The sequence below is a fragment of the Xenorhabdus japonica genome (assembly GCF_900115195.1).
Classification (GTDB): Bacteria; Pseudomonadota; Gammaproteobacteria; order Enterobacterales; family Enterobacteriaceae; genus Xenorhabdus; species Xenorhabdus japonica.
The window spans coordinates 1-94,195 of the sequence record NZ_FOVO01000009.1; the positions used below are offsets into that span (position 1 = coordinate 1).

Annotated in this window: 62 protein-coding genes and 1 pseudogene; 42 read left to right on the forward strand and 21 right to left on the reverse strand. The window is 43.9% G+C overall.

The window, feature by feature from the left end:
• Nucleotides 1-354: 354 nt before the first annotated feature.
• Nucleotides 355-951 carry a CCDC90 family protein gene (locus tag BM135_RS05390; protein ID WP_245737298.1) on the forward strand — a complete coding sequence of 199 codons (597 nt, stop codon included), beginning with the start codon at nucleotides 355-357 and terminating at the stop codon, nucleotides 949-951.
• Between the two features lie 248 nt (nucleotides 952-1,199).
• Here the strand turns inward: BM135_RS05390 and mnmC are convergent, their stop codons facing one another.
• Nucleotides 1,200-3,248 (reverse strand): bifunctional tRNA (5-methylaminomethyl-2-thiouridine)(34)-methyltransferase MnmC2/FAD-dependent 5-carboxymethylaminomethyl-2-thiouridine(34) oxidoreductase MnmC1, encoded by a 2,049-nt coding sequence (gene mnmC / locus BM135_RS05395; protein WP_092518607.1) that lies wholly within the window; start codon nucleotides 3,246-3,248, stop codon nucleotides 1,200-1,202.
• Nucleotides 3,249-3,452: 204 nt separating this feature from the next.
• Between mnmC and fabB the strand changes: the two genes are divergently transcribed.
• Nucleotides 3,453-4,667 carry a beta-ketoacyl-ACP synthase I gene (gene fabB, locus BM135_RS05400; RefSeq protein WP_092518609.1) on the forward strand — a complete coding sequence of 405 codons (1,215 nt, stop codon included), beginning with the start codon at nucleotides 3,453-3,455 and terminating at the stop codon, nucleotides 4,665-4,667.
• Nucleotides 4,668-4,766: 99 nt separating this feature from the next.
• Here fabB and BM135_RS05405 read toward each other — a convergent pair whose 3' ends face one another.
• The 3 genes from BM135_RS05405 to BM135_RS05415 are packed head-to-tail and all read right to left on the reverse strand — an operon-like array spanning nucleotide 4,767 to nucleotide 7,693.
• Nucleotides 4,767-6,263: a tripartite tricarboxylate transporter permease gene (locus tag BM135_RS05405; protein ID WP_092518611.1), complete on the reverse strand. Its 1,497-nt coding sequence runs from the start codon at nucleotides 6,261-6,263 to the stop codon at nucleotides 4,767-4,769.
• A 10-nt stretch (nucleotides 6,264-6,273) separates the two neighbouring features.
• The gene (locus BM135_RS05410; RefSeq protein WP_092518613.1) at nucleotides 6,274-6,705 is read right to left on the reverse strand and encodes a tripartite tricarboxylate transporter TctB family protein; all 432 of its coding nucleotides are present in this window, start codon (nucleotides 6,703-6,705) and stop codon (nucleotides 6,274-6,276) included.
• Between the two features lie 13 nt (nucleotides 6,706-6,718).
• Nucleotides 6,719-7,693, reverse strand: coding sequence for a Bug family tripartite tricarboxylate transporter substrate binding protein (locus tag BM135_RS05415; RefSeq protein ID WP_092518615.1), 975 nt, complete (start codon nucleotides 7,691-7,693; stop codon nucleotides 6,719-6,721).
• Nucleotides 7,694-7,973: 280 nt separating this feature from the next.
• Here BM135_RS05415 and tctD point away from each other — a divergent pair, with 280 nt between their 5' ends.
• Nucleotides 7,974-8,651 carry a transcriptional regulator TctD gene (tctD, locus tag BM135_RS05420; protein ID WP_092518616.1) on the forward strand — a complete coding sequence of 226 codons (678 nt, stop codon included), beginning with the start codon at nucleotides 7,974-7,976 and terminating at the stop codon, nucleotides 8,649-8,651.
• A gap of 60 nt (nucleotides 8,652-8,711) precedes the next feature.
• Nucleotides 8,712-10,151, forward strand: coding sequence for a sensor histidine kinase (locus BM135_RS05425; RefSeq protein ID WP_092518617.1), 1,440 nt, complete (start codon nucleotides 8,712-8,714; stop codon nucleotides 10,149-10,151).
• Here the strand turns inward: BM135_RS05425 and BM135_RS05430 are convergent.
• Nucleotides 10,101-10,280, reverse strand: a pseudogene (locus BM135_RS05430) (EamA family transporter); the annotation flags it as partial. The gene BM135_RS05425 and the pseudogene BM135_RS05430 overlap by 51 nt on opposite strands.
• A gap of 73 nt (nucleotides 10,281-10,353) precedes the next feature.
• Between BM135_RS05430 and pdxB the strand changes: the two are divergent.
• The 10 genes from pdxB to BM135_RS05485 all read left to right on the forward strand — a co-directional run bounded on the left by pdxB (nucleotide 10,354) and on the right by BM135_RS05485 (nucleotide 19,992).
• A complete protein-coding gene (pdxB, locus tag BM135_RS05435) occupies nucleotides 10,354-11,481 on the forward strand; it encodes a 4-phosphoerythronate dehydrogenase PdxB (protein ID WP_092518618.1) in 1,128 nt (375 codons plus the stop codon).
• 52 nt (nucleotides 11,482-11,533) lie between these two features.
• Nucleotides 11,534-12,544, forward strand: coding sequence for an aspartate-semialdehyde dehydrogenase (locus tag BM135_RS05440; protein ID WP_092518619.1), 1,011 nt, complete (start codon nucleotides 11,534-11,536; stop codon nucleotides 12,542-12,544).
• On the forward strand, nucleotides 12,544-13,383 hold the full coding sequence (truA, locus tag BM135_RS05445; protein WP_092518620.1) for a tRNA pseudouridine(38-40) synthase TruA: 840 nt from the start codon (nucleotides 12,544-12,546) through the stop codon (nucleotides 13,381-13,383). Before BM135_RS05440 ends, truA begins: the two co-directional genes overlap by 1 nt.
• Nucleotides 13,384-13,429: 46 nt before the next feature.
• Entirely contained in the window at nucleotides 13,430-14,128 is a 699-nt protein-coding gene (locus tag BM135_RS05450) for a DedA family protein (protein ID WP_092518621.1), read from the forward strand.
• A 117-nt stretch (nucleotides 14,129-14,245) separates the two neighbouring features.
• On the forward strand, nucleotides 14,246-15,193 hold the full coding sequence (gene accD / locus BM135_RS05455; protein ID WP_092518622.1) for an acetyl-CoA carboxylase, carboxyltransferase subunit beta: 948 nt from the start codon (nucleotides 14,246-14,248) through the stop codon (nucleotides 15,191-15,193).
• Entirely contained in the window at nucleotides 15,186-16,484 is a 1,299-nt protein-coding gene (folC, locus tag BM135_RS05460) for a bifunctional tetrahydrofolate synthase/dihydrofolate synthase (protein ID WP_092518623.1), read from the forward strand. The genes accD and folC overlap by 8 nt, the downstream gene beginning before the upstream one ends.
• Nucleotides 16,474-17,055 (forward strand): cell division protein DedD, encoded by a 582-nt coding sequence (dedD, locus tag BM135_RS05465; RefSeq protein ID WP_092518625.1) that lies wholly within the window; start codon nucleotides 16,474-16,476, stop codon nucleotides 17,053-17,055. The genes folC and dedD overlap by 11 nt, the downstream gene beginning before the upstream one ends.
• Nucleotides 17,056-17,317: 262 nt before the next feature.
• Entirely contained in the window at nucleotides 17,318-17,806 is a 489-nt protein-coding gene (gene cvpA / locus BM135_RS05475; protein WP_092518629.1) for a colicin V production protein, read from the forward strand.
• A 32-nt stretch (nucleotides 17,807-17,838) separates the two neighbouring features.
• Entirely contained in the window at nucleotides 17,839-19,356 is a 1,518-nt protein-coding gene (gene purF, locus BM135_RS05480; RefSeq protein WP_092518631.1) for an amidophosphoribosyltransferase, read from the forward strand.
• A 45-nt stretch (nucleotides 19,357-19,401) separates the two neighbouring features.
• The gene (locus BM135_RS05485; RefSeq protein WP_092518633.1) at nucleotides 19,402-19,992 is read left to right on the forward strand and encodes a UbiX family flavin prenyltransferase; all 591 of its coding nucleotides are present in this window, start codon (nucleotides 19,402-19,404) and stop codon (nucleotides 19,990-19,992) included.
• A gap of 27 nt (nucleotides 19,993-20,019) precedes the next feature.
• Here the strand turns inward: BM135_RS05485 and BM135_RS05490 are convergent, their stop codons facing one another.
• The 6 genes from BM135_RS05490 to BM135_RS05515 form a co-directional block, all read right to left on the reverse strand.
• On the reverse strand, nucleotides 20,020-20,691 hold the full coding sequence (locus BM135_RS05490) for an alanine--tRNA ligase-related protein (RefSeq protein ID WP_092518635.1): 672 nt from the start codon (nucleotides 20,689-20,691) through the stop codon (nucleotides 20,020-20,022).
• Nucleotides 20,692-20,715: 24 nt separating this feature from the next.
• Entirely contained in the window at nucleotides 20,716-21,651 is a 936-nt protein-coding gene (locus tag BM135_RS05495; protein ID WP_092518637.1) for a LysO family transporter, read from the reverse strand.
• A 3-nt stretch (nucleotides 21,652-21,654) separates the two neighbouring features.
• Entirely contained in the window at nucleotides 21,655-22,866 is a 1,212-nt protein-coding gene (gene lysA / locus BM135_RS05500; protein ID WP_092518639.1) for a diaminopimelate decarboxylase, read from the reverse strand.
• Nucleotides 22,847-23,347: a pyridoxal-phosphate dependent enzyme gene (locus BM135_RS05505; protein ID WP_175485970.1), complete on the reverse strand. Its 501-nt coding sequence runs from the start codon at nucleotides 23,345-23,347 to the stop codon at nucleotides 22,847-22,849. Before BM135_RS05505 ends, lysA begins: the two co-directional genes overlap by 20 nt.
• A 369-nt stretch (nucleotides 23,348-23,716) precedes the next feature.
• Nucleotides 23,717-24,631 carry a TIGR01777 family oxidoreductase gene (locus BM135_RS05510; RefSeq protein ID WP_092518643.1) on the reverse strand — a complete coding sequence of 305 codons (915 nt, stop codon included), beginning with the start codon at nucleotides 24,629-24,631 and terminating at the stop codon, nucleotides 23,717-23,719.
• Nucleotides 24,632-24,782: 151 nt separating this feature from the next.
• The gene (locus BM135_RS05515) at nucleotides 24,783-25,403 is read right to left on the reverse strand and encodes a glutathione binding-like protein (RefSeq protein WP_092518645.1); all 621 of its coding nucleotides are present in this window, start codon (nucleotides 25,401-25,403) and stop codon (nucleotides 24,783-24,785) included.
• A gap of 204 nt (nucleotides 25,404-25,607) precedes the next feature.
• Between BM135_RS05515 and yfcD the strand changes: the two genes are divergently transcribed.
• Entirely contained in the window at nucleotides 25,608-26,132 is a 525-nt protein-coding gene (gene yfcD / locus BM135_RS05520) for an NUDIX hydrolase YfcD (RefSeq protein ID WP_092518647.1), read from the forward strand.
• Between the two features lie 51 nt (nucleotides 26,133-26,183).
• Here the strand turns inward: yfcD and BM135_RS05525 are convergent, their stop codons facing one another.
• From BM135_RS05525 to BM135_RS05545, 5 genes are all read right to left on the reverse strand, one after another.
• Complete coding sequence (locus tag BM135_RS05525; protein ID WP_092518649.1) at nucleotides 26,184-26,810, reverse strand: beta/gamma crystallin domain-containing protein; 627 nt, start codon at nucleotides 26,808-26,810, stop codon at nucleotides 26,184-26,186.
• Between the two features lie 286 nt (nucleotides 26,811-27,096).
• A complete protein-coding gene (locus tag BM135_RS05530) occupies nucleotides 27,097-37,941 on the reverse strand; it encodes a non-ribosomal peptide synthetase (RefSeq protein ID WP_092518651.1) in 10,845 nt (3,614 codons plus the stop codon).
• 4 nt (nucleotides 37,942-37,945) lie between these two features.
• Nucleotides 37,946-48,061 (reverse strand): non-ribosomal peptide synthetase, encoded by a 10,116-nt coding sequence (locus tag BM135_RS05535; protein ID WP_092518653.1) that lies wholly within the window; start codon nucleotides 48,059-48,061, stop codon nucleotides 37,946-37,948.
• Between the two features lie 36 nt (nucleotides 48,062-48,097).
• Entirely contained in the window at nucleotides 48,098-51,340 is a 3,243-nt protein-coding gene (locus BM135_RS05540; RefSeq protein ID WP_092518655.1) for a non-ribosomal peptide synthetase, read from the reverse strand.
• A gap of 573 nt (nucleotides 51,341-51,913) precedes the next feature.
• Nucleotides 51,914-53,548, reverse strand: coding sequence for a cyclic peptide export ABC transporter (locus BM135_RS05545; RefSeq protein WP_092518656.1), 1,635 nt, complete (start codon nucleotides 53,546-53,548; stop codon nucleotides 51,914-51,916).
• A 940-nt stretch (nucleotides 53,549-54,488) separates the two neighbouring features.
• On the opposite strand from BM135_RS05545, the gene BM135_RS05550 reads away from it, so the two are divergent.
• The 6 genes from BM135_RS05550 (at nucleotide 54,489) to BM135_RS05575 (ending at nucleotide 62,221) form a co-directional block, all read left to right on the forward strand.
• Nucleotides 54,489-55,700 (forward strand): aspartate aminotransferase family protein, encoded by a 1,212-nt coding sequence (locus BM135_RS05550; protein ID WP_092518657.1) that lies wholly within the window; start codon nucleotides 54,489-54,491, stop codon nucleotides 55,698-55,700.
• Nucleotides 55,701-55,720: 20 nt separating this feature from the next.
• A complete protein-coding gene (gene astA / locus BM135_RS05555) occupies nucleotides 55,721-56,752 on the forward strand; it encodes an arginine N-succinyltransferase (protein ID WP_092518658.1) in 1,032 nt (343 codons plus the stop codon).
• 77 nt (nucleotides 56,753-56,829) lie between these two features.
• The gene (astD, locus tag BM135_RS05560) at nucleotides 56,830-58,308 is read left to right on the forward strand and encodes a succinylglutamate-semialdehyde dehydrogenase (RefSeq protein ID WP_092518659.1); all 1,479 of its coding nucleotides are present in this window, start codon (nucleotides 56,830-56,832) and stop codon (nucleotides 58,306-58,308) included.
• Nucleotides 58,309-58,343: 35 nt separating this feature from the next.
• On the forward strand, nucleotides 58,344-59,687 hold the full coding sequence (astB, locus tag BM135_RS05565) for an N-succinylarginine dihydrolase (protein WP_092518660.1): 1,344 nt from the start codon (nucleotides 58,344-58,346) through the stop codon (nucleotides 59,685-59,687).
• Nucleotides 59,688-59,699: 12 nt separating this feature from the next.
• Nucleotides 59,700-60,761, forward strand: a complete 1,062-nt coding sequence (gene astE / locus BM135_RS05570) for a succinylglutamate desuccinylase (RefSeq protein ID WP_092518661.1) — start codon at nucleotides 59,700-59,702, stop codon at nucleotides 60,759-60,761.
• Between the two features lie 35 nt (nucleotides 60,762-60,796).
• Nucleotides 60,797-62,221 (forward strand): amino acid permease, encoded by a 1,425-nt coding sequence (locus tag BM135_RS05575; protein ID WP_092518662.1) that lies wholly within the window; start codon nucleotides 60,797-60,799, stop codon nucleotides 62,219-62,221.
• Nucleotides 62,222-62,635: 414 nt separating this feature from the next.
• On the opposite strand, the gene pta is transcribed toward BM135_RS05575, so the two are convergent.
• Both pta and ackA read right to left on the reverse strand, forming a co-directional pair.
• Nucleotides 62,636-64,780, reverse strand: a complete 2,145-nt coding sequence (gene pta / locus BM135_RS05580) for a phosphate acetyltransferase (RefSeq protein WP_092518663.1) — start codon at nucleotides 64,778-64,780, stop codon at nucleotides 62,636-62,638.
• A gap of 212 nt (nucleotides 64,781-64,992) precedes the next feature.
• A complete protein-coding gene (ackA, locus tag BM135_RS05585) occupies nucleotides 64,993-66,195 on the reverse strand; it encodes an acetate kinase (RefSeq protein WP_092518665.1) in 1,203 nt (400 codons plus the stop codon).
• 265 nt (nucleotides 66,196-66,460) lie between these two features.
• Between ackA and yfbV the strand changes: the two genes are divergently transcribed.
• From yfbV to BM135_RS05605, 4 genes are all read left to right on the forward strand, one after another.
• On the forward strand, nucleotides 66,461-66,916 hold the full coding sequence (gene yfbV, locus BM135_RS05590; RefSeq protein WP_092518667.1) for a terminus macrodomain insulation protein YfbV: 456 nt from the start codon (nucleotides 66,461-66,463) through the stop codon (nucleotides 66,914-66,916).
• A 151-nt stretch (nucleotides 66,917-67,067) separates the two neighbouring features.
• Nucleotides 67,068-67,562 (forward strand): YfbU family protein, encoded by a 495-nt coding sequence (locus BM135_RS05595; protein WP_092518669.1) that lies wholly within the window; start codon nucleotides 67,068-67,070, stop codon nucleotides 67,560-67,562.
• Nucleotides 67,563-67,583: 21 nt separating this feature from the next.
• On the forward strand, nucleotides 67,584-68,243 hold the full coding sequence (locus BM135_RS05600; protein ID WP_281244119.1) for a sugar phosphatase: 660 nt from the start codon (nucleotides 67,584-67,586) through the stop codon (nucleotides 68,241-68,243).
• 279 nt (nucleotides 68,244-68,522) lie between these two features.
• Nucleotides 68,523-70,352, forward strand: coding sequence for an SLC13 family permease (locus tag BM135_RS05605; RefSeq protein ID WP_092518673.1), 1,830 nt, complete (start codon nucleotides 68,523-68,525; stop codon nucleotides 70,350-70,352).
• Between the two features lie 150 nt (nucleotides 70,353-70,502).
• Here the strand turns inward: BM135_RS05605 and yfbR are convergent, their stop codons facing one another.
• Nucleotides 70,503-71,084 carry a 5'-deoxynucleotidase gene (gene yfbR, locus BM135_RS05610; RefSeq protein ID WP_092518675.1) on the reverse strand — a complete coding sequence of 194 codons (582 nt, stop codon included), beginning with the start codon at nucleotides 71,082-71,084 and terminating at the stop codon, nucleotides 70,503-70,505.
• Between the two features lie 266 nt (nucleotides 71,085-71,350).
• Nucleotides 71,351-72,565 (reverse strand): pyridoxal phosphate-dependent aminotransferase, encoded by a 1,215-nt coding sequence (locus tag BM135_RS05615; protein ID WP_092518677.1) that lies wholly within the window; start codon nucleotides 72,563-72,565, stop codon nucleotides 71,351-71,353.
• A gap of 826 nt (nucleotides 72,566-73,391) precedes the next feature.
• Here BM135_RS05615 and hexA point away from each other — a divergent pair.
• The 17 genes from hexA to BM135_RS05700 all read left to right on the forward strand — a co-directional run bounded on the left by hexA (nucleotide 73,392) and on the right by BM135_RS05700 (nucleotide 93,761).
• A complete protein-coding gene (gene hexA / locus BM135_RS05620; protein ID WP_092518679.1) occupies nucleotides 73,392-74,393 on the forward strand; it encodes a transcriptional regulator HexA in 1,002 nt (333 codons plus the stop codon).
• A gap of 707 nt (nucleotides 74,394-75,100) precedes the next feature.
• Entirely contained in the window at nucleotides 75,101-75,544 is a 444-nt protein-coding gene (locus BM135_RS05625) for an NADH-quinone oxidoreductase subunit A (RefSeq protein ID WP_092518681.1), read from the forward strand.
• A gap of 15 nt (nucleotides 75,545-75,559) precedes the next feature.
• Nucleotides 75,560-76,234, forward strand: coding sequence for a NuoB/complex I 20 kDa subunit family protein (locus BM135_RS05630; RefSeq protein ID WP_045971450.1), 675 nt, complete (start codon nucleotides 75,560-75,562; stop codon nucleotides 76,232-76,234).
• Nucleotides 76,235-76,309: 75 nt separating this feature from the next.
• Nucleotides 76,310-78,109, forward strand: coding sequence for an NADH-quinone oxidoreductase subunit C/D (nuoC, locus tag BM135_RS05635; protein WP_175485972.1), 1,800 nt, complete (start codon nucleotides 76,310-76,312; stop codon nucleotides 78,107-78,109).
• A 2-nt stretch (nucleotides 78,110-78,111) separates the two neighbouring features.
• Nucleotides 78,112-78,657, forward strand: a complete 546-nt coding sequence (gene nuoE / locus BM135_RS05640) for an NADH-quinone oxidoreductase subunit NuoE (RefSeq protein ID WP_092518685.1) — start codon at nucleotides 78,112-78,114, stop codon at nucleotides 78,655-78,657.
• Nucleotides 78,654-80,021 carry an NADH-quinone oxidoreductase subunit NuoF gene (gene nuoF / locus BM135_RS05645; RefSeq protein WP_092518687.1) on the forward strand — a complete coding sequence of 456 codons (1,368 nt, stop codon included), beginning with the start codon at nucleotides 78,654-78,656 and terminating at the stop codon, nucleotides 80,019-80,021. Before nuoE ends, nuoF begins: the two co-directional genes overlap by 4 nt.
• Before the next feature lie 69 nt (nucleotides 80,022-80,090).
• Nucleotides 80,091-82,814, forward strand: coding sequence for an NADH-quinone oxidoreductase subunit NuoG (gene nuoG / locus BM135_RS05650; protein WP_092518701.1), 2,724 nt, complete (start codon nucleotides 80,091-80,093; stop codon nucleotides 82,812-82,814).
• Nucleotides 82,814-83,791: an NADH-quinone oxidoreductase subunit NuoH gene (nuoH, locus tag BM135_RS05655; RefSeq protein WP_092518689.1), complete on the forward strand. Its 978-nt coding sequence runs from the start codon at nucleotides 82,814-82,816 to the stop codon at nucleotides 83,789-83,791. The genes nuoG and nuoH overlap by 1 nt, the downstream gene beginning before the upstream one ends.
• 15 nt (nucleotides 83,792-83,806) lie before the next feature.
• Nucleotides 83,807-84,349, forward strand: coding sequence for an NADH-quinone oxidoreductase subunit NuoI (gene nuoI, locus BM135_RS05660; RefSeq protein WP_045958195.1), 543 nt, complete (start codon nucleotides 83,807-83,809; stop codon nucleotides 84,347-84,349).
• Nucleotides 84,350-84,361: 12 nt separating this feature from the next.
• Nucleotides 84,362-84,892 (forward strand): NADH-quinone oxidoreductase subunit J, encoded by a 531-nt coding sequence (gene nuoJ, locus BM135_RS05665; RefSeq protein WP_092518691.1) that lies wholly within the window; start codon nucleotides 84,362-84,364, stop codon nucleotides 84,890-84,892.
• Nucleotides 84,889-85,191 (forward strand): NADH-quinone oxidoreductase subunit NuoK, encoded by a 303-nt coding sequence (nuoK, locus tag BM135_RS05670; RefSeq protein ID WP_092518692.1) that lies wholly within the window; start codon nucleotides 84,889-84,891, stop codon nucleotides 85,189-85,191. The genes nuoJ and nuoK overlap by 4 nt, the downstream gene beginning before the upstream one ends.
• Complete coding sequence (gene nuoL, locus BM135_RS05675) at nucleotides 85,188-87,032, forward strand: NADH-quinone oxidoreductase subunit L (RefSeq protein WP_092518693.1); 1,845 nt, start codon at nucleotides 85,188-85,190, stop codon at nucleotides 87,030-87,032. Before nuoK ends, nuoL begins: the two co-directional genes overlap by 4 nt.
• Nucleotides 87,033-87,051: 19 nt before the next feature.
• Nucleotides 87,052-88,572, forward strand: coding sequence for an NADH-quinone oxidoreductase subunit M (nuoM, locus tag BM135_RS05680; protein WP_092518694.1), 1,521 nt, complete (start codon nucleotides 87,052-87,054; stop codon nucleotides 88,570-88,572).
• A gap of 6 nt (nucleotides 88,573-88,578) precedes the next feature.
• Nucleotides 88,579-90,036, forward strand: coding sequence for an NADH-quinone oxidoreductase subunit NuoN (gene nuoN, locus BM135_RS05685; RefSeq protein WP_092518695.1), 1,458 nt, complete (start codon nucleotides 88,579-88,581; stop codon nucleotides 90,034-90,036).
• Nucleotides 90,037-90,505: 469 nt separating this feature from the next.
• Nucleotides 90,506-92,500 (forward strand): choline BCCT transporter BetT, encoded by a 1,995-nt coding sequence (gene betT / locus BM135_RS05690; protein ID WP_092518696.1) that lies wholly within the window; start codon nucleotides 90,506-90,508, stop codon nucleotides 92,498-92,500.
• A gap of 491 nt (nucleotides 92,501-92,991) precedes the next feature.
• Complete coding sequence (locus tag BM135_RS05695) at nucleotides 92,992-93,267, forward strand: PAAR domain-containing protein (protein WP_092518697.1); 276 nt, start codon at nucleotides 92,992-92,994, stop codon at nucleotides 93,265-93,267.
• Nucleotides 93,268-93,302: 35 nt separating this feature from the next.
• Nucleotides 93,303-93,761: a hypothetical protein gene (locus BM135_RS05700; RefSeq protein ID WP_092518698.1), complete on the forward strand. Its 459-nt coding sequence runs from the start codon at nucleotides 93,303-93,305 to the stop codon at nucleotides 93,759-93,761.
• Between the two features lie 258 nt (nucleotides 93,762-94,019).
• Here BM135_RS05700 and BM135_RS05705 read toward each other — a convergent pair.
• Nucleotides 94,020-94,195: transposase (locus BM135_RS05705; protein WP_175485974.1), on the reverse strand; the 176-nt coding region annotated here is incomplete at its 5' end.

A 94,195-nucleotide genomic window follows, 5' to 3' on the forward strand; every position in this document is an offset into this window, starting at 1 on the left:
ACGAGATTACAAAACACCGAATGAGTTATTTAAAGGAATACCCACTCATTTACTTCGTTCATTACGGTGTTGCGCTTAATATGTGAATCCAAGCAGTTAATAATTAAATTAATAGCATTCTTTTTATTACTATTGTTTTTTTAAATGATCGTGTTATTAATAGAACGCCTGATGATTAAAAAATGTAAGACTGATAAAGTTGGTGAAATAATTTGGTGAAATAATATAGTAAGAATGCATGTTTTTTACATTTTGAGGTAACTTAAATACCTAAATAAGATATTGTTATAAATGTGTGATTATTGGAGTTGAAAGGGATATTTCAGGAGATAGTATTATTCAGGAGATAGTAAGATGAAACAGGAAAGGTTTTCTGTTCAAAGTGAATACGGATATTATACTGAAAATAATAAAATAATTTTGTTACCTGATTCGATAAATTTTAGTTACTTAAAATATTCTGGGAAAAAAGAGATGAGTACAACATTGGAGCAAAGAGTTGGAAATCTGGAGTCAGATGTTGCACAATTAAAAACAGATATTGCCGTTATAAAATCAAATTATGCGACAAAGGCGGACGTTGAGAGTATTAATTTATTGATTTATAAGGAGATGGCATCCGTTCGCAGTGATATGTCGTTACTGAGTAGTGAAATGGTATCTATGAGCAAGGATATCTCATCATTGAGTAGTGAAATGGTATCTATGCGTAAGGATATCTCATCATTGAATAGTGAAATGTTATCTGTACACGAGAATATAGCTTCAATGGAGAAAGATATCGCTTCAATAAAGAAAGATATTTTATCTATACATCAGAGAATATCATCTATACATGAAAGCATGTCTGATAAGATATTTTCCCAAACAAAATGGATGATAACAATAATGTTTGGTTTTTCTGGTATAATCATTGCCGCAATGAGGTTTATGTTATTGAATACTCACTAATGTAGAAAAACCTAACCTTTGCAGATATGTTTTTAGAATATATTTTTTCTATTAATTGAATAAAATTGTTTATGGATTTGCTGAAGAACAACGTTGTGTAATGAAACAGTTGTTCACTGTATCCACTATGTCTGAATAAGATAATGAGCTTGAGCATGGTTCTAGTTTTTGAGAATAAAGATCTTGGAGTTTACACCAGATATGACTTTTTCTATACCTGCATACCTGGTGTAAAAAGATCAACTTCTTTAAGGTTTTTCTGTTTTAACGGCTTTGCCGCGTAATAGCTTTCTAACCCAAAAGCGGTTTGGGTGTAACGCTGCTAATGTCTCATCATCAAGTGGCAGGGCTTCTCCAAAAATCTGGCTAGCCAGTAATTCTGCGCTTAAAGGAGTAGAACATAATCCACGCGAACCTAACGCACCAAGAACAAATAAATTTGGGTAACAAGGAGACTCTTCAATGACCTTATCGGCATTTACTTGCTGAGATAAATTTGCATATTTATCCATAAGTTCACTTAAAACAGGAACATTTCCAATCATCGGCATATGATCCCGAATGACACACCGTATACCCTGGCGGGATTTCTCTTCTGAAATATCAATTTCTTGCGGCCAGTCAACATCAGGAAAACATTTTAATAAACGTTCACGGTTTTCTTGTTGTTCGACAGAAGAATATTGTGTATCCAATTGCTTGCGCTGATAACTGGCACCGATACAGTGATATTGATTATTAGGATTAACGGGTGTCATGTAACCATCGTAACACAGTACACTTTTTAATTGGCGCAGGTTATTTGTAGTTGGGATATGGCTAACTTGCCCACGAACAGCGGTTACAGGAAGTTTTTTAGTTTGTTCAAATTGTGGCAGACAGTGACCATTAGCAATAATGACAACATTGTGATTTTTGTATTGCAGGTTTTCCTTATGTTCAATTTGTAACTGCCAGCCGTTCTCACTTTGAATAAGCTGCGTTACTTTATGATTAAAATAAATCTGCATTCCACGCTGTTCAGCAAGTTTAATTACCGCTTGGGTGAGTTGTGCTGGGTATAACCATCCTCCTCGTGGATAGTAAATACCATCATAATTCACATCCAATCCACTTACATGGCTTAATTGTTTGCGGTTCATGCCAAGCGCGATTTCTTCTGGCCATACTGTTCGTAGCATTTTGCCAATTTTATTCGCACTTTTTTCATCATAAGCTAATTGGCTGACACCACACCATTGATGATCAAACAATACATTTTCGTCAATTAATTGATCATATTGACGGCGGGCAAAAGTAAATGCTGATGTAAAGAAGCGTTCTAATGGATCGTCATTACCATTCAATAAGGGATAAATGGCCCCTTGTTGATTGCCTGATGCATTCTGAGAAGGCTGATTATCCTGACAATATAGTGTGACTTTAGCGCCACGACGTAATAGAGCAAGTGCGGTCAGTGCGCTGGCAATACCGCCACCGATAATTGCAATATCATCGGCATGAAGAGCGGCTTTGCGAGAAAACCATGGTGTGTCGGGTAAGGGAGTTGGGTCATTTAATGGAGATAAGATACCGATCAGCATCTCCCTTTTACGCCCAAAACCTTTAAGTTTATTGACATTAAAGCCGGCTTCTTGTAATCCTTGGCGGACGATACCAGCAGATGTAAATGTTGCAAATGTACCTTCAGGGCGGCAAAATTTTGCCATTGCAGCGAACAACTGTTCACTCCACATCTGTGGATTTTTGGAGGGTGCAAAACCATCTAAAAACCAGGCATCAACTTTGCCTGTCAGGTTTGAACTTATCTTCGGTAATAAATCATTTACATCTCCAAACCAAAGATCCAGAGTGATAGCTCCATTAGCCAGAATCAATCTATGGCAACCCGCCAATGCTAAGGGCCATTGTTGGCATAATTGGACAGAAAACTCGTTAAGTTCAGGCCAGCGTTGGTGTGTTGTTTTCAGGTCATCTGGTTTTAATGGATATTTTTCAAAACTGATATAATGGAGTCGTTTTAATGCAGCTTCAGGGTGTTGTTGCCGAAAATGGGAAAAAGATCGCCAAAGTGTCAAAAAATTCAACCCAGTACCGAATCCTGTTTCTGCAATAACACACTCTGGGCGAGAGTGTGTATTAAAGCGTTGAGGAAAATGATTACCCTTCAAAAATACATATAAAGTTTCTTCTAAGCCATCTTGATTTGAAAAATAAACATCATCAAACTGCTCTGAAATGGGAGTGCCCTGCTCATTCCAGCTTAGAGTTGCGCTGTTGATAGTACGGTTTTTCACAATAATGCCTGTACTGTTGATAACAATAATATGGGGATTTTAATGGTCTTCATTTGTTTGCACCACCTATGATAGAGCTTTAGAGTTGAGTCCAGATCAATTTTTTCGTGAATTTTTAACCTGATCGGACTTGTTCAGCGTACAAGTGTACGCTAAAGTGCGAGTGAATAAATCCCGCAGGTAAACATATTGATGAGGTAAGTAATGAAACGTGCAGTAATCACTGGTCTGGGTATTGTTTCCAGTATTGGTAATAACCAGAAAGAGGTGCTGGAATCTCTGAAAGAGGGCCGTTCCGGGATAACTTTCTCAGAAAAATTTAAAGAAATAGGAATGCGCAGCCATGTTTGGGGTAATGTAAAGCTGGATACTTCTGGTTTGATTGACCGCAAAACCCTACGTTTTATGAGTGACGCATCTATTTATGCTTATCTGGCAATGGATGAGGCGATTAAAGATTCAGGCCTATCTGATGAACAAGTTTCTGATTTCCGTACTGGTTTAGTCGTTGGTTCAGGAGGCGGCTCTCCCTATAACCAAGTGGCTGGTTCAGATGGTATGCGTGCCCGTGGTTTGCGTGGTGTTGGGCCTTATATGGTCACGCGTGCAATGGCTTCTGGCGTATCAGCTTGTTTAGCTACACCATTTAAAATCAAGGGAGTCAACTACTCCATCAGTTCTGCCTGCTCAACTTCTGCACACTGTATCGGGCATGCCGTTGAATTAATTCAACTCGGGAAGCAAGATGTTATTTTTGCCGGGGGTGGTGAAGAATTAAGCTGGGAAATGGCTTGTGAATTTGATGCAATGGGAGCACTTTCTACTAAATATAATGAAACACCGGAACAAGCTTCCCGCACTTATGATCAGAGTCGTGACGGTTTCGTGATTGCTGGCGGTGGCGGTATTGTTGTTGTTGAAGAATTAGAACACGCATTGGCACGTGGTGCGCATATTTACGCTGAGATTGTTGGCTATGGGGCAAATTCAGATGGAGCGGATATGGTCGCTCCTTCTGGGGAAGGTGCTGTGCGTTGTATGAAGATGGCATTAGATGGTGTTGAAGGTGGAGTCGATTACATCAATACCCACGGAACTTCGACGCCCATTGGTGATTTAAAAGAGCTGGAAGCCATTAGAGAGGTTTTTGGCGACAATACACCTGCCATTTCTGCCACTAAGGCGATGACAGGGCACTCATTGGGTGCAGCAGGTGCCCATGAAGCGATTTACAGCTTATTGATGTTGGAGCATGGAATTATTGCACCAAGCATCAATATTGAAAACCTGGATGAAAAAGCACAGGGCATGAATATTATTACTGAACCAACCGAACGCGAGCTAAGAACAGTAATGTCCAATAGCTTCGGGTTTGGCGGTACAAATGCATCCCTGGTGATGCGCAAATATTCAAACTGATTTTTAAGCACTGAAAAATTTATCAGCGCAATAAATGATAACCAATCCATTGATTAGGTGGATTGGTTACTTTAATTAGGGTGCTATGATTTTACTGCGTTATTGATTGCGGCGTTTATTAATGATGCGTAAAACGGGTGGGACAACAATTACCATTACCGCCAGAACCAGTAAAACTTGAGCAATCGTACTACTCCACAGAATCTCAAAATTCCCGTTGCTGATTGATAGTGCCCGTCGTAAGTTTTGTTCTAGCATGTCCCCTAAGACGAAGCCCAATATCAGTGGTGACATTGGGAAATTCATTTTTCGGAGTATGTAACCGAAAACACCTAACCCGACCATTAACATAAGATCAAACGTGGTACTGTGGACGGCATATACTCCGACTGCGGAAATAATGGCTATTGAAGGAACCAGAAACCACGTTGGAATACTCAACATACGGGTAAATATCCCAATCATCGGGATATTCATGATCAACAATAACACATTGGCAATCAACAAAGCTGCAACGAGCCCCCAAACGATATCAGGCTGTTCTGTGAACATGGTAGGGCCGGGCGTAATATTATAAAGTGTCAAAGCCCCTATCATCACAGCTGTTGTACCTGAGCCGGGTACACCGAGAGTCAGCATGGGAATGAATGAACCACAAGCTGACGCGTTATTAGCGGCTTCTGGTGCAGCCACACCACGAATATCACCTTTGCCAAATGAATCACTGTTACCACTGAGTCGTTTTTCTGTCATGTATGTAATTGCACTGGCGATTGTAGCTCCTGCACCGGGTAATATCCCCACGAAAAAACCAATGGCTGAAGAACGTAAAGTTGGCCCCACGCAAGTTGCCGCTTCTTTTCTATTGAATAGTAAGCGTCCCGTTTTTTTTATTACTTTTTGACCTGTCGAAGTACTTTCCAGCATCAATAATATTTCACTGACTGAAAACAGCCCGATAACAACAACGATAAATTGAATACCATCGGAGAGGTGCACGTTATTAAAAGTGAAACGATAAACACCAGTATTGGAGTCTACACCTACAGTTGCCAAGCCTAGACCCATTAAGGCTGCAAATAATGATTTTACGGGATTTTGACTCATCATGCTGCCGAGACAGGCAATAGCAAAAACCATTAATGCAAAATACTCTGCCGGCCCAAATGCCAAAGACCATTCTGCAAGAAGGGGGGCAAACAAAATAATTCCAATGATGGCCAAAAGTGAACCACAAAATGAACTAACGGCCGAAATAGAGAGAGCTACGCCTGCCCGCCCCTGTTTTGCCATTGGGTAACCATCAAGGGTTGTCATGATCGCTGCCGCATCTCCCGGTACATTCAGTAAGATCGAAGATATACGGCCGCCATATTCGCAACCAATGTAAACGGTTGCCAGTAGAATTAAGGCAGATTCGGCAGGCAATTTCAGTGCAAAAGCCAGTGGTAGCAAGATCGCTACCCCATTTATGGGGCCAAGGCCGGGCAATAATCCAACAACAGTACCAATAAAACAACCAATTAGTGCAATGAGCAAGTTTTTGGGTACTAATGCGACTTCAAAACCTTGGCTCAGATATACCCAAGTATCCATCGTTATCTCCTTAACTGAGCCAACTGCCAATTGGCAAAGTGACATCTAACAGACGATCAAAAGCAAAAAAGAGTGAACTACCGAGAAATACACCAGAAATAATCGCAGTAAGGAGTGTGGCGTTAAAAAGTAATGCCACACAGATAGTCAATAATGTGGTTGCTAATGGAAAACCCAGCCACTCAAATGACCATGCATACATGGCTAGCGAGACAATCAACAAAACTAAGCGACGTAATACTTGTGGTGTCGGCCAATGGACGGTATCAGGTTTTTTCAATAGCAACAGTGAAGCACAGAGCACCATTAATGAAATAATAGCGATTGGGAATGGGCGGGGGCCCAGAGGCTCATAGCTGTATTCGCTATGGATTCCCCATCCAATGACCAGCCCTATTCCACATAGCACTAGCCATACAGTAGCAAAGATACGATCGCTCATGATGCCACCTCTGTTATTTTGCTAAACCAAAGGATTTTGCCATCTCATGGTATTGAATAACTTGTTTTTTCACATAGTCATCCAACTCTTTGCCAGTCATGTTGAATTCAAATAATCCGCGTAGTTCACGTTGTTTTTTAAATTCATCAGATTGTTGGAGTTTTTTAAAAGTATCCACCCACCATTGATATTGTTCATCAGAAACTTTTGGCCCCATATAAAAACCACGAATGACTGGCCAGACGAGGTTATAGCCCTGTTCTTTTGCTGTTGGAATATTTGCCAGATCACCGTCTAGGCGTTTATCTGCATAAACAGCGAGTATGCGGATTTTATCACCATTGATATAAGGCAAAGTTTCACTCAAATCACCGGATACAACTTGAATATGATTACCCAATAGCGCAGTAATAGGTTCGCCACCACCTTCAAAAGCGACATAGCGCATTTTGCGGGGATCAATACCAACCTCTTTTGCCAGTAATGCTGTTTTCATCCAGTCTTGACTACCGATGGAAGCACCTGCACCAAACACAATGCTATCGGGAACTTTTTTAAAAGCATCCATCAAATCTGTCAGGGTTTTGTAAGGGGAATCATGGCGCACAGCAATCATGCCGTAGTCTGTACCGGCACTAGCCAGCCAGCGCACATCATTTACGTTGTAGCGACCAAATTTTCCTTGTGCAAGATTTAATAAAGAACCTCCGGAAAAGGCGACGACAGTACCGGGCTCAGCAGGTCGTTGGGCAATGATGGCATTGTAAGCAACTGCACCGACACCTCCGGGCATAAATGTCACCCGCATGGGAGAGTCTATAGTTTTAGTTTCCAATAGTGAAATCTGGACGAGTTTGCAGGTTAAATCGAAACCACCACCGGGTTTGGCAGGAGCAATACATTCAGTTCTATTAGGAGCAGAAGTTGCAAAAGCGCAGGTACAAATAAGCAGGCTTGCAGCAGTTAATAATGTTTTGAAAGTTTTCATGTTGATTCCTCACATAGCACCAGTAAAGGATATGAACGACAAATTTCTGGCGCATGTTTATTTATATAAGTGAAACCTTTCAATTACCTTTCATTAACAAAAAAATCATCTGGATGTGACTTTAATCGCTTAATTTGCGCAGAATTTCACAAAATTATGTTAACAAATTGTTTCTAATTATATTTTTGTTAACTCGTGAGCAATTGCTAAATCTTAATATTGAAATTGTGCAATATCTCCGCTTTATTTCTCTGGTTTATTTTAACAAGAGGTATTATTCATGCGTCTCTTATTGGTTGAAGATCATCCAGAGTTATCACATTGGTTACAGAAGGCATTGAATAATTCTGGGTTTGTGGTTGATCTGGCTGAAGATGGTATTGTGGCAGATCAGCTTTTGCAGACTGAAAATTATGCTTTATTGGTTTTGGATGTTGCTTTACCCAGATTGGATGGATTGTCTCTGTTATCCCGCTTACGTAAACGTGATCAAAACTTACCCGTATTGTTATTGACCGCCAAAACAGACGTTGCGGATCGTGTGAGGGGGTTGAATTCTGGTGCTGATGATTACCTGACTAAGCCTTTTGATTTTCAGGAGCTGGAAGCCCGTATTCGCGCATTATTGCGTCGTGGTACAGCGATACCGCAAGAAACACAGAAATTCGGATCATTGACTTATGAAGGCGAAGGGTATTTTGTATTAAATAATGTACCGTTGGTTCTGACGCCCAGAGAATTATCTGTTTTAACAGCATTATTTCATCGCCGAGGGCGTCAGGTCTCTAAACAACAACTGTTTGAGCAGGTATTTTCTCTATCAGATGAAGCAAATCCACAAAGCATAGAGCTGTATGTTCATCGATTGCGGAAAAAATTACTTAATAGTGATGTAGGGATCAAAACATTGCGGGGGTTAGGGTATCGACTGGAGCAGCTGATGCAATTAACTATTTGAAAATAAGAACTATTTGAAAATAAGATCTATTTTAAAATAAAAACTGTTTGAAAATACGAAATGTTTGAAAATACAAAACACTTGAAAATACCGAGATCATTATTCCATCAATTGTTGTTGTTCTTTGGTTTACCGCTACTGTTACTGGGTTGTGCTTCTGTTTATAGTCAGTATATCAGTGTGAGCAATGCAGCAATGTTGGCTTATGATAGAACGCTGCTTGCATCAGCAAGAACAGTCGCTGAACGTCTGACTGTCCGGAATCAGAACTTGATCGTTGATGTACCTTATGTTGTTTTGGACAACTTCGAGCGAAATACGAATGAGCGCTTGTACTACCAAGTTATCTCCCCGGAAGGAGAGACGATTTCTGGTTATGATGACCTTCCTCGAATACCGCAGAATATCCAGCGTTCATCTTTGTATACGGCATTGGCTTACTTTTATGATGCGGAATATCAGGGACATCCTATACGTGTAGTTGGGTTGTATCAGCCTATCAATGAGGATGGCATCATGGGGATGGCATTGATAGTGGTGGCTGAAACGGTAATTTCCCGTCAATATATGGCTCGCCAATTACTGCTCTCTTCGTTGGTTAATCAGGGGACTGTCGTATTACTGACATTGCTCCTTGCTTATATCCTGCTCAAGCTATTACTTAAACCGCTGCAAAAACTTTCAGGCATTATGGTTCTCCGTTCTGCTAATGATTTAACACCATTGCCAAATATTTTACCGTGGTCTGAACTTTCCCCGTTACTTCAATCAATTAACCGATATATCGAAAGGTTGAAATTAATGGTTGGACGCCAAGAGCGGTTCAGTGCGGACGCTTCTCATCAATTGAGAACACCTTTAGCTGTATTGAAAATGCAGGTTGCTGTAGCACGTGGTGATCAAGAGCAGAGGGATAGCATACTGACGGCGATTGATAAGAGCTTGGATAACATGATCTTATTGACTAATCGCTTATTACGGCTTTCACAGCTTAAAGTGCATGAAAAAGAAGCAATACAAAACTATCAGACAGTCAATATCGTGGCGCTATTGCAACAAGCCTGCTTTTCCCGTTTACAGCAAGCAGAGAGCAAAAATATTGACTTAGGTTACGAAGGGGAAGATGCCTTATGGATCAGGGGAGATCCCCTATTGTTAGCCGAAATGTGCGCCAATTTACTGGACAATGCCATCAAATATACCCCGCAAATGGGAGTGGTGACGGGAAGAGTGGGCATAATGCCAGATAAAAAACAGGCTTGCTTTGAGATCGATGATTCAGGACCGGGTATCGCCCAAGAAGATATCCATCAATCGCTTATGGCGTTTAACCGTTTGGATAATGCAGCAGGGCTGGAGGGGGCAGGATTAGGGCTGACGATTGTTAAAGAAATCAGCCTCTATCACGATGCCACTCTCCAGCTTTTACCCAGTGAGGTGTTAGGTGGGTTACTGGTAAGAATTGTATTCAGGCTTCCCGCGAGTAAGTGGGATGCGTAACTGTTGTGCGAGTATCACACCAGCCAGAACAATGCTGCCTCCGATCACGTGATAACTGTGCATTTCTTCATGGAGAACCAAGATAGCAATGATGGCAGTAAATATGGGAGCCAGATTCATAAAGATAGAAGGCATATAGGTTTTATGCGGATAAAGTGGCAGAATAGCAAATTACGCCCATTTAAGCCGTTGGATGAGAAAAGTGAAAATTCTGGTTGATGAAAATATGCCTTATGCTGAACAACTCTTTCAGCAATTGGGCGAAGTACAGGCAATCCCCGGTCGTCCAGTACCCGAGGGAGTTTTGGACGATGCCGATGCCTTTATGGTTAGATCTGTCACTAAAGTCAATGAATCCTTGTTGCAAGGCAGTTCGGTGAAATTTGTGGGAACTGCCACTGCGGGAATGGATCATGTTGATCAGCAGTGGTTGTCTCAGGCAGGGATTGGTTTTTCCGCCGCCCCTGGATGTAACGCCATTGCTGTGGTTGAGTATGTATTCTCGGCATTGATGCTATTGGCAGAGCAAGATCAATTTCAGCTTAAAGATAAAACTGTCGGTATTGTCGGTGTTGGTAATGTCGGCGGACGCTTGGCTGTCAGACTGGCAGCTTTGGGCGTGAAGACGTTATTGTGCGATCCTCCCCGTGCAGATCGTGGTGATGAGGGGGAGTTTTGGCCTTTAGAAAAATTAGTGAAAGAAGCGGATATTCTGACTTTTCATACACCTCTTAATCAATCTGGCCCATATCAGACCTATCATTTGGCCGATGCAGAATTACTTTCTGCACTACCGGATAACCGAATTTTAATTAATGCCAGCCGCGGTGAAGTGGTTGACAATCAAGCATTACTTTCCGTACTGCAAAATGGGAAAAAATTACGTGTAGTGCTTGATGTTTGGGAACCAGAGCCTAACCTTTCTCTACCCCTGTTGGCTTTAGTTGATATTGGTACTCCTCATATTGCTGGTTATACTCTGGAAGGCAAAGCTCGTGGTACAACTCAGGTTTTTGAGGCTTATTGTGAGTTCTTGGAACAACCTCGCAAGACGGAGTTAGCAGATCTGTTGCCAACACCTGATTTTAGTCAGGTTACGGTGCAGGGAGAAGTGACACAAAGCGTCCTCAAGCGTTTGATGCATTTAGTGTATGATGTGCGCCGTGATGATGCACCCTTACGTCAGGTTGCGGCTCAGGAGGGCGCTTTTGATCAGTTACGCAAGCACTATCCAGAACGTCGGGAATGGTCTTCCCTGACCGTGCATTGTGATTCAGAAGAAAGCGCTCAATTACTGTCCAGAATTGGATTTAATGCAAAAGTAATTTAATACAGGCAGGTTCCTGCCTGTCAGCAAAATAAGAGATGTGGAGAAAACCAACATGTCAGAAGGTTGGAATATTGCGCTTTTGGGTGCAACAGGCGCAGTAGGTGAAGCGATATTGGCGTTATTACAGGAACGCCAATTTCCGGTTGGTGAACTGCATCTTCTTGCCAGTGAACAAAGTGTCGGAAAGATTCAGCGTTTTAATGGAAAAAACATTACTGTTCGTGATGCGGAAGAATTTGACTGGTCACAAGTACAACTCGCTTTTTTTGCCGCGACGATGGAAGTAACAGCACAGCATATTGAAAAAGCAACAGAATCTGGCTGTCTGGTGATCGATAGCAGTGGCTTATTTGCGGCAGAGCCGGATGTGCCTTTGGTTGTTCCTGGCGTTAACCCATACGCATTGGCTGAATATCGTAACCGTAACATCATTGCTGTGGCAGATAGTTCAACAAGTCAGGTTCTGACTGCCATTAAGCCATTGATCGATGCGGCTGGAATTGCCCGTTTACATCTGACTAATATATTGCCAGTTTCCGTTCATGGCAAAGCAGCCATTGATGAACTGGCAGGGCAGAGTGCTCGTTTATTAAATGGCATTCCTCCGGATGAAGGGTTTTTCAACAAACAATTGGCTTTCAATCTACTACCTTTATTGCCCGATGCAGAAGGTACGGTGCGTGAAGAACGTCGTATCGTCGATCAAGTTCGCAGGATATTGCAGGATGAAGGGATATCGGTTTCCGTAAGCTGTGTCCAGTCTTCTGTTTTCTATGGTATTGGACAGATGGTGAGTGTAGAAACACTGCGTCCGGTTGGCATAGAAGAAGCTCGCGGTGAATTTGAACGTCTTGAAGAAATTCAGGTCTCAGAAGAGGGTGATTATCCGACTCAAGTAACTGATGCTTCAGGTAGTGATGTTTTAAGCATAGGTTGTCTGCGCAATGATTACGGTATGCCAGAAATGCTGCAATTTTGGTCGGTTGCCGATAATATCCGTTTTGGTGGCGCATTAATGGCGATTGAAATCGCAGAAAAACTGATGCAGGAGCAATTTTACTGATGTCTGATACAGAGCTGAGTCAGTCTGTGCCAGAGGCAAAGAAAGTGAAAATTGCACTGGGGATTGAATATGACGGCAGTCGATATTATGGTTGGCAGCGTCAGCAAGAAGTGAAAAGCGTACAGGAATGTTTGGAAAAAGCGCTGTCGAAAGTAGCTAATGAGCCAATTTCAGTTTTCTGTGCGGGTAGAACGGATGCAGGTGTACACGCGACTGGGCAGGTAGTCCATTTTGAAACTTCGGTACAACGTAAAGATGCCGCATGGACAATGGGAGTAAATACTTATTTACCTCCAGCTATTGCGGTACGTTGGGTCAAAACGGTGGATGATGAATTTCATGCTCGTTTCAGTGCAACGGCTCGCCGTTATCGTTATGTGATTTTCAATCATCGCTATCGTCCAGCGGTATTGGCACAGGGTGTCACGCATTTTCATTATCCATTGGATGAGCAAAAAATGCATGAAGCGGCGCAAAGCTTATTGGGGGAAAATGATTTTACTTCCTTCAGAGCAGTGCAGTGCCAGTCCAATTCACCGTGGCGCAATATGATGCATATTAATGTTAGTCGGCACGGGCATTATATTGTCGTTGACATTAAGGCGAATGCCTTCGTCCATCACATGGTACGTAATATTGTTGGCAGTCTGCTGGAGATTGGCTGCGGTAATCAGGGCATTGGTTGGATGGCTGAATTATTAGCACTGAAAGACAGGACAAAAGCGGCAGCAACAGCTAAAGCCGAGGGCTTATATTTAGTTGCTGTAGATTATCCTGCGTGTTTTGGTTTACCTGAACCCATTATGGGGCCACTATTTCTGGGAAATGATTTAATCTGACATTTTCGAATAATGACAGGGATGTTTGGTCATAACGAGGAATATTATGGAGTTTTTGACTCATTTTGTTGACTTTGCGAAATTCATTATCGATTTTATTTTACACATTGATGCTCACTTAAAGGAATTGGTTAGGGACTATGGTAGTTGGGTATATGGCATTTTATTCCTGATCGTATTTTGCGAGACGGGTTTAGTGGTTACGCCATTTTTACCGGGAGATTCCTTGTTATTTGTGGCTGGTGCACTATCTGCGTTAGGCTCCAATGATCTTAATGTACATATCATGGCAGCCTTGATGATTACAGCCGCAATTATTGGTGATGCTGTAAACTATACCATCGGTAGAATTTTTGGTGAGAAACTATTTACCAATCCAAATTCAAAAATTTTTCGTCGTAGTTATTTAGGTAAGACTCATGAGTTTTATGAAAAACATGGCGGGAAAGCAATCATTTTGGCTCGGTTTGTGCCAATTATTAGAACATTTGCACCGTTCGTTGCAGGGATGGGGAAAATGTCTTACCGTCACTTTGCTGTTTATAATGTAATCGGTGCATTTATTTGGGTGCTATTATTCACTTATGCGGGTTATTTATTCGGTGATATGCCAATTATACAGGATAATCTGAAATTATTGATTGTTGCGATAATCTTTATTTCTATTTTGCCTGGCGTTATAGAAGTTTGGCGTCATCGCCGTGCTACATCAAAAAAAGCGGCAGGAAGTACAGTAGATAGCTAAGTAGATAACCGTAAATAGGTTTGAGCAGTTTTTTATCCACACTGCAATAGCATTGTGGTTTAATGGCACGTAAAACAAAAGCTGGCAGCAGCCAGGTTCAGACGGAAAGGTTCATTAATGAGCTGGATAGAAAAAATTCTAAATAAAAGCAAAATTATGCAAACTCGTAAGGCAAGCATACCTGAAGGAGTTTGGACAAAATGCGACAGTTGTGGTCAGGTACTTTATCGTGCTGAATTAGAGCGTAATCTTGAAGTATGTCCGAAATGTGACCATCACATGCGTATTTCAGCCCGTAATAGATTGAATTCATTTTTGGATGAAGGCACTGGCACTGAATTAGGCAGTGAGCTGGAACCTAAAGATATCCTGAAATTCCGTGATACCAAAAAATACAAAGATCGCTTAACTGCTGCTCAGAAGCAGACGCAAGAAAAAGATGCGCTGATCGTGATGAAAGGCAAGCTGCATGATATGCCAGTTGTGGCAGGTTCCTTTGAATTTAATTTTATGGGCGGCTCAATGGGTTCTGTTGTTGGTGCCCGTTTTGTCCGTGCTGTTGAACAAGCTCTGGAAGACAGCTGCCCATTCGTCTGTTTTACTTCCAGTGGCGGAGCGCGTATGCAGGAAGCTCTGATGTCACTGATGCAGATGGCAAAAACCAGTGCTGCGCTGGCAAAAATGCAAGATCGCGGTTTGCCTTATATCTGCGTTCTGACCAATCCAACAATGGGTGGAGTGACGGCAAGTCTGGGAATGCTTGGTGATATCAATATCGCTGAACCTAAGGCATTGATTGGTTTTGCTGGCCCTCGCGTAATCGAACAAACCGTGCGTGAAAAACTGCCGGAAGGTTTCCAGCGCAGTGAATTCTTATTGACGAAAGGTGCGATTGACATGATTGTACCTCGTACAGAAATACGTGATAAGGTTGCCAGCCTGCTTGCAATGTTGACCCACAAGCCGCAGCTGGGCACAAAAGCGGAGTCAGTAGAAGAAATCGTTATTGAATCTGTTGATGTCGAAGCTGAGATAAACATCAATCCTAATAAAGAAGATGTCTGATATTTTGCAAATTCCTCAAGCCACGTCGCCATTGATGACGTGGCTTTCCTACTTAGAAAACTTACATGCCAAAGCCATTGATATGGGGCTTGAGCGTGTAGGGAAACTTGGTCGCCAATTAGGTTTATTGAACCCTGCACTAAAAATCATCACAGTGTCAGGCACCAATGGCAAAGGGACTACTTGCCATACTCTTGAGTCTATTTTTCTGGCTGCAGGGCTTAAGGTCGGTGTGTACAGTTCCCCACATTTGGTTCGCTATACCGAAAGAGTTCGTATTCAGGGTAAAGAACCAACGGAACAAGATTTCTGTCGTGTATTCGCAGCGATTGAAACCCAGCGTGGCGATATCTCATTAACCTATTTTGAATACGGAACATTGGCAGCATTACAGCTTTTTAAAGAAGCTGATCTTGATGTTGTGATTTTAGAAGTCGGATTAGGCGGTCGTTTGGACGCCACCAATATCGTCGATGCTGATATTGCCGCCATCACCAGCATTGCACTGGATCATACGGATTGGCTGGGAGCCGATCGCGAACATATTGGTCGTGAAAAAGCCGGTATTTTTCGTCGTGGGCATTTTGCGGTGGTGGGGGAGCATGATATGCCCCGCTCAATTGCTGATGTTGCGGATGAACTGGGGGCGAAGCTCTTTCGTTGTGGTGTTGATTGGCATTTTTCACAGAATGAAAATAGCTGGAATTGGTTAAGCGGCAATCAACAATTCAATGAATTGCCTTTACCTAATCTGCCATTGGCGAATGCAGCGACTGCGATGGGAGTGATCCACTGCTTGTTGCAGCAGGATGACAAAGTCAGCCGAGCTATTAATGAGCAGGCAATCCATGCAGGATTGAAAAATGCCCAATTACCAGGACGTTTCCAAATTGTCAGGGAAAATCCGCTAATCATTTTGGATGTGGCCCATAATCCACATGCTGCGGGCTATCTGGTTCAAAAATTGGCAGAACGGCCTCGTTCCCCAGACAGTAAAATTCGTGGTGTGATTGGCATGTTGGGAGACAAAGATATTGCGGGTACGCTTGCTTGTCTTTCTCAACAGATTGATGAATGGTACTGCGCATCATTGCTTGAACTGAGGGGAGCAGAAGCTGAAGTATTGTCTGGGCATCTTATGCACGCCCGTACATTCTCCGACGTGGAAACAGCGTGGCAACAGGCAATAGAAGACGCATCAGTGCAAGATATCATAGTGGTTTGTGGTTCTTTCCATACTGTCGCACATGTTATGGAGACACTGGCGGAGGGCAAGGAAGATGGCAAGTAAATTTCAAAATCGCTTGGTTGGAACCTTCGTTCTTGTCGCATTGAGCGTGGTTGTTCTGCCTATAATTTTTGATGGCGATAAGAAATATAACGAAAGTCAATTTGCTTCAATTCCTTTGGTGCCAAAATCTGATAATGGTGAGGATATTAGTTCGATCCCACCATTGACACAAAGCGTGCCGCCTACACCGCCTGTAAATGCTGCGGAAGCGATGCAATTACAGGAACAAAAGTCAGATACAGACGTATTGCCTGAGCCAACGGTGAAACATGAAGTACCTCCCCAGCGGAAAGTGGAAACTAAATCGAAGTCAGCAAAACAAGCTCCTCAGGCAACAGCATATGTTGTTCAACTTGGTGCATTAAAAAATGCGGATAAAGTTGATGAGATATTAGCAAAGCTACGTCTTTCGGGGCATCAGGTATATACAGTTCCTTCTTCTCCGGTACAGGGACAGTTAACACGGATCTATGTTGGGCCGAATGCGTCAAGGCAAAAACTGGAATCCGTTTTATCCGAATTAAGGGAAATCACGGGGTTACAAGGACAGATCAAAAACTATAAGCCATAACCGGATTGGCGCTTCATGGGGAGCTGAAAGCTTCCTGTGATCATACCAAAAGCTCTACCAAGGAGCTTAAAAGGGTTAAGTATGACAGGTGATTTTCCATTATGGAGACAGCAGTTAAAGATTGACCCATCACAGCGAATGCAGTTTATTTACCTGCCGAAAATTATTTTCAGTAGAGTGATAAATCTACTACGCAAACGTTTTCGTTTTCTGTTAGAATGCGCCCGATCTGAATGTTGGGAGCCTGTTTTTGGATTAAAATATGGTCTGGATTGATTATACGATTATTGCCATCATTGGTTTCTCGGCACTGGTTAGCTTGATTCGTGGTTTTGTTCGTGAAGCGCTCTCCCTAATAACATGGGGCTGTGCTTTCTTTGTTGCAAGCCGTTTCTATACTTATCTAGCGGCGTATTTTACCCGCCTTGAAGATGAACTGGTACGTAATGGAATAGCGATTGCTATCTTATTCATTGCAACATTGATTGTTGGCGCGATAGTAAACTATGTCATTGGTTCACTTGTTCAGCGAACAGGCCTGTCAGGTACTGATCGGGTTCTGGGGATCTGTTTTGGGGCCTTGCGCGGTGTTTTGATTGTCTCTGCTATTCTGTTTGTTGCGGACTCTTTCACACCACTTCCCAAAAGTCAGGATTGGCAACAATCACAACTGATCCCACAATTCAGTCAAATCATCAGGTGGTTTTTTGACTACCTACAAAGTGCGTCGAGTTTCCTGCCGGAGAGATAACGCTCTCCGCTTAGCTGATGAGGAAAGGCTACATGTGCGGTATTGTCGGTATCGTCGGTTTTACACCGGTTAACCAATCGATTTATGATGCATTAACGGTGCTTCAGCACCGTGGACAAGATGCAGCAGGTATTGCAACTATTGATGGTAACAATGGGTTTCGCTTACGTAAGGCTAATGGTTTGGTCAAAGATGTGTTTGAAACACGGCACATGTTACGTTTACAGGGAACCATCGGGATTGGGCATGTTCGTTATCCTACGGCGGGTAGCTCCAGTGCATCCGAAGCGCAACCCTTTTATGTAAATTCTCCTTTTGGTATCACATTGGCACATAACGGCAATCTGACAAACGCACATGAATTAAAAAAAATGCTGTTTGAAAATGCCCGCCGTCATGTCAACACAACCTCAGATTCTGAAATCCTACTGAATATTTTTGCTAATGAATTAACTCAATTTCCACATTTTCCATTAGCGCCTGATGATATTTTCTCAGCAGTTTCAAAAATGCACAAAAGAATTCGTGGCGCTTATGCTTGTGTTGCCATGATTATTGGGCATGGATTGGTTGCTTTTCGTGATCCACATGGCATTCGTCCTCTGGTTTTGGGCAAGAAAACACTGGAAGATGGTCGTCATGAATACATGGTGGCATCAGAAAGTGTGGCGCTGGACACATTGGGTTATGAGTTCTTACGTGATGTGGCTTCTGGTGAGGCAATTTATATCACTGAAAACGGGCAATTGTTTACTCGCCAGTGTGCAGAAACTCCGTCATTGACCCCTTGTTTGTTCGAATTTGTTTATCTTGCTCGTCCGGATTCCTTTATTGACAAGGTTTCGGTATATAACGCACGCTTGCGGATGGGAAGGAAATTGGGGGAAAAAATTGCCCGTGAATGGGAAGACTTACATATTGATGTCGTCATTCCTGTACCGGAAACATCTTGTGACATCGCACTGGAAATCGCCCACATTCTGGATAAACCCTATCGTCAGGGATTTGTCAAAAATCGTTATGTCGGACGTACTTTTATTATGCCGGGTCAGCAGGAACGACGTAAATCGGTTCGTCGCAAACTGAATGCCAATCGTGCTGAATTCAGAGGTAAAAATGTCTTACTGGTGGATGATTCTATTGTGCGTGGAACCACTTCTGAACAAATTGTTGAATTGGCACGTGAAGCGGGAGCCAAGAAAGTCTATTTTGCTTCGGCAGCACCGGAAGTTCGCTTCCCGAATGTTTATGGTATTGATATGCCGAATGCCAATGAGCTGATTGCCCACGGCCGAGAAGTCGATGAAATTCGCCAGATCATTGGTGCTGATGCTTTGATATATCAAAACCTCCAAGATCTTGTTCAGGCTGTACGGGAAGAAAACCCTGATATTGAAAAATTCGAATGTTCTGTATTCGATGGTATCTATGTTACGAAAGACATTGACCAGATTTACCTCGACTATCTGGAAAACTTGCGTAAAGACGATGCCATGAAAGTGCTTGGGAAGGGCGAAATAGAGAATCTGGAAATATATAATGAAGGATAATATTGTTATTATCATTCAGTTATAGCCAGAAACTCAGAGGAAAACATGAAAAAATTGATTGTCGGGTTGACCGGAGCAAGTGGTGCGATTTATGGTGTCAGGTTACTGCAAGTTTTGCAGCCAGTAGAAGGCATTGAAACGCATTTGGTGATCAGCCAATCAGCCCGGCAGACTCTGGCATTGGAGACGGACTATACCCTGCGAGATGTACAGGCGTTGGCTGATGTTGTACATGATAATCGTGATATTGCTGCATCTATTTCCTCTGGGTCCTTTAAAACATTGGGCATGGTAATTTTGCCTTGTTCGATAAAAACCCTATCAGGTATTGTGCATAGTTACACTGATGGCTTAATTACCCGTGCCGCCGATGTTGTTCTGAAAGAGAATCGTAAGTTAGTGCTGGGGGTGAGAGAAACCCCCTTGCACTTGGGGCACTTGAGATTAATGACTCAGGCCGCAGAAATCGGGGCGGTGATAATGCCGCCTGTTCCCGCATTTTATCATCGTCCTGAACATATTCAGGATATCATCGACCAGACGGTTAATCGTGTGTTGGATCAGTTCGATATTGACTTGCCAGAAGATCTATTTAGCCGTTGGCAGGGTGCTAAACCCATTGGGTATAGCACTTAGCCTTAGCAATCTTAGCTGAAAGAACATTTAATCCATTAGCGTAATTTCTATTCTATTAATTCCTTTTCCTTTGTTTTTTCTTGAAAGTTTAACTTTTCCGATTTCTTTAGTATTGGATACATGGGTGCCGCAACATAACATTTTTATGTCACGGCATTGCCAATACCTTAGCCCATCTTCTGTCATGAAGATGATTTCATTTTCTTGGGAAATGAAGTTATTAACTTGCTCTTCAAGGGAAGCGAGTAATTCAGCAGTAATACTTTCTGACATTTTATAATCAGTTCTATCTTTCTCTATGTTAACAAAAGAGCCTTCTACTGATAAAAAACTGCTCATTTGCCTTATAAAATATTCAACAACATGGCTTGCAGAGTGTAAGCGCATAGTTCTGAGCCGATTTTCTTCATTAATGGAGGCTATAACCTGTTGTCCTACTTCGAACCCGGAAGTATCGACATAGTGCTTTATCGGAGAAGTAAAAGACAGTTTGTTACTTTCATTTTGTTCCTCTTCAACACTAACAGAAGTCACCGCTATGCCATTGATCTCGCCCGTATCGTAATTTTGGTTTCCTGATAATGGATAAAATAACGTTTTATCTAAAACAATATAATCTTCACCAACCTCGATAACATTAGCATTAAACGTACAGTCATAAGGAGCATCATCAAAAAGTCTTTTTGTCTGCAACATCATAGCCTCCGAAAATTAAAGCGATTATTAAAGCGAATAGAAAAAAGGAATAAGAAATGGCACAAGAATAGTGATGATACCGCCAGAGAGTAATGCAACGGGAACATAAGAAATACCACAGTGTTTTTCTATAATAGGAAGGGTAACATCCATTGCGGTTGCCCCGGCGACACCAATTGCAATATTGCCATTCCCTATACGCGAAAGTGTCGGTATCAGAAGTAGTGCAATGACTTCACGAAATAAATCACACAGGAAAGCAACAGAGCCTAGCAATGGATCATTCATTTTGGTGAAGAGAATACCTGACAGGGTATACCAACCAAAACCTGAACTTACAGCTAAACTTTGAGTAAGAGATAATGGAATAAAAAAAGAAATTAGTGCTGCGCCTATATAAGATGCTGCAATAGTAAAAAATGTCATTACGATATTGTAACGATTGAAAAATATTTCTTTCAAACTCAATCCCGATAAAGAGAGCTTCATAGCAATAACAAATATCAGAAGATATAACAACAAAGATATGACTATATCATAATCTATCACCGGTGTTATTTTATAGTAACCAAGAAAGAAACCTATTATTACCAGACTTGCAAGTAATATAGGGTCCTTAATATACCCCATGATATCAAAATCATCTTTTTGATTATTACTGGTTGTTACTTTATTTTTTTCATTACCGGCTGTTTTGATGTGAAAAAACTTTAAAACAATCACTATAGATAAGGATGAAGCGAAAGCTATACTTATAGCATTAATACCAACATCAGTTAGCTTGCTTATAATTCCAGGTATTGTGCCAATCGTTATCCCCATTAGAATTAATAGTGAGTAAAGGCACAGGTTAGAGACAAGATCAATTAACCTTATGTTTTTATGCTTAAAAAACTTATTAAAATTGAATCCGACAACAAATGCTATCAGTATTGGTAACAGATTAGAGATGGCAATATTCATTACTTAATCCAAAAAACTAGTTGAGAAAAGATCTTCAAAATTTTCAGCTCTACGAATTTGTATAATAGAGCCACTTTTGTCCTGAATATATTCAGCAGGGCGTCGACGAAGATTGAAGTTTGAACTCATGGAGTAACCATAAGCACCAACATCATTAATGCAAATAAGATCTCCTTTTTTTGTTTTTGGTAAAGGCCTTTCACGAGTAAATACATCTCCTGATTGGCACAGGTTTCCTACAACATCGTATTTTTCTATATCATATTGTTCTATATGCTTTTCTTTGGCGCTAATGTTTTCAATGTGATGCCATGCATTATAGTAGAAACACCGAGGAAAATGGTTATACCCAGTGTTTAATCCCATAAAATTTCGATTTCCGAAACTTTTCAGGGAGCATACTTTAGCAACCAGCTTACCTGCATTTGCAACAAAGAATCTGCCCGGTTCAATAATGAATTTTGTTTTATCGGATATATTAAAATTTTTTCTAAGCAAATCCAAAGAACTTCTTATTGAACGGAGATCATATTGTTCATAAGATTTATAATCATAACCGAAACCACCGCCAAAGTTCAGATGAGAAAGGGAATCAAGTTGTATAGATAACTCCATTAAAAACTCAGCATTCTCAATATACATTTTTGTAGACATCTCACCTGATCCAGTATGAGAATGCAAGCCGCTAATTTTTATTTTCTTGGCGTTACAAATTTTCTGGGCATGGGTGATTTCTGAAGGTGATATGCCAAATTTAGACATCTCACCATTAGTAATAACTTTACTTGAATGGCCTGCACCAATCCCGGTATTTACCCGCAAAGTAATCGATTTTTCTAATGAAGATGTCTCTATATCATCTAGTGCATCAAGAGAACCAATAGACACATTTACATTTTTCTTAAAAGCAAACTCAATTTCATTTTTTGTCAGGCAATCCGCATTGTAATGTATTTTATGGGAGGGAATATTACACCTTAATGCAAGTTCTATTTCTTCTATAGAACATGCATCAACACCAATGCCATATGAATAAATCAGTTTTACAATGTAAGGATTAGAGTTTGCTTTCATTGCATAAAGAATTTTATAATTGGAAGAGTTGAATTCATTTTTTAATTCATTGATATTTTTGATTATTTTATCTTCACTGTATAGATAGAACGGCGTGCCATTATCTCTGGCTATTTTTTCTTCAATGTTTATTTTTTTCATTTTTAATATCCTGTTGTTGAAATTTAGATATATAGCGTTCACCTGAGTCTGGAGAAATACACATTATTTTACACTTGGGGTTTTTATGTATTTCTTTTATAGCAGCGGCCACAACAGCCCCACTAGACAAACCTATATCAATAGAATCATGATATCTTGTGAAGCGACAGGCAGAGAATGCTTCTTCGTCAGAAATTGCATATATATCATCAACAGCATCTTTTTTTATTATTCCTGGAATAAAGTTAGAACCAATGCCTTCGATACTCCAAGGCACGGGATGATATTCTACACCTGAAAAATATTGTTGATATATAGAACCAATGGGGTCGGCAACAATAAATCGTGCTTGGCTTCCTTTTTCACGAAAGTATTTATGTATTCCCATTTCGGGATATACAGACGTGAGAATGTTAACTACTGGGGTGGTTCCGATTAAATTTAATACCCCAATATTATTTTTCTTGCAAGTAATATTCATATTAACTCTTTTGGAGAGCAGGTTTCTTTTTACAATGATAATATATAAATAACTTTTAGTTATAAAGACATGATTTTTGTTTACTCGCGGTATTGTTATCATTAATTAGTTATAATAACCACGTTTCTTATGTAATGTATGATTTTTAATTGTGCTTATTTATTTTTTTCTTTCTTTATTCTGTTTTTTTGTCTTTTTTCTGATTTTATAAAATTACTTATAATTCTGATAAAATAGGTAGGGAAGCTTATTTAATTAGTTTCTTAACGATAAAGTTAAATAATTAAACTAAGTACAAGGCTGAATGGTTTAATAATAAAAATCGTCAGATATATAGTTTTGTTGGTCTATTAAGAAATAGCAAGAGGATTATAGGACATTATTTTTTGCCTTTATGACATCCTGCAAGGCTTCCTCTAGTTGAAAGTAACGGAAACCAAATCCGGCTTCTTCCAACCTTTTCGGAATGGCTTGTTGACCACCCAAAACTAATTCCGCTGCTTCCCCCATCATTATTTTTAATACAAATTCAGGAATGCGTATGAAAGCAGGGCGGTGTAATACACTGGCGAGTGTGGAACTGAACAGTTCATTATGAACAGGGTAAGGAGATGTCATATTAAAGGGGCCATGTAGCTCAGGCGATATCAGTAGGTAATAGATACCATTAACCATGTCATCAATGTGTATCCACGGCATATATTGCTTGCCATTACTGATTGCTCCGCCTAAACCTAACCGAAACAGTGGCAACATTTTTTGCAGTGCACCACCTTTTGGGGCCAGCACAATGCCTGTACGTAACAAGCATACGCGGGTTTTGTCGCTTCTGGCTTGTAACGCAAGCTGCTCCCAACGTTCACAAAGCTGATGGGCAAACTCATTGTGAGGAGAATCATCTTCGGTAACCACTGATTGCCCCTGATCACCATAATAGCCAACCGCTGAACCGGAAATAAATACAGATGGAGGAGAGTTACTGGCTTTAATTAGCTTGCTCAACTGTTCAGTGAGTTGCCAGCGGCTTTGACAAAGTATCTCTTTTTGCTTCGGTGTCCATCGCTTATTGATAATAGGTTCGCCGGCAAGATTGATAACGGCATCAAAGCCGTTTAGATCGCGCAGGTCATTTAGCGTTGTCCAACATTCAACGCGATCAGAAAACAGAGAATCCACCTTTTGTGGTGAACGACTTAAAATGGTGATGGAGTGGGAGAGCGAGAGCAATTGGTCGGTCAAGCGATGACCAATCAATCCTGTTCCTCCCGTAATTAAGATACGCATAGCCACCCCCTGCGACAAAAATAGATAAATGCGTATTGACTATAGCAAGGGATGGCTTAAGTGGCAGCGAAATATGCTGCTATTTGTTACTGGTATCAAGTTTTTTGGTGAAATATTTTTCCATTAACTGAATTTTTTACATATATCGGAGTCAGGTATCCTTATAGGCTGCTTGGGTCGCAGGGCGTTGACTAATCTTATCCAACCATTTTGCAACCGCGGGATAATCCTGCAAATCGACTTTTTGGTGTTCATGGCATTTAGCCCATGGATAAGTGGCAATATCCGCGATGCTATATTCGTTTCCTCCGAGATAGGCAGTTTTTTCCAGTTGGGTATTTAGCACTTTGTATAAACGTTTTGATTCTTCCACATAGCGTTTAATGGCGTAAGGTACAACTTCAGGAGCATAGCGATTGAAGTGGTGATTTTGACCGAGCATTGGGCCAAAGCCAGCAACTTGCCAAAACAGCCATTGCAATTGTTCTGTACGTTCACGCAAGTCTTTGCTTAATAGCTGGCCTGTTTTGTTTGCCAGATAAAATAAAATGGCCCCTGATTCGAAGATGGAGATCGGCTCTTCCCCGTCGGCAGGTTGATGATCGACAATAGTCGGAATCTTGTTATTAGGTGCAATGGCAAGAAATTCAGGTTTGAACTGCTCTCCAGAATTGATATTGATGGGGTGGATGGTGTAAGGAATACCGGCCTCTTCGAGAAAGAGGGTAATTTTATAGCCATTTGGAGTTGGGGCATAATATAGATCTATCATATAATCTCCAGTAATAATAACTCATTGAAAAATATAGCAGTATTACATTACCATCGTTTGTCTGTAAAATGTCACAAATTTCTTGTGTCAGTATTGGTGAATTTATTTCAGTCAATTATGGTAACTCTTATCTGTTTTTAGCCTCCTTAATTGGAGCATCACAGCAAAAACTGGCATGCAACTCATTGATAAAAGGTTTTTAGGATGGTGCAAGAAAAATCAGCAAGCATTGAATGGATTGACATCGTCAATGAAGACAATGAAGTGATTGCGCAGTCGACTCGTCAGCAGATGAGAGAGCAGAACTTGAGGTATCGGGCTACTTATATTGTAGTGCATGATGGTATGGGAAAAATTCTGGTTCAGCATCGTACAGAAACAAAAGACTTTTATCCGGGAAAATTGGATGCAACGGCAGGTGGTGTCGTTATGACGGGAGAAACTCTGCTTGATGCGGCTCGCCGGGAAGCCGAAGAGGAACTGGGGATTGCAGGTGTTCCTTTTGCCGAACATGGTATTTTTTATTATGAAGAGAAGACTTGTCGTATATGGGGTGGCCTGTTCAGTTGTGTGACTCATGGGCCATTTGCATTGCAGGAAGACGAAGTCACAACAGTTTACTGGTTAACGCCAGAAGAAATCACAGCCCGTTGTGATGAGTTCACTTCGGATTCTTTGAAGGCGCTGTCCCTTTGGTTAGCGCGTAACAAGCAGACTGAGCTGTCTTAAAATATCGCTTATTGAACGTGGATATAAGCCCCATTAAAGGGGCTTTCTTATTTAATGATTGGCAGAAAAATCTTCCAAAATAAATTTAAAATGATAACTTTCTGCTTTTTCAAACCGCATATAAGGAGGTTTGGTTTCATCATAAGTGATGATATCAAGATCTGTGCCATTGTATCTAAAATAGACAGCACCTTGAGTGACAGGGATATTATGCTGATCAAAAATAACAACAGAAGTTACATATTGTTGACCATCTTTGGGAATTAAACCAACGACCTCATAGTTTCCACCTGAATAACAATCCACGGGATCAGGGATGGTATAAGTTCTAATATTAGCTCTAAATACCTGATTAACACCTGATTCGTTAATCAATTTTATCGCCAGTAAGTCACGGTTTTTTGGCGATACAATAAACTTTGATAATCCTCTAATATCATCGATATCGGGTTGGCTTGTATCCCATTCACGGTAAATTTGCCCGGGTTGACTATCATTACCATGTCGCCAAGCGAAAACAATAGAATCTGTTCCAATTTCAACAGAAAGAAACTTATCGTTTAATGATGTGCCTATTAAATTTACTTCAGTATTATTTTCCGGATATTCATAAGAAGCTCCACTATAATCCTTTTTAGTATAAAATATAGCGCCATTAGCTAATTTATCTTTAGACATAATCAGTGTTTTCCTTTTTTTAGTTAAGAAAATGAATGGTTAGAATAAAGATCTTAATTTATATGTCAATATAATTGGTGGCTCTTATATTAAGCCTATTATTTAAAAGTTATTTATCTAATTTTATATTATTTGTGATTAATAAATGATGCCGTTTTAATTTGAATTATCTATTCTAATTGCTTTTTTATAGCTGCCTTTAGATTCTGTTAATTAAATAAATAATTGCGTTTGAGTCTTTTTTAGATAATAAGAGCACCCGTATAAATGGGTGCTCTCAAATGTTTTAAATGTCTTTTTTGCTTGTTATTTCATCAAGCAATGCTTTGCCGACAGATTGAATGCCGGGTTGTTTCATGATGGCAAGATGAGTACCCGTAACATCAATAGTGGTTAACTGTGATTGTGGAACGACTTTATCCCAGCCAAGACTAACACTATGTTCAGTATCTGCTTCTTGCTCCGTTGCCCTGAATAGGGTGATGTGAGTACCCAGAGGGTATACTGATGGTGCATGATAGTTAGCCGCAACAGAGATATTGTGATACAGCAGCAGATGTTGTCTGATATTTTCAGGAGTAATACCATTCGGTAGCAGATCGTTCTCTTGTGCCAGTATCAATAACGCATTGAAGTCACGTTTAAGCGCCAGTTCATCGATTTCCTTTTGCAAGTTGTCAGGAAGATTGTCTGGCATGTTTTCCATGAAAAGGATCGTTTCATCAAAAACAAATCCAGCGTCTTTCTCTTCTTGCGTGTAGGTATTTTCATAGCTGGCATGGGTGTCAAGAAGCCCGACAAGATAAACGGTTTCACCTTCTGTAATCAATTGACAGGCCATTTCATAGGCAATAGATCCCCCGACAGACCAGCCAGCAAGGCAGTAAGGTCCTTTAATCTGTGCCTGACGGATGCCTTCAACATACCCTTTAGCCCTGTCTTTCAAGCTGATTAGGGTATTCTCTTCTTCCGGTACAACATTGGCGACGAGTCCATAAATTGGCATTTCTTTGTCGTCAATATAAGGAGCGAGATCGTAAGCATAATCGATGTTGCCCCCGACAGGATGAACCAGAAACAGCGCAGGTTTGGCATTGTCTTGATGATTATCTTCGTGATTACCTTTGCGATTGTCTTTGCGAATAGTCACTAAATTCGTCTGTTGGATGAGAGCGTTATCTGACTGAATAAAGGTGACAAATTCACTGATGGTTGGATATGCAAGAAAATCGCGCATTGCAACATTAATCCCCAAGACTTGGCGCAATCGCACAACCATTTGTAAGGTTAACAAAGAGTGACCACCCAACTCAAAGAAGTGATCATGGCGCCCGACCCGCCCTACACCTAGGCACTCTTGCCACACTTCAGCCACGATATTCTCCATTTCTCCGATTGGAGCCTCATATCCTTGCGTGATGATGGCGGACTCATCCGGTGCAGGCAGAGCTTTGCGATCCAGTTTGCCGTTAGCGGACATCGGAAAGGCATCCAATATAACAAACGCGCTGGGGAGCATGTTCTCCATCAGGTGTGTGCTCAGTTGTTCGCGCAGTTGGGAGGGAGTGAGAGTAATGTCTGATTGTGGAATGACATAAGCGATCAGACGTTTGTCACCACTCTTTTCTTCTCGGGCGATAACGATCGCATCACTGACTCCTTCACAGGTTGCCAGTTGTGCTTCGATTTCCCCCAATTCAACGCGGAATCCACGGATCTTAATCTGAAAGTCATTACGTCCCAGATACTCAATCATGCCATTAGGCAGCCAGCGTCCCAGATCCCCCGTTTTGTACATGCGGGCATCTGGCTGTTTGCTGAATGGATCAGCAACAAATTTTTCTGCCGTCAAATCGGGGCGGTTTAAATAACCGCGGGCAACGCCGGCTCCACCAATATGGATTTCCCCACCTACACCAAGAGGAACAGGTTGTCCGAGCACATCCAGAATATAAATACGCGTATTGGGTAATGGGCGGCCAATCGGAATATTGTTGGCGATATCCAAAGATGATTTGTTATCCAGCGCCAACGTTGTGACGATAACTGTTGTTTCCGTCGGGCCATAAGAATTAATCCAGCGGCAGGATTGTGTTTCCGGCATTGATTGCCAACTCAACAAGTGACGCAATTCTGCTTTCTCACCACCGACGATAACAGTGTGCAGATATTGGCCGAAACCACTGCGCCCTGCCATCATCTCTTGTACCCATTGATGCCAGAAGGCGGTCGGCATATCCATGATAGTAATTTTCTGCTTATTCAACAGGTTGACAAATTCCTCATCCGGCACACGGATATGAACAGGGCGAAGAACCAACGTTGCACCAGATGCGAGGGTTGGGAATATGTCCGATACCGAAGTATCAAATGCCACGGTTGCAAATTGCAGGATGCGATCACCCGCCTGAGGTTCACTGGTCTTGCGTTGAGCATGGATAAAGTTTACTACGTTGCAGTGTTCCAGCATGACGCCTTTCGGTTGTCCTGTGGAGCCGGAAGTATAAATGATATAAGCCAGATGATGTGGCTGGAGCCCTATTTTACTGGCATCAGGGTTATGTACTGGCTGTTTCGCTACGTTATTCTTATGGATTTCATCATCCAATAGCCAGACATTCACATCCTGTATCGGCAAACACGCTTGTAAATGTTGTTGAGTCAGCAGTAACACGGGTTGGCTGTCCGATAACTGATAGGCCAATCGATCGACAGGATATTCTGGATCGAGAGGAACATAGCCTGCACCTGCTTTGAGAATACCGTACATGCCAATGACCATGTCCAGACTGCGATCGACACAGATAGCAATGCGATCATCCGGACGCACACCCGCAATAATCAGTTGGTGTGCCAATTGGTTGGCATGGCGGTTCAGTTCCGCATAACTCAATTGTGTATCACCAAATACCAGCGCAGTGGCATCCGGCGTACGTTCCGCTTGTTGTTCGAACAGTTGATGGATCAACATATCCTGCTGATAGTCCATCGCAGTGTCGTTAAAGTCCTCCAATAATTGGTGGCGTTCTGTCAGTGGCAGGATATCGATTGATTGGATTGATTGCTCAGGAGTATGTTGCAGTGCTGTCACAATGCCTTTCAGGGCAGCATTGACATAAGCATTGATGCGCACAGGGTCAACTTTCTGGCTGCATTGTGCTGTGAGTTCGAATCCATCATCAAAATCATCCACGTCCAGCGATAACGGATAGTTACTACGCTCCCCACTTTCCAGCTCTTGGATGCCTTCCCAGGCTGGTGAGTCGGATTGCGTTTCATCACGTGGACTATGGCGGAAATTGAGTAAGCTGTTAAACAATGGCAATGATGCCTGAACACCACTGCAACGCTGGGCAATTGCCAGTGGTGTCTGTTCATGATCCAGCAATTCGCTCAGGCTCTGGTAGGTTTCCTGTACTACCTGCCCAACTGTGCGCCCTTGTAATTGAATACGAACTGGCAGGGTATTGATAAACATACCGAGCACTTGAGAAGCACCCATGCCACCCTGTAAACGCCCCAGCAGAACCGTACCAAAAACAACATCATCACGGCCACAGCATTGTGCCAATACTTGTGCCCAAGCCACATGGAACACAACCGCTGAACTGATACCTTGCTGGCGGGCGCAATCACGGATCTGCTGTGCCAGTTCGTCATCCAGCGTAAAGATATTTTCCACTATTTTATCATGTTCACTGTATTCATCGCGGTTGTTCCCCTGTACATCAAGTAATTCGAATGGCAGGGTTGGCTCTTCCACGTCGCTCAGTAACTGCTCAAAATAGGCCTTATGTACTTCAATCGGTACTTTACGAGTTTGGGCAATAAAATTGCGGTAAGGCAGAGGAGCCGGCAGACTCTCTTCTTCGCCCAAGATCAGTGTCTGCACTTCGCTGAAAATAATTTCCAGTGACAGATGGTCACAGACTAAATGATGATGCAGTAAGCTCAGCCACCATAGATCAGAGTCAGGATCTTTGGCTATATGGGCGGCCAATAGTGGCGCTCTGGTAATATCCAACCGTATTGAATCAGGATCGGTAAGACGTTGTAATTGCGTTTCGGCACTTTCTCCGGCTGATAATGTGACCTCAGTAATCGGCAGCGGCGCATGACGGTAGACAACTTGCACAGGTGCCGGCAGTTCTTGCCAATGGAAAGCGCTGCGCTGAATATCATGGCGATTAATCACCTGTTGCAGCGCCTGCAAGAAACTATCCAGTCGTGTCCGGCTGTCGAAGTTCATCAGAATGTTTTCGAGATAGGTATCGCCTTTTTCTTCCAGTAAATGATGGTACAGAATACCTTCCTGCAATGGCCCAAGTGGATAAATATCCTGAACATTAGTGACACCACCCGGTACGCGGGCAACAATTTGGTCAATTTGTGCCTGAGTCAATTCCACCAGTGGCAGCATATCCGGGGTAATGTTCTGGCTGCCTTCGCGGATTAGATTAGGTGGAATGGTCAGTGCATCAGCATCTTGATCACTATTCTGATTTAAACGGGCGCTCATGGCCACCAGTGTTGGTGCAGAGAAGACAGCGCTGACATCAATCGATAGCCCTTGCTGGCGCAATTGTTCGATCAGGCTGACGACCAGCAGTGAATGGCCACCCAGTTCAAAGAAGTTGTCATGGCGTCCGACCTGTTCCAATTCCAAAATAGATTGCCAGACTGCCGCCAGTTTTTGTTCGATTTCTCCTTGTGGTGCTTCATATTCACGGCTGACGGTGGCAGTACGATCGGGTACAGGCAATGCCTTACGATCCAGTTTTCCGTTGGTGGACATCGGGAAGGCATCCAGCATGACAAATGCACTGGGCAGCATGTAATCCATCAGGCTGGAACTGAGTTGTTCGCGCAGGTCTGCCGGTTTCAGAGTGATGCCGGTTTGTGGGATCACATAAGCGATTAAACGTTTGTCACCGGCTTTTTCCTCACGGGCAATGACTACAACATCTTTAACGCCTTCACAAGCAGCCAGTTGCGCTTCGATTTCGCCCAACTCAATGCGGAAGCCGCGTATTTTGACCTGAAAATCATTGCGTCCCAGATATTCGATATTACCATCAGGCAGCCAGCGTCCCAGATCGCCGCTTTTATACAAGCGGGCATCGGCTTTTTTGCTGAATGGGTCAGGTACAAAACGCTCTGCCGTCAGATCCGGACGATTCAAATAACCGCGGGCAACACCGTTACCTCCAATATGAATTTCTCCGCTGACGCCAATGGGGGCAAGTTGCCCTGATTTATCCAGAATATAGATTTGAGTATTGGCGTGTGGATGACCAATCGGAATGGTGTCGGTGATGGGGTAGGTATTATCACTTAAAATCAGATTCGTGGCCGTAACGGTGGTTTCAGTCGGGCCATAAGAGTTGATCCAACGGCAGCGCTGTGTCTCTGGCAGAGATTGCCAACTTACTAAATGACGAGATTCTGCTTTCTCACCGCCAACAATGACCGTATTCAGGTAAGGGCTAAAACCCATGCGATCGGCTTTCATTTCCTGTATCCATTGATGCCAGAAAGCCGTCGGCACATCTATGATGGTGATCTTATGCAGGTTTAGAAAGTCGATAAACTCTGCATTTGGTACACGGATATGTGCAGGGCGCAGGACTAAAGTCGCTCCCGAAGCCAGTGTCGGGAAAATATCAGACACTGAAGTATCAAACGCAACGGTTGCAAATTGCAGGATGCGCTCGCCTAATTTAGGTTCGCTTATCTGGTGCTGGGCATGGATAAAGCTTGCCACATTGCGGTGTTCCAGCATCACGCCCTTAGGCATTCCGGTAGAGCCGGAAGTATAGATGATATAGGCCAGATGATGCGGTTCAAGTCCCAATTGGTGAATATCCGGATTATGGGCTGGTTGTTTTGCCACGTTATTCCGGTGATCTTCATCATCCAGTAACCAAATGGATATATTGTGTGTTGGCAAAAGCCCCTGCAAATGTTGCTGAGTGAGCAATAATGCTGGCTTGCTGTCCGACAGTTGATAGGCCAGACGTTCGGCAGGATATTCTGGATCGAGCGGAACATATCCTGCACCGGCTTTGAGAATACCGTATATACCAATGATCATATCCAGACTGCGGTCGACACAAATTGCCACGCGATCATCCGGACGCACGCCGGACGCAATAAGCTGGTGGGCCAGTTGATTGGCGTGGTGGTTCAGTTCGGCATAGCTCAGTTCGTTTTCGCCAAATACCAACGCAATAGCATCCGGTGTGCTCTCTGCCTGTTGTTCGAATAGTTGGTGAATTAAGACGTTTTGCGGATGATCGACGGCGGTATCATTAAACGTTTCCAGCAATTGGGTGCGTTCAGTCAGAGACAAAATGTCGATTGACTCAATGGCCTGTTCAGGTGCATGTTGCAGGGCAGCGACAATTCCTTCCAGAGCTGTATTCATATAGGCATTGATACGAGCCGGATTAATTTGCTGGCTGCATTGCGCAGTAAGCGAAAATCCGTCATCAAAATCGTCCACATCTAGTGCCAAGGGATAGTTACTGCGCTCTTCACTTTCCAGTTCGTCAATGCCTTCCCAGGCAATTGAGGCTGCTTGTTCATCTTCACGCGGATTATGGCGGAAGTTAAGCAGGCTGTTAAACAGTGGCAATGGTGCCTGAATAGCACTGCAACGTTGAGCAATAGCCAGAGGCGCCTGCTCATGTTCAAGAAGTGTACTTAACTGCTGATAAGTTTCCTGTACGGCCTGTTTAACAGTACGTGCCTGTAATTTAACGCGGATAGGCAAGGTATTGATAAACATACCGAGCACTTCGGAAGCGCCAATCCCACCTTGTAGCCGTCCCAACAGAACCGTGCCGAATACGACGTCGTCTCGTCCACTGCATCGCGCCAGTACTTGTGCCCACGCGACATGGAACAGTACGGCAGAACTCATGCCCAACTGACGGGCGCAATCGCGGAGATTGTGAGCCAGTTTGCTATCCAGCGTGAAAACGTTTTCCTCTATCTCATTGAGGCTGTTACCTTGTACATTAAGTAACCCGAATGGCAAGGTGGGCTCTTCCATGTCTCCCAATAATTCGCGGAAATAGTTTTGATGAACCTCCAACGGCACATTGCGGATCTGCGCGATAAAGTTTCGGTAAGGCAGTGGTGTTGGTAGATTATTGCTTTCCCCCAAAAGCAGGGTTTGTATTTCTCTGAATATCATATCCAGTGATATGTGATCACAAACTAAATGATGATACTGCAAGGAAAGCAGCCACTTGTCAGAAGATGGATCTTTAGCAATATGAGCTGCTAACAGTGGAGCTTTGGTAATATCCATCCGTATTGAACGGGGATCGGTAAGGCGACGCAACTGTGCTTCCGGGGTTTCTATTGTGGATTCGTCTGTCGATTCTGCCGATAAAGTAAGTTCGATAATAGGCAGCGGGGCATGACGAAAGACAACCTGTACGGGTTTAAGAAGTTCTTTCCAATAAACGGCACTGCGCAGGATATCGTGTCGGTCGATGACTTGCTGGAGTGCCTGCAAGAAACCATCCAACCGTGTCCGGCTGTCGAAAATCATCAAATGGTTATCCAGATAGAGATCACCTTCAGTTTCCAGCAAATGGTGGAACAGGATGCCTTCCTGCAATGGTCCCAATGGATAAATGTCCTGAACGTTGGGAATACCGCCCGTTACATGGGAAACAATCTGGTCTATCTGGTTTTGAGCCAATTCCACCAACGGCAACATATCTGGCGTAATAACGGTACTGTCTTCTTTAATCAGGTTAGGTGGGACTTCCTGTATGATGGTGGTTTGATCGCTATTATGGCTGATAAGTGCACTCATTGCGGATAATGTTGGTGTAGAGAATACCGCACTGACATCAAGGGACAAATTGTGTTGGCGTAGTTGCTCAATCAGGTTGACCACTAACAATGAATGTCCGCCCAGCTCAAAGAAATTGTCTTGGCGCCCGACTTGTTCCAAATTCAGCAGAGATTGCCAGATTTCTGCCAGTATTTGCTCGGTTTCTCCTTGTGGTGCTTCGTACTCGCGGCTGACGATAGCAGAATGATCAGGCGCCGGCAGCGCTTTGCGATCCAGCTTGCCGTTAGCGGACATCGGGAAGGCATCCAGTATGACAAATGCACTGGGCAGCATATGATCCATCAATCGGGTACTCAGTTGCTTACGTAATTCAGCAGGGCTGAGTGTAACCCCCGTTTGTGGGATCAGATAAGCGACCAGACGTTTGTCACCTATACCTTCTTCACGGGCGATGACCACGGCATCGCTGACACCTTCGCAGTCTGCCAGTTGCGTCTCAATTTCTCCCAACTCAATGCGGAAGCCGCGTATCTTGACTTGAAAATCGTTGCGCCCCAGATATTCAATCATGCCATTGGGCAGCCAGCGCCCCAGATCGCCGGTTTTGTACATGCGTGCATCTGCTTGTTCGCTGAACAGATGTGTGCTGAATGGATCAGCAACAAATTTCTCTGCTGTCAAATCGGCGCGGTTCAGATAACCACGGGCAACACCTGCGCCAGCAATATGGATTTCGCCACTGACACCGATAGGAACGGGCTGGCCGTGAGTATCCAGAATATAAATTCGGGTATTGATCAATGGATAACCAATCGGGATAACACCTTCGAGATGCAGTGGATTTTTGCTATCCAGCTTCAATGTCGTGGCAATAACGGTGGTTTCCGTCGGGCCATAAGAGTTAATCCAGCGGCAGGAGTGGGTTTCCGGACTGGACAGCCAGTTCATTAAATGGCGGTATTCCGCTTTTTCGCCGCCCACAATGATGGTGTGCAGGTAAGGGCTGAAACCACTGCGACCCGCCATCATTTCCTGCACCCAATGGTGCCAGAAGGCGGTTGGCATATCCATGATGGTGATTTTCTGCTCACGCAGGAAAGTGACAAAAGTGATATCGGGTATTCTGACGTGAGGTGGACGCAGAACCAGTGTCGCTCCCGATGCAAGGGTAGGGAAAATATCAGACACTGAGGTATCAAATGCCACGGTTGCAAATTGCAGGATGCGATCACCCAATTTAGGTTCACTGGTTTGGTGCTGGGCGTGAATAAAATTCACCACGTTGCGGTGTTCCAGCATCACGCCTTTAGGTTGTCCGGTAGAGCCGGAAGTGTAGATGATATAAGCCAGATGGTGAGGCTCAAGTCCCAATTGGTTGGTATCAGGATTATAGGCTGGCTGTTTTGCCACGCTATCCCGATTATTTTGGTCATCCAGCAGCCAGACAGGGGTGTCCTGTATTGGCAGGCGTGCTTGTAAATGTTGCTGAGTCAGCAATAACACTGGTTTGCTGTCCGACAATTGGTAGGCCAGACGTTCGACAGGGTATTCCGGATCAAGTGGAATATAACCTGCACCTGCTTTGAGGATGCCGTACATGCCAATAATCATATCCGGGCTGCGATCAGCACAGATTGCAATAGGATCATCAGGGCGCACGCCGGACGCAATTAACTGATGAGCCAATTGATTGGCATGCTGGTTCAGTTCCGTATAACTGAGCTGGCTATCGCCAAACACTAACGCGATGGCATCAGGTGTCTGTTCTGCTTGTTGCTCGAACAGTTGGTGGATCAGCATCTCTTGTGGATAAGCCAGCGCTGTATTGTTGAAATCCACCAATAATTGGTTGCGTTGTTGCGCTTGCAGCAACGGTAAATCTTCCACTCGCAGAGAATCATCTTCAACCATTGCTGTCAGAAGGGTTTGCAGGTAATTGGCGATGCGTTCAACGCTGGCATGATCAAACAAATCACTGGAATATTCCAAGTCGCCCACTATGCCATTTTCAGTATCATTCATGGAGAGAGACAGATCGAAATGCGAACTGTTTTCGATCAGGTTGATTTCACTGATAGTGGCATCCGGCAACTCTATACTTTGCTGTCCCGGTGTATTATCCACTGACATCATGACCTGAAAAATCGGGCTATGGCTGAGACTGCGCGGTGGCTTCAATGCCTCAACCAACTGTTCGAACGGTAAATCTTGATGTTCATAGGCTTTCAGAGCATGGGTTTTAATTCGGGTCAGCAAAGTGCTGACCGTTGGATTGTCATCTAATTGAACCCGAAGAGCCAGTGTGTTGACAAAAAATCCAATCAACGGCTCCAATTCGCGGTATTGCCGATTGGCTACCGGTGTGCCTATCACCAAGTCCTTCTGACCGCTGAGGCGGGAAAGCAAGGTGGCCCATCCCGCCATCAGGGTCATAAACAATGTTGTCCCGTGGCGCTGACTGAGGCGTTTTAATCCGGCACTTAATTCTACTGGCAGGGCGATATCAACATGTCCTCCCGTGTAACTTTGTTTCTCTGGACGTGGCCTGTCAGTCGGCAGTTCCAAAAGTGCGGGAGCACCCTGTAACGCCTCACGCCAGAAATTCACTTGTTTTTCCAGCGTTTCTCCCTGCAACCACTCTCTTTGCCAGAGAGCATAGTCAGCATACTGGAGCGTCAGGGCGGGCAGGGGATCATTCTGCCCTGTACTGAATGCATGATAAAGCGTAGAAAGTTCGTGCATCAGGATATTGAGAGACCAACCATCAGAAATAATATGATGCTGGGTTAACAGCAGGATATGTTCATTTTTCGCCAGTCGCAGCAGATGGCCCCTGATTAAGGGGCCTCGTGCGAAATTAAATGGCTGACTGGTTTCGCTCTGAGCTGTTTTTCCAATAATGGTTTGTTGCTCTTCCTCTGGTAAATGGCTGAGATCTTCCACCGCCAAAGAGAAACCGATATTTGGATCGCCAATGATTTGCTGCGTTTGGCCTTCTACCATCTGGATGGTAGTACGCAGAATTTCATGACGAGCGACAATGCTGTCCAGCGCGGTTTGGAGTGCGTCCAGATTCAGATAGCCTTGCAGGTGCAACCCTCCCGGAATGTGATATGCCGTTTGAGCTGCCGGATCTAACTGCGCCAAGAACCACAAGCGTTGCTGTGCCCAAGAGAGAGGAAGAATTTGCTGATCAGCGCTTCTCGGCATAATCTGCCTTTTTCCCCCGGCCTGACTATTTTTCATGCGTTCTTTAATTTTTTTCTGGAGTACCGCTTGTCTTAATTCAAGTAGGCTTAGTTCTTTGTTACTCATTTAATTAATTATCTCCATTTAACAGGGCACGCAGTTCATCTTCAGACAAGTTCTCCAATTCTTTTTGCAGCGATTCGATATCTTCTTGTGCGAAAAAGGTTTCGATCTGTCTTGACGCGATAAGCTCAGCGAGTTCAGAAAGTTCTGGATGAGCAAATATGTCTTGGATGGACACTTCAAGATGGAATTCATCACGCAATCTTGCCATTAACTGAATGATTGATAAGGAGTTTCCACCTAAATCAAAGAAGCTGTCATGGCGCCCTATTTGTTCTAACCCCAATAAGCCTTGTAGGATGGCGGCGATCTGCTGTTCGATTTCACCTTGAGGTGCTTCGTATTCACGGCTGGCGATGGCTGAACGATCCGGCGCTGGCAGTGCTTTGCGATCTAATTTGCCACTTCCGGTCAGCGGGAAGGATTCCAGCATGATAAACGCGTTGGGTATCATGTAGCTGGCCAGATGGGTATTCAGTTGTTCACGCAGGCTATTGGCATCGGGCGTGAAATCGGATTGTGGTATGACATACGCGACCAGACGTTTGTCACCGGTTTCTTCTTTGCGGGCGATCACCACGGCATCCTTGACGCCCTCACAGGCTGCCAGTTGTGCCTCAATTTCTCCCAACTCAATGCGGAAACCGCGTATCTTGACCTGAAAATCGTTGCGTCCCAGATATTCAATCATGCCATTTGGTAACCAGCATCCCAGATCCCCCGTTTTATACATACGGGCATCTGTTTGTTCGCTGAATGGGTCAGAAATAAATTTCTCCGCTGTCATCTCCGGCTTATTCAGATAACCCCGTGCGACGCCCAAACCACTGATGTGAATTTCACCACTGACACCAACGGGGACAGGCTGACCGAGGGTATCCAAAATATAGATACGGGTATTGGGCAACGGACGGCCAATCGGAATGTTGTCATTGGCATACGGAACCTGCCTGTCATCTACCGTCAGTGTGGTGACAATAACCGTTGTTTCCGTTGGGCCATAGGAGTTGACCCAACGGCAGGAGTGGGTTTCCGGGCTGGACAGCCAGCTTAATAAATGGCGATGCTCCGCTTTCTCACCGCCCACAATAATGGTATGCAGATAGGGGCTGAAACCACTGCGACCTGCCATCATCTCCTGTACCCAGTGGTGCCAGAAGGCAGTTGGCATATCCATGATGGTGATCTTTTGCTCGCGCAGAAAAGTAACAAAGGTTGCGTCCGGTACTCTGATATGAGGCGGGCGCAGAACCAGTGTGGCTCCCGATGCAAGGGTAGGGAAAATATCCGATACCGAAGTATCAAATGCCACGGTCGAAAATTGCAGAATGCGATCACCCAATTTAGGCTCACTGGTCTGGTGCTGGGCATGAATAAAGTTGACTACATTGCGGTGTTCCAGCATCACGCCTTTAGGTTGTCCGGTTGAGCCGGAGGTATAGATGATATAGGCCAGATGGTGTGGCTGGAGAACCATTTGGCTGGCATCAGGGTTGTGGTCGGGCTGTTTTGCCACATTAATGCGGTGAGTTTCATCATCCAGCAACCAGACGGTCAGGCCTTGTGTTGGCAAAAGCCGTTGCAAGTGCTTCTGAGTCAGCAATAGTGCAGGCTGGCTATCCGAGAGATGATAAGCCAGTCGTTCGGTGGGGTATTCAGGATCGAGCGGAATATAACCCGCACCCGCCTTGAGGATACCGTATATGCCAATGATCATATCCAAACTGCGGTCGACACAAATGGCGACGCGATCATCAGGGCGTACGCCGGATGCAATAAGCTGATGTGCCAGTTGATTGGCGTGGTGATTCAGTTCGGCATAGCTCAATTGTCTATCACCAAACATCAACGCGATAGCATCCGGTGTCTGTTCCACTTGCTGTTCAAATAACTGGTGGATTAAGACATCTTGCGGATGTTCGACGGCGGTATCGTTAAATGTTTCCAGTAATTGAAAGCGTTCTTCTGGAGACAGAATATCGAGCGATTCAATTTTCTGCTCCGGTGCATGTTGCAGGGCTGCGACAATTCCTTTTAAAGCCATATCCATATAGGCATTGATACGCGCTGGATTAATCTGCTGACTGCATTGTGCGGTGAGCGCAAATCCATCGTCAAAATCATCCACATCCAGCGACAGCGGGTAATTACTGCGTTCTTCGCCACTGAGTATCTGCATGCCTTCCCAAGCCAGCGATTCAGATTGAGACCCATTGTGTGGGCTGTGACGGAAGTTCAGCAGGCTGTTAAACAGCGGTAATGGTGCCTGAATGCTGCTGCAACGCTGGGCAACAGCCAATGATGCCTGCTCGTGATCGAGTAATTCACTGAGTTGCTGATGGGTTTGTTGTACAGCTTCCTTGACGGTGCGAGCCTGTAGCCGAACACGGATAGGCAGGGTATTGATAAACATACCGAGCACTTCAGAAGCGCCAACGCCGCCCTGTAAACGTCCCAACAGAACCGTACCAAATACGACATCATTTCGTCCGCTGCACCGGGCTAATACTTGTGCCCATGCGACATGGAACAGTACAGCAGAACTCATGCCCAATTGACGGGCGCAATTACGCAGATTGTGGGCGAGTTCGCTATCCAGTGTGACGGTATTTTCTACTATTGCATGAATATTTGCATTGATGCGGTTTTCATCAAGCTCACTTTCGTTGAGACTGATTTCATCACGATAGTTGCTTTCATCACGATAATTGCCTTGTACATCAAGTAATCCAAACGGCAGGGTCGGCTCATCAACATCCTCGAGCTGTTCGCGGAAATAGTCTTGATGAACTTCCAGCGGCACGCTGCGGGTTTGGGCAATGAAGTTACGATAAGGCAGGGGAGCCGGCAGTCTGTCATTTTCTCCCAATATCAGAACCTGAATTTCATTGAAGATCATCCCCAATGAAATGTGGTCACAAACTAAATGGTGGTGCAGTAAGGAGAGTAACCATTGTCCAGACTCAGGATCTTGAGCAATATGTGCCGTCAGAAGCGGGGCTTTGGTGATATCTATCCGTACCGTGCGAGGATCAGTGAGACGGCGTAATTGTGTTTCTGTGTTTTCTTGCGCTGGTGCGTTTTCTTGCGTTAATAGCTTGAGTTCAATAATCGGCAACGGCGCGCGACGATGAACAACCTGAACAGGTTCTGGCAGTTCTTGCCAATACACAGCACTGCGCAGGATATCGTGTCGATCAATCACTTGTTGAAGCACGTTCAAGAACGTATCCAAACGAGTCCGGCTGTCAAATGCCATGAGCTGACTGTCCAGATAAATATCGCCTTCTGTTTCCAGCAAATGGTGGAACAGGATGCCCGCCTGCAATGGTCCCAGAGGATAGATGTCCTGAATATTGGCAACCCCTTCAGGGACAAGGTTTACAATCTGGTCGATCTGGCTTTGTGTTAACTCCACCAGTGGCAGCATGTTTGGTGTAATCGTTTGGCTATCTTCGTGGATCAGGTTTGGCGGAACAGTCAGTTCGGTAACGCCTTGAGCCGCATTCTGATTTAAACGCGCGCTCATAGCTGCCAGTGTTGGTGCAGAGAAGACTGTGCTGACATCAAGGAATAGATTGTGCTGGCGTAGTTCCTCAATCAAATTGACCACCAGCAATGAATGCCCGCCCAGTTCAAAGAAGTTGTCATGGCGCCCGACTTGTTCCAAATTCAGCAGGGATTGCCAGACTGTAGCCAATTTTTGCTCGGTTTCTCCTTGTGGCGCTTCATATTCGCGGCTGACGATGGCAGAGTGATCCGGTGCCGGCAGGGCTTTGCGATCCAGTTTGCCGTTGGCGGATAGTGGGAAAGTATCCAGAATCACAAATGCACTGGGCAACATATGTTCCATCAGGCTGGCGCTTAGTTGTTCACGCAGATGGGCAGGGTTGAGTGTGACACCTGATTGTGGAATGAGGTAAGCGACCAGACGCTTATCACCCATGCCTTCTTCACGGGCAATGACGACGGCATCGCTGACACCTTCACATGCCGCCAACTGAGTTTCAATTTCTCCCAACTCAATGCGGAAGCCGCGTATCTTGACCTGAAAATCGTTGCGTCCCAGATATTCAATGGCACCATTGGGCAGCCAGCGCCCCAGATCCCCCGTTTTATACATACGGGCATTTGTTTGTTCGCTGAACGAATCAGCAACAAATTTCTCTGCCGTCAAATCGGGTCGGTTCAGATAACCACGGGCAACACCTGCGCCACCAATATGGATTTCTCCACTCACCCCAACAGGAACAGGCTGACCATGTGTATCCAGAATATAAATGCGGGTATTGGGCAGCGGATAACCAATTGGAATGACACCTTCGGGATGCAGTGGATTTTTGTTGTCCAGCTTCAATGTTGTGGCAATAACGGTGGCTTCCGTCGGGCCATAGGAGTTAATCCAGCGGCAGGATTGGGTTTCCGGACTGGACAGCCAATTCATTAAATGACGGTATTCTGCTTTCTCACCGCCCACAATGATGGTGTGCAGATAAGGGCTGAAACCACTGCGGCCTGCCATCATTTCCTGTACCCAGTGGTGCCAGAAGGCGGTTGGCATATCCATGATGGTGATCTTCTGCTCACGCAGGAAAGTGACGAATGTCATATCTGGAATTCGGACATGAGGCGGACGTAGAACCAGTGTCGCTCCCGATGCAAGGGTTGGGAAAATATCAGACACTGAGGTATCAAATGCTACAGTTGCAAATTGCAGGATACGGTCACCCGGCTGTGGTTCGCTGGTCTGGTGCTGGGCATGGATAAAGTTTACTACGTTGCGGTGCTCCAGCATGACCCCTTTAGGTTGTCCGGTGGAGCCGGAAGTATAAATAATATAGGCCAGATGATGTGGCTGTAACCCCATCTTGTGGGCATCAGGGTTATGGCTGAGTTGTTGCGCCATGGTGTTACGATGGTTGTCATCGTCCAGCAGCAAAACAGGTATGTCCTGCACTGGCAAGCGTGCCTGTAAATGATGCTGAGTCAGCAACAATGCAGGCTTGCTGTCTGATAACTGATAGGCCAGTCGTTCTGTGGGGTATTCAGGATCGAGGGGAATATAGCCCGCACCTGCTTTGAGGATGCCATACATGCCAATGATCATATCCAGACTGCGATCGACACAGATAGCGATACGGTCATTAGGGCGAACACCAGACGCAATCAGGTGATGTGCCAGTTGGTTGGCATGCTGGTTCAATTCCGTATAACTGAGCTGGCTATCGCCAAACACTAACGCGATAGCATCAGGTGTCTGTTCTGCTTGTTGCTCGAACAGTTGATGGATCAGCAGCTCTTGCGGATAAGCCAGCGCTGTATCGTTGAAATCCAACAATAATTGGTTGCGCTGTTGCGCTTGCAGCAATGGTAAATCTTCCACTCGCAGAGAATCATCTTCAACCATTGCTGTCAGTAGAGTTTGCAGATAGCTTGCGAGCCGTTCAATACTGGCACGATCAAACAGATCACTGGCATATTCCAATTCACCGACCAAACCATTATCGGTATCGTTCATGGAAAGTGACAAATCGAAATGAGTGCTGTTTCGGGCTGATGGCAGTTCATCCAGCACTAAATCGGATAACTCAAGAGATTGCTGTATCGGCGTGTTATCCAGCGCGAGCATGACCTGAAATATTGGGCTATGGCTCAGGCTGCGCGGTGGTTGCAGCGCTTCAACCAGTTGTTCGAATGGCAAGTCCTGATGCACATAGGCTTCCAGTGCATGGGCTTTTACTTGTGCCAATAACTCGCTAACGGTGGGGTTATCTTCCAGTTTAACTCTGAGCGCCAAGGTGTTGGCAAAGAAACCGATCAACGGTTCTAATTCGCTGTGCTGTCGGTTAGCAACAGGTGTCCCAATGACAATATCTTGTTGACCACTGATGCGGGCAAGCAAGACTGACCAGGCTGCCAGCAATGTCATGAATAATGTGGAACTATGGCGCTGGCTCAACGCCTTTAAGCCATCACTTAATTCAGGTGAGAGAGTAAATGCTACTTGATCCCCGCGATAGCTCTGAACCGCAGGACGTGTTCTGTCTGTCGGCAACTCCAGTAAAGCAGGAGCACCTTGCAGTGCTTCTCGCCAGAAATTGACCTGTTTTTCCAACACTTCACCTTGCAGCCATTGTCGCTGCCAGAGGGCATAGTCAGCATATTGCACGGTCAGCGCAGGCAGCGGATCGTCTTGCCCCTGAATGAAAGCCCGATAGAGGGTTGTCAGCTCATAAATCAAGACGTTTAGTGACCAGCCATCAGAAATCATGTGGTGCTGAGTCAATAACAGAACATATTCATCTTGGGTGAGTTTCAGTAATTGACCACGAATTAATGGTTCCAGTGCAAAATCAAAGGGATGATTAGTTTCAAACTGAGCGGCTTCATCAATGGCAGCCTGTTTTTCTGTCTCAGTTAACAGGCTGAAATCTTTAATGGTTAAATTGAATCCACGATCCGCATCGGCAATGATTTGCCGGGCTGTACCATCCACTATTTTAATGGTTGTGCGCAGAATCTCATGGCGGGCAACAATTCTATCCAGAGTAGATTGCAGGGCGTTCAGGTTTAGCTGGCCTTTCAGGCGTAATCCGCCAGATATGTGATACGCCGTCTGGGCGGCAGAATCTAACTGTGCCAGGAACCACAGGCGTTGTTGTGCCCAAGAGAGCGGAAGCGCTTGTTGTCGGCTGGCAGGTAATATCACCTGTTGTATTAGCTGGTGTGATGATAATGAATGCTGTGTTGATTGGCTGGCTGTATTTAATGACTGTGCTAAATCTGACAAGATTGGACGAGTGAACAGATCCTGTAAGTCCAATTTGGTATTGAAAACTTGACGTAAACGGGAAGCCATTTGCACGGTCAGTAAAGAGTGCCCACCCAGCTCAAAGAAATTGTCATGGCGCCCTACTTGCTCCAGCCCAAGCAGGGATTGCCAGACTTCCGCTAGTTTCTGCTCGATTTCCCCTTGGGGCGCTTCGTATTCACGGCTGGCAATCGCAGTACGATCCGGTGCAGGCAGGGCTTTGCGATCTAACTTACCACTGCCGGTCAGCGGGAAAGCGTCCAGTATGACAAATGCACTGGGGATCATGTGCTCCATCAGGTGGATGCTCAATTGCTCACGCAGATGGGCAGGGATGAGCGTAACATCCGGCTGTGGTATCAGGTAGGCCACCAGGCGTTTATCGCCAGTTTCTTCTTCACGGGCAATGACGACAACATCTTTGACGCCGTCGCACATCGCCAGTTGCGCTTCGATTTCTCCCAATTCAATACGGAAGCCACGTATTTTGACCTGAAAATCATTGCGCCCTAAATATTCAATGTTACCGTCTGGCAGCCAGCGCCCCAGATCACCGCTTTTATACATTCGGGCATCGGGTTTTTTACTGAATGGATCGGGCACGAAGCGTTCTGCCGTCAATTCTGGACGGTTTAAGTAACCACAGGCAACCCCTGCGCCACCAATATGGATTTCACCGCTGATGCCGATGGGAACAGGATGACCGAGAGGATCGAGAATATAAATATGGGAATTGGCATTGGGACTGCCAATCGGAATATTACTGATGATGCTAGAAGAATACCCACCATTCAGTGTCAATGACGTCACAATGACAGTGGTTTCGGTCGGGCCATAGGTATTGATCCAACGGCAGAATTGAGTTTCCGGCAGAGACTGCCAATCCACCAGATGGCGGGATTCCGCTTTCTCTCCGCCAACAATAATCGTATTCAGATAAGGGCTAAAACCTGTACGATCGGCTTTCATTTCCTGTACCCATTGGTGCCAGAAAGCCGTAGGTACATCCATGATAGTGATCTTCTGCTGGTTTAAAAAGTCGATGAATTCTGCATCTGGTGCGCGGATATGTGCAGGGCGCAGGACCAAAGTTGCTCCCGCAGCCAGTGTCGGGAAAATATCAGACACTGAGGTATCAAATGCCATAGTCGCAAATTGCAGAATGCGATCCTCCGGCTGAGGTTGGCTGATTTGGTGCTGGGCATGGATAAAGTTGACCACATTGCGGTGTTCCAGCATTACGCCTTTAGGTAGTCCGGTTGAACCGGAAGTGTAGATGATATAGGCCAGATGGTGTGGCAGAAGACCTAATTGGCTGGCATCAGGATTATGCGTCGGCTGTTGTGCCACGGTATTCAGATGATTTTCATCATCCAGTAACCAGACCGGAACTTCTGTTACCGGTAAAATTGCCTGTAAATGTTGTTGGGTCAGCAATAACTTTGGTGTGCTATCTGATAACTGATAAGCCAACCGTTCGGCAGGATATTCTGGATCGAATGGAATGTAACCTGCTCCTGCTTTGAGAATGCCCAACATGCCAATGATCATATCCAGGCTGCGCCCGACACACAGTGCCACACGGTCGTCTGGGTGTATGCCAAAGGCAATCAGGTTGTGTGCCAGTTGGTTGGTACGCTGATTCAACTCCGCATAGCTCAGTTGAGTATCTTGATACACCAAGGCAATCGCTTCAGGTGTCAATTCTGCCTGCTGTTCAAATAGCTGGTGGATCAGCTTATCCTGCGGGTAAATGAGTGCGGTGTCGTTAAAATCCACTAACAACTGTTTGCTTTGTTGTGATGTCATCAGCGGCAGTTCAGCCACTCGTTGACTGTCATCCGCTACCATCGCTGTCAGCAAGGTGCTCAAGTGGTTGACTATGCGCTCAATGGTCGCGTGATCGAACAGATCACTGGCATATTCCAGATCACCCACTAAACCCTTTTCAGTTTCATCCAGAGTTAATGTCAGATCAAAGTAAGAACTGTCTCTGATTAATGGTCGTTCATCCAGCACTAATCCGGGTAGCTCGAAATGCCGTTGTCCCGGCGTATTATTTGTTGCCAGCATAACCTGAAAAATTGGGCTATGGCTCAGGCTGCGCGGAGGTTGCAGGATTTCGACCAATTGTTCGAAAGGCATATTTTGATGAGCGAATGCATTGATTGCTTGTTTTTTCACTTGTGCCAACAGTTCACTGACACTGGGGTTATCATGCAATTGCACCCGTAATGCCAATGTATTGGCAAAGAAGCCGATTAAAGGGGCTAATTCAGGTTGTTGACGATTAGCGATGGGGGTGCCAATCACAATATCATCCTGACCGCTGATACGGGAAAGCAATGTAGCCCATCCGGCCAATAAGGTCATAAACAAGGTAGTTCCATGACGCTGGCTGAGATCTTTTAAACCTGCCTGTAATGTTGGTGATAGCGCAATATTAACGCGCCCACCGATATAGCTTTGCTTCGCTGGGCGTGGCCGATCAGTGGGTAATTCCAGAAGTGTGGGAGCATCTTGCAGAGTGTTGCGCCAGAAATTAACTTGTTTTTCCAGCACTTCCCCCTGTAACCAATTTTTCTGCCAGAGAACATAATCAGCATATTGAATTGTCAGGGCTGGCATTGGATCTGGCTGCCCTTGACTAAATGCGCGATAAAGTGTGGACAGTTCTTGCATAAATATACTGACTGACCAGCCATCAGAGATAATATGATGCTGAGTTAACAGCAGGATATGCTGCTCTTCTGCCAGTTTGAGCAACCGTCCCCGTGCCAATGGGCCATTAACAAAATCAAAGGGATGATTTGCTTCAAGATAGGCCACTTTTTCAATTGCAGCCTGCTGTTCTGACAGCTCTGAAGAAGATGGTTCTGAAGAAGATAGCTCTAAAGAAGATAGTTGGCTGAAATCTTCTTGTATCAGAAGAAAACCACAATCTGTATCACTAATGATTTGCTGTGCTTCGTCCTCTACCGTCATGATAGTCGTACGCAAAATTTCATGGCGTGCCACAATGCGATCCAAGGCTTTTTGCAAGGCATTCAGATTCAGTTTGCCTTGTAGGTTCAGCCCCACTGACATATGGTATGCCGTTTGTGCAGCAGGATCTAATTGAGCCAGGAACCATAAGCGTTGCTGTGTCCAGGATAATGGCACACCACTGCCATTATTGCTCGATTGCGCGCGCGCTTGGGGCGTGATTTCTGCTTTTTGAGTAGACTGGCGGGTCAGTTTTGCTGATTTGGCTAACTCAAGTAGTCTTCTGCGTTCAGCTAATGGTAGAGATGAAAGCTCGTTATTATTCATTTGATTATCACCACTCAAAACAATGTAAAGTAAAATCTAATCCATTGATTTATAAATATCTTGCAGAGACTCTGAATCGAATTGCAGTAATAGAGAGTCGATAATGCATTCTTCAAGCTGACAGAGGGTTGAATGGGAAAACAGTTGATGAATGGATAATTCAACATCAAATGTTTTTTTAATTTGCGCCTGTAGCTGTAGCACCAACAGAGAATGACCACCCAATTCGAAGAAATTGTCATGGCGGCTGACCCGATCCAGTCCCAGTAGTTCTTTCCAAATGGCGGCCAATTGTTCTTCGATTTCGCCTTCTGGCACCACATATTCGTGGGTTGATACGGCTGAGTGATCGGGAGCAGGCAGAGACTTGCGATCGAGTTTGCCATTTGGAGAGAGAGGAAAAGCCTCCATCATCACAAATGCGCTCGGTATCATGTAATCGGCGAGATTTCTGCTTAATTGCTCACGCAGTTGAGAAATGTTTGGAGTGCAGTCTTTATTCGGGATCAAATAGGCGACCAGACGTTTATCTCCCACGCCGTTTTCACGGGCGATCACCACGGCTTCACGAATGCCAGAGCATTGGATCAGGCGGGTTTCAATCTCACCCGGTTCAATGCGTAATCCGCGAATTTTGACTTGGAAATCGTTGCGTCCCAGATAGGCGATGTTGCCATCCGGTAACCAGCGCCCCAGATCGCCCGTTTTGTACAGACGAGCATTAGGTTCAGTACTGAATGGATCGGTAATAAAACGCTCTGCGGTCAATTCAGGTAAATTCAAATAACCGCGTGCCAATCCAATACCACCGATATGAATTTCACCGATTGCCCCAATAGGAACGGGTTGGTTATGCTTATCAAGCAAATAGATCTGGGTATTGGCTATCGGACGGCCAATCGTTATTTGAGATTGAGTGTGATGATTGTCCTGCTGCTCCATCAAAAGGTTAGTGGATGCTGTTGACCAGATAGTTGTTTCTGTCGGCCCGTATAGATTCCACAGGCCACTGACTTTTTCTCTTAAGCGCTGTGCCAATTCGTGTGGCAATGTTTCTCCGCCGCTTAATGCTTTGATGTTGGCGCCAGTCCAGCCAGAATCGAGCAACATTCGCCAAGAAGTGGGTGTCGCCTGTACAATTTTGATGTGATGCGATGCAATCAACTCTTCCAATTGCTTAGGATCTTTAGCTGCCAGCGATGGTGCTAAGACAATGTGGCTGCCGATGAACAAGGGCAAGTAGAGTTCCAGCTCGGCGATATCAAAGCCAATGGTTGTGGCGGCGAGCATCGTGTCATCGGCAGTAATTTGTAGTATTTCCTGCATTGAGAACAACAGGTTAACTACCCCAATATGTTCTATCATCACTCCTTTTGGTAAACCCGTAGAGCCAGAAGTGTAGAGCACATAGGCCATATGCCGCGATGTCAGCCCCAAATGAGCGGCCTCTATGTTGTCGTCGGATTGGCAAGTGATGTTGGCCTGAATAGTCGGATTATCCAAAAACCAGACAGGAATTTCGGTTGCTGGCAGTTTTTCTTGCAGGTCCAGATGAGTTAGCAGGATCACAGGCTCACTGTCTGATAAAACATAGGCAAGTCTATCGATAGGATATTCAGGATCGAGTGGCACATAGGCAGCGCCGGCTTTTAAAATCCCCAGTAGGGAAATGACCATATCCAGGCTGCGTTCCATGCAGATGGCGATGCGATCACCTGGATGAATGCCCGCTTCGACAAGGGCGTGGGCCAGTTGGTTAGCTCGCTGATTCAATTCCATGTAACTGAGTTGAGTGTTACCGTACAGCAGTGCAATTGCAGCCGGGCTACGTTCCACTTGCTGTTCAATACATTGATGAATTAAAGCGTGTTGCGGGAAAGGTTTTTCTGTGTCATTAAAATCATGGATGATTTGCTGACGAGTCTGTTCATCCATCAATGGCAAACGATTAACTGACAGTTGTTCATCATTCACCATTGTTTCCAGCAGGGTTAAGAGATTCTGCATAAACTGGGAGATGAGTTCGGCATCAAATATCGCAGTATCATAATGAAAGGCATAACCGATTTGGTCACCGCCTTCTAAGACGTTCATCATTAATGGAACAGGGACATCGGCATATAAAGGATAAGGAAAATGCCGTAACTCTGCGTTTCCCCACTGTACCGTGACATCGTCATTTTCTGCCACCCAGAGTGTAGTCAAATCGCCAATGTATCTGGCTTTTTGGAATATCATGACTGTCTGGAAGACGGGATGAACTTCTGCATGGCGTTGCAATTTCAATTGTTCCAGCACTTTGGGGAAGGGGTATTTCTGGTTTTCAATACCCTGACGGATGGTTTTAGTGGCTTGTGTGATATGTTCTTGTACCGTCATATCACCGTCTATCTGGCAGCGTAAGGCAACTGGATTGATAAATTCACCAACCAATTTTCCCCAACGGGCACGACCTCTTCCCGGCATGATGGAACCGATAATGACGTCATCCACTTCGGTATAACGGCTCAAGAGGATTTGGTAGGCAGCCAGAAAGATAGCAAACAGGCTGTTGTCATATTTTTGGGCCAGAGCGTGTAGTTTATGTGTCAGTGACTTGCCTATTATTTTATTTAAGGATACTTTTCCTGTGATCGGCAGGGTGCTGTTTTTAGGCGGCCATTGTGATACGGCTAAATTACCTGACAACGTATTTTGCCAGAATTGTTGTTGTTTTTTGGCACTGGCACTGTTTAACCATTTTTGTTGCCATTCAACATAATCATGGAAACTATTTTCGGGGGCGGGTTCCAGAGGTTTTGCACAAAGCAGTGCATCAAGTTCATCTAACAGTACCCAATAAGACCAGCCATCAACGGCCAAATGATCAAAGGTCAGCACCATGACGCTTTCTTGTGGATTGCACTGATACCAACTGGCGTAAACCCGAAGCGGGTGTGCTAGATCAAACGGGTGCCAGCAATCATCTTGAACACGTTGTTTAAGAGTCTCTTCGCTAAGTTGTTGGGCATCATGTATTGTGAGTGTGATTTCAGAACTATCTGCAATGCAATAACCCAATTCGCCGTGGTATAGACCAAAACTTGCTCGCAGCATCGGGTGTCTTTCCACTAATTTATTGAGAGCTTCTTCCAGGCTCTTAGCCGTTAAGCCTTTAATGCGAGCACAAAAAGCACTATTATTTTGACCTCGTTTGTCAGGATCAATTTGATATTGAAACCAGCGGCTGCTTTGAGCTTCCGATAAAGGGAATGATTTCAATTTTTCAGGGTAATTCATTCTATATCTCCCTTTTATGGGTACATTAAAAATAAAAATATGAGAACTGATAAACAAAAAATCACACTTGAGTTTAAACTGATAAAAATAGTCCATGAAATAGACGGAAAGTCTATTTATGTTTAAAAAACACTATATTATTACTGTTTGGTATAGATATTTATGTATCTAGAACAAGCAGCATAAAAATAGCTGACCATTCTAATAAAAAAGAACAGTCTTATTTTTTTATGTTTGCTTAATTCCATTTAATTTCATTTCTGAATTAAATTATGTTTCTTGTAATATTAGATAATATTACATTAAATTATTTTATTACACATTTCTAATAGTGTTTTTCTAATAGTATCTTTCTAATGTGTCTAATTTTATTATAGGTGTTATATGTTAAAGTTTATTATTGGTGGTGATTTTATGTTCATGTCGTCACTCAAATTCTATTGGGTATATAAAGTGGAATAAGAGCCTAATAAAATAGGCTCTTTGCTATTGAGCTTTATTTCATTCTATATCCTTCGTCTTTCAAATTGCCTCTTTGTTGGCTGCACTCACTTATCCCGGTCAATGTGAAATTTATGGGGTGTGATGGTTTTTATTACTTATTTCTTTAATATGACCATCTTCTAATTTGATAATACGATCGGCAATATCAAAATAAGCATCATCATGGCTGATAATTATGACAGTTTTACCACTAGCTTTTAATTCAGGCAGTAGCTCAGTATAGAATAAGCGTTTAAATACCGGATCTTGGTCGGCCGCCCACTCATCAAATAGATAAATTGGACGGTCTTCTAAATAGGCTGATACTAATGCCAGTCGTTTCCGTTGACCCGCAGAAAGATTTGTTGTGGAAAATCCGCCATCAACGATTTTAACTTTGTGTGCCATGTTTAATGCTTCAATATAATGTGTTGCTTTTTCAGTGACATTTGCATCGCTATTGAGTAACTGCTCAAACAGATGGTAATCAGAAAAAACCGCAGCAAAATGTTGACGATAATGCTCATTATTTGCTGGTGTTACTTGCATACTATTCAGTGAGATAGTGCCGGATTCTTGCTCAAATAGGCCAACAAGTAACATGGCAAGCGTTGTTTTCCCACTGCCGTTTCCTCCGACAATAAAAACAATTTCGCCTTGTGATATTTTCAAACTCAATGGGCCGAGTGCGAACTGGCGATCTTCTTTATCCGTTGTGTAATGGTGAATAACATCTTTCAGTTCAAGCTCTATTGGTTTTTGGCTGTTGAATGGGCTAGGGCCTTCAATTTGCACGGACAATACTTCTTCCAGCTGGCTGTCAAGACGACGCATTTTATTCAATGAGACTTCCGCTGCCCTCAGCTCTGGAATTGCACCGATAACCTCACTGATCGGGCCTGATAAGAAGAGAACAAGCAGTGATACAGTAACCAGCGTTGATGGTTCTTGAGGGATCCAAATTGGAATGACAAAGACGATTAAACCAATAATGACATAGAATGTAACAGCACTGGCGTTAATGACCCAGGCATAGCTGGTGTTCGCTTTAATACAGATCTCTTGGAATACTTTAGCTGCCGGGGCAATCACTTTATTGATAAAAAGATTGCCTTTTTGTTTATTGAGTTGTAGCTCTTTGCTGCCATCAATCAGACTTTGGAAATTAAGGTATATCTTATCTACTTGATCACGCATCTGTGCCATTAATTTCAGTGGATGTTTTTCCCATAGATAAAACAGATACATTCCGATAAGACTAAATACAGTCAGAATGAGAAACAATTGCCAAGACATCCAGGCTAAATAACTAAAACAGGCTATGATTAGGGTGATATTACCAAAAACAGCCGGTGCCAACATAAAGGAATGTACGAAAACATCGACGTCTTTAGTTAAAACTGCCAATAGACCGTGTCGCCCAAGTTTGTGTAGTTTTTTGAGTGGTGCACGCAAGATTTTGTTACTCAAACTTAGGCGCAATGAGAAAATCGTGGATTGGGCTAAATGGGATAATGTAATTTCTGATACGGTTTTAGTAATAAAAAAAATAAAACAGATACCAAAAAAGCTCCAAAGGAATGAGGTCAGGTTGATCTTTTCTGTTACTCCTTGACTAATCATCCCGACTATCGAAGCACCGGCAAACCCACTAATTAATGCGCTTATTGTCGATACTAGCAGTAATACCCATGATTGACGATATAAATAAGCTATTAGAGTCATAAAAAACAAGCCATTGTCGAAGGTTATAATTAATATGAAAATTCATATATCTGTCTACTCAATCCTCTATGGTTGTTTTTTTCTTGTCAAACTGCAAGCGTGATTTATAGCATGGCAATATTAATAAATATAATTATGATAAAAACCACTTGCATGTAAATAATAACAGTGTTCAATTACACTGATGAATTATTTGAGTGGTATTTTTAAATAACAAGTAAATTTAGAAAGTAAATATTTCTATTATCTTTAATTTTATTATTTTGTTCTGAATATTTGTATGAACAGATGAATTATGTATATGAATCCTCAAAATCGGTGGCATCTCCTAAGGTATAGGAATCGGTCGCGGTAGGTAATCGAAATCTCGGTATCCGTGTTAACAGGGGAAAGTCTCCTTAATTTTCTTAAAATGTGGCATTTTTAGAGCATCGGTTACATTGTGCTATAAGGATAAAAATAGGAGCATTGCCATTTAATTATTTGATTTTTAATAATATTATTGATGTTTAGGGTAAAAATTGTTAATTGCAAATACATTTTTTAGATCATGGGCATAATTGGTGTCCATGATCTATGAATAATTATTGAGCGATAATACCTCATTTCCTTTATTTTCGATTATATGCCTCTTTTTTATTTATTTTTTTATGCATAAATGATGCATAAATCTAAAGTAAATTCATTGTCATAAATTGTGAAAAACATCATAAAAGTAATTTTATTGTAATTTTATTGTGTTGACTTTATTAATTCTCAAAGGGATTATGAGGTTAATTACTAATCAAAAGGATAAAAAAGATCTTACGGTAATAATGTTATTGGAAATGTATCGAAAAAATGAATTAATGATCTAAATGGAACCATTCATTAAAAATGATATTCAATGATATATAAATTTATTTTTCTTTTTATATCCCAATTATTTGAGGAAAAACGAATGCCGAACACGATTCAAAGAAATTGGTTTGACCAGTATATGGTTCCTTGTTTCTCGCCAGCAAACTTTATTCCAGTCGTTGCTAAAGGTTCACGCGTCTGGGATCAGGACAGTAAGGAATACATTGATTTCGCTGGTGGAATTGCTGTGAACTCATTAGGACATGCTAATGATGAATTAAAGAATACGTTAAGTTTTCAAATGGAAAACATCTGGCATATTGGTAATGGTTATACAAATGAACCTGTTTTAAAACTGGCTAAGTCTCTGGTTGAAAATACATTTGCAGATAAAGTTTTTTTCTGTAATTCCGGTGCAGAAGCGAATGAAGCCGCATTAAAAATTGCCAGAAAGTATTCTCTTGATAAATATGGAAATTATAAGAACGAAATTATTTCATTTGAAAACTCCTTCCACGGCAGAACATTATTTACTGTGACTGTAGGTGGACAACCGAAATACTCCCAAGACTTTGCTCCATTACCACAACAAATTACTCACCTGCCATTCAACGATATCGACGCTATCAAGGCTCACATATCAGAAAAAACCTGTGCCGTGATTGTGGAGCCGATCATTGGGGAAGGTGGTGTGATCCCTGCTGAGCCTGAATTTTTGAAAGCATTGCGGGAGTTATGTGATCAACATCAGGCATTGTTGATTTTTGACGAAATCCAAACTGGCATCGGCCGAACCGGGTATTTATATGCCTACGAGGAAATAGGCGTAGAACCCGATATTCTGACCAGTGCCAAGGGGCTTGGTGGAGGGTTCCCAATTGGTGCCATGTTGGTTAGACAACATATCGCAGAGGTTTTTCAGCCGGGAGTACACGGGACAACATTTGGTGGCAATCCGTTGGCGGCAGCCGTTGCCGATAAAGTCATTGAGCTGGTGAATCAGCCGGCGTTCCTTGCGGGGGTACAAGAGCGTCACCATGAATTTATGAGACGCATGTCCGAGCTTAATCAACGTTATCAGGTATTCAGTGAATTGCGCGGGAAAGGGTTATTGCTGGGGGCTGAATTAGATAAAAAATATCAGGGCAAAGCGAAGACCCTGACCAATATCGCTGCGGAAGAAGGGTTAATTGCCTTAATAGCCGGCCCTAATGTGTTGCGTTTTGCTCCTGCGTTAAATATCGAACAGCAGGATATCAACGACGGCTTCATCCGCCTTGAAAATGCCCTCAAGCGATTTGTTCAGGAATAAAGCCGATTTGAGGTGATATCATGATGCTATTTAGATCCGTTCAACATGAAGATCTGGGGGATATCCTCAATCTTTCGTCCCGTGCTGGCGTTGGCCTGACGACATTGCCAAATAATCAGGAATATCTGACGGCACGGATTTTACGCAGCATTGATTCTTTCAACGATGCCAGGGGACGAGCACAACAAGGATTTTTATTTACCTTGGAAGACACGGAAAAGCATCAGGTTGTTGGTATCAGTGCGCTGGAAGTTGCTGTTGGGCTGGAAGAGCCTTTCTACAATTTCCGCGTACATAGATCAGTGCGGGCTTCCCGCGAATTGGGCGTTTATAACTCATTTGAAACGCTGATTGTCGGGCAGGATTATACCGGGTCCAGCGAATTGTGTACGTTGTTCCTTAACCCTGATTATCAGGGCGGAGGCAATGGCGTTTTTCTTTCCAAAAGCCGATTTCTGTTCATTTCTACATTCAGACATCTTTTCCCAAAATCTATTTTTGCGGAAATGCGCGGGGTTGTGAATAAACAGGGGGAATCTCCGTTTTGGAATGCGCTGGGACAACACTTTTTTAATGTTTCTTTTGAGCAAGCGGATTATTTAACGGGGATTGGCACAAAAAATTTTATTGCGGAGTTAATGCCATTTTATCCGATTTATGTCCCCCTATTATCTGAAGACGCCCGTCAGGTCATCGGTCAGGTGCATGAGAATACCGTACCTGCCCGTGTCATTTTAGAAAAAGAAGGTTTCTCTTATAACGGTGCCGTCGATATTTTTGATGCCGGTGCCATCTTGGATGCGGAAATTGACAATGTACGCACAGTCAAAGCCAGTCGGCTTGTACATGTTAAAAAAATTACAGATCTCCACCGTCCGCAGGATGGCATACAGTGCATTGTATCTAATCTGCATTTTCAGGAATTCAGAGCGTTACTTTTGAATATTTCCCAGCCTGTGGAAGGGGATGAACTAGGTCTGACCTCAGCTGAGATGGATGAGCTTCATGTGAGTGATGGCGATCCAATCCGCTTTGTTTCTCTTTGCTCTTAAATGTTTTCACTTCTTAGTTTTTTCACAATTAAAAGTGTTTTCACAATAAGGGCTTTCACAATTAAGGGCTTTTCATAATGAATCATCAAGCAAATTACATTGGCGGTGAATGGATTGCAGGGCAGGGTTTGCCTGTCACTAAATACTCTCCTGTTGATCAACAGCTTTTATGGCAGGCGAATGGGGCTTCTGCCCGTCAGGTGGATGATGCTTGCCAATCAGCCCGTAAGGCATTTCCAGAGTGGTCCCGTTTAGTGGTTGAAAAACGTATTGCAATTATTCAAACATTCGCTGAGCTGTTAAAACAGGAAAAAGAAAATATCGCCCGTGTGATCAGTGAAGAAACGAGTAAACCACTGTGGGAAACACGGACAGAAGTCCAATCCATGATGGGTAAAATTGCCATCTCCGTAGAAGCATGGGAAGAGCGGACAGGATATTCTGAAATGCCCATGCCTGATGGTAAGGCAATATTACAGCATCGTCCTCATGGCGTCATGGCTGTCTTCGGTCCCTATAATTTTCCTGGTCATTTGCCGAATGGGCATATTGTTCCTGCGTTGATCGCTGGTAATACACTCGTGTTCAAACCCAGTGAATTGACACCAATAACAGCGGAAAAAACCGTAGAGTTATGGATCAAGGCGGGGTTGCCAGTAGGCGTTCTGAATCTGGTTCAAGGGGGAAAGGAAACCGGCGGAGCGTTGTTGGACAGCCGTGAAATTGATGGTGTGCTGTTTACCGGTAGTGCCGCAACGGGATTTCACTTCCATCGCGTGCTGGCAGGTCAGCCAGAGAAAATGCTGGCGTTGGAAATGGGGGGAAACAACGCCCTGATTGTGGATGATTATGATGATATTGAGGCAGCAGTTTACACCATTATCCAATCCGCTTTTATCTCCGCAGGCCAGCGCTGTACATGTGCCCGCAGGTTGCTGGTGAAACAGGGAGAGAAAGGAGATGCGTTGATCCAACGATTGCTTGATGCCGTAGGTCGGATTGTTCCTTCTCGTTGGGATGCTGAGCCTCAGCCTTTTATGGGTGGTGTAATCTCTTTGGCGGCAGCGGAAAGTTTGCAGGAAGCTCAGTCTAAGTTGCTGGCTTTAGGGGGGATTGCTTTGCTCACCTTAACCCAGCCTGATCCGCATTCAACCTTTATGACTCCCGGCATTATTGACATGACCAAGGTCAAAAATGTCCCCGATGAAGAATATTTTGGCCCTCTGCTGACTTTAACGCGCTATGCCACTTTCGATGAAGCCATCTCGATTGCGAATGACACTCGGTTTGGGCTGGCTTCTGGTTTGATTTCTCCTGATGCCTCTTTGTTCCAGCGATTATTGCAGGAAGCGAGAGCGGGAATTGTGAATTGGAATAAGCCACTGACGGGGGCATCCAGTAAAGCACCATTTGGGGGTATTGGGGCATCGGGAAATCATCGCCCTAGCGCTTATTATGCCGCAGATTATTGCGCTTGGCCGATGGCATCCCTGACAGCTGACAATTTGATTCTGCCGGAAACACTGGCTCCAGGGCTTGATTTCTTTCAGCCTTAATTTTTTCATTAATAAATAGGGTGTTAGAGGTGATTATGTCGGGAATTGAAGCAAATTTTGATGGTCTGGTGGGAATGACCCACCATTACGCCGGACTATCTATGGGAAATGAGGCTTCCATGAATCATCGGGGACAAGTGTCCAATCCCCGCAAAGCCGCACTTCAGGGATTGATGAAAATGAAGGCATTGTCTGATATGGGGTTGGTGCAGGGGGTTTTGCCCCCGCAGCAACGCCCTAATCTCCCGGCATTGAGGCAGCTGGGATTTACGGGCAGTGACGAACAGGTACTCAATAAAGCAGCGCAATATTCCCCATTATTGCTGTCCAATCTCAGTTCTGCTTCTTCCATGTGGACTGCAAATGCAGCAACGGTTTCTCCTTCAGCAGATAGTGCGGATCAGCGTGTCCATTTTACGGTGGCAAATTTAAATAATAAGTTACATCGTTCTCTGGAAAGCATCACTACTTCACGTGCCCTGAAAGCAACTTTTCCTGATCAAAATTATTTCACCCATCATGATCCTCTGCCACAACATGCGGATTGGGGAGATGAAGGGGCAGCGAACCATAATCGTTTTTGCGGCGAATATGGCGAAGCAGGCGTACAGTTATTTGTCTATGGACGCAAAGCATTACAGGAAGGTATTGCGCCTGAGCGCTATCCAGCACGGCAGACGCTGGAGGCGAGTCAGGCTGTTGCCCGCCTGCATCAGCTTGAAAGTTCCAGAACCGTATTTGCCCAACAAAATCCTGTTGCCATTGATAGTGGTGTTTTTCACAACGATGTTATCGCAGTCAGCAATCGTAATGTGCTTTTCTACCATCAGCAGGCTTTCTTGAATCAGCGATCAGTATTGAGTGAGTTAGGGGAAAAAATGGCTCAGCTCGGGCATACCTTGACTGCGATTGAAGTTCCTACTGAGCAAGTCAAAATTCAAGATGTGGTGGAATCTTACTTGTTTAACAGTCAATTATTAAGCCAGCCAGATGGCAGCATGATGTTGATTTTACCGGAAGAGTGCCGCCAAAATCACAATGTCTCAGCTTATTTACAAGAGTTGATTGCGCAAGGAAATTCCCCTATCAGTAAGCTCCATTTCTTTGATTTGCGGGAGAGTATGCGCAATGGCGGTGGGCCAGCTTGTTTGCGGCTCAGGGTTGTTTTGAACGAACAAGAATTGGCGGCAGTCAATCCTGCTACCTTAATGACACCAGAACTTTATCAACGCCTGACGGTATGGGTTGAGCGCCATTATCGTGATTCTTTGTATGCGGCTGATTTAGTTGATCCGCAATTGTTAAGCGAAGTCTATTCTGCCCTTGATGAACTGACGCAGATCCTCAAGCTTGGTTCGATATACGAGTTTCAGCGCTAATCAGGAGATAAAATGGATTTATTGGCCTTATTACTTGAAAATAAACTGTTTGAAAACAGCTTGTTTGAAAACAAAATCGAAAACAATTTGTGTTTTCCGCCAACAATTAAATCATCGTGGTTGGCGGAAGGCGTGTTGCAGCTATTACCACGATCACAAGAATTACCACTGCCACAAGAATTACAACAGTCACAACAATCATCTTCACAAGAGAAAACAGTGGATACGCTGATTATCTCAGCCGGAATTCATGGTAACGAAACAGCACCTGTGGAAATACTGATCCAGTTATTATCACAACTGGCGCAGGGACACTTACCGTTGAAGCATAATCTTCTGTTGATATTCGGCAACCTACCTGCCATGCGTGAAGGGCGGCGATATATTGATAATGATCTCAACCGCATGTTTGGCGGCCGTTACCAAAATTTTCCTTTGGGGAATGAATCGAAGCGCGCAATGGAATTGGAGTCTGTTATCCGTCAGTTTTTTAATGAACCAGCGGTTATGGCATCAACCAGACACAGACACCTTGATCTTCACACCGCCATTCGAGGTTCCTGCCATGAGCAATTTGCTTTACTTCCCTACCAGCCGCGTGAATATGCCGCTGATTTCTTACAATGGTTGGAAGATAGCGATATTGATGCTCTGGTATTTCATAATAAGGTAGGAGGTACGTTCAGTAACTTTACCAGTGAATATTTCAATGCAGACAGTTGCACGTTGGAAATAGGTAAAGTACTTCCTTTTGGACAAAACGAGTTGGCAAGGTTCAGTAATATTACTGCGGCCTTGCAGGATTTAATCGCTGGATTGTTTTCAATTAAACGAGAGAAACCAACACTTGAACGCTACCGTGTGGTTGATGCAATTATCAAAAAACACGACAGTTTTCAGCTCAATATTCCGGAGGATACGAAAAACTTTACTGAATTACCGGAAGGTTTTGAAATTGCCCGCCAGCAAAATCAATCTTGGAAAATCACGTCTCCCGCAAACTTTATTCTGTTTCCTAATGCTCATGTTGCTATTGGGCTGCGGGCAGGCTTGTTGTTGGCGAAAGTAACATAATCAATTCATAAAAAAACAAGCCGTAGAGGTTATTGATGACGAAACCATTAAAAACACCTGTGGAACAATCCACAGGTGCGCAGAAACTTCATCGTGGATTAGGTAAACGTCATATCCAGTTGATCGCAATTGGAGGTGCTATTGGTACGGGATTGTTTATGGGCACTGGGAAAACTATTGCCGTATCAGGGACTTCAATTATCCTGACTTATCTTTTGATTGGCTTTTTTGCCTTTATGGTAATGAGGGCAATGGGGGAGTTATTGCTCTCTAAACTGGATTATAGGACGTTTGCCGATTTTGTAGCTGATTATCTTGGGGATAAAGCCAGCTATTTTCTGGGATGGACCTATTGGATGAGCTGGGTTGTCAGTTGTATTGCTGATGTTGTGGTATGCGGCGGGTATATTCAGTATTGGTTCCCCGATAGTTGGCTCTGGCTAACGGCACTGTTTACCCTGGGGTTAATGTGCTTATGTAACTTTTTTTCAGTGCGGCTGTTTGGTGAGGCGGAATTCTGGTTTGCCATGATTAAAGTCGTAGCGATAGTTGCCTTGATTATCGTTGGTATTAGTATGGTTTTTGTGGGATGGACTTCACCGAATGGCGTGACAGCTTCTGTTCGTCATTTGACGGAACCTGAAGTATTCCTGCCTAACGGCGTATTCGGATTTCTGGCGGGTTTTCAGATTGCCATTTTCTCTTTTACAGGTATCGAGCTGATTGGCACTGTGACGGCTGAAACCAAAGAGCCAGAGAAAGTTTTACCGAAAGCGATCAACAGCATTCCTATTAGGGTAATCATTTTTTACGTACTTTCCATCATGTGCATTATTGCTGTTACTTCGTGGCCACATATTTCACCAGATGTCAGCCCATTTGTGACATTGTTTGCACTGGCCGGATTGCCGGCAGCAGCAGCGGTGATAAATTTTGTTGCGTTGACTTCGGCTATGTCTTCAGCGAACAGTGGGTTATATGCCTGCACCCGAATGCTTTATGGATTGTCGACAGAAAAATTGGCGCATAGTAAATTTGGGCAACTTTCTATAAAAAGCGCAGTACCTGTTTTCAGTTTGATGTTCTCGGTTTTTTGCATGGCAAGTGGTGTATTCTTGTTGTTTATCATCCCCAATGTAATGAAATTATTTACTATTGTGACTACAGTAGCAGCCATTATGGTTATTTACAGCTGGTGTATGATATTGCTTGCTTATCTGGCTTACCGAAAGAAACGATCTGACCTGCATGAAAAATCCATCTATAAAATGCCGATGGGGATTCCCATGACCTGGTGTACTTTGATATTTTTTGTCTTTACGGTGGTTATTATGATCTTTGATTATGACACCCGTATTGCATTATATGGTACGCCAGTGTGGTTTGTGATATTGGAAATTTTGTGGCGTAAGCGGAAAAATCAGCAACAGAGAAGTACTCATGATGAAATGGTAAATTAGTATTATTGAAAACAACAGGGAATAAAATAAGGCCATATTGATTTTTAATGTTATTTTTAAATACTATTTTTTAATACTGTTTTTCTAATAAAGAGGCATTATGAAAAAAAGTGGAATCACAGCCACAGCTCTCAAAAAAAGCCGTGTTTTGAAATGCCCTGTTACTGACAAAACAGTTTTGAACGAGCGTTTTTCCCCATACGAACAGCTACCATGACAGCAGGAATTAGCAGGATGATAGCCATTATAGTAATGATAAAATTTAACGGTTTTTTGGGCGATATATGAGCGAATGTATTATCGAGACCGAGGAAGTCAGATATTTAGTTATCAGGAAGATAGGTTGTTCAGGGTACATCATAAAAAAATAGCCCCATGCTATTGGCGTGGGGCATATTTTATGCAACCAGAAAATTATGCGTTTTCTTGCTGAGTTGCCTGAATTGCAGTCAGTGCAACGGTATAAACGATATCATCAACCAGTGCGCCACGGGACAAATCGTTAACTGGCTTGCGCATACCTTGCAGCATTGGCCCGATGGAGACCAGATCCGCAGAGCGTTGTACCGCTTTATAAGTGGTGTTACCGGTGTTCAGATCCGGGAAGATAAACACGGTAGCCTGACCGGCAACTGGTGAGTTTGGCGCTTTGGATTTCGCCACGTCGGCCATGATAGCTGCGTCGTACTGCAATGGGCCGTCGATGATCAGATCTGGACGTTTTTCCTGTGCCAGACGGGTTGCTTCGCGAACTTTCTCAACATCGCTGCCTGCACCAGAGCTACCGGTGGAGTAGGAGATCATCGCAACGCGAGGTTCGATACCAAATGCTTTCGCAGAATCTGCAGATTGAATAGCGATTTCAGACAGTTGCTCTGCGGTTGGATCTGGGTTGATCGCACAGTCACCGTAAACCAATACTTGCTCTGGCAGCAACATGAAGAAGACAGAAGAAACCAGTGAGCTGTTTGGCGCAGTTTTAATTAACTGCAATGGCGGACGAATGGTGTTAGCAGTGGTATGAACCGCACCGGAAACCAGACCGTCAACTTCGTTTTGTTCCAGCATCATTGTGCCCAGAACCACGTTGTCTTCCAGTTGTTCGCGGGCAACCACTTCGGTCATGCCTTTGTTCTTACGCAGCTCAACCAGACGTGGAACATAACGTTCACGTACTGCCGCTGGATTAACGATCTCAATCCCTGCTCCCAGCTCAACACCTTGAGCCGCAGCCACACGACGGATTTCTTCTGGATCGCCCAGCAGGACACATTCTGCTATGCCACGCTCAGCACAGATAGCTGCTGCTTTTACAGTACGTGGTTCGTCACCTTCTGGCAGGACGACACGCTTGCCTGCCTGGCGAGCCAGCTCGGTCAGCTGATAGCGGAATGCTGGTGGAGACAGGCGATTTGGGCGCTCTGATGTTGCCGCCAGAGAATCGATCCACTCGTTGCTGATGTGTTGTGCAACGTAGTTCTGGATTTTTTCGATACGCTCGTGATCATCGGCTGGAACTTCGAGGCTGAAACTTTGCAGGTTCAGGGAAGTTTGCCATGTATTGGTTTTCACAGTGAAAACTGGCAAGCCAGTGTTGAACGCGCGTTCGCACAGTTCACGGATAGGCTCATCAATTGAGTAACCACCGGTCAGCAATACAGCACCAACTTCAATGCCGTTCATGGCAGCCAGACACGCAGTGATTAGTACGTCAGGGCGGTCAGCAGAAGTCACCAGCAGAGAACCCGGACGGAAGTATTCCAGCATGTTAGGAATGCTACGGGCACAGAAAGTCACGGATTTGATGCGACGGCTTTCGATGTCACCTTCATTGATGATGTCAGCTTTCAGGTGCTTGGCCATATCAATCGCACGGGTAGCGATCAGATCGAAACTCCATGGAATGCAGCCGAGAATTGGTAGTGGGCTGTTTTTGAAGATGGTTTTTGGATCGATGTGTGCAATAGTCGCTTTGGTTGATTCGTCAAAAATCTCAGACAAATCTGGGCGGGTGCGGCCTTGGTCGTCAACTGGTGCATTCAGTTTGTTGACAATAACACCGATAATGTTTTGATTCTTGATACCGCCGTATTCAGCGCGGCTCAGTTCAATACGCTCTTTCAGCTGTTCCGGACTGTTAGTACCCAATGCAGTCACAAATACGATTTCTGCATTCAGGGTTTTAGCAATTTCATAATTCAGAGATTGGGCAAACGGATGTTTGCGAGTCGGAACCAGACCTTCAATCAGAACGACTTCGGCATCTTTGGTGTTTTCGTGGTAATGCGCCACGATCTCTTCCATCAACACGTCTTTTTTGTTAGTGGTCAGCATTGATTCCACATGCGCCATATCCAGAGGTTCAGCAGTATGGATGCTTGAGTGTGAACGGATAATGGAGGTGGTTTGATCCTGAGAACCAGTGTGACGTGGTTGTGCGATAGGTTTGAAAACGCTCAGACGAACGCCTTTTTGCTCCATGGAGCGAATAACACCCAGACTGACACTGGTTAAACCAACGCTGGTGCCAGTAGGGATTAACATAATTGTACGGGACACGGAAACCTCTTTAACGGTTGCTCGTCAGTCAATAAATGTGACTCAGTGCGATATATTCAATGCTATATAAATAGACGAAACACGAACCATGAGCCAACGCAATATTTATTAATGAAATATTTATTAAGAAAATATTAATCAATGTACTTATGATATGTACTCATGAATACAGAACCACCAGCATTGCCGGCGGCTCTTGAAAATCATGCGGCTTAGGCAGTCAGGCGTGCTGAATCCTGAGCAATGACCAATTCTTCATTGGTTGGGATAACCAGAGCAGGACGGCTGTTATCTGTAGTGATAACGCCTGATTTGCCGAAGCGAGCTGAAAGGTTACGCTCGTGGTCATATTCGAAGCCCAGCAGAGCGACTTTCTTCATGGTCAGTTCACGAACCAGTGCGGAGTTTTCACCGATGCCACCAGTGAAGATAATCGCGTCCAGACGGCCTTCCATCAGTGCGCTGTATGCGCCGATGTATTTAGCCAGACGATGGCAGTAAACATCCATAGCACGCTTAGCATCAGCTTTGGTTTCGTAGTTATCTTCTACGTAACGGCAATCGCTGGTGACTTCGGTCAGGCCTTGGAAGCCTGACTCTTTGGTCAGCAGAGTGTTGATCTGAGCGATGCTCATACCCATTGCATCGTGCAGGTGGAATACGATAGCTGGATCGATGTCACCACTGCGGGTACCCATGACCAGACCTTCCAGTGGAGTCAGACCCATGGAAGTATCAACACACTGACCGTTAACAATTGCAGAAACAGAACCACCGTTGCCTAAATGACAGGTGATGACATTCAGTTCTTCAACTGGCTTGTTCAGCATTTTAGCTGCTTCGCGGGAAACATAGAAATGGCTGGTGCCATGTGCGCCGTAGCGACGGATGCTATGCTCTTTGTACAGATTGTAAGGCAGTGCGTACAGGTAGGCTTCTTCCGGCATAGTCTGGTGAAATGCAGTGTCAAATACTGCAATGTTTTTCTCAACCAGATGAGGGAATGCTTTTTCCGCTTCTGCAATACCTATCAAGTGAGCTGGGTTGTGCAGTGGTGCGAATGGAATAGCCGCTTCAATACCTTTGATAACTTTATCGGTGATAATCACAGAAGAAGTGAATTTCTCACCACCGTGAACAATGCGGTGACCGATGGATGAAATCTGTGCAGAAAGTTCTGGTTTTTCAGCCAAAATAGTATTAACAATGAAGTTCAGCGCTTCGCTGTGCGCTGCGCCGGCACCTAAAGCAGCTTCGTTTTTTGCGCCATCCATTTTCCATTTAATACGAGCTTCAGGCAGGCTAAAGCACTCAGCTAAACCAGAAAGATATTCTTCACCATTGGCAGGGTCGATGATAGCGAATTTCAGAGAGGAGCTACCGCAGTTCAGAACCAGTACCAGCTTACTTGACATGGAAATACCTATTATCTTGTTGTGATCTAATCTTAAAATGAGAACAATGTTAAAAAATAAAATAATTTTTTAACAAACCGAATCCAATTGTTGCGAAAAAGGTCAAAATTCCTGTTTTGCTACTGTAACAACATAAAAGTCTGTGTAGGATACAGTTTGCTAGCAATAAAGACAAAATATACTTAATAGTATTAATACTACAAAAAAGATTTTATCTTTTGTAGGTATTTTTTAAAAATTATACCTTTAATTGATTGAGGTCATGATGAACACGACACCACCTGTTAATCAAGGTTGGTTTAAACGAATGCAATTAGGGCAACAATATTTGAAAATCTGGCCACTGGCAAAACAGCTTGCACCTATTTTTCCTGAAAATCGTGTGATTAAGGCAACTTGCTTTGGTATCCGGTTTATGCCGCCATTAGCAATTTTTACTTTGACATGGCAAATCGCTCTGGGTGGTCAATTGGGGCCAACGGTAGCGACAGCGTTGTTTGCCTGTAGTCTGCCATTGCAGGGGTTATGGTGGTTGGGAAAACGCGCGGTAACACCGTTACCGGAAAGATTGCTGCAATGGTTTTATGAAATTCGGGAAAAATTTGCTCAGGCAGGGATTGCAATGGCGCCTGTAGAAAATACCCCGACTTACTTTGCGCTGGCTGAATTGCTTAAACGGGCATTTAGGCAATTGGATAACTCTTTCTTTGATGATATTTAAACCGCCGGAACCCCTATTCTGGCGGTTTTTGAATTAATTAACTGATAAATCCCCTGTTCAGATCAATAAATGGTTGTTTTGCGCTACTCATAAAAAATGGGTAGTGCGATGATGCGGTCAATATAGATCCCTTTCCTAAAGGAGTTCCACAATGGAAATGACCCATGCACAACGCTTAATCCTCTCTAATCAATACAAACTCATGTCCATGCTGGAGCCTGAACATTCTGAACGTTATTGTCGTTACCAAACCATTATCGAACGGGGTTTTGGTTTACAATTGCGTGAATTGGATCGCGATTTCGGTGAGTTATCCGAAGAGACTTGTCGCACTATCATTAATATTATGGAAATGTATCATGCGCTGCATATTTCATTAAGTAATCTTAAAGATCGGCAGGAACTGGATGAGCGCCGTATGGCCTTTTTAGGTTTTGATGCAGCGACAGAACCGCATTATCTTGCTTATGTTCGTTTTATGGTGAATACAGAGGGGCGCTATACTCATTTTGATTCTGGTGGCCATGGCTTTAACGCCCAAGCACCAATGTGGGATAAGTATCAGCGTATGTTGGCGCTTTGGTTTTCTTGCCCTCGGCAATACCATTTGAGCGCCGTTGAGATTGAGCAAATTATTAACGCATAGTTGCGTTTGAAGGAGTCGGATTTGGTACTGAGATGCAGAGGTTTTTTATTCGATTTGGATGGTACTCTGATCGATTCATTGCCTGCGGTTGAGCGATCATGGATTCAGTTTGCCGATAAGATGGGGATCGATAGAGACGAAGTATTGAACTATGTTCATGGTACTCCGGCAATATTATCCCTGCGGCATTTTATGCCAAATGCTAGTGAAGAAGAGATCGCCAGCACTTTCAAATGGATTGAAAAAATTGAAACAGAAGATACAGAAGGCATTACTGCTTTGCCTGGTGCCATTGCCCTGATTGATAAATTGAATGCGCTGGACATTCCGTGGGCAATTGTGACATCGGGGACTGTTCCTCTTGCCTCTGCACGTCATAAGATGGCGGAATTACCGGAACCCGCGCATTGGGTAACGGCAGAGTCAGTCACAAATGGCAAACCAAACCCTGAACCTTATTTGCTGGGCGCTAAAAAACTGGGATTATTGCCGGAGGAGTGTGTGGTTTTTGAAGATGCTATTGCGGGAATTCATGCCGGGCTGGATGCGGGCTGTCAGGTTGTTGTCGTCCACGATTCGCCAGATATTCCGCGTCGTAATGAAGTCCATTTGACAATTACTAATCTGGAAGATATTGAAATTGTCAAATCTGGTGGTTATGTATCGATTTATACCCAATAGCTCTTTGTGTCTAATAGCTGTTTATCCCCAATAGCTGTTTATCCCCAATAGCTGTTTATCCCCAATAACTTTTTATCTCCAATAACTTTCAAGTTGCAGCTAACAACGCTGCAACTTGAAGGATGAAAAAATACACATCACAAATCAGGACATTTCTTGATCATAACGTGGGATTCTCCCTGAGAAAAATGGTCTACTTACCTTGTTAACGCTTGTATCCGTAGTCTTTTGATATTGCGGATAGGTCATATTTAAAAGATATCGTTGATAGAGGCCAGATTGAATAGCGAATTATTGTGGGTATTAACCCTGTTATTGATAGCTATTGTGCTTTTCACCACTAATAAAGTCAGAATGGATGTTGTGGCTTTATTAGTGATCATTGCATTTATCTTGAGTGGCACACTGACGTTAAGTGAAGCTACTGTCGGTTTTAGTGATCCCAATGTGTTATTGATTGCTGCCTTATTTGTCATTGGTGAAGGGCTGGTGAGAACCGGGGTTGCTTATCAGATGGGGGACTGGTTGGTTCGTGTCGCCGGTAACAGTGAAACCAAAATGTTGACTTGGTTAATGCTATCGGTTGCTGGACTGGGCGCTTTTATGAGTTCAACCGGGGTTGTAGCAATATTTATTCCAGTTGTCTTGAGCGTGGCCGCCAGAATGAAAATATCTCCGGGACGATTGATGATGCCATTAGGATTTGCAGGCTTGATCAGTGGCATGATGACCTTAGTAGCAACACCGCCCAATATGGTTGTCAATAGTGAGCTGGTGCGAGAAGGTCTGCGGGGCTTTAATTTCTTCTCCATTACACCGATCGGCATTTTAGTATTGATGGCCGGTGTGGTTTACATGTTAGTCGCTCGTCGTTGGTTGGGGGGCAAAAACCACCAGACAGTGGACAAACGTTATCATCGGACATTCCGTGATTTGATACGTGACTATAAACTGTCTGGTCGCGCTCGTCGTTTTGCTATCCGGCAAGATTCACCCTTGATTGGGCATACATTGGATGAACTGGGGCTACGTGTCGGCTATGGTGCGAATGTCATTGGCATTGAGCGTTGGCGTAAATTTCGTCGGGTGATGGTTGCTGCCACTGGCGATATAGAGCTGCGGAGGCATGATGTCTTGCTGGTGGATATGTCGGATAGTAATGTTGATTTACGGGAATTTTGCAGCGAACAACAGCTGGAACCGATGGTATTGCGTGGGGAATATTTTTCCGAGCAGTCCCGTGATGTCGGTATGGCTGAGATTTCTGTGATCCCTGAATCCGACCTCTTGGGGCAATCATTGCGTGGTATGAAATTTCGCACGCGTTATGGACTCAATGTGGTGGGAATTCGTCGTGGGGGAAAAGCGTTGGAAGGGAAGTTAGTGGATGAATCCTTGTTGCTTGGTGACACGTTGCTGGTGATTGGCGATTGGAAATTGATCGGTGCATTGAAAACGAAAACCCCCGATTTTATTGTGCTGAATCTGCCCGTTGAAGTGGAAAGTGCGGCTCCCGCAGCTTCACAAGCGCCTCATGCCTTATTCTGCCTTGTTTTGATGGTTGCTATGATGCTGACCAATGAAATCCCGAATTTTATTGCCGCGTTAATTGCCTGTTTGCTAATGGGGAAATTCCGCTGTATTGATATGGAGAGTGCTTATCGTGCCATCCACTGGCCGAGTATTATTTTGATTGTTGGTATGATGCCTTTTGCGCTGGCATTACAGAAAACAGGGGGGATTGACCTCATTGTCCGTGGGCTGATGGATATCGCAGGTAATATGGGGCCGCGGGTGATGTTGATGTGCTTGTTTGTACTTTGTGCTGTTATCGGTTTGTTCATATCCAATACGGCGACGGCAGTGTTAATGGCTCCGATTGCGATTGCGGCTGCTAATGAAATGGCTGTTTCTCCTCTACCCTTTGCCATGATTATTGGTGTGGCGGCTTCAGCCGCATTTATGACACCGATTTCATCTCCGGTTAATACATTGGTGCTTGGGCCTGGTGGATATCGATTCGCCGATTTCCTGAAACTTGGCGTACCTTTTACGTTAATTGTTATGGGAATCAGCGTGGCGATTATTCCAATACTTTTCCCATTCTAATGTTTCTATCGGGCAGCTCCAATATCAATATGGAGCTGCATTAGAGTTATAGATTAACATTATTGAATTATTGTGGCTGACCTGAGCGCAGCTGGATAACTATTGCTGGATGCTTATTGCCGGATAACTACAGTCGTGGCAAGGCATCGCTTATGAACTGATTTCATCGAGTGAGAGGCTGAAACTCGGTACGAATACATCCATGAAATAATCCATTTCTTCGCTGCGACGTTCTGCCAGTGTTTTATCTAATCGGTTTTTAGCTTGATTGAACTCAGTATTGCCCGCTGAGAGTTCTTCCAGACATTTCAAGTAAGCACATAACGCATCAGCTTGCTTAATAATGCGGATTTCTTCTTCAGTATGGTGATGTTCATCCAGGATAGAACGAAAATCATCCTGTAGTTCAGTTGGAAGCATATTCAATAACTTTTGTTGAGCTATTTTTTCTATTTTCTTATATTCATGGGCAATTTGAGGATTGTAGTACTTAATGGGTGTTGGCAAATCCCCAGTGATGACTTCGCTGGCGTCATGATACATTGCCAGCAAAGCGACCCGTTCAGCATTGACATTACCATTGGATTTACGGTTTTTAATTATTGCCAGAGCATGTGCGACAAAAGCAACCTGCAAACTGTGCTCTGAAACATTCTCTGTGCGCACATTTCGCATAAGAGGCCAGCGGCTAATTAATTTTAGGCGGGATAATTGGGCGAAAAAATGACTCATAATTTCCTCTTGTAGCGGAATAATATTGATTGATTGTGGGCGGAGTGAAAGGGGAAGTAAACCTATTAGGTGTCAATTTAATTCAATATATTTCTTCCATCGCTCAATCTATAACATAAAAAGTAAAGGAAATATTGATTTATGGAAAATTCATTTATAGGGAAATAACAGTGAATAAGAAATAAACTTTTGATAACAATATAATAACCTATCCCATTAGTTTATTGATACTTTCCGAGATAGGCTTTAAATAATGAATATTATGGTTATTGGTGATAGTTACCGATAAAACGGGCAAATTTGTCAATAGCCATTTGCAAGTCAGTAACATGTGGCAGTGTAACAATGCGGAAATGGTCAGGAGCCGGCCAATTAAATGCGGTACCCTGAACCAGCAAAACTTTTTCCTCTAGTAAAAGATCTAATACCATTTTTTGGTCATCATGAATATTGAAGCGTTTGGTGTCTATTTTCGGGAACATATATAGAGCACCCATTGGTTTCACACAGGAGACCCCTGGGATCTGGTTAATCAATTCCCATGCACGGTTGCGCTGTTCATAGAGTCTGCCACCTGGAAAAATAAATTCACTGATACTTTGATAGCCACCTAATGCTGTCTGAATCGCGTGCTGCATTGGCACATTGGCACAAAGGCGCATTGATGCCAGCATTTCTAACCCTTCAATATAATCCTTGGCTTGCTTTTTAGGGCCGTTCAGTACCATCCAACCCTGACGGAAACCAGCTACACGGTAGGTTTTAGACAGGCCATTAAAAGTCACGGTGAAGAGGTCGGGTGCTAATGCTGCGATGGAGTGGTGCTGGGCATCATCGTACAGAATCTTGTCATAAATCTCATCGGCAAAAATAATCAGATTATGTTGACGGGCTATTTCTACTATTTCCAGCAACAATTCTTTACTGTATACCGCTCCGGTTGGGTTGTTCGGGTTAATAATAACAATGCCACGGGTATGCGGGGTAATTTTACGGCGGATGTCATCTAAATCAGGAAACCACCCTTGTTGCTCATCACATAGATAGTGGACGGCATTACCGCTGGAAAGTGAGACCGCCGCAGTCCAAAGAGGATAGTCGGGTGCAGGAACTAACATTTCGTCCCCGGTATTCAGCAGAGCCTGCATGGATTGAACGATAAGTTCAGAAACACCGTTACCAATAAAGATATCTTCAACAGTAACATCCAGCATATTTCTGGCTTGGTAATGCTGCATGATCGCCTTGCGTGCGGAATACAACCCTTTTGAGTCAGAATAACCTTGGGCTGTTGGTAGATTACGGATGACGTCGACTAAAATTTCATCAGGCGCTTCGAATCCAAATGGGGCTGGGTTTCCAATATTTAATTTCAGTACCTTATTACCTTCTTCTTCGAGTCGCTTCGCTTCTTTGAGGGTATTCCCTCGGATGTCGTAGCAGACATTATCTAATTTTTTGGATTTATTAATGGAAAACATAGGATGCCTTGACCTCTTGGCAAAATTGGATACTACCCAGCATAAAAAGTGTGGTAATCAATGTAAGTGTAGTAATCAATGTACTCTTCTCAATCTGCATTTTGAAGAGGCTTTGATATCTTTGGTTAAAACGGTTGTTTTAAGAATAAATGAATAAGTTTGCTCTCTAAATTATCTTGATTTGTTGGTGTTTTATTTTTAGTATATTTGTTTTTTTAGTTTTTTATTTTGCATAATAGCTTGTTTTTAGTTGACAAGAAATGAAGGAAATGACATTTTGACAGGTGTTTTTTAGCCTATATGTTTAGTAAATTTTAAATTGTCAATAAAAGTAAGAAGGTTTGTATAATGTATTCTTATAATTTATCTTTGTTGACGTAAAGTTAATTTAGGCTTTATCACATGATAGTTTGACAATTTTTTTGAATTCTTATCCATAACATTTTCAGGCCTATTCAGTGAAAAGTTAACTCATTAAAAATACTAATATTAGGTGGCGATGTTAAGTATGGCTAATTCAGATCACTTTATTCTTTGAAGTAAGTCAGAAAAAGGATATTTGTACTGGAAATTGGTGATTATGTGATGTAAATAGAGTTTTATCTCTAATTTATTTTTGGATTGCATAATTTTTGTTAAGAAAGGAGAAAATAAAACCCATAATGATCTAAATGATAAAAAAATGCAGTAATCTTTGCCCTATTAAATAGAGTAGAGTAATGTCATAATTGGCATTATTTTATTTGATACTGCTGAAGTAACGAAACAACACCAGGTTAGTACTATTAGCTATTAAAAAAAGACCAGAAAAAAGCGAATATATGCGATGATAAATGCGAATCGTCAGATAATAAACCTCGATCTAGATCTGTTGAGGACTTTTGTTGCCGTTGCTGACTTAAATACTTTTGCAGCAGCAGCAAATGCTGTTTCCAGAACGCAGTCAGCTGTTAGTCAGCAAATGCAGCGGTTGGAACAGCTCGTGGGGAGAGAGTTATTTGCTCGCCACGGCCGCAATAAGCTTCTGACCGAGTACGGGCTTCAACTTCTTGGTTATGCACGTCAGATTCTTCGTGCTAATGATGATGCAACAGCATCATTGACCTACAATGATGCAGAAGGTGAATTGAGAATAGGTGTATCTGATGACGCTGTTGATACATTACTTCCTTTCTTATTGAACCGTATTGCTTCTGTCTATCCACGTGTGGCCGTTGATGTACGCATTAAGCGTGCTCAATTTATCGAAAGCATGTTGGATAACCATGAGATTGATTTGGCATTAACCACAGCAAAAATTAACCACCATCCTAAAACGATCTTACGTTCTTCGCCTGTTTTATGGCACTGCGCACCAGATTTCCAATTGCGGACGAACGAACCTATCCCGTTGGTTGTAATGGATGAAACTAATCCTTTCCGCGAGATTGCTCTGGATACGCTGCATATGGCAGGTATTTCATGTCGCGTTGCATATGAAGCTGCCTCCTTATCTGCTATTCGTGCGGCTGTGAACGCAGAAGTTGGTATTACCGCTCGCCCTCTGGAAATGCATAATGCAGACCTGAGAATTTTAGGTGAAGCTGACGGTTTACCACGTCTGCCGGAAATTCAATTCTTCTTGTATCGTAACAGTAATGAGCAGAATGAATCAGTCCTGACTGTTTTTGATGCAATAGAAAATAAGAAAACACCTTATACCGTAACGTCGTCTCAGTCTGATGAATCAGATGAAATAGATGAGTCTATTGAATCTATTGATTCTATTGAACCTATCAAATCAACTGAAGTAATTGATGAAACTTCTGTTGAAGATATAGACGAATAAGTTTTATGTGTTTATAGGCTAATATTTCCATTTTACTTGTGGAGATATTAGCCTGTTGTTAATTGTTTATTAATAATCCTCTCCGGTTTTCATTCCCATTTCTGATATTTCCAACAAGAAATATACCCTAATAATTTTCCTATATCTTTCGAATTTTAGTTAAAAGAATGTTGCTTTGTTAACAAATTTTATTTTTCTAAATTGATAAAATAAATCTGTTTTCAGAAATAGCTTTCTTATCGCACATCAATAGTTCTTTTTAGAAAAAATTTATTAGGAATTGAATGAATTACGTTCATCTGTTGAATGTTTTTCAATGAAACTGTGCACTTGATCATAAAAATACCCCAAGTAGTGCAGTGGAAAGACAGGTTTTTCCTGCGATAATGGTGTAGGAAAGTCGAGTTATCGGTTAGACTGGTTATGTCAGGAAGATGTTTTTTTATACGACTGACACGTTTTAGCGATATACCAGCATAATCTGTTAACTAATGGTTTGTTGTTTGTAAATAAATAAATGAGTGTTTTTGCCGTTATGGCAAATATATTGAGAGGAATAAAAACCAAGGCGATTCAAGCGATGAAATATATTGATTAGCGCTGTTTCTGATTTGGTTGTTATCCCTTCCCATGAATCGATGTGGTGCAACACTGCCGGCAAAAAGAGCAGATACCTTGACACCACTTTTGATGAGTAAGCAACGAGTATGTCTACATCCACTGGAATTTTAGCCCATCACTGGGCGTTTGCGGTTTTCCTAATAGGTGCTCTTGGTTTGTGTATGCTCATGTTACTGGGCGGGTACTTCATGGGAGGCAGAGCGAAAGCCAGGGCAAAACACGTACCTTATGAATCAGGTATTGATTCTGTCGGCAGTGCTCGTTTACGCCTGTCGTCGAAGTTTTATCTGGTTGCCATGTTCTTTGTTATCTTCGATGTTGAAGCCCTTTACTTGTATGCATGGGCCGTCTCAATCAAAGAGAGCGGTTGGCTAGGCTTTGCCGAAGCAAGTATTTTCATTTTGGTGTTATTGACAGGCTTGGTTTATCTGGCGCGCATTGGAGCGTTGGATTGGACACCTGCACGTTCAAAACGTCAGGTCAGTAAACCAAGTGCTGATACTTATACCAACAACAGTCATATGCAGTAATAGCGAGGCATAAAGATGGATTATACGCTCACCCGCATAGATCCGAACGGTGAGAATGACCGTTATCCCCTGCAAAAACAGGAAACTGTCAGCGATCCCTTAGAGCAGCACGTTCACCGTAGTGTCTATATGGGAAAATTGGAACATGCTTTGCATGATATGGTGAATTGGGGAAGGAAAAACTCCCTGTGGCCCTATAACTTCGGGCTTTCTTGCTGTTATGTGGAAATGGTTACGTCATTCACCGCGGTTCACGATGTTGCTCGTTTTGGTGCAGAAGTATTACGAGCATCTCCCCGTCAGGCTGATTTCATGGTGATTTCTGGCACCTGCTTTGTCAAAATGGCTCCCGTCATTCAACGTCTGTACGATCAAATGCTGGAACCTAAGTGGGTTATTTCAATGGGAGCCTGTGCAAACTCCGGTGGTATGTACGATATTTATTCTGTGGTTCAAGGGGTTGATAAGTTTATCCCCGTTGATGTTTATATCCCTGGCTGTCCTCCTCGTCCAGAAGCCTATATGCAGGCACTGCTGTTGTTGCAAGAGTCTATAGGCAAAGAACGACGCCCGCTGTCTTGGGTTGTTGGCGATCAGGGGGTTTACCGCGCAAATATGCAATCAGAAAGAGAACGGAAGCGTGGTGAACGTATTGCAGTGAAAAATCTGCGTACTCCAGACGAAATTTAAGGCTTTTAGCCATATAGCGTAACCAGAGCAATGTGTTGCGATCACAAAAACCCTGATCAAGCGTTGTGGTGAAGAATGATGACAGATCAGATAGCGCAAGAAAGCGCACGACCTGCTTGGGAAACACGAGATCATCTTGATGATCCTATTGTGAGCGAGCTTAACCGTCAATTTGGCCCGGATGCCTTTACCATCCAACCGACCCGTACCGGTATGCCTGTTGTTTGGGTTAAGCGGATACAGTTACTGGAAGTAATAACATTCCTGAAAAAGTTGCCCAAACCTTACGTCATGCTGTTTGACTTGCATGGTGTCGATGAGCGTCAGCGCTCTCACCGACAAGGTTTGCCTGCGACCGACTTTTCGGTGTTTTATCACTTGATTTCCATAGAGCGTAACCGTGACATTATGTTGAAAGTTGCGCTCATTGAACAAGACCTGAATATCCCAACTATCACGTCAATTTTCCCGAATGCTAATTGGTATGAACGTGAAACGTGGGAAATGTTCGGTATTACATTCAATGGCCATCCAAATTTGCGCCGTATTTTGATGCCGCCGACATGGGAAGGTCATCCGTTGCGCAAGGAATATTCTGCGCGTGCCACGGAATTCGATCCTTTCATGTTGACGAAGCAGAAAGAAGATCTGGAGATGGAAGCCCTGACTTTCAAACCAGAAGAGTGGGGCATGAAGCGTAGTACTGATAATGAAGACTTCATGTTCCTTAACCTTGGCCCAAACCATCCTTCCGCTCACGGTGCATTTCGCATTATTCTACAACTTGATGGCGAAGAAATCATTGATTGCGTACCTGATATTGGCTACCACCATCGTGGCGCCGAAAAAATGGGTGAACGTCAGTCATGGCACAGTTATATCCCTTATACCGATCGTATCGAATATCTGGGGGGATGTGTTAACGAAATGCCTTATGTGCTGGCGGTTGAGAAGCTGGCAGGTATTGAAGTACCAGATCGCGTGAAAACAATTCGTGTCATGCTGTCTGAACTGTTCCGCATTAATAGCCATCTGCTTTATATCAGCACATTTATCCAAGACGTTGGTGCGATGACCCCCGTCTTCTTTGCCTTTACTGACCGACAGAAAGTTTACGATGTTGTTGAGGCAATTACTGGGTTCCGTATGCATCCAGCGTGGTTCCGAATCGGTGGTGTTGCCCATGATTTGCCACGCGGCTGGGAAAAGCTTTTACGTGAATTGCTGGACTGGCTGCCAAAGCGTTTGAATTCTTATGTCAAAGCAGCACTGAAAAACAGTATCCTTAAAGGGCGTTCTGTTGGAGTAGCGGCTTACAATGCTAAACAGGCTTTGGACTGGGGAGTTACCGGTGCAGGGCTACGTGCAACCGGTATTGGCTTTGATGTGCGTAAATGGCGTCCTTATTCCGGCTATGAAAATTTCGATTTTGAAGTACCAACAGGTTATAATGGCGATTGCTATGACCGTGCCATACTGAAAGTGGAAGAAATCCGTCAGAGTATGCGCATCCTTGAGCAGTGCCTCAAAAATATGCCAGAAGGTCCATTCAAGGCTGATCATCCACTAACCACACCACCACCGAGAGAACGGACTTTACAGCACATCGAAACCATGATTAACCACTTCTTGCAAGTGTCATGGGGACCCGTCATGCCTGCCAATGAATCATTCCAGATGATCGAAGCGACTAAAGGTATCAACAGTTATTACCTGACCAGTGATGGTAGCACTATGAGCTATCGTACCCGCATTCGTACACCAAGTTTTGCTCACTTGCAGCAAATACCATCGGTGATCCGCGGCAGCCTGGTTTCTGACCTTATCGTCTATCTGGGTAGTATCGATTTTGTTATGTCTGATGTGGATCGCTAACGATGCAAAGTGAATTTAACGCCAACAAGCAAGCACGTCTTGATGTGGTTAACGTAACGGACGCTCAGACACCAGATGAATTTGTGTTGAGTGCGGAAGAACGTAATGCCATTGAGCAAGAAAAACACCACTACGAAGATCCGCGTGCTGCGTCAATTGAAGCACTGAAAATTGTACAAAAGCAGTGTGGTTGGGTACCGGATGGTGCCATTTATGCCATTGCTGAAGTTTTGGGTATCCCAGCCAGTGATGTGGAAGGTGTGGCGACGTTTTACAGCCAGATTTACCGGCAGCCAGTAGGGCGTCACATTATCCGTTATTGTGACAGCGTTGTATGTCATATCACGGGCTATCAGGGCGTTCAGGAAGCGATAGAGTCTCAACTGAACATTCGTCCGGGGCAAACCACGACAGATGGACGCTTCACATTGTTGCCAACCTGCTGTTTGGGTAACTGTGACAAGGGTCCAACCATGATGATTGATGAGGACACTCACAGTTACGTGAAACCCGAAGAGATTGAAAAACTACTGGAGCAGTATCCATGACAACGCACTCAGGAGTGAAAGAAATTATCCGCGCAGCGGAAACTCATCCCCTGACATGGCGGTTGCGTGATGACCAACAACCTGTCTGGCTGGATGAATACCGAAGCCAAAATGGTTATAAAGGAGCCGAAAAAGCACTAAAGGGCATGGCTCCCGATGAAATTACCGCGCTGGTTAAGGATGCTGGCTTAAAAGGTCGTGGCGGTGCGGGTTTCTCAACAGGCTTGAAATGGAGCCTGATGCCAAAAAAAGACGAAAGCATGAATATCCGCTACTTGCTGTGTAATGCGGATGAGATGGAGCCGGGCACTTACAAAGACCGCCTGTTGATGGAACAACTGCCTCACCTGTTGGTGGAAGGTATGCTTATCAGTGCTTTTGCGCTGAAAGCATATCGTGGCTACATCTTTCTGCGTGGTGAGTATGTCGAAGCGGCTGTTTATCTGCGCAGGGCAATTGAAGAGGCTAAAGCCGCGGGGCTGCTTGGCAAGAATATTTTGGGCAGTGGTTTTGATTTTGAACTATTTGTTCATACCGGCGCGGGTCGTTATATCTGTGGTGAAGAAACCGCACTGATTAACTCCCTTGAAGGGCGCAGGGCAAACCCACGTTCAAAACCTCCATTTCCTGCGACTTCTGGCGTATGGGGAAAACCAACGTGCGTCAACAACGTCGAAACCCTGTGCAACGTTCCTGCAATTATTGAGCATGGAAAAGAGTGGTATATCGGTTTGAGTGAAGGCAAAAGTAAAGATGCCGGCACCAAACTGATGGGCTTTTCTGGCCGCGTCAAAAATCCGGGTGTTTGGGAACTGCCTTTTGGTACGACAGCTCGTGAAATTCTTGAAGACTATGCGGGCGGGATGCGTGATGGCCTGAAATTCAAGGCATGGCAACCAGGAGGAGCAGGAACCGATTTCCTGACAACAGATCATTTGGATCTGCCAATGGATTTTGAGCATATTGCCAAAGCGGGTAGCCGTTTGGGAACTGCACTGGCAATGGCAGTGGATCATGAAATCAATATGGTTTCCCTGACCCGCAATCTTGAAGAATTCTTCGCTCGTGAATCTTGTGGCTGGTGTACACCATGCCGTGATGGTTTGCCGTGGAGTGTCAAAATCCTCAGTGCTATTGAGAACGGTAAAGGCCAGCCTGGTGATATCGAGACTTTAGAACAACTCTGTCGTTTCCTCGGCCCCGGCAAAACTTTCTGTGCCCATGCACCCGGTGCCGTAGAGCCTTTACAGAGTGCTATCAAATATTTCCGCGAAGAATTTGAAGCGGGAATTGTAACTAAAGACTACGGCAATACCAGCCTGATTGCGGGTATTCAACCAAACTTGCTCAAACAGCGTTGGTAAGGCTTGTTTGCGTAAAGCAGAATTTTGATTAACGCCTGCCACGGCAGGCCATTGGGAAGCATGCTGACTATGGCTACGATATATGTAGACGGCAAAAAATATGATGTAAACGGGGCTGATAACCTGTTACAAGCCTGCCTCTCATTGGGGCTTGATATACCTTATTTTTGCTGGCATCCAGCGCTGGGAAGCGTTGGCGCTTGCCGCCAGTGTGCGGTGAAGCAATATCAGAACGCGGAAGATACACGCGGTCGTCTGGTGATGTCTTGTATGACACCAGCAGCAGATGGCACGTATATTTCTATTGATGATGATGAAGCAAAGCAATTCCGCGCAAGTGTCGTGGAATGGCTAATGACCAACCACCCTCACGATTGCCCAGTTTGTGAGGAAGGGGGAAACTGTCATTTGCAGGATATGACGGTGATGACCGGGCATTCATTCCGGAAATATCGCTTTACCAAACGCACTCACAAAAATCAGGAACTGGGGCCATTTATTGCTCATGAAATGAACCGCTGTATCGCTTGTTACCGTTGTGTTCGCTACTACAAAGATTATGCGGATGGAACGGATTTTGGCGTTTATGGTGCTCATGCCAATATCTATTTTGGTCGCACTGAAAGCGGCACATTGGAAAGTGAATTTTCCGGTAACCTTGTTGAAATTTGCCCGACCGGGGTATTTACCGACAAAACACATTCAGAACGCTATAACCGTAAATGGGACATGCAGTTTGCGCCAAGCATCTGCCAACAGTGCAGCATCGGCTGTAACACCAGTCCCGGAGAGCGTTACGGTGAACTACGCCGAATTGAAAACCGCTATAACGGTACTATCAATCACTACTTTATGTGTGACCGTGGACGCTTCGGCTATGGTTATGTCAACCGTGATGATCGTCCCCGCCAGCCACAACAGTTGCGTGGTGATCAGTGGATTTCACTGAATGCCGAGCAGGTTATGCAAGGGGGCGCAGACATTTTGCGTCAGGCGAAAAATGTCATTGGTATCGGTTCGCCACGTGCCAGTATTGAAAGTAACTTTGCCTTGCGGGAATTGGTTGGTGCGGAAAACTTCTACAGTGGTATTTCAGCAGAAGAACAACATCGCCTTGATATGATGTTGGAAATTCTCCAGCAAGGCGGGGTTTATACGCCTTCCTTGCGTGAAATTGAAGATTATGATGCCGTATTGATTTTAGGGGAAGATCTGACTCAGACCGCTGCCCGCATGGCTTTATCTGTGCGTCAGGCCGTGAAGGGCAAGGCTCGTGAAATGGCAGCAGCCCAAAAAGTGGCCGATTGGCAAATTGCGGCTGTGATGAATATCGGTCAGCATGCCAAGTATCCTCTGTTCTTGACCAGCATCGATGATACTCGATTGGATGATGTTGCAGCATGGAGCTACCATGCTCCAGTTGATGATCAAGCACGTTTGGGTTTTGCTGTCGCACATGCCCTGAATAGCATAGCTCCTGCCGTCAATGATTTGCCGGATGACTTGAAATCGAAAGTGGAAATTATTGCACAGGCTCTGCGTGATGCAAAAAAACCTTTGATTATCAGTGGCAGCAATCCGGGCAGTGACACTTTAGTTCAGGCAGCCGCTAATATCGCATGGGCATTGAAAGATAAGGGAGCCAATGTTGGGCTTTCCTATGTTGCCGCGTATGCCAATAGCTTGGGTCTGGCGATGATGGAAGCACGACCATTGGATGTTGCTTTGCAACGCATTGCCAAAGGGGATTCAGATACCGCCATTGTGATGGAAAATGATCTCTATCGTCATGCACCGGCAGACAAAATAGACCGCGCGCTGGATAGCCTGAAAAACCTGATAGTTGTTGATCATCAACGCACGGCTATCATGGACAAAGCTCATTTGATTCTTTCGGCATCTAGTTTTGCTGAAAGTGATGGTACGTTGGTGAATCAGGAAGGTCGTGCTCAGCGCTATTTCCAAGTCTATGAACCTGCATTCTATGACAAATCCATCGTTATGTTAGAGAGCTGGCGTTGGATGCACTCTCTGTATACCACCTATACACAATGCCAGACTGATTGGACGCAGCTTGACCATGTAATTGAAGCCTGTGTCAAAACCATGCCGCAATTCAAAGAAATCGTAAACGCAGCGCCTGATGCCACATTCCGTATTCGTGGGCAAAAATTGGCTCGCTCACCTCATCGCTACAGCGGGCGTACTGCTATGCTGGCCGACGTCAGTGTTCATGAGCAGCGCCAACCGCAGGATATTGACACGGCATTTGCCTTCTCAATGGAAGGGAACAACAGCCCATATGCACCTCGTCAGCAAATACCATTTGCATGGGCACCAGGCTGGAACTCGCCACAAGCGTGGAATAAATTCCAGGCTGAAGTTGGTGGTAATCTACGTTTCGGCGATCCAGGGGTTCGTTTGATTGAAACGGTTGATGGTGGATTGAACTATTTTGACGCTATCCCAACCGCATTCACTGCGCAAAAAAATCAATGGCATGTTGCGCCTTATTTCCATTTGTTTGGCAGTGATGAACTGTCACAACGTTCAGATGTATTGCAGGAGCGTATGCCTGAACCGTATGTGATGATCAATCATAAGGATGCGGAGCATTTGAATGTGAAAGAAGGTGCGATGATGACATTTGATTGTGAAGGACAGCAGCTGCGTTTGGCAGTGCGCTTGAGTGGCAATCTGGCTCAAGGGCAAGTCGGCCTGCCACTGGGAATGCCGGGTATACCGCCGGTTCTGGCAGGCAAATTGGTCAATAACTTACGGGAGGTTGCATAATGAGTTGGTTAACTCCCGATATGATTGAGATTCTGATTACTGTCCTGAAATCGGTCGCCATTCTGCTGGTTGTAGTTATCTGCGGGGCATTCATGAGCTTCTTTGAACGCCGCATTCTTGGGCTGTTTCAGAATCGTTACGGGCCAAACCGTGTGGGTTGGGGTGGCTCATTGCAGCTCGTCGCAGACATGATCAAAATGTTCTTCAAAGAAGACTGGGCTCCCCGTTTTTCTGACCGAGCCATTTTTACTTTGGCCCCTGTCATTGCATTTTGCTCACTGCTTCTGGCGTTTGCCATCGTACCAATAAGCCCTACGTGGATGGTTGCCGACCTGAATATCGGCATCTTGTTCTTCATGATGATGGCAGGATTGGCGGTTTACTCAGTGCTGTTTGCCGGATGGGCGAGTAACAACAAATATGCTCTGTTGGGCGCGATGCGTGCATCAGCACAGACATTGAGTTATGAAGTTTTCCTCGGTCTGTCCATGATGGGCGTTGTGGCACAAGCTGGCTCCTTCAATATGGTGGATATCGTTAACTCACAGCAACATGTGTGGAATATCATTCCCCAGTTCTTTGGCTTCCTGACTTTTGCCATTGCAGGTGTTGCAGTATGTCACCGTCATCCGCTTGACCAACCGGAAGCTGAGCAGGAATTGGCTGACGGTTATCACGTTGAATATTCCGGTATGAAATTCGGTCTGTTCTTTGTGGGGGAATATATTGGTGTTGTGACGGTGTCAGCCTTAATCGTCACACTGTTCTTTGGTGGCTGGAATGGGCCTCTCTTGCCTCCATTCATCTGGTTTGCGTTGAAAACGGCATTTTTCATGATGATGTTCATCTTGATCCGTGCCGCATTACCGCGTCCTCGTTATGACCAGGTGATGTCGTTTGGCTGGAAAGTCTGCCTGCCGTTAACGTTACTTAATATGCTGGCGACAGCCGCAGTTATTTTATACAACGCTCAATAAAGGGGTGATTGAACCATGACATTGAAAGAGTTAGTGGTCGGTTTCGCCACCCAGGTACGCAGTATTTGGATGATAGGGCTTCATGCCTTCCATAAACGCGAAACAAAAATGTATCCAGAAGAGCCAGTTTATCTGCCACCCCGTTACCGTGGGCGCATCGTTCTGACACGTGATCCTGACGGTGAAGAGCGTTGTGTTGCGTGTAACTTGTGTGCAGCGGTATGCCCGGTGGGTTGTATCTCACTGCAAAAAGCCGAGCATAAAGATGGTCGCTGGTATCCTGAATTCTTCCGTGTCAACTTCTCGCGTTGCATCTTCTGCGGCCTGTGTGAAGAAGCTTGCCCAACTACCGCTATTCAGTTGACTCCGGATTTTGAACTGGGTGAATTCAAGCGTCAGGATCTAGTGTATGAAAAAGAAGATCTGCTGATTTCAGGGCCGGGTAAGTACCCTGATTATAACTTTTACCGTAAGACAGGTATGGCGATTGACGGCAAGGATAAAGGTGAAGCCGACAATGAAGCCAAGCCTATCGACGTTAAAAGCCTGTTGCCATAAGGAGCGATGTTCATGGAATTTACATTTTATGTCGCAGGGCTGGTTGCCATTCTCGCAACCCTCAGGGTAATAACCCACACTAATCCGGTTCATGCACTGTTGTATCTGATTATTTCCTTGTTGGCACTGTCCATCGTATTTTTTTCGATGGGCGCCTATTTTGCAGGTGCTTTGGAAATCATCGTTTATGCGGGCGCAATCATGGTGTTGTTCGTCTTCGTCGTGATGATGCTGAATTTAGGAAAATCAGTTGTCGAGCAGGAACGGTTATGGCTACAACCCAGAGCTTGGATTGGCCCGTCAATCCTGTCTATTGTGCTGTTGATTGTGCTGATTTATGCCATCACTACTCTGTCATCCGCTAAAATCAGCGGTGAAGTGGTCAGTGCCAAAGAAGTGGGCATTAACTTGTTTGGCCCTTATGTATTGGCTGTGGAATTGGCATCTTTGCTGCTGCTGGCTGGATTGGTCGTGGCTTACCACATTGGCCGTGAAAATCGACAAGGGGAAGTGATCAGCAACCGTGCGGAGGATCAACAATGATAGCGTTACACCACGGCCTCATTCTGGCGGCTATTCTGTTTATATTGGGCTTCACTTGCCTGATTATCCGCCGCAACTTGTTATTCATGCTGATCGGGCTGGAAATCATGATCAATGCTTCAGCGCTGGCATTTGTTGCTGCTGGCAGTTTTTGGCTCCAGCCTGATGGTCAGGTGATGTATATTCTGGCCATTACTCTGGCAGCAGCCGAGGCGAGTATCGGTTTGGCACTGTTACTACAGTTGCACCGTCGTCGCCAAAACCTGAACATTGATATAGTCAGTGAGATGCGCGGATGAACTTACTCTATTTAACAATTCTGCTGCCACTGCTGGGATTTTTGCTATTGGCATTTTCCCGTGGCCGCTGGTCTGAAAATTTGTCAGCTACCATTGGAATTGGTTCTATTGGACTGGCTGCATTGGTCACATTCTGGGTAGCAATTGAGTTCCTTACTCATAATGGAGCAGGGGGGTTAGTCTACAGCCAAACATTGTGGAACTGGATGGCTGTCGATAATTTCAGCATCCCCGTTAATTTGGTATTGGACGGATTGTCACTGACAATGCTAAGTGTTGTAACCGGCATTGGCTTCCTGATCCACATATACGCTTCTTGGTATATGCGTGGTGAAGAGGGGTACTCCCGTTTCTTCGCCTATACCAACCTATTTATCGCCAGCATGGTAGTATTGGTACTGGCAGATAACATGCTGCTGATGTACCTCGGTTGGGAAGGTGTTGGCCTGTGTAGTTACCTGCTGATCGGTTTCTACTACAAAAGCCCTGCCAATGGTGCGGCGGCGATGAAAGCTTTTATTGTGACCCGTGTTGGTGATGTATTCCTTGCCATTGGAATGTTTATTCTTTACGACCAGCTCGGTACGTTGAGTTTCCGTGAATTGGCGGTATTGGCTCCACAACATATCGAAGCAGGCTCTACCGCGATCACTTGGGCAACCCTGATAATTCTGGGTGGTGCTGTAGGTAAATCAGCTCAGCTACCATTGCAAACATGGCTGGCGGATGCGATGGCAGGTCCAACACCGGTTTCTGCTCTGATCCACGCTGCTACGATGGTTACCGCGGGTGTTTATCTGATTGCCCGCAGCCATGCGTTGTTCTTGATGGCACCAGATATTCTGCATTTGGTCGGTGTTATCGGTGCAGTCACCTTGCTGCTGGCAGGTTTCGCTGCACTGGTGCAGACAGATATCAAACGAGTTCTGGCTTATTCCACCATGAGCCAGATTGGTTATATGTTTCTGGCTCTGGGGGTACAGGCGTGGGATGCAGCAATCTTCCACCTCATGACCCATGCGTTCTTCAAGGCATTATTGTTCCTTGCTTCTGGTTCGGTGATTCTGGCCTGCCATCATGAGCAAAACATCTTCAAAATGGGTGGCCTGAGCAAGCGGATTCCATTTGTTTATCTCTGCTTCATTGTAGGTGGTTCTGCATTGTCAGCACTGCCATTACTGACCGCAGGTTTCTACAGTAAAGATGAAATCTTGTGGGGCGCGTTGGCAAATGGTCATATGAACCTGATGCTGGCAGGACTGATTGGCGCATTGATGACATCACTGTATACCTTCCGTATGATCTTTATCGTGTTCCACGGTGAAGAAAATACCAAGGCTCATTCAGTCAAGGGCATTACTCATACCTTGCCATTGTCGGTATTGCTGGTGCTGTCCACCTTTGTTGGCGCGCTGATTGTGCCCCCGTTGGCGGGTGTTTTACCCGAAAGCAATGCAGGGAATGATGGCAAAGTGACATTGGAAATCATTTCTGGTGTAGTTGCCGTTGCCGGTATCTTGCTGGCGGCAGTGCTGTATCTGGGCAAGCGTCGCGTAGTCAATGCCACTGCGAACAGTGCTCCGGGGCGTTTCTTCTCCACTTGGTGGTTCCATGCATGGGGATTTGATGTGCTGTATGACTGGGTATTTGTGAAACCATTTAAAGGTATCACCCGTCTTATGCAAAACGATCCTTTGAATTCACTGATGAACATTCCAGTTATATTGTCACGTTGGGGCAATAAAGGGCTTCGTTGGAGTCAGAACGGACAAGTCCGTTGGTATGCGGCCTCTCTGGGGTTGGGTGCAGTGCTGGTTTTAGCTCTGCTGCTTTTGGTTTAATTAAGGGACATATTGCGCCATGCTACTACCTTGGCTAATTCTTCTGCCCTTCATCGGAGGCCTGCTGTGTTGGCAGACGGAGCGCTTCGGCACTCGTATGCCGCGTTGGATAGCGCTTCTGGCGATGGGACTGACACTGTTACTCTCCCTGTATCTGTGGTTGCAGGGGGGTTATACACTCACCAACCCACAAGGCATTCCACAGTGGCAATCAGAATTTCTGCTTCCGTGGATCCCCCGTTTTGGCATTAGCATTCATCTGGCATTGGATGGTTTATCCTTGTTGATGGTGGTGCTGACGGCATTATTGGGCTTGATGGCGATCCTCTGTTCGTGGAATGAAAACCAGCCATACCAAGGCTTCTTCCATCTGAACTTGTTGTGGATACTGGGTGGTGTGATGGGGGTCTTCCTTGCCATCGACCTGTTCTTGTTCTTCTTCTTCTGGGAAGTGATGCTGGTACCGATGTACTTCCTGATTGCACTGTGGGGACACAGAGGTTCGGAAGGTAAAACCCGTATCACTGCGGCAACAAAATTCTTCATCTATACCCAAGCCAGTGGTTTGGTGATGCTGATTGCGATTCTGGCATTAGTTTTCATTCATCATGATGCAACGGGTGAATGGACATTCAACTATGAAAAACTGTTGAATACGCCAATGTCATACACGATTCAATACCTGCTGATGCTGGGCTTCTTTATTGCATTCGCTGTAAAAATGCCGGTTGTTCCTTTACACGGCTGGTTGCCTGATGCTCATAGCCAGGCACCAACAGCAGGTTCGGTTGATCTTGCGGGTATTTTGTTGAAAACAGCGGCGTATGGATTGTTGCGCTTCAGTTTACCATTGTTCCCACAAGCCTCTGCGGAATTTGCTCCGATTGCAATGTGGTTGGGTGTTATTGGCATTTTCTACGGCGCGTGGATGGCATTCAGTCAGACTGACATCAAGCGCCTGATTGCTTATACCAGTGTTTCCCACATGGGTTTCGTTCTTATCGCCATTTATACGGGTAGTCAATTGGCTTATCAGGGAGCGGTAATTCAGATGATTGCACATGGTTTGTCAGCTGCTGGGTTGTTCATTCTGTGTGGTCAGCTATATGAACGCCTGCATACCAGAGACATGCGCCAAATGGGCGGATTATGGTCAAGAATTCAGCTCTTGCCAGCGATATCCCTATTTTTCGCGGTAGCGACATTGGGTATGCCGGGAACCGGTAACTTTGTTGGTGAATTTATGATTCTGTTCGGCAGCTTCAGTAAATTTACTCTGATTACTACAGTATCCGTGTTCGGTTTAGTTTTTGCCTCCGTTTATGCACTATATTTGATGCAGAAGGCTTATTACGGTACGCCAAAAACTGATGAGCCATTACAACGGATGGATGTGCGTGAAATTTCCATTTTGCTGCTGTTGGTTGTCTTGTTGGTGATTTTGGGTATTTACCCACAGACAATCCTTGAAACCTCAGCCGCAGCGATGAGTAACATCCAGAATTGGTATTCAGCTTCACTTTTAACTACAAGGCCGTAATTCGCCATGACAATAACTTCTGAACAATTGATCGCACTGTTGCCGCTATTGATCGTCGGGTTGACGGTGGTGGTTGTGATGCTGTCCATTGCGTGGCGACGCGATCATTTCACCAATGTCACCTTGACGGTGATTGGTTTAAACTTAGCCCTGCTCTCTCTCTATTTTGTGGGACTACAGGAGCCAATGGATGTCACGCCATTGATCCATGTAGATCGTTTTTCAATGTTCTATTCCGCTCTTGTGCTGATTGCGAGCCTTGCAACAACAACATTTGCCTACTCATGGCTGGAGAATTATCCCGATAACAAAGAAGAATTTTATCTTTTGGTGTTGATTGCGGCGGTTGGGGGAATTTTGCTCTCTTCTGCCAACCACATGGCATCGCTGTTTATCGGAATTGAATTAATCACTCTGCCGCTGTTTGGTTTAGTGGGCTATGCGTATCGCCAAAAACGTTCGTTGGAAGCGAGCATCAAATATATGCTGCTGTCTGCGGCTGCATCTTCATTCCTGCTATTTGGTATCGCACTGCTGTATGCTGAATCCGGTGACTTGTCTTTCGCATCATTGGGTAAGAGTCTGAGTGACAGCAAATTGCATGAACCGTTGATTTTGGCTGGACTGGGCATGATGATCGTGGGATTGGGTTTTAAACTTTCCCTTGTGCCTTTCCAACTGTGGACACCGGATGTTTATCAAGGCGCACCAGCACCGGTATCAACTTTTTTGGCGACGGCAAGTAAGGTTGCTATCTTCGCAGTGGCTATGCGCTTATTCCTTGAAGCACCAGTCACTGATAGCACAACTCTGCGTATTGCACTGACCGTGATTGCTATTGCTTCTATCCTGTTTGGTAACTTGTTGGCATTGACACAAAGCAATATCAAACGTCTGCTGGGTTATTCATCCATTGCTCATCTGGGGTATTTGCTGGTGGTATTGATTGCCATCAAAGATCACACATTGGCAGAAGAGACAGCGGGTGTCTATCTGGTCGGTTATTTGCTTGCCAGTATCGGAGCATTTGGTGTAGTCAGCCTGATGTCCAGTCCATACAGAGGGCCGGATGCTGATTCATTGTTCTCATATCGTGGACTGTTCTGGCATAAACCGATACTGTCGGCAGTTATGACTATCATGATGCTGTCACTGGCGGGAATACCATTAACATTTGGTTTCATCGGTAAATTCTATGTCATCGCGACAGGCGTTGAAGCAAAATTGTGGTGGTTGACCGGAGCGGTTGTTGTTGGTAGTGCTATCGGCCTTTACTATTATCTGCGCGTGATGGTGAGCTTATACCTGCCGGCCCCGAAAGCACTGAACCGTGATACACCACACAACTGGGCATTCACTTCTGGCGGGATTGTTGTACTACTTACCGCATTGCTGGTGTTGATCCTCGGTGTTTGGCCACAACCCTTGATCGATATTGTTCAGCAGGCGAAAAGCGTTTTGTAAGACAATAATCTGAAAATCATATTTTAAAGGCTCAGTCATGTTGGCTGAGCTTTTTTGAACTCTATCTACAAGAGATGAGTTGACCGAAAAATACAGAAGAAAAGTGGCAAAACAAATAATCGTTAAAAAAAATAAGGAACTTACATCGAATGAAGAATGTAACTAACTCATTATTATAACTTCAGATTCAATACACATTTCTGTGATGCTGATAACTTCTCCAAGTATTCATTTTGCTGATTAAAACAACGCCTTTATCCCCAATTTATATACCCTTATGTAAGTACAGTTGTTTTTACTTTTATGTTAAGGTGACCTTTCATGTAGGTTGAGTGAATTATGAACACAAAGCGCCTGCGAGGTGTATAACCCTTTATTGGGATTATATGTAATTTTATGAAATCTCTATAAATATTGCTTACTGGAGTAAATAGGAGATAGTGTCGAACATTAATTTTGAAGGATAATTATGAGTCAAGATAATACTGGTCAGTTAAAGACTAAAACCTCCATTAACCCGCCAGTTTTCTTCTTCTCAGCGTTTTTAGTCATTGCACTGGTGACATTCGCTGGTTTGAAACCCGAACTTGCCGACCGATGGTTTAAGGCGTTGCAGCAGGATATTTTTGTTAACGCCAGTTGGTTTTATATCCTCGCGGTTGCTTTAATTCTGCTTTCGGTTACCTATCTGGGGTTGTCCAGATATGGCAATATCAAACTGGGCCCTGATCACGCTGAGCCAGATTTCAGTTATTTTTCCTGGTTTGCCATGCTCTTTTCTGCGGGTATGGGTATCGGGCTTATGTTCTTTGGCGTAGCCGAACCGGTGATGCATTATTTGTTGCCTCCGGTGGGAACGCCCGAAAGTATTACTGCGGCGAAACAAGCAATGCAGTTAACTTTCTTCCATTGGGGGCTTCACGCTTGGGCCATTTATGCGATTGTTGCTTTGATTCTGGCATTTTTCAGTTATCGACACGGCTTGCCTTTAACCTTGCGTTCAGCGCTGTATCCGATTATTGGCGATAAAATTTATGGGCCGATTGGTCATGCAGTCGATATATTTGCTGTCATTGGTACTGTATTCGGCGTTGCCACCTCTTTAGGATATGGCGTTCTTCAGGTAAATGCAGGTCTTAACCATTTATTCGGATTGCCGATCAATGAAACTGTACAGGTTGTATTGATCGTTGTTATTACCGCTTTAGCAACCATTTCTGTTGTTTCCGGTCTGGATAAAGGCATTCGTATCTTATCTGAATTGAATCTGGGTCTGGCATTTTTATTATTGATCTTAGTAGTTGTGTTGGGTCCAACTGTACTGTTGCTGAAATCCTTTGTGGAAAACACGGGGGGCTACCTTTCGGAAATTGTCAGCAAGACATTTAATCTTTATGCCTACGAACCCAAATCCAGTAATTGGCTGGGGGGATGGACATTACTGTATTGGGGATGGTGGTTATCGTGGTCTCCATTCGTTGGTATGTTTATCGCAAGGGTTTCCAGGGGGCGAACTATCAGGGAGTTTGTAACCGGCGTCTTATTTGTACCGAGTGGTTTTACTCTGATGTGGATGACGGCATTCGGTAATAGTGCCATTGACCTGATTTCCAATAAAGGGGCGAAAGAGCTGGGCAACACAGTACAGACGGATGTTCCTTTGGCACTGTTTAACTTCTTGGAATATTTTCCATTTCCTAACGTTCTTTCATTTATTGCGATGGCTATGGTAGTCATGTTTTTTGTTACCTCAGCGGATTCAGGCGCAATGGTGGTTGATACATTGGCTTCGGGCGGTGCCCAACATACGCCAATCTGGCAACGGATCTTCTGGGCAGGCTTAATGGGCGTTGTTGCTATCGCACTGTTAGTTGCTGGTGGCTTGTCTGCTTTGCAAACAGTAACGATTGCCAGTGCGCTTCCTTTCTCCATCATCTTATTGATATCTATTTATGGTTTACTCAAAGCATTGCGGGTTGATGCATATAAGAAAGATAGCCAGCAAATGACCACGATTGCACCTACAGCCAGCCGGAATCCTATTCCGTGGCAGCGAAGATTGAGAAATATCGTCTATTATCCTAAGTGTTCGCAGGTGAAGCGTTTTATGAACGAAATCATCCAGCAGGCAATGGGAATGGTGGCTGAAGAATTAGAGAAACAAAATAAAGTTGTCATAATTAATGATGAAATGGATGACCGGATTCATTTGGAAGTAGATTTTGGCGACAACTTCAATTTTGTATACGAAGTTCGTTTAAGAAGTTATATACAGCCCGCATTTGCTCTTGCTGGTTTGGAAAATGATGATAGAAATGAAGAGCAAAAATATTACCGTGCGGAAGTTTATCTCAAAGAAGGTGGACAAGACTATGATTTGATGGGTTGGACTCAAGAACAGATCATCCACGATATTTTGGATCAATACGAGAAGCATATTCACTTCTTGCATTTGGTTCGTTAGTAATTAGTTGGTTAATAAATACTTGGTTATAGGAATTATTGTTCGCCACTGAATAGGGAAAAATGGTGTCTATGATATTGAGGAAAGTAAAATAAATAGATTTATTGAGTATAATACCAGAATATTTTTTTTATTTTTAATAAAATAGCCGCGAGTTGAATAATTAAAGCATGGTGCTTATTGAAATATTTAGAAAGCGAAAATCTTGAATTAGATGAAAGTAAGAATCACGATTTTTAGAGAAAATAGTAGATTCTGGAAAATTTATAAAAGTATCTAAAGTTCAATCTGACTTGTTATGAAGAGATAAAGTCAATATATTGTTCTGTATTCTTTTCATTAAAGGTGATTACTTAGGTTGATTCTTTTAGTCTATAGGATGTACAATAAATGATCCGCAAATCAGAAAGCCGACTAAATTATTTAAATGTTAAATTAAACTATGGTCAGTTATTCCACTAGAAATTGAATCTAAAACAGGAGGAAATAAAATGGCAAAAGGAAATTTTTTGACAGTTGGAGATAAAACAACGTGTGACGGAGTTATTCTAACAGGAACCAGCAACATTAAATTTTACGGAAAACAAGTGGCAATTGAAGGTTCTACTGTGACTTGTGGGAGATATTCAGGTAATTATGCTATTGTGGGTGGGGTTGGTTCTTTTTTGGATAAAGGAATAAAATTAGCAGGGACTTTAGATAGTCGAACTACTTGCCCTTGTAATGCTGGTCTTATCCATTCTATCCCTGATAGTTACCAAAAATAGATTTCAAGATACGTTGCAGCGGCAAGGTAAATAGTATGGAAAGCTATAAAAAATATACTATGGATAAAGCTGATTTAATATTACATCCTATAATTGGTGGAGAGCTGATGTTATTAAATTACGTCGGATTTGCACAAGAGAGTAGATTTGAGTTTTTAAGAAAAATAGAGGGTTATGACCGAATGGATGATTTTGAAATATTGGGAAACATTGACTTAAAAGAATATATTTACAGCGATTTTTTTATCATTAATGAAGATTCTTATACAAAAGATAAAGTCTATTTAATGGATGCAAATAACATTGATAATTTTGTTAGGAATTACTTGAACTCTAGTCGTTTTTTTGATGGTAATACATTTTTTATATCTTCTCTAAATAAGATTTTGATTGAGTTTCAATATGACGGTTATATATTTCTGCATAAACTACCAGTTTTGTTGAATGAGCATGGTAAATCTATTATTTCAAATAAAACAGCATATTATGTTTGATTCTTTACTCATAAAATTCTGGTGGGAATATTTCTAAGGAAATAACAATAATTATAAAGGAATAACGTACAGATAATATCTCATTACGACATTTTCTTATATTATTATATCCTTGGTTCCTTATGATAATATTGTTTCATACTGTTATGCATGAAAAAGGGACATTTCTAAATTAACGGGAAATTGTCACATTCTCTTTAAAGCCAAAAAAAATAAACCGGAAAATAAGCACGAGCGTGCATTAATCAATCTAAGTGCTCAAGAAAAATTAATTGCAAATTGATCACCATAACCGTCCAATAAAGTATTTAGCTCATCCTCCATTGTATCCTGAGTCCAGGTGATAAAACGTCGCCAGTGATATTTGGCTTGTTTCCAGATGATTTCAATCAGATTCAGTTCGGGGCTGTAGGCAGGAAGATAAAGTAAAAGCA

Bases quoted from the DNA above. Each gene is read 5' to 3' on its own strand.
- ackA (WP_092518665.1), bottom strand. From the start codon at position 66,195: ATGTCAAGTAAGCTGGTACTGGTTCTGAACTGCGGTAGCTCCTCTCTG.
- nuoK (WP_092518692.1), top strand. From the start codon at position 84,889: ATGATAGCGTTACACCACGGCCTCATTCTGGCGGCTATTCTGTTTATA.
- nuoN (WP_092518695.1), top strand. From the start codon at position 88,579: ATGACAATAACTTCTGAACAATTGATCGCACTGTTGCCGCTATTGATC.
- dedD (WP_092518625.1), top strand. From the start codon at position 16,474: ATGGCAAGTAAATTTCAAAATCGCTTGGTTGGAACCTTCGTTCTTGTC.
- BM135_RS05440 (WP_092518619.1), top strand. From the start codon at position 11,534: ATGTCAGAAGGTTGGAATATTGCGCTTTTGGGTGCAACAGGCGCAGTA.
- cvpA (WP_092518629.1), top strand. From the start codon at position 17,318: ATGGTCTGGATTGATTATACGATTATTGCCATCATTGGTTTCTCGGCA.
- BM135_RS05405 (WP_092518611.1), bottom strand. From the start codon at position 6,263: ATGGATACTTGGGTATATCTGAGCCAAGGTTTTGAAGTCGCATTAGTA.
- nuoI (WP_045958195.1), top strand. From the start codon at position 83,807: ATGACATTGAAAGAGTTAGTGGTCGGTTTCGCCACCCAGGTACGCAGT.
- nuoL (WP_092518693.1), top strand. From the start codon at position 85,188: ATGAACTTACTCTATTTAACAATTCTGCTGCCACTGCTGGGATTTTTG.
- BM135_RS05695 (WP_092518697.1), top strand. From the start codon at position 92,992: ATGGCAAAAGGAAATTTTTTGACAGTTGGAGATAAAACAACGTGTGAC.
- BM135_RS05485 (WP_092518633.1), top strand. From the start codon at position 19,402: ATGAAAAAATTGATTGTCGGGTTGACCGGAGCAAGTGGTGCGATTTAT.
- yfcD (WP_092518647.1), top strand. From the start codon at position 25,608: ATGGTGCAAGAAAAATCAGCAAGCATTGAATGGATTGACATCGTCAAT.
- astD (WP_092518659.1), top strand. From the start codon at position 56,830: ATGAATCATCAAGCAAATTACATTGGCGGTGAATGGATTGCAGGGCAG.
- accD (WP_092518622.1), top strand. From the start codon at position 14,246: ATGAGCTGGATAGAAAAAATTCTAAATAAAAGCAAAATTATGCAAACT.
- nuoC (WP_175485972.1), top strand. From the start codon at position 76,310: ATGATGACAGATCAGATAGCGCAAGAAAGCGCACGACCTGCTTGGGAA.
- nuoF (WP_092518687.1), top strand. From the start codon at position 78,654: ATGACAACGCACTCAGGAGTGAAAGAAATTATCCGCGCAGCGGAAACT.
- BM135_RS05415 (WP_092518615.1), bottom strand. From the start codon at position 7,693: ATGAAAACTTTCAAAACATTATTAACTGCTGCAAGCCTGCTTATTTGT.
- fabB (WP_092518609.1), top strand. From the start codon at position 3,453: ATGAAACGTGCAGTAATCACTGGTCTGGGTATTGTTTCCAGTATTGGT.
- astE (WP_092518661.1), top strand. From the start codon at position 59,700: ATGGATTTATTGGCCTTATTACTTGAAAATAAACTGTTTGAAAACAGC.
- nuoG (WP_092518701.1), top strand. From the start codon at position 80,091: ATGGCTACGATATATGTAGACGGCAAAAAATATGATGTAAACGGGGCT.
- BM135_RS05515 (WP_092518645.1), bottom strand. From the start codon at position 25,403: ATGATAGATCTATATTATGCCCCAACTCCAAATGGCTATAAAATTACC.
- tctD (WP_092518616.1), top strand. From the start codon at position 7,974: ATGCGTCTCTTATTGGTTGAAGATCATCCAGAGTTATCACATTGGTTA.
- astA (WP_092518658.1), top strand. From the start codon at position 55,721: ATGATGCTATTTAGATCCGTTCAACATGAAGATCTGGGGGATATCCTC.
- lysA (WP_092518639.1), bottom strand. From the start codon at position 22,866: ATGAAAAAAATAAACATTGAAGAAAAAATAGCCAGAGATAATGGCACG.
- nuoJ (WP_092518691.1), top strand. From the start codon at position 84,362: ATGGAATTTACATTTTATGTCGCAGGGCTGGTTGCCATTCTCGCAACC.
- BM135_RS05700 (WP_092518698.1), top strand. From the start codon at position 93,303: ATGGAAAGCTATAAAAAATATACTATGGATAAAGCTGATTTAATATTA.
- BM135_RS05525 (WP_092518649.1), bottom strand. From the start codon at position 26,810: ATGTCTAAAGATAAATTAGCTAATGGCGCTATATTTTATACTAAAAAG.
- folC (WP_092518623.1), top strand. From the start codon at position 15,186: ATGTCTGATATTTTGCAAATTCCTCAAGCCACGTCGCCATTGATGACG.
- BM135_RS05550 (WP_092518657.1), top strand. From the start codon at position 54,489: ATGCCGAACACGATTCAAAGAAATTGGTTTGACCAGTATATGGTTCCT.
- nuoE (WP_092518685.1), top strand. From the start codon at position 78,112: ATGCAAAGTGAATTTAACGCCAACAAGCAAGCACGTCTTGATGTGGTT.
- BM135_RS05575 (WP_092518662.1), top strand. From the start codon at position 60,797: ATGACGAAACCATTAAAAACACCTGTGGAACAATCCACAGGTGCGCAG.
- yfbV (WP_092518667.1), top strand. From the start codon at position 66,461: ATGAACACGACACCACCTGTTAATCAAGGTTGGTTTAAACGAATGCAA.
- BM135_RS05425 (WP_092518617.1), top strand. From the start codon at position 8,712: ATGTTTGAAAATACAAAACACTTGAAAATACCGAGATCATTATTCCAT.
- BM135_RS05630 (WP_045971450.1), top strand. From the start codon at position 75,560: ATGGATTATACGCTCACCCGCATAGATCCGAACGGTGAGAATGACCGT.
- BM135_RS05625 (WP_092518681.1), top strand. From the start codon at position 75,101: ATGTCTACATCCACTGGAATTTTAGCCCATCACTGGGCGTTTGCGGTT.
- BM135_RS05490 (WP_092518635.1), bottom strand. From the start codon at position 20,691: ATGATGTTGCAGACAAAAAGACTTTTTGATGATGCTCCTTATGACTGT.
- BM135_RS05535 (WP_092518653.1), bottom strand. From the start codon at position 48,061: ATGAATAATAACGAGCTTTCATCTCTACCATTAGCTGAACGCAGAAGA.
- BM135_RS05505 (WP_175485970.1), bottom strand. From the start codon at position 23,347: ATGAATATTACTTGCAAGAAAAATAATATTGGGGTATTAAATTTAATC.
- purF (WP_092518631.1), top strand. From the start codon at position 17,839: ATGTGCGGTATTGTCGGTATCGTCGGTTTTACACCGGTTAACCAATCG.
- truA (WP_092518620.1), top strand. From the start codon at position 12,544: ATGTCTGATACAGAGCTGAGTCAGTCTGTGCCAGAGGCAAAGAAAGTG.
- betT (WP_092518696.1), top strand. From the start codon at position 90,506: ATGAGTCAAGATAATACTGGTCAGTTAAAGACTAAAACCTCCATTAAC.
- nuoH (WP_092518689.1), top strand. From the start codon at position 82,814: ATGAGTTGGTTAACTCCCGATATGATTGAGATTCTGATTACTGTCCTG.
- BM135_RS05495 (WP_092518637.1), bottom strand. From the start codon at position 21,651: ATGAATATTGCCATCTCTAATCTGTTACCAATACTGATAGCATTTGTT.
- yfbR (WP_092518675.1), bottom strand. From the start codon at position 71,084: ATGAGTCATTTTTTCGCCCAATTATCCCGCCTAAAATTAATTAGCCGC.
- BM135_RS05390 (WP_245737298.1), top strand. From the start codon at position 355: ATGAAACAGGAAAGGTTTTCTGTTCAAAGTGAATACGGATATTATACT.
- BM135_RS05450 (WP_092518621.1), top strand. From the start codon at position 13,430: ATGGAGTTTTTGACTCATTTTGTTGACTTTGCGAAATTCATTATCGAT.
- BM135_RS05545 (WP_092518656.1), bottom strand. From the start codon at position 53,548: ATGACTCTAATAGCTTATTTATATCGTCAATCATGGGTATTACTGCTA.
- BM135_RS05510 (WP_092518643.1), bottom strand. From the start codon at position 24,631: ATGCGTATCTTAATTACGGGAGGAACAGGATTGATTGGTCATCGCTTG.
- BM135_RS05595 (WP_092518669.1), top strand. From the start codon at position 67,068: ATGGAAATGACCCATGCACAACGCTTAATCCTCTCTAATCAATACAAA.
- hexA (WP_092518679.1), top strand. From the start codon at position 73,392: ATGATAAATGCGAATCGTCAGATAATAAACCTCGATCTAGATCTGTTG.
- BM135_RS05410 (WP_092518613.1), bottom strand. From the start codon at position 6,705: ATGAGCGATCGTATCTTTGCTACTGTATGGCTAGTGCTATGTGGAATA.
- BM135_RS05530 (WP_092518651.1), bottom strand. From the start codon at position 37,941: ATGAGTAACAAAGAACTAAGCCTACTTGAATTAAGACAAGCGGTACTC.
- astB (WP_092518660.1), top strand. From the start codon at position 58,344: ATGTCGGGAATTGAAGCAAATTTTGATGGTCTGGTGGGAATGACCCAC.
- BM135_RS05615 (WP_092518677.1), bottom strand. From the start codon at position 72,565: ATGTTTTCCATTAATAAATCCAAAAAATTAGATAATGTCTGCTACGAC.
- BM135_RS05540 (WP_092518655.1), bottom strand. From the start codon at position 51,340: ATGAATTACCCTGAAAAATTGAAATCATTCCCTTTATCGGAAGCTCAA.
- nuoM (WP_092518694.1), top strand. From the start codon at position 87,052: ATGCTACTACCTTGGCTAATTCTTCTGCCCTTCATCGGAGGCCTGCTG.